93 protein-coding genes and 1 tRNA gene (1 of these 94 running past the window's edge) are annotated in these 115343 nt (G+C 65.6%); 46 read left to right on the top strand and 48 right to left on the bottom strand.

Features of this window, described 5'->3' with window-relative positions; translation table 11 throughout:
• Together AC1DX5_RS16160 and AC1DX5_RS16155 are read left to right on the top strand one after the other, a co-directional pair.
• A protein-coding gene (locus AC1DX5_RS16160) for a glycosyl hydrolase family 28-related protein (RefSeq protein WP_465172998.1) crosses the window boundary here: on the top strand, positions 1–1254 show its 3' end. It extends 1803 nt beyond the left edge of the window; 1254 of the gene's 3057 nt are visible here — the last part of the coding sequence; its start codon lies off the left edge, out of view; it ends in the stop codon at positions 1252–1254.
• A gap of 136 nt (positions 1255–1390) precedes the next feature.
• Positions 1391–4378, top strand: coding sequence for a TonB-dependent receptor plug domain-containing protein (locus tag AC1DX5_RS16155; protein ID WP_465176457.1), 2988 nt, complete (start codon positions 1391–1393; stop codon positions 4376–4378).
• Between the two features lie 67 nt (positions 4379–4445).
• Here the strand turns inward: AC1DX5_RS16155 and AC1DX5_RS16150 are convergent, their stop codons facing one another.
• Positions 4446–6515 (bottom strand): CocE/NonD family hydrolase, encoded by a 2070-nt coding sequence (locus AC1DX5_RS16150; RefSeq protein WP_478016371.1) that lies wholly within the window; start codon positions 6513–6515, stop codon positions 4446–4448.
• A gap of 198 nt (positions 6516–6713) precedes the next feature.
• Between AC1DX5_RS16150 and AC1DX5_RS16145 the strand changes: the two genes are divergently transcribed.
• A complete protein-coding gene (locus tag AC1DX5_RS16145; RefSeq protein ID WP_478016370.1) occupies positions 6714–8687 on the top strand; it encodes a tetratricopeptide repeat-containing sulfotransferase family protein in 1974 nt (657 codons plus the stop codon).
• Positions 8688–8861: 174 nt separating this feature from the next.
• Positions 8862–11369: a TonB-dependent receptor gene (locus tag AC1DX5_RS16140; protein WP_465176460.1), complete on the top strand. Its 2508-nt coding sequence runs from the start codon at positions 8862–8864 to the stop codon at positions 11367–11369.
• A gap of 242 nt (positions 11370–11611) precedes the next feature.
• Here the strand turns inward: AC1DX5_RS16140 and AC1DX5_RS16135 are convergent, their stop codons facing one another.
• From AC1DX5_RS16135 to AC1DX5_RS16085, 11 genes are all read right to left on the bottom strand, one after another.
• Positions 11612–12769, bottom strand: a complete 1158-nt coding sequence (locus tag AC1DX5_RS16135) for a DUF3089 domain-containing protein (protein ID WP_465176461.1) — start codon at positions 12767–12769, stop codon at positions 11612–11614.
• A gap of 10 nt (positions 12770–12779) precedes the next feature.
• Complete coding sequence (gene purU, locus AC1DX5_RS16130; protein WP_465173004.1) at positions 12780–13640, bottom strand: formyltetrahydrofolate deformylase; 861 nt, start codon at positions 13638–13640, stop codon at positions 12780–12782.
• Positions 13641–13665: 25 nt separating this feature from the next.
• A complete protein-coding gene (locus AC1DX5_RS16125) occupies positions 13666–14967 on the bottom strand; it encodes a spinster family MFS transporter (RefSeq protein WP_465173005.1) in 1302 nt (433 codons plus the stop codon).
• Positions 14968–15186: 219 nt separating this feature from the next.
• The gene (locus AC1DX5_RS16120; protein ID WP_478016369.1) at positions 15187–15639 is read right to left on the bottom strand and encodes a sarcosine oxidase subunit gamma; all 453 of its coding nucleotides are present in this window, start codon (positions 15637–15639) and stop codon (positions 15187–15189) included.
• Complete coding sequence (locus tag AC1DX5_RS16115; protein ID WP_478016368.1) at positions 15632–18364, bottom strand: 2Fe-2S iron-sulfur cluster-binding protein; 2733 nt, start codon at positions 18362–18364, stop codon at positions 15632–15634. Before AC1DX5_RS16115 ends, AC1DX5_RS16120 begins: the two co-directional genes overlap by 8 nt.
• On the bottom strand, positions 18361–18624 hold the full coding sequence (locus tag AC1DX5_RS16110; RefSeq protein WP_465173008.1) for a sarcosine oxidase subunit delta: 264 nt from the start codon (positions 18622–18624) through the stop codon (positions 18361–18363). Before AC1DX5_RS16110 ends, AC1DX5_RS16115 begins: the two co-directional genes overlap by 4 nt.
• Positions 18624–19880 carry a sarcosine oxidase subunit beta family protein gene (locus AC1DX5_RS16105; protein ID WP_465173009.1) on the bottom strand — a complete coding sequence of 419 codons (1257 nt, stop codon included), beginning with the start codon at positions 19878–19880 and terminating at the stop codon, positions 18624–18626. Before AC1DX5_RS16105 ends, AC1DX5_RS16110 begins: the two co-directional genes overlap by 1 nt.
• Positions 19877–21025, bottom strand: a complete 1149-nt coding sequence (locus AC1DX5_RS16100; protein WP_465173010.1) for an NAD(P)/FAD-dependent oxidoreductase — start codon at positions 21023–21025, stop codon at positions 19877–19879. Before AC1DX5_RS16100 ends, AC1DX5_RS16105 begins: the two co-directional genes overlap by 4 nt.
• Positions 21018–22436: an FAD/NAD(P)-dependent oxidoreductase gene (locus tag AC1DX5_RS16095; RefSeq protein ID WP_478016367.1), complete on the bottom strand. Its 1419-nt coding sequence runs from the start codon at positions 22434–22436 to the stop codon at positions 21018–21020. The genes AC1DX5_RS16100 and AC1DX5_RS16095 overlap by 8 nt, the downstream gene beginning before the upstream one ends.
• On the bottom strand, positions 22433–23692 hold the full coding sequence (locus AC1DX5_RS16090) for a cystathionine gamma-synthase family protein (protein ID WP_478016366.1): 1260 nt from the start codon (positions 23690–23692) through the stop codon (positions 22433–22435). Before AC1DX5_RS16090 ends, AC1DX5_RS16095 begins: the two co-directional genes overlap by 4 nt.
• Positions 23689–24894 (bottom strand): aromatic ring-hydroxylating oxygenase subunit alpha, encoded by a 1206-nt coding sequence (locus tag AC1DX5_RS16085; RefSeq protein ID WP_478016365.1) that lies wholly within the window; start codon positions 24892–24894, stop codon positions 23689–23691. Before AC1DX5_RS16085 ends, AC1DX5_RS16090 begins: the two co-directional genes overlap by 4 nt.
• A 162-nt stretch (positions 24895–25056) precedes the next feature.
• Here AC1DX5_RS16085 and AC1DX5_RS16080 point away from each other — a divergent pair, with 162 nt between their 5' ends.
• Together AC1DX5_RS16080 and AC1DX5_RS16075 are read left to right on the top strand one after the other, a co-directional pair.
• On the top strand, positions 25057–26019 hold the full coding sequence (locus AC1DX5_RS16080) for a LysR family transcriptional regulator (protein ID WP_465181668.1): 963 nt from the start codon (positions 25057–25059) through the stop codon (positions 26017–26019).
• A gap of 76 nt (positions 26020–26095) precedes the next feature.
• Positions 26096–28450 carry a transketolase family protein gene (locus AC1DX5_RS16075; protein ID WP_478016364.1) on the top strand — a complete coding sequence of 785 codons (2355 nt, stop codon included), beginning with the start codon at positions 26096–26098 and terminating at the stop codon, positions 28448–28450.
• A 255-nt stretch (positions 28451–28705) separates the two neighbouring features.
• Here the strand turns inward: AC1DX5_RS16075 and AC1DX5_RS16070 are convergent, their stop codons facing one another.
• From AC1DX5_RS16070 to AC1DX5_RS16060, 3 genes are read right to left on the bottom strand one after another with little or no spacing between them, the layout of a single operon-like run.
• Positions 28706–29527 (bottom strand): IclR family transcriptional regulator, encoded by an 822-nt coding sequence (locus AC1DX5_RS16070; RefSeq protein WP_478016363.1) that lies wholly within the window; start codon positions 29525–29527, stop codon positions 28706–28708.
• A gap of 27 nt (positions 29528–29554) precedes the next feature.
• Positions 29555–30553, bottom strand: coding sequence for a cupin domain-containing protein (locus tag AC1DX5_RS16065; protein ID WP_478016362.1), 999 nt, complete (start codon positions 30551–30553; stop codon positions 29555–29557).
• Between the two features lie 22 nt (positions 30554–30575).
• The gene (locus AC1DX5_RS16060) at positions 30576–31466 is read right to left on the bottom strand and encodes a VOC family protein (protein ID WP_478016361.1); all 891 of its coding nucleotides are present in this window, start codon (positions 31464–31466) and stop codon (positions 30576–30578) included.
• Positions 31467–31655: 189 nt separating this feature from the next.
• On the opposite strand from AC1DX5_RS16060, the gene AC1DX5_RS16055 reads away from it, so the two are divergent.
• From AC1DX5_RS16055 to AC1DX5_RS16010, 10 genes are all read left to right on the top strand, one after another.
• Entirely contained in the window at positions 31656–32549 is an 894-nt protein-coding gene (locus AC1DX5_RS16055; protein ID WP_465173018.1) for a LysR family transcriptional regulator, read from the top strand.
• Between the two features lie 179 nt (positions 32550–32728).
• Positions 32729–34285 (top strand): bifunctional 3-(3-hydroxy-phenyl)propionate/3-hydroxycinnamic acid hydroxylase, encoded by a 1557-nt coding sequence (locus AC1DX5_RS16050; protein ID WP_478016360.1) that lies wholly within the window; start codon positions 32729–32731, stop codon positions 34283–34285.
• A 31-nt stretch (positions 34286–34316) separates the two neighbouring features.
• Entirely contained in the window at positions 34317–35153 is an 837-nt protein-coding gene (locus tag AC1DX5_RS16045) for a fumarylacetoacetate hydrolase family protein (RefSeq protein ID WP_478016359.1), read from the top strand.
• Between the two features lie 37 nt (positions 35154–35190).
• Positions 35191–37485, top strand: a complete 2295-nt coding sequence (locus AC1DX5_RS16040; protein WP_478016358.1) for a TonB-dependent receptor — start codon at positions 35191–35193, stop codon at positions 37483–37485.
• Between the two features lie 32 nt (positions 37486–37517).
• Positions 37518–38372, top strand: coding sequence for an alpha/beta hydrolase (locus tag AC1DX5_RS16035; RefSeq protein ID WP_478016357.1), 855 nt, complete (start codon positions 37518–37520; stop codon positions 38370–38372).
• On the top strand, positions 38369–39673 hold the full coding sequence (locus AC1DX5_RS16030) for a family 1 glycosylhydrolase (RefSeq protein WP_478016356.1): 1305 nt from the start codon (positions 38369–38371) through the stop codon (positions 39671–39673). The genes AC1DX5_RS16035 and AC1DX5_RS16030 overlap by 4 nt, the downstream gene beginning before the upstream one ends.
• A complete protein-coding gene (locus tag AC1DX5_RS16025; RefSeq protein ID WP_478016355.1) occupies positions 39670–43029 on the top strand; it encodes a glycosyl hydrolase in 3360 nt (1119 codons plus the stop codon). The genes AC1DX5_RS16030 and AC1DX5_RS16025 overlap by 4 nt, the downstream gene beginning before the upstream one ends.
• A complete protein-coding gene (locus tag AC1DX5_RS16020) occupies positions 43026–43967 on the top strand; it encodes an alpha/beta hydrolase (protein ID WP_465173025.1) in 942 nt (313 codons plus the stop codon). Before AC1DX5_RS16025 ends, AC1DX5_RS16020 begins: the two co-directional genes overlap by 4 nt.
• The gene (locus tag AC1DX5_RS16015) at positions 43964–44452 is read left to right on the top strand and encodes a hypothetical protein (RefSeq protein ID WP_465176482.1); all 489 of its coding nucleotides are present in this window, start codon (positions 43964–43966) and stop codon (positions 44450–44452) included. The genes AC1DX5_RS16020 and AC1DX5_RS16015 overlap by 4 nt, the downstream gene beginning before the upstream one ends.
• Positions 44453–44823: 371 nt before the next feature.
• Positions 44824–45981: a 50S ribosomal protein L11 methyltransferase gene (locus AC1DX5_RS16010; RefSeq protein WP_478016354.1), complete on the top strand. Its 1158-nt coding sequence runs from the start codon at positions 44824–44826 to the stop codon at positions 45979–45981.
• Between the two features lie 9 nt (positions 45982–45990).
• Here the strand turns inward: AC1DX5_RS16010 and AC1DX5_RS16005 are convergent, their stop codons facing one another.
• The 4 genes from AC1DX5_RS16005 to AC1DX5_RS15990 form a co-directional block, all read right to left on the bottom strand.
• The gene (locus AC1DX5_RS16005) at positions 45991–47883 is read right to left on the bottom strand and encodes an asparagine synthase-related protein (RefSeq protein WP_478016353.1); all 1893 of its coding nucleotides are present in this window, start codon (positions 47881–47883) and stop codon (positions 45991–45993) included.
• A 422-nt stretch (positions 47884–48305) separates the two neighbouring features.
• Positions 48306–48569, bottom strand: coding sequence for a PqqD family peptide modification chaperone (locus tag AC1DX5_RS16000; RefSeq protein ID WP_478016352.1), 264 nt, complete (start codon positions 48567–48569; stop codon positions 48306–48308).
• Positions 48569–49465, bottom strand: a complete 897-nt coding sequence (locus AC1DX5_RS15995; RefSeq protein WP_478016351.1) for a sulfotransferase domain-containing protein — start codon at positions 49463–49465, stop codon at positions 48569–48571. Before AC1DX5_RS15995 ends, AC1DX5_RS16000 begins: the two co-directional genes overlap by 1 nt.
• Complete coding sequence (locus AC1DX5_RS15990; RefSeq protein ID WP_478016350.1) at positions 49462–50523, bottom strand: hypothetical protein; 1062 nt, start codon at positions 50521–50523, stop codon at positions 49462–49464. The genes AC1DX5_RS15995 and AC1DX5_RS15990 overlap by 4 nt, the downstream gene beginning before the upstream one ends.
• 113 nt (positions 50524–50636) lie before the next feature.
• Between AC1DX5_RS15990 and AC1DX5_RS15985 the strand changes: the two genes are divergently transcribed.
• The 4 genes from AC1DX5_RS15985 (at position 50637) to AC1DX5_RS15970 (ending at position 55316) form a co-directional block, all read left to right on the top strand.
• On the top strand, positions 50637–51638 hold the full coding sequence (locus AC1DX5_RS15985) for a peptidyl-alpha-hydroxyglycine alpha-amidating lyase family protein (RefSeq protein ID WP_478016349.1): 1002 nt from the start codon (positions 50637–50639) through the stop codon (positions 51636–51638).
• A 31-nt stretch (positions 51639–51669) separates the two neighbouring features.
• Entirely contained in the window at positions 51670–52875 is a 1206-nt protein-coding gene (locus tag AC1DX5_RS15980) for a cobalamin-independent methionine synthase II family protein (RefSeq protein WP_478016348.1), read from the top strand.
• Between the two features lie 535 nt (positions 52876–53410).
• The gene (locus AC1DX5_RS15975) at positions 53411–53926 is read left to right on the top strand and encodes a flavin reductase family protein (protein ID WP_465173036.1); all 516 of its coding nucleotides are present in this window, start codon (positions 53411–53413) and stop codon (positions 53924–53926) included.
• 76 nt (positions 53927–54002) lie between these two features.
• Entirely contained in the window at positions 54003–55316 is a 1314-nt protein-coding gene (locus tag AC1DX5_RS15970; RefSeq protein ID WP_465173037.1) for a hypothetical protein, read from the top strand.
• Here the strand turns inward: AC1DX5_RS15970 and AC1DX5_RS15965 are convergent.
• Positions 55313–56305, bottom strand: coding sequence for an adenosine kinase (locus tag AC1DX5_RS15965; protein WP_478016347.1), 993 nt, complete (start codon positions 56303–56305; stop codon positions 55313–55315). The two genes, AC1DX5_RS15970 and AC1DX5_RS15965, sit on opposite strands and share 4 nt — an antisense overlap.
• 350 nt (positions 56306–56655) lie before the next feature.
• Between AC1DX5_RS15965 and AC1DX5_RS15960 the strand changes: the two genes are divergently transcribed.
• Positions 56656–57531 (top strand): amidohydrolase family protein, encoded by an 876-nt coding sequence (locus AC1DX5_RS15960; RefSeq protein ID WP_478016346.1) that lies wholly within the window; start codon positions 56656–56658, stop codon positions 57529–57531.
• Positions 57532–57597: 66 nt separating this feature from the next.
• Positions 57598–58065 carry a YkgJ family cysteine cluster protein gene (locus AC1DX5_RS15955; protein ID WP_478016345.1) on the top strand — a complete coding sequence of 156 codons (468 nt, stop codon included), beginning with the start codon at positions 57598–57600 and terminating at the stop codon, positions 58063–58065.
• A gap of 9 nt (positions 58066–58074) precedes the next feature.
• Here the strand turns inward: AC1DX5_RS15955 and AC1DX5_RS15950 are convergent, their stop codons facing one another.
• Positions 58075–59424, bottom strand: coding sequence for an MFS transporter (locus AC1DX5_RS15950; RefSeq protein WP_478016344.1), 1350 nt, complete (start codon positions 59422–59424; stop codon positions 58075–58077).
• A gap of 191 nt (positions 59425–59615) precedes the next feature.
• Between AC1DX5_RS15950 and AC1DX5_RS15945 the strand changes: the two genes are divergently transcribed.
• Together AC1DX5_RS15945 and AC1DX5_RS15940 are read left to right on the top strand one after the other, a co-directional pair.
• Positions 59616–60566, top strand: a complete 951-nt coding sequence (locus AC1DX5_RS15945) for an SMP-30/gluconolactonase/LRE family protein (protein ID WP_465173042.1) — start codon at positions 59616–59618, stop codon at positions 60564–60566.
• A 174-nt stretch (positions 60567–60740) separates the two neighbouring features.
• Positions 60741–61862, top strand: coding sequence for a cobalamin-independent methionine synthase II family protein (locus AC1DX5_RS15940; protein WP_478016343.1), 1122 nt, complete (start codon positions 60741–60743; stop codon positions 61860–61862).
• Between the two features lie 45 nt (positions 61863–61907).
• Here AC1DX5_RS15940 and AC1DX5_RS15935 read toward each other — a convergent pair whose 3' ends face one another.
• The 13 genes from AC1DX5_RS15935 to AC1DX5_RS15875 form a co-directional block, all read right to left on the bottom strand.
• On the bottom strand, positions 61908–63254 hold the full coding sequence (locus tag AC1DX5_RS15935) for an MFS transporter (RefSeq protein WP_478016342.1): 1347 nt from the start codon (positions 63252–63254) through the stop codon (positions 61908–61910).
• A 215-nt stretch (positions 63255–63469) separates the two neighbouring features.
• Positions 63470–66313, bottom strand: coding sequence for a TonB-dependent receptor domain-containing protein (locus tag AC1DX5_RS15930; RefSeq protein WP_478016341.1), 2844 nt, complete (start codon positions 66311–66313; stop codon positions 63470–63472).
• A 316-nt stretch (positions 66314–66629) separates the two neighbouring features.
• A complete protein-coding gene (gene folD / locus AC1DX5_RS15925; RefSeq protein ID WP_478016340.1) occupies positions 66630–67511 on the bottom strand; it encodes a bifunctional methylenetetrahydrofolate dehydrogenase/methenyltetrahydrofolate cyclohydrolase FolD in 882 nt (293 codons plus the stop codon).
• Between the two features lie 17 nt (positions 67512–67528).
• On the bottom strand, positions 67529–68386 hold the full coding sequence (gene purU, locus AC1DX5_RS15920) for a formyltetrahydrofolate deformylase (protein WP_478016339.1): 858 nt from the start codon (positions 68384–68386) through the stop codon (positions 67529–67531).
• Positions 68386–69330, bottom strand: coding sequence for a methylenetetrahydrofolate reductase (locus AC1DX5_RS15915; RefSeq protein ID WP_478016338.1), 945 nt, complete (start codon positions 69328–69330; stop codon positions 68386–68388). Before AC1DX5_RS15915 ends, purU (AC1DX5_RS15920) begins: the two co-directional genes overlap by 1 nt.
• Positions 69331–69339: 9 nt before the next feature.
• Positions 69340–70788, bottom strand: coding sequence for an adenosylhomocysteinase (gene ahcY / locus AC1DX5_RS15910; RefSeq protein ID WP_478016337.1), 1449 nt, complete (start codon positions 70786–70788; stop codon positions 69340–69342).
• Between the two features lie 34 nt (positions 70789–70822).
• On the bottom strand, positions 70823–72037 hold the full coding sequence (gene metK / locus AC1DX5_RS15905; protein ID WP_478016336.1) for a methionine adenosyltransferase: 1215 nt from the start codon (positions 72035–72037) through the stop codon (positions 70823–70825).
• 39 nt (positions 72038–72076) lie between these two features.
• Entirely contained in the window at positions 72077–73285 is a 1209-nt protein-coding gene (locus tag AC1DX5_RS15900; RefSeq protein ID WP_478016335.1) for a hypothetical protein, read from the bottom strand.
• A gap of 308 nt (positions 73286–73593) precedes the next feature.
• Complete coding sequence (locus AC1DX5_RS15895; RefSeq protein ID WP_478016334.1) at positions 73594–74559, bottom strand: N-acetylglucosamine kinase; 966 nt, start codon at positions 74557–74559, stop codon at positions 73594–73596.
• Positions 74556–75695 (bottom strand): SIS domain-containing protein, encoded by a 1140-nt coding sequence (locus AC1DX5_RS15890; RefSeq protein ID WP_478016333.1) that lies wholly within the window; start codon positions 75693–75695, stop codon positions 74556–74558. Before AC1DX5_RS15890 ends, AC1DX5_RS15895 begins: the two co-directional genes overlap by 4 nt.
• Positions 75688–76971 (bottom strand): D-tagatose-bisphosphate aldolase, class II, non-catalytic subunit, encoded by a 1284-nt coding sequence (locus AC1DX5_RS15885; RefSeq protein WP_478016332.1) that lies wholly within the window; start codon positions 76969–76971, stop codon positions 75688–75690. Before AC1DX5_RS15885 ends, AC1DX5_RS15890 begins: the two co-directional genes overlap by 8 nt.
• Before the next feature lie 67 nt (positions 76972–77038).
• Entirely contained in the window at positions 77039–77959 is a 921-nt protein-coding gene (locus AC1DX5_RS15880) for an EamA family transporter (protein WP_478016331.1), read from the bottom strand.
• Entirely contained in the window at positions 77956–80049 is a 2094-nt protein-coding gene (locus tag AC1DX5_RS15875) for a glycoside hydrolase family 36 protein (RefSeq protein WP_478016330.1), read from the bottom strand. Before AC1DX5_RS15875 ends, AC1DX5_RS15880 begins: the two co-directional genes overlap by 4 nt.
• Before the next feature lie 144 nt (positions 80050–80193).
• Here AC1DX5_RS15875 and AC1DX5_RS15870 point away from each other — a divergent pair, with 144 nt between their 5' ends.
• The gene (locus tag AC1DX5_RS15870) at positions 80194–81303 is read left to right on the top strand and encodes an amidohydrolase family protein (protein ID WP_478016329.1); all 1110 of its coding nucleotides are present in this window, start codon (positions 80194–80196) and stop codon (positions 81301–81303) included.
• 14 nt (positions 81304–81317) lie between these two features.
• Here AC1DX5_RS15870 and agaR read toward each other — a convergent pair whose 3' ends face one another.
• Positions 81318–82094: a transcriptional repressor AgaR gene (gene agaR, locus AC1DX5_RS15865; RefSeq protein ID WP_465173057.1), complete on the bottom strand. Its 777-nt coding sequence runs from the start codon at positions 82092–82094 to the stop codon at positions 81318–81320.
• A 176-nt stretch (positions 82095–82270) separates the two neighbouring features.
• Between agaR and AC1DX5_RS15860 the strand changes: the two genes are divergently transcribed.
• Complete coding sequence (locus AC1DX5_RS15860) at positions 82271–85138, top strand: TonB-dependent receptor (protein ID WP_478016328.1); 2868 nt, start codon at positions 82271–82273, stop codon at positions 85136–85138.
• Between the two features lie 470 nt (positions 85139–85608).
• On the opposite strand, the gene AC1DX5_RS15855 is transcribed toward AC1DX5_RS15860, so the two are convergent.
• The 5 genes from AC1DX5_RS15855 to AC1DX5_RS15835 all read right to left on the bottom strand — a co-directional run bounded on the left by AC1DX5_RS15855 (position 85609) and on the right by AC1DX5_RS15835 (position 88560).
• Positions 85609–85684, bottom strand: a tRNA-Thr gene (locus AC1DX5_RS15855).
• 18 nt (positions 85685–85702) lie between these two features.
• Complete coding sequence (locus AC1DX5_RS15850) at positions 85703–86572, bottom strand: hypothetical protein (protein ID WP_478016327.1); 870 nt, start codon at positions 86570–86572, stop codon at positions 85703–85705.
• On the bottom strand, positions 86553–86903 hold the full coding sequence (locus AC1DX5_RS15845; RefSeq protein WP_478016326.1) for a hypothetical protein: 351 nt from the start codon (positions 86901–86903) through the stop codon (positions 86553–86555). Before AC1DX5_RS15845 ends, AC1DX5_RS15850 begins: the two co-directional genes overlap by 20 nt.
• Positions 86900–87250, bottom strand: a complete 351-nt coding sequence (locus tag AC1DX5_RS15840; protein ID WP_465173060.1) for an MmcQ/YjbR family DNA-binding protein — start codon at positions 87248–87250, stop codon at positions 86900–86902. Before AC1DX5_RS15840 ends, AC1DX5_RS15845 begins: the two co-directional genes overlap by 4 nt.
• Positions 87247–88560 (bottom strand): replication-associated recombination protein A, encoded by a 1314-nt coding sequence (locus AC1DX5_RS15835; protein ID WP_478016325.1) that lies wholly within the window; start codon positions 88558–88560, stop codon positions 87247–87249. The genes AC1DX5_RS15840 and AC1DX5_RS15835 overlap by 4 nt, the downstream gene beginning before the upstream one ends.
• A 134-nt stretch (positions 88561–88694) precedes the next feature.
• Here AC1DX5_RS15835 and AC1DX5_RS15830 point away from each other — a divergent pair, with 134 nt between their 5' ends.
• Together AC1DX5_RS15830 and AC1DX5_RS15825 are read left to right on the top strand one after the other, a co-directional pair.
• Complete coding sequence (locus AC1DX5_RS15830) at positions 88695–89270, top strand: PadR family transcriptional regulator (protein WP_465173062.1); 576 nt, start codon at positions 88695–88697, stop codon at positions 89268–89270.
• A gap of 89 nt (positions 89271–89359) precedes the next feature.
• On the top strand, positions 89360–89671 hold the full coding sequence (locus AC1DX5_RS15825) for a DUF2218 domain-containing protein (protein WP_465173063.1): 312 nt from the start codon (positions 89360–89362) through the stop codon (positions 89669–89671).
• A 12-nt stretch (positions 89672–89683) separates the two neighbouring features.
• Here AC1DX5_RS15825 and AC1DX5_RS15820 read toward each other — a convergent pair whose 3' ends face one another.
• On the bottom strand, positions 89684–90835 hold the full coding sequence (locus tag AC1DX5_RS15820) for a glycosyltransferase family 4 protein (RefSeq protein ID WP_465173064.1): 1152 nt from the start codon (positions 90833–90835) through the stop codon (positions 89684–89686).
• A 129-nt stretch (positions 90836–90964) separates the two neighbouring features.
• Between AC1DX5_RS15820 and AC1DX5_RS15815 the strand changes: the two genes are divergently transcribed.
• The 7 genes from AC1DX5_RS15815 to AC1DX5_RS15785 all read left to right on the top strand — a co-directional run bounded on the left by AC1DX5_RS15815 (position 90965) and on the right by AC1DX5_RS15785 (position 96877).
• Positions 90965–91672, top strand: coding sequence for a glutathione S-transferase family protein (locus AC1DX5_RS15815; RefSeq protein ID WP_478016324.1), 708 nt, complete (start codon positions 90965–90967; stop codon positions 91670–91672).
• Positions 91673–91852: 180 nt separating this feature from the next.
• Complete coding sequence (gene radA / locus AC1DX5_RS15810) at positions 91853–93226, top strand: DNA repair protein RadA (protein WP_465173066.1); 1374 nt, start codon at positions 91853–91855, stop codon at positions 93224–93226.
• A 182-nt stretch (positions 93227–93408) separates the two neighbouring features.
• Entirely contained in the window at positions 93409–93975 is a 567-nt protein-coding gene (locus AC1DX5_RS15805) for a CvpA family protein (RefSeq protein ID WP_465173067.1), read from the top strand.
• Positions 93972–94406, top strand: a complete 435-nt coding sequence (locus AC1DX5_RS15800; protein WP_465176515.1) for an iron-sulfur cluster assembly scaffold protein — start codon at positions 93972–93974, stop codon at positions 94404–94406. The genes AC1DX5_RS15805 and AC1DX5_RS15800 overlap by 4 nt, the downstream gene beginning before the upstream one ends.
• Positions 94403–96157 carry a cation:proton antiporter domain-containing protein gene (locus AC1DX5_RS15795; RefSeq protein WP_478016323.1) on the top strand — a complete coding sequence of 585 codons (1755 nt, stop codon included), beginning with the start codon at positions 94403–94405 and terminating at the stop codon, positions 96155–96157. The genes AC1DX5_RS15800 and AC1DX5_RS15795 overlap by 4 nt, the downstream gene beginning before the upstream one ends.
• A complete protein-coding gene (locus tag AC1DX5_RS15790; RefSeq protein ID WP_465176517.1) occupies positions 96154–96531 on the top strand; it encodes a diacylglycerol kinase in 378 nt (125 codons plus the stop codon). Before AC1DX5_RS15795 ends, AC1DX5_RS15790 begins: the two co-directional genes overlap by 4 nt.
• 10 nt (positions 96532–96541) lie before the next feature.
• Entirely contained in the window at positions 96542–96877 is a 336-nt protein-coding gene (locus AC1DX5_RS15785) for a DUF423 domain-containing protein (protein WP_465173071.1), read from the top strand.
• 195 nt (positions 96878–97072) lie between these two features.
• Here AC1DX5_RS15785 and AC1DX5_RS15780 read toward each other — a convergent pair whose 3' ends face one another.
• Genes AC1DX5_RS15780 through AC1DX5_RS15770 form a run of 3 tightly spaced genes read right to left on the bottom strand, consistent with a single transcriptional unit; the run spans position 97073 to position 99130 of the window.
• Entirely contained in the window at positions 97073–97471 is a 399-nt protein-coding gene (locus AC1DX5_RS15780) for an EF-hand domain-containing protein (RefSeq protein WP_478016322.1), read from the bottom strand.
• A 13-nt stretch (positions 97472–97484) separates the two neighbouring features.
• On the bottom strand, positions 97485–98594 hold the full coding sequence (gene aroB, locus AC1DX5_RS15775) for a 3-dehydroquinate synthase (RefSeq protein ID WP_478016321.1): 1110 nt from the start codon (positions 98592–98594) through the stop codon (positions 97485–97487).
• Entirely contained in the window at positions 98591–99130 is a 540-nt protein-coding gene (locus AC1DX5_RS15770; protein WP_478016403.1) for a shikimate kinase, read from the bottom strand. Before AC1DX5_RS15770 ends, aroB begins: the two co-directional genes overlap by 4 nt.
• A 99-nt stretch (positions 99131–99229) precedes the next feature.
• On the opposite strand from AC1DX5_RS15770, the gene AC1DX5_RS15765 reads away from it, so the two are divergent.
• From AC1DX5_RS15765 to AC1DX5_RS15750, 4 genes are read left to right on the top strand one after another with little or no spacing between them, the layout of a single operon-like run.
• On the top strand, positions 99230–99367 hold the full coding sequence (locus tag AC1DX5_RS15765; protein WP_465173075.1) for a hypothetical protein: 138 nt from the start codon (positions 99230–99232) through the stop codon (positions 99365–99367).
• Positions 99348–101135 carry a hypothetical protein gene (locus AC1DX5_RS15760; RefSeq protein ID WP_465173076.1) on the top strand — a complete coding sequence of 596 codons (1788 nt, stop codon included), beginning with the start codon at positions 99348–99350 and terminating at the stop codon, positions 101133–101135. The genes AC1DX5_RS15765 and AC1DX5_RS15760 overlap by 20 nt, the downstream gene beginning before the upstream one ends.
• Positions 101132–102049 (top strand): tyrosine-type recombinase/integrase, encoded by a 918-nt coding sequence (locus AC1DX5_RS15755; RefSeq protein WP_465173077.1) that lies wholly within the window; start codon positions 101132–101134, stop codon positions 102047–102049. The genes AC1DX5_RS15760 and AC1DX5_RS15755 overlap by 4 nt, the downstream gene beginning before the upstream one ends.
• A gap of 12 nt (positions 102050–102061) precedes the next feature.
• Positions 102062–103009 (top strand): acetyl-CoA carboxylase carboxyltransferase subunit alpha, encoded by a 948-nt coding sequence (locus tag AC1DX5_RS15750; protein ID WP_465173078.1) that lies wholly within the window; start codon positions 102062–102064, stop codon positions 103007–103009.
• Positions 103010–103129: 120 nt separating this feature from the next.
• Here AC1DX5_RS15750 and AC1DX5_RS15745 read toward each other — a convergent pair whose 3' ends face one another.
• Together AC1DX5_RS15745 and AC1DX5_RS15740 are read right to left on the bottom strand one after the other, a co-directional pair.
• A complete protein-coding gene (locus AC1DX5_RS15745; RefSeq protein ID WP_465173079.1) occupies positions 103130–103297 on the bottom strand; it encodes a Flp family type IVb pilin in 168 nt (55 codons plus the stop codon).
• A gap of 127 nt (positions 103298–103424) precedes the next feature.
• Positions 103425–103598 (bottom strand): Flp family type IVb pilin, encoded by a 174-nt coding sequence (locus tag AC1DX5_RS15740; RefSeq protein ID WP_478016320.1) that lies wholly within the window; start codon positions 103596–103598, stop codon positions 103425–103427.
• Between the two features lie 81 nt (positions 103599–103679).
• On the opposite strand from AC1DX5_RS15740, the gene AC1DX5_RS15735 reads away from it, so the two are divergent.
• The gene (locus AC1DX5_RS15735) at positions 103680–104096 is read left to right on the top strand and encodes a (deoxy)nucleoside triphosphate pyrophosphohydrolase (protein ID WP_478016319.1); all 417 of its coding nucleotides are present in this window, start codon (positions 103680–103682) and stop codon (positions 104094–104096) included.
• A 73-nt stretch (positions 104097–104169) separates the two neighbouring features.
• The gene (locus AC1DX5_RS15730; RefSeq protein WP_478016318.1) at positions 104170–106416 is read left to right on the top strand and encodes a CHASE2 domain-containing protein; all 2247 of its coding nucleotides are present in this window, start codon (positions 104170–104172) and stop codon (positions 106414–106416) included.
• A 4-nt stretch (positions 106417–106420) separates the two neighbouring features.
• Here the strand turns inward: AC1DX5_RS15730 and AC1DX5_RS15725 are convergent, their stop codons facing one another.
• Positions 106421–107359 carry a tetratricopeptide repeat protein gene (locus AC1DX5_RS15725; protein ID WP_478016317.1) on the bottom strand — a complete coding sequence of 313 codons (939 nt, stop codon included), beginning with the start codon at positions 107357–107359 and terminating at the stop codon, positions 106421–106423.
• A gap of 130 nt (positions 107360–107489) precedes the next feature.
• On the opposite strand from AC1DX5_RS15725, the gene AC1DX5_RS15720 reads away from it, so the two are divergent.
• Genes AC1DX5_RS15720 through AC1DX5_RS15705 form a run of 4 tightly spaced genes read left to right on the top strand, consistent with a single transcriptional unit; the run spans position 107490 to position 113493 of the window.
• Entirely contained in the window at positions 107490–109943 is a 2454-nt protein-coding gene (locus AC1DX5_RS15720) for a cyclic nucleotide-binding domain-containing protein (protein WP_478016316.1), read from the top strand.
• 20 nt (positions 109944–109963) lie between these two features.
• Entirely contained in the window at positions 109964–110818 is an 855-nt protein-coding gene (locus tag AC1DX5_RS15715) for a hypothetical protein (RefSeq protein ID WP_478016315.1), read from the top strand.
• A 7-nt stretch (positions 110819–110825) separates the two neighbouring features.
• Positions 110826–112625 carry a cytochrome c3 family protein gene (locus AC1DX5_RS15710; protein ID WP_478016314.1) on the top strand — a complete coding sequence of 600 codons (1800 nt, stop codon included), beginning with the start codon at positions 110826–110828 and terminating at the stop codon, positions 112623–112625.
• 19 nt (positions 112626–112644) lie between these two features.
• Positions 112645–113493 (top strand): phosphodiesterase, encoded by an 849-nt coding sequence (locus AC1DX5_RS15705; protein ID WP_478016313.1) that lies wholly within the window; start codon positions 112645–112647, stop codon positions 113491–113493.
• Between the two features lie 42 nt (positions 113494–113535).
• On the opposite strand, the gene AC1DX5_RS15700 is transcribed toward AC1DX5_RS15705, so the two are convergent.
• On the bottom strand, positions 113536–114843 hold the full coding sequence (locus tag AC1DX5_RS15700; RefSeq protein ID WP_478016312.1) for a hypothetical protein: 1308 nt from the start codon (positions 114841–114843) through the stop codon (positions 113536–113538).
• A 39-nt stretch (positions 114844–114882) separates the two neighbouring features.
• Between AC1DX5_RS15700 and AC1DX5_RS15695 the strand changes: the two genes are divergently transcribed.
• Positions 114883–115343: Nif11-like leader peptide family natural product precursor (locus AC1DX5_RS15695; RefSeq protein WP_478016311.1), on the top strand; the 461-nt coding region annotated here is incomplete at its 3' end.

The raw sequence follows: 115343 nt of genomic DNA, 5'->3' as shown, positions 1-115343 counted from the left end.
GTGCTTGACGGCGTGCGCAACTGGGAATTCCTGGCGCCGCAGACCGAGGAAGAGGCGGGCGAGGGGCGCAATACGGTCGCGCTGGAGGTGCGCAATTCGCGCGACATCCTGTTCGCCAATTTCCATGGCTACCGCGTCACCCGTTCGCTCCAGCCGGCACCGGCGGCGGTCAAGCTTTACGGCTCGACCGGCATCCGTTTCCGCAATGTCCATGTCAATGCGGAGAGCGGCTTTTCGACCTGCGACGCCAATGGTTGCGGCACCTATCTGCGCGCGAGCAAATACCCTTATGCGAATGCGATCCAGGACCTGACGCGCGGTACGGAGGTGCGCGAGCGCGAGTTCGCGGTGCTGGACGTGACTGACGCGGCGCCCGTTGCCGCAGTGCCGCCGCTCGTGCCGGTGACGCGGCTCGCCGGTGACTTTTACGCGCTTGGCGGCGGCGCGGTGGATTCGGCCGGCAAACTCTATTTCGTCGACCGGCAGTTCCACCGCATCCATGGCTGGTCGGACAGGGAGGGACTTTCGATCGTCGCCGATGCCCCGGTCGATCCTATAAACCTCGCGGTCGATCGGTCGGGCAATCTGATGATATTGTCCTCAGACGGCCCCGAGGCGACCGTTTACAGCATCAAACCCGGCGAGGCCCAGGCAGTGCGGGTGATCGCCCCGACGCCCGCCGGCGACCGGTCGGGCGCCCGGATCGCGCTGCCCGGCAGTTTCTGGAACAATGGCGAGTTCCGCGATCAATATGATCCCGCGACCGACCATTTCACCACGCTGGCCGAGATGTTCGCGCGCGACATGGCGACACCGAAGGCTCGCGACTATGTCTCGCCCGATGGCAGCCTGGTCCTGCCGGCCTATCGTGTGTGGCAGCAGGGGCCGGCCAATCATCTGGGCTGGCGCTTCTCCGATACACTCGACACCTATGGCTGGGTCACCGGCAAGATCGGCGAGCGGGTCTATGTCGCCAATGGTTCGGAGGACCGGACCTATTCGGGCCTGCTCGGCCCGCGCGGCGCGGTGACCGATCTCAAGCCCTTCGCGCCGCGCGGCGGGGAGAGCGTGGCGGCGGGGCCGGACGGCCGCGTCTATGTCGCGAACGGCCAGATATTCATCTATGGTGCCGATGGCGGCGAACTGGGGCGGATCGACGTGCCCGAGCGGCCGCTGCAGCTGCTGTTCGGTGGCCCGGACGGGCGCACGCTGTTCATCCTCACGCATCATGCACTGTATTCCGCGCGGCCGTGAACGCTCCCATCGGGGCGATGCTATGCGACCATGGTCGTAGATGATGGGCGGATCGTGATCCGGTAAGTGTATCTCACAAGTACGCGATTCGTCAGCCAAGGCGGCGCGTCCAAGAATGACAAACAGGGGATGGATGATGGGAAAAAATTCGTTTGACCGCCGCGCTCTGACGGGCCTTCGTGGTACCGTTACCAGCCTTGCCGCACTCGCTGCCGGCCTCGCGTTCGCCCCTGCATCCGCCCAAACCGCACCCGCTCAGCTCGAGGCAGCCACGCCGGCGCCGTTGCAGTCGGCGCCAGAGGCGGAAAAGCCGGAGGGCGATATCATCGTCACCGGCAGCCGCATCATGTCGAGCGGCTTCAATGCGCCGACGCCGACGACCGTCATCAACGAGGAGTCGATCGCCCGCAACGCGCAGCCGAACATCTTCAACACCATCGCCCAGCTGCCGTCGCTGCAGGGGTCGACCGGTGCGGCCACGGGCACGTTCAGCACGTCGAGCGGCCAGCAGGGCCTGAGCTCCTTCTCGCTGCGCGGCCTCGGTACGATCCGCACGCTGACCCTGCTTGATGGCCAGCGTGTCGTCGGCGCGAACGTGACCGGCGTTCCCGACATTAGCATGTTCCCGCAGCTGCTGGTGAAGCGGGTCGACGTGGTGAACGGCGGCGCATCCGCATCCTATGGGTCGGACGCAGTCGGCGGCGTGGTCAACTTCATCACCGACACGCGCTTCACGGGTTTCAAGGCGAACGTCCAGGGCGGCATCACCAATTACGGTGATGACGAGCAGGCGCTGGTCCAGGCGGCCTGGGGCACGGCGCTGTTGGACAACCGGCTGCACCTGATCGTAAGCGGCGAATTCGACCATGAAGACGGTGTCGGCCCGGGCGATTTCGGCACGGACCTTGCGGGCGGGCGCGACTGGTATCGCGCGACCACGCTGGTCGATACAGGACAGGCCAATAACGGCCTGCCGCGGTTCAATTATCGCGATTATGCGCAGCCCTATCAGTATGCGCGGTACGGCCTGATCAACAACGGCCCGCTGCAGGGAATCGCGTTCGATCAGAACGGCGCGCCGTATAATTTCAACTACGGGTCGGGTGGCAAGCCGACGGGCACCGGCACTGTTACGGGCTGCTACCCCGGCAATGGCTTCTGCGTCGGCGGCGACCTGTCCGGTGCGCCCGGCTCCGGCGCGTCGCTGAAGTCGGCGCTGGAGCGCCTCAACGGCTTTGGCCGGATCGGCTTCGACTTCGCTGAAAACAACGAAGCCTATCTGACTGTCAACGTTGCAAAGGTGACGACCAGCAATCAGCCGAGCCCAGGCTATAATCGACAGAATCTGGCGGACGTCCAATGCTCAAACGCGTTCCTGCCGCAGCTGGTAAAGGATCGGTGCGTCACCGCCGGCATCACCAAGTTCAACTTCGGCTCGAGCAACGGCTATTTCCCGGATCCCAAGGTCTTCACCGATCGGCGTCAATATCGCTTCGTCGGTGGCCTGAAGGGAGCGTTCGACCTGGGCGGTTCCGACTGGAAATATGATGCCTATTACGAGCACGGCACGACCATTTCCGACATCAAAGTTCACGACATCGTCATTCAGAACCGTTACGTCGCCGCGGCCAATGCCATCACGCTGAACGGCGCCATCGTATGCGCCGACGCGGGTGCGCGAGCCGCCGGTTGTCAGCCGATCAATATCTTTGGCGGTGTCCCGTCGTCGGCCGCGCTTGCCTATATCACGCCGGCCAACGGGCCGTTCCAGCATACCAAGCTGACTCAGGATGTCGTCAGCCTCAACTTCTCGGGCCAGCCGCTCGATCTGTGGGCAGGCCCGCTATCGGTCGCGTTCGGTGGCGAATATCGGCACGAATTCTATCGTGTGAACGCCGATCCTTATGGTGCCGGCGTTTCGAGCATCAGCCCGAGCAGTGCTGCCTATCCGGCGGATCCGCTGCTCAATGCTTCCCAGGGGAGCAACTGGGCGGCCGGCAATTACAAGAATGGCAGCGGCAAATATGATGTCTATGAAGGGTTCCTCGAACTCGACGTGCCGTTGTTCGATGGCGACGGGATCGGCAAGGCGAACCTGAACGGCGCCGGTCGAGTCACGCATTACAGCACGTCGGGCACGGTTTGGGCATGGAAGATCGGCGGCACCTGGGAAACCCCGCTCGACGGCATCCGGCTGCGGGCCGTGACGTCGCGCGACGTGCGCGCGCCAAACCTGTCGGAGCTGTTCGCCGCGCCTACCGTCACGACGCAGCCAAGCTTCACCAATCCGTTCGGCCCACCGGTGCAGGCGTTCCAGAACACAGTTGGTAATCCCGACCTGAAACCGGAAATCGCACGCAACACCGAACTCGGCATCGTTCTGTCGCGTCCGTCCTGGCTCCCGGGCTTGAGCCTGTCGTTCGACTATTACAACATCGAGCTGAAGGGCGTGATCTCGACCTTGTCGGCAGCGCAGATCGTGCAATTCTGCGCCGATGGTCTCAAGAGCTTTTGCAGCGCCTTCAAACTGGACAATGCGAACCAGGCCGACAACTTCATCAACGTCAAGCCGTTCAATCTCGCTTCCTGGAAGACCAGCGGGTTCGATATCGAGGCGAGCTATCAGTGGCAGCAGCCGCTTGGCCTGCCGGGCAACTTCACCATCCGCGCCCTTGGAACGCATATCCGTGAGTTCCTGGTCGATGCCGGCATCGCCGGCGTCGACGTGGTCGACCAGGCCGGCGCCAACACCGGCAACACGCCCCATTGGAAGTGGCTGGCGACGCAGAGCTACAGCAACGACCGGTTCAGCCTCCTCGTTCAGGAGCGTTGGTTCAGCAATGGCGTGTTCGGCAATCAATATGTCGTGTGCACCACCGGCTGCCCGGCCTCGACCGCCAATCATCCGACGATCGACTTCAACAAGATGAAGGGCGCCTTCTATCTCGACCTCGGCGGCTCGGTGAAGATCACCCAGGGGATCGAAACCTTCTTCAAGGTCGACAATATCTTCGACCATGATCCCGCACCGTCGCCGCAGACCAATACCGGCCTCGACGTGAACCCGGCGCTCTACGACACGCTGGGCCGCGTGTATCGCGTCGGCGTCCGCGCAAAGTTCTGATTGCCGGAATAACCGACCGTGCGTGCCCCGGCGGGGCACGCACGGTCGGCAATGATGCGAGGACCGTCTAAACGAGGCGGCGCTTGATCGACTGCTTCGCTTCGCGTGAAAAGATGGATGTGCCGTTGTTGAAGGCCTCGATCGATTCGACGACGTCGAACGTCGCCGCTGTCGACCTCACCTCGAAGGCAATTCGGAGCTCGCAATTCCAGCCTTCACGGCGATAGCGGCTGATGCGGTTGCCCGACCAGACCCCGCTATTGGGATCGCCCGTCATGATCGACGCAACCGTGTTCGGGCCATAGCCCGAGAGCTCGGTTCCGTTGGCGCAGGTTCGTTTCTTGTCGGGCCAGACGCCGGTCACGGTCAGGCGGCCCTGGTCGATCGTCGTGCTTACCACGACCTCGCCCTTGTCGGGCGGGATCGGCACGATCTGGATAGGCATGGCCGGTTCGGCGAGCGGCGGGGTTCGGATCGGCAGCTCCAGGCTGCTGGCGACCGGATCCAGCGTCAGCGTCGGGCCTTCGGGTGAGGGCCAGACGAGCGGCCATAGCCCTTCCGAGATGGCGAGCCGGAGGCGTTCCCCAGCCTTGAGCTGTTGCGCGACGAAGCCGAGTGCGATCTCCACATCGACGGCCTTGCCAGGCGTCAGCGGTCGGGGCGTGTCATGCCCGTCGCGATGGGTGAGGTTGAGCAGGCCATAGGCCAGTCGCCATGAGGTGCCGTCCGGCATAACCTTGCACAGCCGCACCGCAACCTGGGCGACCGGCTTGTCGGCCGCGACGCGCAGACGGACTTTCGGCACGCCGAGCAGTTCCACGTCAGCGGGCAGGGGCGCCATGTCATAGGTGATCGAAAGGGCATCGTCGGTACGCTGGTCGCCCGGCATTTCCGCCTGGCCGAACGGCACCCATTCGGGCGTCTTCAGCCCCACGGCATTGCTGGATTTGTGACGACGCGTCTTCGCCGGGCCGGGGCGCGGCGCGAGGCCGGTGTCGGTGAGATACAGGCGCTGCTGATGTACGGCCTTTGACGGCCACACTGGTTCAGCGGCCCAATGGCCGGGCATTTCGCCCGGGGCGGACTGGGCGGGCGTTGCGCTCGGGCAATAGAAGCGCAGCATCGGCTCATCCATGATGCCGGTACGTTCGCCGCGCAGCCAGTGCGACCACCAGCGGATTTCCTCATAGGCCCAGTCCAGCGCCGGGCCCGGGCCACCGACCCAGGCATAGGTATGGCCCCAAGGCCCGACCAGCGCCTTGCGCGGGCAGCTCAATCCTTCGAGCAGCCGCGGCACCGAATGGACATAGGCATCGGCCCAGCCACCGACGACATAGGTCGGGCATTTGATCGCGGCGTAATCGAAGTGGAGCGACCCATGCCGCCAATAGCCGTCTTCGTGCTGATGCTCAGTCCAGCGCGCGATGATCGGCGGAGATGCCTGGAGCCGTTCGCGCCACATCGATTCCCAGGCCGGGCCGGCGATGAGCGGATCGGGCGGCGCGGCCATGACACCCTTGAAATTGGCGCCCCATTTGAAGTTGGTCAGACCGAGGCAACCGCCGACATAATGCGCGTCGTCGGTATAGCGGCGATCCGAACAGGCCATCGGCATGATCGCCTTGAGCGCTGGTGGGTTGAGCATCGCCGTCTGCAGCGTCGAAAACCCGCCCCAGGAAATGCCTCGCATGCCGACGGCACCGTTCGACCAGGGCTGTCCGGCAAGCCAGGCGATGATCTGGGCGCCGTCATCCTGTTCGCTCGCCAGATATTCGTCGTGGAGGATGCCATCCGAATCGCCGGAGCCACGAATGTCGATCCGCGCGAAACCGATGCCGTAGCCGGCCAGCGTCTCGCCCCAATAATCGTCGGCGGCGCTATAGGCGTCGCGGGTTCGATAGGGGATATATTCGAGGACGACGGGGGCGGGTTTGGTATCGGCATCGGCGGGCAGCCAGATCCGGCCGCGGAGCGTCACGCCATCGCGCATCGGAATGCGCGCCGCGTCGATATGCTTGACCGTTCCCTTGGGTGGCAGCGCCCATGGCTTGGGCTCCGCCGCGCGGGCGAGGCTGCTGCGGCCCAGCGCAAGGCCGGTGAGCGAGGCGGCGAGAAACTCACGGCGCGAACCCGGCATTATCGTGCGCCCCCCGCGCTGGCCCGGCAAATGCCGTTGCGTGCCGGTAGTGCGTTCATGCCGTCCACCCCTTCCAATGCCTTTTTGCAATGCCGTCATAGATTTTAGAAAGCCCGGCCGGTAGACGATGCGCCTAGTCTTTCTGCCGTTGCGGCACTGCGGTGCCCGATGTCGATGTCGGGGATTCAGGCACTGCCCATGACTGGCGATCATCGCGACGCGGCGGCGGCCGTGAAACGGGCAAGAGACCTACTCGGCACCGATCCGGCTGCTGCGACGGACGCAGCGCGGCAGGTTTTGCTGGCGACGCCGCATTCGGTCGAGGCGCAGTTCGTGCTGGGGGCCGCCTTGCGTCGTAGTGGCGATCCCAGCGGTGCACTGAGGGTGCTGGCACCGCTGGCCGCCGCCCGGCCGGGCGCGTGGGGCCTGCAATATGAGCATGGCATGGCCCTCGCGGCGCTTGGCCAATGCGAGGCAGCCGCGGCGGGACTGGAGCGCGCCACCCGGGTCAACCCACAATCCTCGCTCGCATGGCATGCGCTAGGCGATCAACTCGCGATGCTTGGCCGGATCGACGCGGCGTCGGCGGCGCAAGCGCGACTGGTCCCCGGCAGCGCGAGCGACGCGGCGCTGGGCGAGGTGGCTATGGGATTGTTCGATGGGCGCGATCCCGCTGCCGCCGAGAAACTGCGCATTCGTTTCGGCCTGGATCTCAACGATCCGGCGGCGAGGCGGCTGCTTGCCGATGTCGCCGTGCGGCTCGGGTGCGACGAGGCTGCCGCAGCCTTGCTCGCGACCGCGCCCGATTATCCGCCGGCGCGCTATCATCGGGCCATCCTGCTCCACCGGCTCGAACGCAACCGGGAGGCGCTGGAGGAGATCGCGGAGTCCGGTATCACTGCCTTCCGGGCGTTGAAGGCAGCGATCCTGATGCAGCTCGGCCGGGAGCGCGAGGCAGTCGAGGAGTTCGCCGCAGCCATCGCGACCGCGCCGGAAGATGCGCGGTTGTGGCACGGCAAGGGGCATGCCTTGCGCGCGCTGGGCCAGCAGGCCGAGGCTGTAAGCGCCTATCGCCGCGCGATCGCGCTCGACCCGGCGTTCGGCGAACCCTGGTGGAGCCTGGCCAATCTCAAGACCTGGCGTTTCGAGCCGGGCGATATCGACCGCATGCTTGGGCTGCTGGCGGGCGGCGAGCTCAACGCCGACAGCGTCGCGCATGTTCATTTCGCGCTCGGCAAGGCGCGGGAGGATGAGGGGCGCTATGCCGACTCGTTCGACCATTATCGCCAGGCCAATGCCGCGCGGCGCGCGGTGACACCGCATGATGCGGACGGCCATGCAGCTTTTGTCAGGCGCACGATTGCGACCTTTCAACCGGACTTTTTCGCCAAGCGGGCGAATGTCGGGCTGGCGGCTGAAGACCCGATCTTCGTGCTCGGCATGCCGCGATCGGGATCGACCCTGGTCGAGCAGATCCTCGCCAGCCACAGCAAGGTCGAGGGCGCGTCGGAACTGCCGGACATTACCGCTCTGGCGCGACGGCTTTCGAACCTCGCGGCGCGCGACGGCGAGGCGTATCCAGCATCGCTGGCTGACCTGCCGCGCGATGCCTTTTCCGCGCTGGGTGACGAATATCTGGAACGGACGCGCGGACATCGCCCCCTCGAACGGGCGCATTTCGTCGACAAGTTTCCCGGCAATTTCCTGCATGTCGGGCTGATCCATCTGATCCTGCCCAAGGCGCGGATCATCGATATCCGGCGCCATCCGCTTGCCTGCTGCCTGTCGCTGTTCAAGCAGAATTTCGCGCGGGGCCAGGCCTATAGCTACGATCTGGGCGACCTTGGCCGCTATTTCGTGGAATATGAGGCTCTGATGCGGCATTTCGATACGGTCCTGCCCGGTCGTGTGCTGCATCTTTCCTATGAGGCGATCGTCGAGGAGCCGGAGCGGGAGGTGCAACGCCTGCTCGACCATTGCGGCCTGGAGTTCGAAAATGGGTGCCTCAGTTTCTTCGAGACGGACCGGGCCGTCCGCACGCCGAGTTCGGAACAGGTGCGACAGCCGATCTTTCGCGACGGACTCGACCAGTGGCGGCGCTTCGAACCCTGGCTCGGCCCACTGGTCGAAACGCTGGGTCCGCTCGCCCATGATGGGATGACGCGGCGATGATGCCTATATTGGATGCCCCCATCCGATTATTTTGCTTCCCGCTCCAGCCGAATCAGGTGACCTTCACCATCAAATCGGGGGTCAGGCCCCAATAGTCGCAAGCTGGAGCACATGCATGCTCGACGCGGCGACGCAAAAGGCCTGATAGAGTATTTTCGTCAAAATGGGGGGCTAATGACAAAGTCACATGATAAATCGGTTCGCTTCGGCCGTCGTGCGCGGTTGCTGGCGGTCCTGATGGCGTCCGGCGCGAGCCTTGCCGCACTCACACCCGGCATGGCCTTCGCTGCCGAGGATCCAGTCCCAGCAGCAGCGCCGCCGGTCCAGGAAGCACAGGCGGCACCGGAAAAGAGCGACGAGCTCGGTGACATCGTCGTCACGGCCAACCGGTCCGGCGCCGAATCGCTGCAGAAGGTCGCGATGGCCGTGTCGGTGGTGAACGTCGACCAGATCACCAAGGCCGGACAGGGCAATCTTTCCGATATCGCCAAGTTCACGCCGTCCCTGTCGATCACGGAGGGCGCGCCGGGCTATCAGAAATTCAACATGCGTGGTCTTTCGACCGGCGGCTATGCCTCGTCGGACACGTCCGATCGCTCGCTGGTAGCGGTGTATCTCGACGATACGCCGATCTCGGTGCAGGGGCAGACGCCCGACCTCAAGGTCTATGACCTGGAGCGCGTCGAAGTGCTGCGCGGCCCGCAGGGAACGCTGTACGGCGCGGGCTCAATGGCCGGCACCATCCGGTTCGTGACGGCCAAGCCGGATCTCAACACGATGTTCGGAACGGCGGAAGCCGGTGTCGCGACGACCCAGCACGGCGCCGAGAGCTATAATTTCCGCGGCATGGTCAACCTGCCGATCGTCTCCGACCAGCTTTCGGTGCGCGCGAATTTCTATGTCGGGCGCGACGGCGGCTATATCGACAATATCGGCACCTACAACAAGCAGAACGCGAACAGCAACAACACCTATCAGGGGCGTGTCGCGCTACGCTGGGTACCGACGCCCGAACTGACGGTCGATGCGAGCATCACCTATGAGCGCAGCATCGCGAAGGGCCTGAGCACCGGGCTGAGCGGGCTGGCCCCCTACAAGGTTTCGACCAACGGGCCCGAGGGTACCGACGATCGCTTCCGGCTCTACTCGCTCAGCGCGGACTATGATGTCGGCTTCGCCAGCCTTGTCATGACCGGCGCCTATACCGATCGCGCGATCGGCTTCGATGCGGAGCCCGGTCCGCAGATCGGCTATTTCTTCGAGGATTATGGCAGCGGCCTGCCGATCAGTTCGACGACCTATCCGCTGTTCAAGGCGCCGACCACATACGACCAGTCGATCACCAACAAGATTCCGGCCGAGCTGTATCAGATCGATCAGAAGCTCAAGGACTATATGGGCGAAATCCGACTGGTTTCGAAGGACACCGGCCCGGTCAAATGGACCGTCGGCGCGTTCTATGAAAAGCAGACCCGCCATCTCCGCCAGGACATTCCGACGCCCGGTTTCGATACGCTGTCCTACATGAATTACTTCTACGGGCCGTTCAACACGCCGAACGGCAAATATGATTCCAAGCTGGTCGACGGGGCGTTCCAGTCGAACGACATCTTCTCCGGCCTGCAGGATGTCGATGAGCACCAGTTCGCGGCCTATGCCGACGGAACCTGGCACGCCACCGACAAGCTCGATCTGACCGCCGGCTTGCGCTATTTCAACTTCAAGGAGAAATATTACCTGTTCGAAGGCGGGGTGTATGGCGTGATCGACCATAAACCGTTGACGACCAATGCGACGCTCAAGTCGAACGGGGTCAATCCGCGCGGGAACATCTCCTACAAGGTCAATGACAATTTCATGGTCTATGGCGAGGTCGCCAAGGGCTTCCGTTATGGCGGCGGCAACCAGCCGGTGCCGCTCGGCTCGTCGGGCGTCGCGGGGCAGTGCACGCAGAACCTTGCCGCCTTCGGCTATTCCGCCGCGCCGCTCACCTTCGGCCCGGACAAATTATGGAACTACACGATCGGCCAGAAAGCCAAGCTGGCGGGTGGACGCGTGACCCTCAACACGAGCGCCTATTATATCAACTGGACGGACGTGCAGACCCGCCTTCGGCTCGATTGCTCCTATTTCTTCACTGACAATAAGGGCAAGATCACCAGCAAGGGTGTCGAGGTGGAGACGATGGTCAAGGCCAGCCCGGAGATCACGCTTGTCGGCAGCGCCTCGTACAACAGCTCCAAGGCCAAGGGCGATATCCCGACGGTCGGCGCGTTCGATGGCGACCAGACGCCCTATTACCCCGCCTGGACCGCAGCCGGATCGTTCTTCTACGACAAGGATGTCGGACCCGGCAGTGTCCATCTGCAGGCCAGCTACCAGTACCAGTCGCAGCAATATACGACGTTCAACAACTTCGCGACCAAGATCGTCGGCGGCGTGCTGACCAGGAACGGTCCAAGCTCGAGCTATGCCGTCATCCCGGAGACGCATAACGTCAGCGCGTCGCTGACCTATGACATCGGGCAGTTCGAATTCGGCCTGTTCGGCAACAATTTGTTCAACGGCGTCAAGATCACCAACGTCGCCCGTGCCACTTATTACAAGGTCTATCAGGCTGGCGACCGGGTCACCTATGCACGTCCGCGGACGATCGGTTTGCGGGCGAAAGTGAAGTTCTGAGGCTTCGCCGGAGATTAGGAGGGGCGGCCCGTGCCGCCCCTTTTTTTTGTCTGTGCCAGATGGAAATGGAGCAAGGCAGTTGGCGATTAATGTCCACCCCTATAGGATGACACTAAAAATCACCGGAAATAATATAGTTACAAATCAATGCCTTAATCGGACGTTCCAACAGGATTTTTGTTGGAGAGTGTGACATTAATCGTGCACCGGATCGCGGCGACTCAGTCCGAAACCGTGCCGCTTCAGCGATGGCGCCGATGCCATGCGGCGCTCTGGTTGCCGATCAGGCGGGCGAGATCGCCCTCGACGATCGCCATATCGACGACATGGAAGCCCCACTCGGGATAGTCGGTATCTCCGATCGCCACCGGGCCGATGACGGCGTCGGTCAGGTCGGTCGCAGCGCCGGGTTCGACATGGACCGACAGATAGGAAAAGCCGTTCCGGACGGTGCATTCGGCCGAGAGCAGGCCGGGGGTACGCACGAAGCGGGTCGGCACCGGCTTGCCCAGCGCGGACCAGATGGCGGGCTGTTCGAACTGCGCGACGCCGCCGCGCCACCAGGGAAAGCCGAGGATCGGATCGAGCGGCGCCTTGCCGCCCTCGAGCTTCGCCGGATTGGTGCATCCGGCCTCCAGTCCCGCGGCGGCGGTGCCGATCAGCGGCGCGCGGCCGAACAGGCCGTTCGCCGGCGGCGGGTTGGTGTCGCGGTAGCTCGCCCAGGTGACGACGCATCCGGTCTGCGTGGCCGAGCGGCAGAGCGGCACGGTTTTCAGATCGCCGCCGACCTGCTTGGCGTGTGGCACCATCACCGAGACGCCGGGCAGGATCGCGGAGAGCAGGCGTTGCTGGATCGGCTTGCCGTCGATCTCCTCGACCAGCAGGCGCTTGAGCATCGCCGAGCCCTGGCTGTGGCCGACGAGCACAAAGGGCCGCCCGTCATTGTCGTGCGCCAGATAGTCGCGCCACGCCGCGAGCACATCGGCATAGGGCAGGGCGAACTCGTCGTCCGATGGCCTGACGCCCGTGCGCATCGCCGCGCGCAGCGCCGGAAGAGTCACCTGGCGGTAGATCGGCGCGAAGAGGCGGCACATGGCACGCAGCGGGCCAGCCTGAGAGGCGACCAAACCCTGTTCCTGGCGATCCGGAGTCATGTCGCTGTGCGGCAGCTCGTCCATCGAGGTGGTCGGATAGACGTAGAAACAATCCGCTTTGGGCGCGCCTGCCCGTGGTGACGGATCGGCCTTCATCATGCCCTCCGGGCCGATGACGGTCGTGGCCATGTCGCCGGTGCAGACATCCGTCCGGCCCGGCCGGCACAGCCAGGTGTCGGGTTGGCGATAGTCGTTCGGGGCCGGTGCCTGGGCGGCCGCTGCAGCGAGAAGGAGAAACAGGCTCATGATGTCTCCTTCAATCCCGGAAGACCACGGTACGCGCGCCATTGGCGAGCACGCGCCCGCTAAGATGCAGGCCGACCGCGCGCGAAAGGACGCGCCGCTCGATGTCGCGGCCCTTGCGCACCAGGTCCTCGGCGGTGTCGGCATGGCTGATGCGTTCGACGTCCTGTTCGATGATCGGCCCCTCGTCGAGATCGCCGGTGACATAATGCGCGGTCGCGCCAATCACCTTCACGCCGCGGGCATGGGCCTGGTGATAGGGCTTGGCGCCCTTGAAGCCGGGCAGGAAGCTGTGATGGATGTTGATGCAGCGATCGGCGAACTTCGCCGACAGATCGTCCGACAGGATCTGCATGTAGCGGGCGAGCACTACCAGATCGGTACCCGTAGCCTGATGGATCTCCCAGATCCGCGCTTCCTGCTCGTGCTTCGTCGCCGCAGTGACCGGGAGATAGTGGAAGGGAATCCCGTTTAGATCGAGCGTGGCGAAGGCTTCGGCCGGATGATTGGAGATGATGCCGACCACGTCCATGTCGAGCTCGCCGATGCGCCGCCGATAGAGCAGGTCGACCAGACAATGATCGAATTTCGACACCAGGATCAGCACTTTCTGCCGTTCCGCCGCCGGGCGCAAGGTCAGGGTCATGCCGTACCGGTCCGCCAGATTGTCGAAACCGCGCTGAACGACCGCGAGGTCGGTACCAGCCGGAAGGGCGAAGGCCGTGCGCATGAAGAAACCGCCCAGCTCGGCATCGTTATACTGGCTGGAATCGGTGATGTTGCCGCCGCACGCGAAGATATGCGCCGAGACGGCGGCGACGATTCCCGGCCGGTCCGGGCAGGATAAGGCAAGGACGAAATGCTGCGCTGACATCAGGGCTCCGTGGGAAAAAAAGAGATCAGGCGGCAGCGGCGGCCATCTGAATCCGCTGGCCGTCCGCAGCATAGGTACGGACGCTGGTCCAGTAATGATAGGCTGCCCAGAAACCGGTCAGCGACAGCGCCATCAGGGCATAGCGTAGCGATTCGGCGTTGCTGTGCAGCGGACCGGAGAGTGTGTCGCTGATCCAGCCGACCGCCAGCGGCGCGACGATCAGATTGGCCACGTTCGCGGTCAGCAGGCTGATCGCCATGCCCTGCGCGCGCATCGAGCAGGGCAGGAAATTGAGCAGCAGTGCCATGGTCGGCCCGACATAGAGATAGATGGCCGGCACCACGATCCACAGCATCAGGGTCGCGACCCAGAGCGAATGAGTCCAGTAGATCACGAAGGACGGGATGGTCGAACACAGCGTGATGCCGGCGAGGAACCACGCGATGCGCCGGGGCTCGCGCATCTGCGGCATGGCGCAGATCGCGCTGGTCGCAAGGGTCGCGGCGATCCCGGCCCAGAGATAGATGGTGCCGAGCCGGGCGCCAGCCTCGGCGGTGGTCAGGCCGTAGCTGCGCTCCAGAAAGGTCTGGGTCCAGTACATCAGGCCCCAGCCCCACAGGCAGATCACCGTACCCGCCGCGTTGATGTGCCACGCCGAGCGCTGCGACCAGAGGAAGCGCAAAGTCTCGCCGAGCGGCGTCTTTTGCTCGGTGATCGGATCGACGCATTCGAACCGGCCGCGCACGGGCTCGCGCACGGTGAGGAAGATGATGAGGCCGAAGATCACGCCAGGCGCGCCGAGCGCAATGAACGCGGCGCGCCAGCTATGGAAATGCTCGACGATCTGGCCGGCGACGGTCGATCCGAGCCAGGCGCCGAGCGGTAGGCCGAGCGCATAGACGGTCAGCGCAAAGGCGCGGCGATCGCGCGGGAAATAATCGGCGATGATCGAGGTCGATGGCGGGGTGCCGCCGGCCTCGCCGATGCCGACGCCGATACGCACCAGCAGGAATTGCCAGAAATTGTGGGTGAGACCGAGCAACGCGGTCATCAGCGACCACAGCCCCATCGCGACCGCGACGATGTTGCGCCGGTTCGATCGATCGGCGAGCTGCGAGATCGGGATGCCGATAGAAATGTAGAACAAAGCGAGCGACACGCCGGTCAGCCAGCCGACGCCGGTATCGGTGAGGTTGAATTCGACCCTGATCGGCTCGAGCACGGTCGAGACGACGTAACGGTCGGCAATGTTCAGGGCATAGACGAGGCCGAGGACCAGCACGACGTACCAGCGGACGGATTCGAGACGCGGCGTGGTCGGTGTCATCGCGTATTCCCCCTGGTCCGCGGTCGATGCTCATTGGCGCCAGGTTTGTGGCGTCGCAACGCCTCCGTAGCGCCATTCCTCTCTTCCTTCCCCGGCGAAGGCCGGGGCCCAGTAGGGAAGGCTGTAGTGACGACGCGCAGCGCCAGTTCCGCGATGTCCCCCGACTGGGCCCCGGCCTTCGCCGGGGAAGGAAAAAGGATAAGGCGCATCGTCGCCGCCTTACCGTCCATGGTTCGATCCCGGGCCGATAGCGCCTGCCCATAGATCGGTCAGGGCGGATGCGTAGCTGCTTGCCATATAGACTTCACACGCCGTGTCGCCGGTCACGGCGATCCAGACAGGTATGTGATGGATAACGGTCGCTGCGACCCGGCCGATGCCGAAGTCCCGGTCCTCGGCGTCGAAACAGCCGCTGATCATCAACAAGGTGCGCCACTCGGGTCCGGCAAGCGTCGCACGGACGAGGCCGCCACCGATCGGCGTCAGGGTGCCGGTGTCGGCGATGCGGGCGGCGATATCGGTGACGCGGTCGCCCGCGCCGATCAGCCACCAGCGGCGCGGCTCGACCTGCAGCACCCGGATCGCGGTATCGGCGGGCGGGCCGTCCGCGCCCCAGAGATCGAGCACGATCACATCGCCTGCGGGCGCGGTGGTGACGGAGGCGTCAATCACGATAGCGCGCTCCCTCGCCGTCGTAGAAGACCGGGTCCGTCACGGTGACGCGGGCATGCTGGTTGCGGGTCGGCGAGGTGGCGAGCAGGACGTCGCCCTTGCGCGCATGGCCGTCGGTCAGCAAGCCGAGTGCGATCGCGCCGTCGCCGAGGACTCGCCCTGCCGCGGAGGTGACATGGCCCTGCACCGGGGCACCCGTTGCCGCGACCAGCATCGACCCTTCGGGGATCGCGCCGTCCCGCGCTTCGAGGCCGACCAGTTGCAGGCGACCTTCCGACGACAGCGCCGGTCGCGTGAGGCCCGCGGCGCCGATAAAGCCGCCGCTCTTGCGCAGCATCCGGCCCAGCCCGAGGTCGTGCGGCGTCGTGCGGCCATCGGCCTCGGCGCCGATCACGATATGGCCCTTTTCGATGCGCAGGAATTCCAGCGCCTCCAGGCCATAGGGACAACCGCCGCGCGCCCGCGTCTCGGTCTCCAGCGCGTCCCATACCGGTGCCGCCTCGCTGCCGGCGGCATAGATTTCGAAGGCGCGTTCGCCGCTATAGCTTGCCGCGAGGATCAGCACCGGGACACCGGCGATCATTGCCTTGGCGACGCCCATATGTGCCGGTGGATCGATGCCGGCCAGCGTCGCGAGGATATCGCGCGCAAGCGGCCCGGCCAGTGCGATGCCGGCGAAATGCTCCTGTTGCGCCACCACCGATACGCGCAGATGCGGGGCCAGCACGCGGTGCGCATAGCTCAGATGCGCCTCCATCCGGTCGGCGCCGCCGGTCGAGCTGGTGAGCAGATAGCGGTCCTCGTCGAGCCGCCAGAAGGTGCCGTCGTCCATCACCATGCCGTCTTCGCGCAGCATGACGGTGTAGCGCCCGCGCCCGACCGCGAGCTTCACGCCGGTGGCGCAGACGATCTCGAGCAGGGCCGCCGCATCCGGCCCCGACACCGCGAACTTGGCGAGGGTGGAGACGTCGACGATGCCGGCGGTGGTGCGCACCGCGCGTGCCTCGCGCATGGCGGCCTGGTGCAGCGTCTCGCCCGCAAGGGGATAGGCGCGCGGGCGGTGCCAATAGCCGAGCGGCTGCCAGAGCGGATCGAGCCGCTGGTGCCGGTCGAACAGGGCAAGGCGTCGGCTCGGCGCGGCATGGCCGCCGCCATCGGCACCGGCGAGCGTGCCGAGGGTGAGCGGGGTGAAGGGTGGGCGGAACGTCGTCAGCCCTGCCTGCGGAATCTCGACTCCGGCCGCGCCGGCCAGGCGCGCGAGCGCGGCCATGTTGCTGGTCTTGCCCTGGTCGGTCGCCATGCCCAGGGTCGTGTAGCGCTTGAGATGCTCGACCGAGCGATAGCCCTCCTGCCAGGCCAGATCGACATCGGCGGCGGTCACGTCGTTCTGGAAATCGATGAAGCTGTGCTTGGGATCGGGCAGCTCCACTGCCGCAGGCGCGATCGGGGCGACCGCGCCTGCGGCGGCGCCCACGCTGGTGACGGCCTGTCGCGACGCGCCTGGCACGAATGCCTGAATGTCGGCGCGCCAGTCGAGTGTGCCGCCGGCCTGGCTATGCAGATGGACGACTGGCGTGAAGCCACCCGACATGGCGAGCAGATCCGCGGCGAATGTCACCTGCTCGGTCCAGATGTCCGCGCGCACGGCTACGACACCTCGAGCTCCGCCCTTGGCGATCAAGGGCCAGGCATTGGTATGGACCGGAAAGCGCGCCTTCGCTTCGCTTGCCACGGGACTGAACCCGCTGCGGGCGTCGAGGATCGCGACCACCTCGCCGCCTGCGGCCATGATCGCGTCGGCAGTGGCATAGGCATCGTCATTATTGGTCGCGATCACCACGCGGCGGCCGGGCAGTACGCCGAAGCGGGTGATGCAGGTTCGTACCGCCTGTGACAGCATCACGCCGGGTCGGTCATTGCCAGCGAAGGTAAGCGGCCGTTCGAAGGCGCCGGTGGCGAGCACGATCCGTCCGGCGCGGACATGCCAGAGGCGCTGGACCGGCATGCCGTCCGCGGGCGCCTGGCCGGGCTCGACCAGCCGTTCGGCGAGCGTCGCGAAGCAATGATCCCATAGCCCCGATGCGGTGGTGCGGGTGAGGACGCGGACGCCGGGCGGTGCCTCGCCGCCAAGGATTCGGTCCTGCTCGACCAGCATGACGCGTGCGCCGGTCCGTGCCGCCTCGCGCGCGGCGGCGATCCCGGCGGGGCCGCCGCCGATTACCAGTACGTCGCAAAAGGCGGCGCGATGCTCGTGCCGATCCGGATCGGCGTGGGTCGGTGCCTTGCCCAGCCCGGCGGCGCGGCGGATCAGCTTTTCGTAAAGCATCCAGCGCGAGGGCGGGCCGAAAAAGGTCTTGTAGTAGAAGCCGGCGGCAAGGAAGGGCGCGGCCAGGCCGTTGACCGCCCCCAGGTCGAAGCGAAGGCTCGGCCAGCGATTCTGGCTTTGCGCAACCAGCCCGTCATAAACGAACAGATCGGTAGCGCGGGTGTTGGGCTCGGTGCGGCCGCCTTCGCCGACCGTCACCAACGCGTTCGGCTCCTCGACCCCGGCGGCCATGATCCCGCGCGGGCGATGATATTTGAAGCTCCGTGCCACCAGTCCCACGCCGTTGGCGAGCAGGGCGGCCGCCAGCGTGTCGCCCGGCCGGGCGCGCATCGCGACACCATCGAAGGTGAAGTGCAGCGTGGCTTCGGCGCCGCCCGGGATGCGCGAGGGGCCGCTCACCGGTGCACCGCCGGATCATAGTTCGCGGCCGAGACGATCTCATGCGTCTGGCGGTGACGCCGCAACACGAGCCATTGCCGACAACCCATGCCATGCCGCCACAGTTCGTCATCGAGCCCGCGCGGATTGGCGCGGGCATAAAGCCGGGCGACGGCCTCATCGGCCGGCATGTCGAGCGTCACGATCGAATCGAGCGTGCGTTCATAGCTGAACTCGATCTGCGCGCGGGGGCCGCAATGGGGGCAGTGGACCAGCATCATCAGCGAAGCTGCGGCATGAAGCCGACCCCCGCTTCGTCGATCGTCGCACCACGTGCGAACCGGTCGAAAGAAAAGGGCGCCGCGAGCGGATGCGCCGTGCCGGTGGCGAGCAGATGGGCGTAGCACCAGCCCGATCCGGGCGTCGCTTTGAACCCGCCATAGCACCAGCCGCCGTTGAGATAGAGGCCGTCGACCGGCAGGGTCGAGATGATCGGCGATCCATCGAAGCTCATATCGGTCGTGCCCGACCAGCAGCGCACCATGCGCAGCCGCGACAGGGCCGGGACCAGGGCGATCGCTTCCGCCGCCGCCTTCTCGATCCGGGCAGGCAGGCCGCGCTGGGCATAGCTGGGGAATTGATCGGGATCGCCGCCGAGCACGATGCCGCCCTTGTCCGACTGGCTGATATAGCAGTGTAGCGACTGCGACATGATCACCGTGTCGATCATCGGCTTGACCGGCTCGGTGACGAAGGCCTGGAGCGTCTGGGCTTCGATCGGCAGCTTGATGCCGGCCAGCGCCGCGACCGGCCCGCTATTGCCCGCCACGCAGATGCCGACACGCCCGGCGCCGATCGCGCCGCGGCTGGTCTCGACACCGGTGATGCGCCCGCCAGCCAGGGTGAAGCCAGTCACTTCGCAATTCTGGATCACGTCCACGCCCAGCGCGTCGGCAGCGCGGGCATAGCCCCAGGCGACCGCGTCATGCCGGGCGGTGCCGCCGCGCCGCTGGATCATACCGCCATGGACCGGGAAGCGCGCGCCGGACGACATGTCGAGCAGCGGGACGAGTTTGCGCACCTGGTCGCGCGTCAGCAGGTCGGCGTCGATCCCGGCGCAGCGCAGCGCGTCGCCGCGTTCGGCGAGGCGAGTCATGTCCGAATCCGAATGGCCGAGGAACAGCGCGCCGCGCGGGCTGAACATGACATTGTAGTTGAGTTCGTCGCTCATTCCCTCCCACAGGTTCAGCGCGAAATCGAAGAGATTGTGGAGCGCGGGCTGGCGATAGTTCGACCGGACGATCGTGGTGTTGCGCCCGGTATTGCCGCCGCCGATCCAGCCCTTTTCCAGCACGGCGACCGATTTCACGCCGTGCTTTCTGGCGAGATAATAGGCGGTGGAGAGCCCGTGCCCGCCGCCGCCGATGACGATCACGTCATAGCTCTTCTTCGGCTCCGGATCGCGCCAGGCACGGGGCCAGTGGCGCTGGCCGGTAAAGCCGGCCCGCAGCAGCGCGAGCGCCGAATAGCGCGTCATGCCGCCCAGCCGCGCTGCTCGCGCCAGTCGGGCTCGAGCGTCGCGAAGCGGGCGAGGCCGAGCTTGGCGATGTCCGCGAAGGAGCAGGCGCCGTCGATCACCAGGTCGCGGATCGCGTGGCCGCTCGCCGGCGACAGGCCGAAGCCGACCCCGGACATGGTCGCGACGGTGACGTTGCCGGGATCGGTTAGCCGGTCGATGATCGGGCGGCCATCGGGGGTATTTTCGATCACGCCCGCCCAGGAGCGGATGACGTTCAGCCCCGCCGCCCGGGGAAACATCTCGGCCACGCGGCGGGCGAGGTTGCGGACCAGCGGCGAGGTCGGCCGCGCTGCCGGCCCGTTCGGCTCCATGGCGATCCATTCGTGCGGGCCGCCGCCAAAGGCGAGATTGCCGCGCAGCGTCTGGCGTCCGTACAGGCCGTTGCCGTCGACGCCGCCGATCGCCATCAGCGGTGCGGGCTCGGTCACGATCATTTCCGCCCGGGCCGAGGCGAGCGGGAAATTCACGCCGAGCGGCGCCAGCAGCATGCCCGATTGCGGCCCTGCCGCCACCACGAGCGCATCGCAGCCGATCCAGCCGCGCGGCGTCTTTACCGCGGTGACCTTGCCGCCCGTGGTGCCGATCGACAAAGCCGGGCAATGCTGCAGGATCTGGCCGCCAAGGTCCTGCAGCGCCCAGGCATAAGCCTGCACCGTCCGCTGCGGATTGGCATGGCCGCCGAAACGCAGATGGATACCGCCGAGACAGGTCTCGTCGGTCAGCGGCACCATTTCCTGCGCCTGGCGCGCATCGAGATCGTCGACCGGATAGCCCATCGCGGTGCACATCCGCCCGACGGCGCGGTAATGATCGAGCAGCTCGGGGTCGCGCTGGATGATGATCCGCTCGCGGCGATATTCGGTCGGATAGCCGAGCAGTTCGTCCATCATCGGCCACATACGCTGCTCTTCGGCGAAGAGCGGGCTCTGATAATGCGAAGCCCCGCCGCCGTTGCGGCCCGAGGCCTCCCAGCCGACAATGCCCTTGTCGAGCACGACCACGTCGAGGCCGGAGCGCGCCAGCCACCAGGCGGCGCTCAGCCCCGTAACGCCGGCGCCGATGACCACGACCGAGGCGCCCTTCGGTGCTGCCGGTTCAGACATGCATGTTGCCGCCAAGGCCCGCTACATGATCGGCCTCTTCGGGTGTGCCGATCACGGCATAGGGCGTCCACTGCGTCGGGATGCCGAACCACACGTCCCAGCCCTTCGCCATCTCGGCGCTTTCCTGCCAGTCGGCGAGGATGCCGAGCGGCACCGGACGAACCGGCGAACGGAAACTGGCGACGGGTACCGATGCCAGCGGGACGCCTTGTTCCTGCGCCAGCAGGCACGCGACCTGATCGCGGCAGCGGCGGCCCTGGCATTGGCCCATGCCGGCGCGGGTGAGGCGCTTGATCTGGTCGGGATGGGCCGGGCCGTCGTTGAGCAGCGACGAGAGCGAGCGTGCCGCCATGCGCTCGGGCCGGTCGAGATACTGGGGCGGCTGGACGCCGATCAGGTCGGCGCGGGTCACGTCCTCGCACTGGCAGACGATCGTGTCGGATGGGGCATGGCGGCCGAGCGCGCGGCTCCAGGCATCGATCCGCTCGGGCGCAGGGGGGCAGGTCGTGGCGCAGTCGCCGACCAGCGTGATCCGGTCGCTGGCCTGAGTTCCGGCGGCGTCGAGCAATTCGGTGGCGGGCCGGGTGCCGATCGCGAGGCAGATCGTGTCGCAGGCGATCTCGAAGGGCACACCGCCATCCATGGGGGCGATCCGCGCGGCCTCGACGCCGTCGATCCCGCCTGCCGCCGAAACCAGCGTGTGGCCGAGATGGATCGGGACGCCCGATGCCGACAGGCGCTCCGCGAGGTTGGGAGGGCCCTGCACGCTGGCCGCGATCTCGACGATGCCGGCGACGTCGATCCCGTTCGACTGAGCGAGCAGCGCCGTCTCCAGCCCGAGCCTGTCCGATCCGACTACCAGCACCCGGCGGCTGGCCAGCGCGTCATAGCGGGTCAGCAGCGCTGCAAAGCCCTGCGCGCCCATCACGCCGGGCTGATTCCAGCCCGCAAAACCAAGCACCAGATCGCGCGCGCCGGTGGCGAGGATGAGCCGGTCGAAACCGATCATCGATGCGGCTTCGCCATCGGCAATGCCCAGCATCGGCTCGGGCATCGCCCGCATTGCCGGGCCGTTGACATAGAGTCCCCAGGCAGCGGTGCCGAGGCGGACATCGACGCCTGCCTCGAACGCTGCTTCGAGCGCTGGATTGCTGGTGAAGACCTGTTCCAGCATGCGGCCGGGCTGCTGCACCGCGGCGGTCATGCGACCGCCATAGAAGAGCGGCACGTCAGTGCCCATCAGGCCGCCCGGGACCGGATTCTCGTCGACCAGCAGCACGGATGCGCCGTCGGTCGCTGCGGCGATGGCGGCGGCGGTGCCCGAGGATCCGGCGCCGACGACCACGACGTCGAACCGGGCGTCGGGGGCGGGCAGCTTGCCGTCGATCGCGTGGACGTCGCGGCCCGTCACACGGCCTCCAGCGCCTGGGCGAGGTCGGTCAGCAGATCGTCGACATGCTCGATGCCGACCGACAGGCGCAGCGTGGCATCGGTGATGCCGCCGGCGGCGCGCTCTTCGGGCGACAGGGCATAGTGCGTCGTCGTGGCCGGATGCGTGATCAGCGTTTCCGAGCCGCCGAGGCTGACCGCGAAGCGCAACAGCCTCAGCCGATCGAGGAAGCGGAATGCCTCGGCCTCGCCGCCGGTGACCGCGAAGGAGAAGGTGGACCCTGCTGCGCGGCACTGGCGGTCATAGACGGCCCGTGCGGGCGAGCCCTCTGCAAGAAAGCCGAGATAGGTGATGCCGGCGATCTTGGCGTGGTCGCGCAGGAATTCGGCGACGAGGCGGGCATTGTTCATGGCGCGTTCGACGCGCAGGTGCACCGTCTCCATTGATCGCAGCATCAGCCAGCTGGTATAGGGATCGAGATGGCTGCCGAGCGTGGTGCGCAGCAGCCGCAATGGCGCGATCAGCGTCGCCTTGCCCGACACGCCGCCCGCCAGCAGATCGCTATGCCCGCCGCAATATTTGGTGAGCGAGGTCATGCACAGATCGGCGCCGAGCTCGATCGGGCGCTGCATCAGCGGGCCGAGCAATGTGTTGTCGACCATCACGATCGGTCGCGTTCCGGTGCGCGCGCCGACCGCATCGGCGACGGCGACGACCATCGCGATATCGACGATCGCGGCGGTGGGATTGGCCGGGCTCTCGACCACGATCAGCTTGAGCGGACCCTGGGCAAGCGCGTCCTCGACCGCTGCCTCGACGCTCGCCCGGTCGCAGCCATCGGTGAATTCGGCATGGCCGACGCCGAAGCCGGGCATCAGCCCAGTGTAGAGACCGTTGGTCCCGCCATAGATCGGCCGGCTGAACAGGACGCTGTCGCCGGGCCGCAAATGGGCGAGGGCGATCGCGCTGTGAGTCGCCATGCCGCTGTTGAAGACCGCGGCGGCCTCGGCGCCATCGAGTGCTGCGAGGCGCGTCTCGACCATGTCGAGATTGGGGTGGCCGAGCCGCGAATAGATATGCCCGCCACGGCCTACTTCGGGCCCGGTGCCGTCGAAATAGGCCTCGTGAATGTCCTTTGCCTGGCGCGCCGAGGCATAGGCGAAAGTCGAGGTCATGTAGATCGGCGGCTTGGCGGCGTTGGCCGCGCCGGCCGGATCATAGCCGGCGCGGACCGCCAGCGTCTCCGGGCGCCAGACGAGATCGTCGCCCGCGCTCATGCCGCCGCGCGCTCCAGATAATCGGCCGCCTTGGCGCAATACCAGTCGACGAAGCGCAGGGTCAGCGATTCCGCGTCGGGGCTGTAGGGGCCGGGCGTGTAACCAGGCGAGTTGACGCCGAGCTGGTTGTTCTCGGCGAATTCCTTGTCCTGTAGATTGGTGCGCGTCCACAGGTCGGTCAGCGTCTCGATATCGTAATCGACGCCTTCGACGGCATCTTCATGCACCAGCCACCGGGAGACGACATGAGTCTCGGTCGGCGAAACCGGGATCGCGGTGAAGGCGAAGGTATATTCGCTGGTCGAATGGCAGAAATTATTGGGCTCGATCGCCCAGCGCAACGATCCGGTATCGCCGCCGCCCGCCTCGCACATCAGCTTCTTGACATTGAACTGGCCGTTGGTGGTCATCGCGACGGTGCCGGGGTTGAGCGGGAAGCGCACCGCCTGCCACCAATCCTCGCCGACCGGCCCCTTCGGCAGGCCGATCTCGGCCATGCGACGGCCGAAGGCGAGCGCGGGCTCGTCCTCCAGGTCGAAATAGGCCGAGGCGTTGACCGGGAAGGTCAGCGACAGTTCCGGATGGCCGGTCGCGCAATGATAGCATTCGCGGCCATTCTCCATCACCAGCTTCCAGTTCGCATATTCGACCAGGGTCGATTGATAGGCGAGCTTGGCGTGCTGCAGATTGTGCGGCGCGAGCAACGGCGTCAGGTCGCGGCGCATGGTGTCGATATCGGGCGGGGTTTCGGCAAGGCAGATGAAGATCGCGCCGGCGACCCGTTCGAGATGGACCTGCTTCAGGCCATGGTCGCTCTTCTGGAAATCCTCGGGCATGCGGCCCGCCGCGAGCAGGCGGCCGTCGAGACCATAGGTCCAGCGATGATAGGGACAGGTGAGGCGCGCGGTATTGCCCTGTCCGGGCTTGCACAGGATCGAGCCGCGATGGCGGCAGCTGTTGTGGAAGGCGCGCAGCTCGCCGTCGCGGCCGTGAAGGATGATGACCGGCCAGCGCCCGACCATGAAGGACAGATAGTCGCCGGGTTTCCTGATCTCGGCCTCGAAACCGGCGAACAGCCATGACTTGCCGAAGATCGCGGCGAGATCGAATTCGAAGGCGGCCGCGTCGGTATAGAAAGCCTGTGGTAGCGAATGGCCCGCCGGGCGCGCGCGCAGCAGCGCCGAAATATCCCCCAGGTCCAAAGCGAATTCTCCAACTTACCCCATGGGGTGAGTGGCATGACGCCGGGGCCAAGCAGAAATCGCATTTGCGCATGGCCGCATGCCAAAAGCTGCAAGCATCGGACCTGCGCGCCTGACGCCGTTGCATCAGCCCAAAAAACGCGCTTGGTATCGAAAAAGGGCATAGCCGTAGCGACCAGGGAGATAGCCATAGCACGCACATCAACGGTCAATCGGCGCTGGCTGCCCCTGAACGCTCTTCGGGCGTTCGATGCGGTTGGTCAGCGGCTGAGTTTCACGGCGGGCGCGCAGGCGCTGAACGTCTCGCAAAGTGCCGTGAGCCGCCATGTCATCAGCCTGGAGGAATTGCTCGGGCACAAGCTGTTCGATCGCTCCGGCCAGACATTGGTGCTGACCGCCGCGGGCAAGGCGCTGCTGCCTGAAGTCAGCAAGTCGTTCGACCGGCTCGAGCAGACGATGAATGCGATCTGCGCCAATCCTAATGCGAGCCGGCCGATCCGCATCCATATCCCGCCATCCCTGCTGCATCAGGTGGTGATGCCGATGATCCAGGCATTCCATGCCGAGCATCCGGACATCCGCATCGATATCTCCAGTTCGGGCGTCACCGGCCTGCCGAGCAATGAAACCGACATGGCGATCGTGTTCGACCGGCCCAATATCGACGACCGGGTGACCGATCTGTTGTGGATGGTGCGCGTCGCACCGGTCTGCTCACCGCAAACCGCCGCCGCCCATGCGGGCAAGCCGCTGGCGCAATTCCTCGCCGACAACGACCTGCTGCACGTGAAGCTCGACGGCGAGCCGCGCGGGCTGCTCTGGAGCATCTTTGCGCGCCAGTGCCGGATCGATCTCGACGTCGATCGCGGGCTGGCCTTCGACACGGCGCTGCTGGCGGTGGGCTATGCGATGAACGCCGGGGTCGCGCTGACCGATATCGACATGTTCGCGCCCGAGATCGCCGCCGGACGGCTGGTCGTGCCGCATGATTGCGTGATCGACGACGGGTTCGGCTATTATCTGAAGCTGCGCCCGGAGGATCTGGCCGATCCGACGATCAGCCTGGTGCGAAGCTGGCTGATCGCCCGGTTCGCGGCGCGGCAATTGGATCAGGCTGCAGCGTGATGCCCTGGGGTTTTCGCCCCATGACAAGATTGGCATCGCGCGGAGCGGGGGATTGGCTATTCGGGGAATCATGGACATGACCACGATTCCCCCCGAACGCCGGGCCGATCCGGCCACCATCGCCATCCTCGAGACGATCGAGACGCGGCTGCGCTGGCTCTCGTCCTGGACGATCCACAATGCCAATCACCTGCGCGATAGCCGCGACGGGCTGAAGGTCGGCGGGCACCAGGCAAGCTGCGCCTCGATCACCGCGATCATGACCGCGCTCTATTTTGGCGCACTCCGGCCGCAGGACAAGGTCGCGGTGAAGCCGCATGCCGGCCCGGTGCTCCACGCGATTCATTATCTGCTCGGCCAGCAGAGCCTCGACGCGCTGCAGCGCTATCGCGGCCTGGGCGGTGCGCAGAGCTATCCCAGCCGGACAAAGGACAGCATCCCGGTCGATTTCTCGACCGGATCGGTCGGCCTCGGCGTCGCGATCACCGCCTTTGCCAGCCTGATCCAGGATTATCTCGTCGCGCATGGCGAGATGGCGGAGGCCGATACCGGCCGGATGATCGCGCTGATGGGCGATGCCGAACTCGACGAAGGCAATATCTACGAATGCCTGATCGAGGCGTACAAGCACGATATCCGCAATTGCTGGTGGATCGTCGATTACAACCGCCAGTCGCTCGACAGCACCACGGCGGACCGCATGTTCCGCCGCTTCGACGACATTTTCGAAACCTGTGGCTGGCGGGTCGAAACGCTGAAGCACGGCAAGAAACAGCGCGAGGTGTTCGCGCGGTCGGGCGGCCAGGCGATCGCCGACTGGATCGATGCCTGCCCCAATGCCGAATTCGCCGCGCTCACCTATCAGGGCGGTCCGGCCTGGCGGGAGCGCCTGCTCGCCGATGTAGGCGCGGATGGCGACGCACGGGCGCTGATCGAGGCGCATGACGATGCGGCGCTGGCAGCGCTGATGACCAATCTCGGCGGGCATTGCATCGAAACTCTGCTCGATGCCTTTGCGCGGTGCGACGACGATCGGCCGACCCTGTTCATCGCTTACACCGTGAAGGGCTATGGCCTGCCGTTCGCGGGTCACAAGGACAATCACGCCGGGCTGATGAACCCGACCCAGATCGAGGGGCTGCGCGGCGATCTCGGCATCGCGCCGGGCGAGGAATGGGCGCCCTATGGCGGCCTCGGTGACAACGCGGCGGCCACGGTCCGCTCCTTCATCGAGGCTAGCGCGCTGGCACGACCGCGTGAGATTTTTGCCGCGGCACCCGTTCCAGTCCCCGCCGCATTGCCAGTGCCGGACGGAGCCGAGCTGTCGACTCAGGCGGCGTTCGGCCGGATCCTGCTCGATCTCGCCAAGTCGGGCCATCCACTGGCCGACCGCATCGTCACCACCTCGCCCGACGTCACTGTGTCGACCAATCTCGGTGCGTTCGTGAATCAGCGCGGGCTGTTCCGCCGCCAGGAACTGAAGGACGTTTTCTCCGCCGCGCGCATTCCCTCGGCGCAGAAATGGGTGGGGCATGGGGCTGGCCAGCATATCGAGCTGGGGATTGCCGAGAACAACCTGTTCCTCATGCTCGCGGCGCTCGGCCTGGCGGCGCCGCTGTTCGGCACGCGGCTGATCCCGATCGGCACAGTCTATGATCCATTCATCGCCCGCGGGCTCGATGCGCTCAACTATGCCTGTTATCAGGATGCGCGTTTCCTGCTCGTCGCGACCCCGTCGGGGCTGACGCTCGGGCCGGAAGGCGGCGCGCACCAGTCGATCAATTCGCCGCTGATCGGCATCGGCCAGCCGGGCCTCACCTATTTCGAGCCGGCGTTCGTCGATGAGCTCGCGCTGATCATGGGCTGGTCGTTCGAGCATCTCCAGGCAGCGGATGGAGGCTCGGTCTATCTGCGCCTGACGACACGGGCGATCGAGCAGATCGAGCGCGCCGACAATGGCTGGCAGGAAGGTGCGCTGAAGGGCGGTTACTGGCTGAAGCGCCCCGGCGGCGACCGCGATGCCGCGATCGTCTTCACCGGGGCCGTCGCACCCGAGGTTCTTAAGGCCTATCAGGAACTGGCGGACGACCTTCCGGGGCTCGGGCTCCTGATGGCAACCTCGCCCGATTTGCTCCACCGGGGCTGGTCGGCGCAGCGCGCGAGCCGCTGGACGGGAAAGAGGCGAGGGGCCTCGCACGTCGAGACACTGCTCGACGAGCTTGCGCCCGGAGCCGGGCTGGTGACGATCATCGACGGATCGCCGTCGACCCTGTCATGGCTCGGCAGCGTCCGGGGGATGCGGGTGAGCCCGCTCGGAACCGACAGCTTCGGCCAGACGGGCGACCTGCCGGATCTGTACCGCCGCTACAGGCTCGATACCGACGCGACTATCGACGCCGTCGCCGATCTTTTTCTCGATCGGGCAAACTGACCGCGGTTCATTGATGCCACCCCAGGAGGCGTGATCGAGCGCGACCTGCATTGCGGCCCGCAATTCGTGCGGTTGCTGGACCTGGAGGTGGATTGAAGCGACCTGGGGAGGTGCGGGCACGACGGCTCTCGGCTCGATCACAGGATGCGGATCGGTCTGTTCGGGCTTGGTGCACTGAGAGCGCACCGCCCCGGTTATCGAGACCGCGGGTGGACGCTGGCGCGCGTGCGGCTCCGAACCGAGATGCGATCAATCCTAACGCGCATTGCCCAACTCACGGCTGATCGTCTGGGCAGTCTTTCTCACAACGATCGACAAATCGCTCATGCGCTGTTCGTTCATATAATGCGTCACGCTCGACACGCTGACCGCCGCGACGATCGCGCCGGACGCGCTTCGTACAGGGGCAGCGACGCCGCGAACATCGTCGTCATTCTCGGCCAGGCCATAGGCATAGCCGGCCCCGGCAAAGGTCTTCATTCGCTCAAGCCACAGCTCCGGGTCGACTGCCGGCCTGCCCGCCGCGAGGTCGGCGGCGAGGCGGGATTTCCAGCTGGCTTCCGGGTCGTCAAGCATCAGCGCCTTGCCGGCGCTGGTCGTGGTCAGCGGCTGGGCGTCGCCTGGCCGGTTGGCGATGGTGATGCGGCGGGTGCCCGAGACCACGTCGATATAGACGACATGTTCATTCTGCAGCACGCCCAGGCGGACGGTGTCCTCGGTCGCCATGGAGAGCGTTTCGAGATGCGGGCGGGCGATCTGGACGAGATCGGTCTGGGACTGGGCGACGAAGCCGAGTTCGAGGAGCTTGGGACCCAGACGATAGCCAAGGCGCGGCGTCGCGGCGAGATAACCGCGCTCGACCAGCCCATGTGCCAGGCGGTGGGCCGTGCTCCTGCTCAGCCCGAGCTTGTCGGCCAGCTCGCCATAGCTCGCCATGCCGTTGGCGACGGCCTCGATCAGATCGAGGCCGCGCATCATCGTCTGGCTTCCCTTGCGCGGGTCCGCCGACGCGTCGGGCGCGTCGGCGTCGGCGCCACTGCGCTTTCGGGACAGATTTGCCGGGTCCTTGTCGCTCATCCGCCTATCCTGCGCGACCTCGTGCCGTCAGGCCAGAGCGACATCGATGCCCGATTGCGCCCGCAGGCGCGGCGCATCGTCCCGGTCCGCCGCCAGCGGGAAGCTGAATTCGGGGGTCGGGGTGCCGGCTGTATCCCAGAAGGCCCCGCCATTGCCGCCCGAGCTGGACGCGATCCACCGCGCGGCCCCGCTCGTCACCATCGTCGCATAGATCGTGCCCGCGGGAATATTGACGGCGTCGCCGCTCGACAGGACATGCTCGACGCCGTCGAGCGTGACTTCCAGCATGCCGTCGACCAGATAGAGGAACTGGTGCGTTTCGGCGTGGCGGAGCGCTGGAATGGCCGCGCCGCGCCCGCCTTCGATCTGGCGCATGTCGACCATCGCCTTGCTTTCGGACGCGGTCAGCAGGGCAGTCGATAGATGGCCGAACAGGCTGCGCCGCAGGCCGAACCCGGCCTCGAGGAAATAGGACTGGTGCTCGCCGGGCAACTGCTGGTCGGCCGCGCCGATCGGGCTCGCCTCGGCAAAGACCGGGTTCTCGACGCGCATGATGCGGTGCTTGCCCATTGCCGGGCCCATCCGCGAGAAATCGAACGGATGGCCTGCCGGGGGCAGGCCGGTCATGCCCCATACCTCGCCGGCGTCGGCGAAGAACTGCTCCCAGCCGCCCGGCGCGACGACGCCGAAGAACTGGGTGCGCGGTGCCACGCTCTGATAGGAATGCGTGTCGCCCGGACGGACATAGGCGAAATCGCCCGGCGTCAGTACACGGCTCTGGTCGCCGCACCAGACCTGGAGCTTGCCGCGGGTGCAGAACCAGGTGTCATGCTCGCGCTCATGCCAATGCATCGGGATCGGTCCGCGATCGAGCGGCGCGTCGCAGACCACCGCGCCGAAGCCGCCCGCCGTCTCGTCCACGCCCGCCAGGGTCCGGATCATCTGGCCCGCGACGAGATGACAGGCGCCCTCGCCGGCACGCACGACATAGGGGGCGGTTCGGGTCTGGGTGGCCGTGTCGGACATTGGGGTTCCTTCGAAGTCGAGATCAGGAAAAGGGGATGGCGAGCTGCGCGCCCTTGCACGCAGCGCTTTTGGGCGGGGCGATGCCCCATTGGTCGGTCCGCCCCTCGGGCCAGACCCAGTCCTGGGGCCCGCCGACGCGGTAGCTGTCGTCCACCTGAAGCACATCGGCGGTATATTCGATGACGAAGCCGAACGGGTCGACGAAATAGGCAAAGACATTGTTGCCCGGCCCGTGACGCCCCGGCCCCCAACCGATCGGGAAAAGGTGATCGACCATCCTGCCCGACGCGCGCATCACGCTTTCCCAATCGGGTAGCTGGAAGGCGACATGGTTGAGCGTGTTGACCGGGGCTTCCGCGATCACCACCGAATGATGATCGTCATTGGTCCGCACGAACGCCATCATCTTCGACTGGTCAGTGAGCGTGAAGCCAAGCCCCTCGGTGAACAGCCGCGTATCCCGGGCGCCGTCGTCGCTGTTGATGTTGACATGCGCCAGGCGCTCCGGCCGGTCGGGATCGAAGGGCAGGGGGGCGACGCGGCCGTCCTCGCGGACGATGCGGATGGCGCGGCCCTGCGGATCGCGAACGGTAACAGCCTCTCCGCCGCCCGGTTCGTCGAGCGCCTGCACGCCGTGAAGCAGCGCGCAGCCCTGGCCGGCCAGTGCGGCGGCGAGGGCATCGAGGTCGCTGTCCGGCTGGGCGCGGAAGGTCATCGACCGGATCGAGGGCGCGGTGCCGCCGTGCAGGGCTAGCAGTTGGGCATCGCTGCCGGTGCCGCGCAGCCAGCTCGTCGCGTCGGTGCGGCGGACCAGCTCCAGCCCCCATACGGCAGAGTAGAAATCGGTCGCCGCGCCGAGATCGGGCACGACGAAATCGACGCTGCGGATGCCTTCCAGCGGAAACCGGTTCATGTGCGCCTGATCACTCCCGCCACTGCTGACGGCTGAATGCGCGGAAAGGGGATGGAACGGTCCTCTCGCGCCGTTCGCCGCCGGCTCGAGCATCGATCTGGACCGATCTGGCATAGTTGTCCAATACGCGATTGCTAGGCAATCATAGTTTGTATCTATAGATCGACCATCGAACTTCCGGAGCTTGCCATGATCGATCCCCGATTGATGCGCACCTATCTCGCGGTCTGCCGAGAGCGCTCGATCAGCGGCGCGGCGCGGCGGCTCAACATATCCCAGCCCTCCGTCTCCGTGGCGATCGCGCAACTCGAACATGTGCTCGGCACCAGCCTGTTCGGGCGCAGCCGGCTCGGCATCGCGCTGACGCCGGCGGGCACGGCGCTGTACCGGCGCGCCGAGGCGATGGAGGCGCTGCTGCGCGATGCCGTGGAGGAAGTCGCGCTGACCAAGCTGGGCGTGCAGGGCCCCTTGCGGATCGGCGGCACGCCCGGCGCGCTGGTCAGCCTGGTGCCCGATGCGGTCGCGCGGCTGCATCCATCCGAGCGGCTGTCGCTCCACATCCTCGAACGGCCGGATTTCGAACTGACCGAGCTGCTGCGCAAGGGCGAGATCGAAGTCGCGGTCGCGACCACCGGGATCGAGGCACCGCCGCCGGATATCGAGGAACGCAGCATCGCCCGTGATCCCTTCGCGCTGATCGTCGGACGCGCGCATGACGGGCTCGGCCCGACGGTCTCGCTGCGCGACACGGTGGACTGGGGCTGGGTGTTGCCGCAGGCGGCTGGCGCCTTCCACCGCCAGATCGAGGCACTGTTCCTCGCCGCCGAGGTCGCGGTCCCGGCCGATGTGATCCGCTGCGATTCCCTGCTGACCTCCAAGGCGATCGTGCAGCAAAGTGCCCGCGTGACGATGCTGCCGCGCGGCGTGGTCGCGGCCGAACTGTCGATCGGCGTGTTGCGCGCAGTGCCGATCAGCGACGCCGCGATCGTGCGCAATGTCGGCATTCGCATCCTCGCCGATCAGCCACTGTCCGAACTCGGCGCGCGCTTCGTCGAAGCGATCGAGGCAGGCAGCGACCTATAAACTGCAACTATGCATTTACCAAAATCCAATATTTTACTTTTGACGTCGTGAGCGAGCACATGATCCCCAGCCGCCAGCAGCGCGGCCAGAGGGGATTGCACCATGCATCACGGCTCGACGAGCCCCGGAAATGACGGACGCGGTACCGGCTGGCGCATGGCGCCCTGCGGTGGTCGTCGGTGAGCGATACGGTGCATGTCGCGATCATCGGGTGCGGACCGGTCGGTGCACTCGCCGCGAATCTGGTCGCGGCGGCTGGTTTCCGGACGTTGGTCGTCGACCGCGAGGTCGAGCCGCATCCACTGCCCCGCGCGGTCCATCTCGACCACGAGATGATGCGGCTGTTCCAGTCGGCCGGGTTGATCGACACCATTCGTCCGGGCATGAACGAGACGGAGGGGCATCTCCATATCGGCGCGGATCACGGCGTGATCCGCTACATGGGGACCGCCGGCCGCGACAAGCCGTTCGGCTGGGCCAATGACTATTTCTTCTATCAGCCTGAGCTGGAGGATGCGCTCCGCGCCGGCATAGGGCGCTTCGCCAATGCCGAACTGCGCCTGGATGCTGAACTCGTCGGCATGGAACAGGATAAGGGCGGCGTGACGCTCACCCTGCGCTCGGGCGAGACATTGTCGCAGGTGCGGGCCGATTATGTGATCGCCTGTGACGGCGCGCGCAGCACGGTGCGCAAGCTCCTCGATATCGATCTCGACGATCTCGATTTCGAGGAACCCTGGCTGGTGGTCGATGTCGATGTCGATGGGCCGGTGCGTTTCCCCGATCTGTGGGGTGTACCCGAGGCGGCCGATCTGCAGCGCCTGTCAGTGATGATGTGCGATCCCGCGCGCCCGGCGACGTTGGTGCCCGGTCGCGGGTCGATGCGCCGCTGGGAGTTCATGCTCCTCCCCGGCGAGGACGATGAGGAGATGATGCGGCCCGAAAAGGTCGCGGCGCTGCTGGCGCCCTATCTCGACGGCGTGCCGCACCGGATCGTGCGGGCAGCGACCTACCGCTTCCATGGTCTGGTCGCTTCGCGCTGGCAGCAGGGCCGGGTGTTCCTGGCCGGCGATGCCGCGCACCAGACACCGCCCTTTTTCGGCCAGGGCATGTGCCACGGCATGCGCGACGTCGCCAATCTCGCCTGGAAGCTGGCGGCGGTGGACCGCGGCGAAGCGGATGCCGGGCTGCTCGACACCTATCAGCCGGAACGCGACCCGCATGTGCGCGCGGTGATCGCGGCGGCGGTCGAGGCGGGGCGCTATATCTGCGAGCTCGACCCCGACCGTGCCGGTGAGCGCGATGCGACGATGCGCCAGCGCGCGCGTGCCGTATCGAGCGGTACCGCCGCCGATCTCATCCCGCCGATCCGCAAGGGCGTGGTCGCACCGGGCACGCCGGGCGTCGGCGAGCGCTTCATCCAGCCGCGCGTCGCGGATGGTGCGCTGCTCGACAATGTGACCGGCCATGGCTGGCGGTTGTTCGTGCGCGACGCCGATCTGCTCCCGGCCGGACAGCGAGCGCTCAAGGCCTCGCCGGTCCCGGCCAGCGTCATCGATGCGAGCACGCTCGGCGATAGCGACGGAGTCGCGGCCTGGCTCGACCATCGCGGCGTTCGTTCGGTGCTGGTCCGCCCCGATTTCTACGTGTTCGGTACCTCGGCCGGCGATCCGGCCGTGCTGATCGAGAAGCTGCGCCGCGCGCTGGCGTCGCGGGCCGAGCCGATCGCGTCATGACCTCCGCCATCCTCACTTCAGGAGACGATCCTTGGCATTTCTGAGCTTCCTTCGCCCTGACGGCACCGCCGGTTTCGGCCGGGTCGAGGGCGATCGCGTGATCGATCTTGCCGCGGCGCCCGGCGCCCCGGCCGACCTCAAGGCAGCGATCGCGGCGGGATCGCTCGATAGCCTCGTATCGGACGCGTCGCTGGCACTGTCCGACATGACCCTGCTGCCGGTGATCCCCAATCCGGGCAAGATCCTGTGCGTCGGCCATAATTACGAAAGCCATCGCCAGGAGACCGGCCGCGCCAAGGCCGACCATCCGTCGATCTTCACGCGTTTCGCCGATACCCTGGTCGCCGATAGCCAGCCGATCGTCCGGCCGCGCGCCTCGACCGATCTCGATTTCGAGGGTGAGCTGGCGGTGGTGATCGGCCGCGGCGGCCGCGCCATCCGCGAGGAGGACGCTCTGCGCCATGTCGCCGGCTATGCCTGTTTCAACGACGCTTCGGTGCGGGACTGGCAATGGCACACCAGCCAGTTCATCCCGGGCAAGAACTTCCCCTCCACGGGCGCGCTCGGGCCCCGGCTGGTCACGCCCGAAGAAGCTGGCGACCTGACCGAAGTCCGTGTCGTCACCCGGCTCAACGGCCAGGTCGTCCAGGACCAGCCGATCGGCGACATGGTTTTCCCGATCGCGAAGATCATCGCTTACATTTCGGCCTTCACCCCGCTGTCGCCCGGCGACGTGATCGCGACCGGTACGCCCGGTGGGGTCGGCGCCAAGCGCACGCCGCCGCTGTGGATGAAGCCAGGGGACCTCATCACCGTGACGATCGACCCGATCGGCACGCTCACCAACCCGATCGCCGACGAAAACTAAGCGTCACAAGACGCATCATGACAACAGGAGAGGCACCATGACACGATTCATTGCCGCAGCACTGACCACCACGAGCCTGATGGCGCTCGTCAGCCCCGCCGCCGCCCAGCAGGCGCCTTCGCCCGCGGAACAGGGCAGTACCGACCAGGCTGCCGAGGCCGATAGCGGCGCGATGTCCGACATCATCGTCACTGCGCAGCGCCGGCAGGAAAACGTCACCAAGGTTCCGATCTCGATCACCGTCGCCAATCAGGCGCAGCTCGAGCGGCAGCAGGTCAATACGGTCAACGACCTGAACCGGATAGCGCCCTCGCTGGAGATCCAGGCGGCGCCGGGCCAGAATACCGGCGGCGGCGGCACTATCCGCGGCATCGGCACCCAGACCTTTTCCGCGGGCGCAGTCGCCTCGGTCGGCGTGGTCGTCGACCAGGTCAGCCAGGGCAATGCCAATATCAGCGACCTGTTCGACGTTGCGCGGGTCGAGGTGCTGAAGGGCCCGCAGGGCACGTTGTTCGGCCTCACCACATCGGCCGGCGTCATTAACATCTCGACCAACGCGCCCGACCCGACTCACTTCAGCGCGCGGCTCCGCACCGAATTGTCGAGCGCCGGCTTTGCCGGATCGCAGTTCGGCAATCAGATCATCCAGGGCCTCGTCAACGTGCCGCTCAGCGAGAATGCGGCGTTGCGCGTGTCCGGCCTCGCCAATCTGCGCCAGGGCGTCAATCGCAACGCCCTGACCGGCCGGTTGAATGACAGCAATCGCTATGGCGGCCGCGCGCGCTTCCTGTGGAAGCCGACCGCCGATCTGACGGTCAATCTGATCGGCGATTACAGCGAGAGTCATTTCAACGGCGCCGGCGATTTCTTCACCTTCGTCAAGACCGGCGGGCCAGGGCCCTTCCTGGGCGGTGCGGGCTTCGATCCGCTGGGCATCACCGCCCGCCTCGCAAGCTGCGGCGTGACGCCGGGCGAAGGCAATCGGAACTATTGCACGAACCAGTCGGTCGTCGGTCGCAGCTCCAATTATGGCGGCTCGGGGCAGGTCGATTATGACGCCGGCCCGTTCACGCTGACCTCGATCACTGCCTATCGCGAAAGCCGCGAGCGCGGCGCCGGCGCGGCGGGCAACGTGTTCCGGGCCGATCCGCTCGAGCTCCAGGTCAATAATGGCGACGTACACCGCAATCTCAGCCTGTTCACGCAGGAATTCCGCGCTGCCTCGCCGGCCGACCAGTTTCTCGAATATACCGTCGGCGCCTTTTATTCGCGCCAGAAGCAGACGCGCACGCCGGAAACGCTGAGCGTCACGCTGATCCCGGCGCCCGGCGTCGCCATCCCGATCGTGCGCTCGCTGGGTGCCAATGACAGTATCGTGGATGAATCGCTGGCGGTGTTCGGGCAGGGGACGATCCACCTTACGCCGGAACTCCGCCTGATCGCGGGCGGTCGCTACACCAGCGCGAAGCTGTCGCTCGACCGGTATAATTTCGACGTGCCGGCCAGCCCCAACCAGGCCCAGCGGCTCAGCAGCGCGGTCGTGTCGTACCGTTTCGGCGCGCAATATAACCTGACCCCGGCGACCATGGTCTATGCAACGGTTTCGCGCGGCTTCAAGGGCGGCCAGATCGCGACGCCGTCGGCCCCGCTGACGCCTTACGTCGTGCGCCCTGAGATCCCGATGGTCTATGAAGGCGGCCTGAAGACCACGTTGTTCGGCGGCTGGGTGGCCGACATCAACATCTTCTACCAGAAGATCCGCGACTTCCAGGCGCAGCAATGCACCGTCGATGCGAACGCGGTCATCTCCTGCGTTCAGACCAATATCGACGGCGTGAAATCGCGCGGCGCGGAGATCAATTTCTTCGGCAGGCCGTTCGACGGCATGTCGCTCAACACCGGGTTCATCTACGCCAAGGCGACCTATCCGACCGGGTTCCTCGGCACTGACGGTACCAATCTCGGCGGGACTCAGCTGGCCTATGCGCCGAAGTACAAGTTCACCCTGTCGGGCGAATATGAGCATGCGCTGACCGGCGACTTCAAGGGCTTCATCGCCGCCGACACCGTCTGGAAATCGCGCCTGCGCTACGAGGCGAATTCGCGGATCGAGACGACCTTCCGCCCGCACTGGATGACGGGCGGCCGGATCGGCGTGCGGACCGAGGACGATCGCTTCCAGGTCGCAATCTTCGCGCGCAACCTGTTCGACGTCCACGAGCCCTCGCTGCTGCAGAGCGACTTCCCCTATAACGGCACCGCGAACATCGGGGCGATCTATGGTCCCCAGTCGTTCCGGCAGGTCGGACTGAGCCTCGACGGCAAATTCTGATCGCGAGAGTCTCGGGAGAGGAAGAGATGGCGATGCAACCGGCTTCGGACCGCGCCGCGCTGGCGGCGATGGGGCGCGTGCTGGGGCCGGATATCCTGGCCCGGGTCCACGCGCTCTATCGCGAAGAGCAGGACCGGCATGCCGCGGCGCACCCCGTCTCGGTGGCCGACCTGTCCTATGGCGACGATCCGCGCCAGACGCTCGACCTCTACGCACCGCCAGGAGGGGGCGCCGCCGCGCCCGTACTTCTGTGGGTGCATGGCGGCGGTTTCCTGCGCGGGGAGAAACGCAGCGCCGATCATCCGTTCAACGCCCATGCCGGGCGCTGGGCGGCGCAGAACGGCATGGTCGGGGCGGTGATGAATTACCGGCTCGCGCCCGACCATGGATGGCCGGCGGGCGGCGAGGATGTCGGGCACGCGGTCGACTGGCTGCGCGCGCATATCGCCGGGCATGGCGGCGATCCCGCGCGCATCGTCGCGGTCGGTACTTCGGCCGGCGCGGTGCATGTCGCCACGCACCTGCAATTGCGCGGCGGCGCAGGGCTGGCGGCGGCGGTGCTGCTTTCCGGCCTTTACGGGTTCACGCCGCTGGATGAACGAGACTCCCTCTATTACGGCGCGCCCGATCTTTACCCGGAACGCCGACCGCTCGATGCAGTGGTGGCGACGACGCTGCCACTGCTGGTTGCCGGCGCCGAATATGATCCGCCGCGATTCCAGGCGGAATTCCTATCGCTGCTCGCCGCCCGGCTGGAGCGCCACGGCATCATGCCCCGGGCCTATATCGCCTCGGGCCACAATCATTTCAGCCTCGCCTATCATCTCGGCGGCAGCGACACGCGGCTCGCCGATGAGATCCTTGCTTTCATCGGAGAAGTCGCATGACGCTCGACCGCCGCACCTTCCTCGCTGCTGCCGGCGCGGCCCTGGCCACGCCCGCGCTGGCGCAACGCACGCCGTCAAATGCTTATCCCAAGGGCTTCATCTGGGGCGCCGCCACGGCCGGGCACCAGGTCGAGGGCAACAACGTCAACAGCGACGTGTGGTTTCTGGAGAATGTGAAGCCGAGCGTGTTCTCGGAACCGTCGGGGGACGCCGACAACAGCCTCGAACTGTGGCAGGCCGATCTCGATCTGGTGAAGGTGCTCAATCTCGGCGCCTATCGCTTCAGCCTGGAATGGGCGCGGATCGAGCCCGAGCCCGGGCTGTTCTCGATCGCCATGCTCGATCACTACAAGAGGATCATCGAGGGATGCCGCGCGCGCGGCATCCGGCCGATGGTGACCTATAATCACTACACCACGCCCTTGTGGTTCGCGAAGCAGGGCGGGTGGCTCCACCCCGACTCGCCGCAGCTCTTCGCCCGCTTCTGCGAGCGCGCCACGCGCCATCTCGGTGCCGGCATCAGCCATGCGATGACGCTCAACGAGCCCAATATCATGCGCATCCTGCGCTATGTCCTGCCGCCTTTCGTGCTCGACCTGCAACGGCAGATGCTCGATGCCGCTGCGAAAAAGGCCGGCGTCGCGAAGTTCACCGCCGGCAATGCGGTGAACGCCGAGGACGTCGATGCGATGACGACCAACATGATCGCCGGACACAGGCAGGCGCGCGCCGCGATCAAGGCAGTCCGCCCCGACCTGCCGGTCGGCTTCACCCTGTCGATGTTCGACGACGAAGCGGTTGGCCCGGTTGCCAAGCGCGATGCCGCGCGCAAGGAACTCTATGCCGCCTGGCTCGAGGTGGCGTGCGACGACGACTTCATGGGCGTGCAGAATTACGAGCGCGTGCTGTGGGGCCCCGAAGGCCGCCTGCCGCCGGCCAGGGGCGCGACGGTCAACGCGATGGGCGGCGAGATCTACGCGCCCTCGCTCGCCAACGCGGTGCGTTATGCCTCTTCGCAGATCGGCAAGCCGATCATCGTCACCGAGCATGGCGTGTCGACTGACGACGACACCATCCGCGCCCGCCTGATCCCCGCCGCGCTGGCCGAACTGCACAAGGCGATGGGCGAGGGCGTGCCGGTGCTGGGCTATGTCCATTGGTCGCTGATCGACAATTTCGAATGGATCTCGGGCTATAAGCAGCATCTCGGTCTGGTGGCGGTCGACCGCACGACCTTCAAGCGCACGCCGAAGCCGAGCGCTGGCGTGCTCGCCGCCATCGCTCGCCGGAACGCGCTGTGAAACGCGGCCTGCTGGCCGTTTCGCTCGCTGCGCTGGCCATTGCCGGCGCCGCTTCGGCGCAGGACGCACCCGCCCCGACGGGCGACGCGCTGGCGGAGGGCTTTCGCGATCCGCCGGTCAGCGCCCGTCCGCGCGTCTGGTGGCACTGGCTCAACGGCAACATCACCGAGGACGGGATCACGCGCGACCTCGAATGGATGAAGCGCGTCGGCCTGGGCGGCGTGCAGACCTTCGATGCCTCGCTCGGCACGCCCCAGGTGGTGAAAGACCGCATCGCCTATATGACCCCGGCGTGGAAGGCGGCTTTCGCGCATGCCGCAACCACGGCGGACCGGCTGGGCCTGGAACTGGCGATTGCCGCTTCGCCCGGCTGGAGCGAAACCGGCGGGCCATGGGTGCCGTCCGCCGACGCGATGAAGAAGCTGGTGTGGAGCGAGACCGAGATCGTCGGCGGCAAACCGTTTCGCGGGCGCCTGTCCGCGCCGCCCGGCGTCACCGGGCCTTATGGGTCGACACCCTTCTTCGATCCGCTCGCGGCCTTTACCGGTGAGAAGGCGAACGCTGCGCCCCAGGCGTCGGGTGAAATCGCGGTGCTTGCCTGGCCGGTCGCGGCACCTGGTGCCGCACTTCCCCGCGCCACCAGCCAGGCCGGCGATACGCTCGACGTAGCGGCGCTTTCCGACGCACGCGAGGAAACGACCGTCGCGATTCCGCGCGGCGCGGCCGCTGCGGTTCCGGCGATCACTTTCGCCTATCCGGCGGCGCAGACCGTTCGGTCGGCGACTTTGTTCCTGCCCAATGCCGTCCCGCCGTTCGGCGACCCGGAATTCCTGCCGGTGCTGGAAGCGGAGACCGGGGCGGGGTGGAGCCCGGTGGCGAAGCTCCCGCTCGGGAATGTCCCGACGACATTGGCGTTCGCGCCGGTGACGGCGGCGCGTTTCCGCGTCGTCTTCGCGGCCAATGACGGCCCGAAACAGGTCGGCCTCGCCGCTCCGGCGCCGGGCGCGGTGGTGAGCGGAGTCTTCCCGACCGGACCGACCCCGCAGACCGTGCAGATCGGCACATTGCGATTGGCCGGCGATGCCCGGATAAACCGGTTCGAGGCCAAGGCAGGCTTCGCTACGGTGCCCGATTATTATGCGCTCGGCGGTGACGCGCCGGAGCTGGACGGCGTCGCGCCCGACAAGGTCGTCGACCTGACCGGCCGGATGCGGCCGGACGGCACGCTCGACTGGACGCCGCCGCCGGGCCGCTGGCGCGTGGCGCGGCTTGGCTGGTCGCTGCTCGGCACGACCAATCATCCCGCCTCGCCCGAAGCGACCGGGCTCGAGGTCGACAAATATGACGGCGCGGCGGTGCGTCGCTACATCACCACCTATCTCGATACCTATGGCGCGGCGATCGGGCCGGATGGCAAGGGCGTGGACGCGCTGCTGACCGACAGCATCGAATCCGGCGACGCGAACTGGACGCCGCAGCTGCTCGATCGCTTCAAGGCATTGCGCGGCTATGACCCCCGGCCCTGGCTTCCCGCGCTGACCGGCGCGGTGATCGGGTCGCGCGCGAAGAGCGATGCCTTTCTCTACGATTATCGGCGCACGCTCGCCGACCTGCTCTCCAGCGAGCATTACGGCACCATCGCCACGGTGGCGCATGAGCGCGGCCTGAAGCTCTATGGCGAGGCGCTCGAAAACGGCCGGCCGCAGCTTGGCGACGACATGGCGATGCGCGCGCATACCGATGTGCCGATGGCAGCAATGTGGGCGTTCGGAAAGGACGGCGCGCCGCGCCCGACCCTGGTCGGCGACATCATGGGCGCGGCCTCGGTCGCGCATGTCTATGGCCAGAATCTGGTCGCGGCGGAATCCTTCACCGCCTCCTTCTCGCCCTGGGCGTTCGCCCCGGCCGATCTGCGCCGCGTGGCCGATCTGGAATTCGCACTGGGCGTCAACCGGCCGGTGATCCATACCTCGGTGATGTCGCCGATGGACGACAAGGAGCCGGGGCTGAGCCTCGCGATCTTCGGACAATATTTCAATCGCCACGAAAGCTGGGCCGAGATGGCGCGGCCCTGGGTCGATTACCTCGCGCGGTCGAGTTTCCTGCTGCAGCAGGGCCGGCATGTCGCCGATATCGCCTATTTCTACGGCGAGGAGGCGCCGCTGACCGCGCTGTTCGCGGATCGCGCGCCCGCCGATCTGCCGGTCGGTCGCGGGGTGGATTTCGTCAATGCCGATGTTCTTGCCGGCAAGTTGCGGGTCGAGGGCGGCGACCTCGTCGCGGCGCGCGGGGCGCGCTATCGGGCGCTCTATCTCGGCGGCAGCAGCCAGCGCATGACCCTGGCGACGCTGCGACGCATCGCGGCGCTGGTCGAAGCCGGCGCGACACTGGTCGGCGACGCGCCGACAGGCTCGCCGTCGCTCGATGACGATAAGGCTGAAACGGCCGCATTGATCAAGCGGCTCTGGCCCGGCGGCGGCGAGGCGCGAGTGGGGCAGGGCCGCGTCATCACCGGCCGAGATCCCGGCGCGGCGCTCGACCGGGCGGGGATCGGCTCCGATTTCACCTATGCCGGCGCCAACGGCACCGACCTGCTGTTCCAGCATCGCGCGCTTCCCGATGGGGAGATCTATTTCCTCGACAACCGCACGCAGCGCGAGATGCGGATCGACGCCCGGTTTCGCGTGACCGGCAAGGCGCCCGATATCTGGCACGCCGACACTGGCAAGGCCGAACCTTTGTCCTTCCGGACCAGTGGCAACCAGACGATCGTGCCGCTGACCATCGCGCCGGAGGAATCGCTGTTCGTGGTATTCCGCCGCCCTGCATCAGGCGGCGGTGCGACGATCGCGCCACCGGTCCTGCGCACCATCGCGACTGCGACCGATCCATGGAAGGTCGCTTTCCAGACGAAGCGCGGCGCGCCCGCCGGTACCGTCCTCGAGAAACTGGCGCCGCTCAATAAGCAGGCCGATCCCGGCATCCGCTATTTTTCCGGCGTGGTGACCTATGAGAGCAGCGTCGTCCTGCCGCGTACCGTCGGAAACGGCCGGTTGTGGGTCGACCTCGGCAAGCTGGGGGACGTCGCTGAGGTGCGGGTCAACGGAACACCGGTCGGCACCGTCTGGCAGGCACCCTACCGGGTCGACGTCACCGCAGCCGCCCGTCCGGGCAGGAATCAACTCGAGATTCGCGTCGCCAACCTTTGGGTGAATCGCCTGATCGGTGACGTCCAGCCGGGCGCCACCAAGGTAACCTTCACCGCCGCGCCGACCTATCAGCCCGACGCGCCGCTGCGGCCATCCGGGTTGATCGGGCCCGTCACCATCCTGACCGAAACGAAGGGAACGCCATGAACTTTCTCGCCAAGGCCGTCGCCGTCCTTCTCGCTATCGTGCCGCTTGCCGCTGGTGCTCAGCCGCGCTTCGAGCTTGCGCGGATCGCGACGCCCGACCAGCCGGGTGCGATCCCGCTTTATCCTGCCGGATCGCTGCCCGCCGGAACCACGACCGAGCGCTGGGGCCGCCTCACCGCCCAGATCGATCCTGCCACGCGGATGGACGGGCGGATCGCCCGGAACGTCACCGTGCCGACGATCGTCCCGGTGTTGCCCGCGCCGGGCAAGGCAACGGGTGCCGCCGTGATCGTCGCACCTGGCGGGGCGTTCCTGTCGTTGTCGATGGACACGGAGGGCTATCAGGTTGCGCAACGCTTGGCCGATCGCGGCATCGCGGCGTTCGTGCTCAAATATCGCACCAATCCGGTCCCGGACGACGAGCAGGCCTTCATGCAGACCGTCGGCCAGGTGATGGGCGAGGCAGCCCGGCCCGGTGGAACGCAATCGATCAGCGACCCCTTCGCGCCCGCCGATGCACTACAGGCGCTGCGGTTGATCCGCAGCCGCGCCGCTGAATGGCATATCGACCCCGCCCGGGTCGGCATGATCGGCTTTTCCGCCGGCGCGATGACCGCGCTGCAAGCGGTATTGACCGGTACCCCGGCCGATCGCCCGGCGTTCATCGGTTATATCTATGGCCCGATGTCGACCATCGCGGTGCCGGCCGGCGCGCCGCCGATGTTCGCCGCGATCGCGATGGACGACGGACTGTTCTCACGCCAGGGCTTCGGCATCGTCGAGGCATGGCGCTCCGCGCGCGTGCCGGTGGAGCTTCACGCCTATGAACGCGGCGACCATGGCTTCGGTGCTGGGCGGCCCGGGACGACCACCGTGCAGGTCCTTCCGGAATTCGTGACCTGGCTTCAGGCACGCGGGCTGCTCGGCACGCAACGATGAACCAGGCGGTCCGACGCTATGTTGCGGTCGAGGCAGCGGTCGGCGCCGTGATCAACGGGCTGCTCAGCCTGGCCTTCTGCTTCCTGCTTTTCGGTGGCCAGAGCCATGTGCCGGTGGGCGGCACCGGCGGCTTGATCCTCGACGCCGTGCCGCAAGGCGTGATGATCGCGCTGATGTCAGCGGTCGTGCCGACGCTGATCACGCACAGGCGCCTGGCGCGGGGTGGCTTGCCGGGCCTTGTCGACGAGCCACCCTCACGCCGCAACGGCCTGCGCCGTGCGCTGCTGATCGCCGGCGCGGCTGCATCGCTGTCGTTCCTGATCAATGCCGCTTTTCTGTCGATCGGCCCGTCGGTCTGGCCGTTCGGCACCGTGGCCATCGCCAAGACGCTATATGGCGCCCTGCTCGGGGCGATCGTGTCGGCCGTGGCGACTAGAGCAGCTTGCAGTACATCAGAGCCACCAACACCCGTTCGTCCTGAGTAGCCGTCGAGTAGCCGCGTAGCGACGTGTTCGATTCAAAGTTCCATCCCGTCATGCCACCGTCCCCGGATGCAGGACCGCAGCATGGAACCACCTCCCGCCGGACAGTCGAGTCGACTGAATCGACGCGCCCTGTCTGGCGATGAGCTGCGCCCTGTTATCGCTGCCTGCCCGCCCTGTTCCGCAGGAACAGGGCAAACGCCCAATAAAGACCTGAAATCTCCCGGAAATATCTCCAACAAAGTTGGAGGTAACAGGGCGAGAGAAAAATCGCCGCCCTGTTCCTCCCCGTTATGCCTTGGCGGGCCCGAACAGCTCGCGCCCGCCGACGATCGTGCGCTGCGTCTTCGCCTGGGGGGATCGCCTCGGGCGCGATGGCGATGGGATCGGCGTCGAGCACGGTGAGGTCGGCGATAGCCCGGGCGGAAGACATCGATCCGCTCGACGCGCGCGATGAATCGCGGCAAGGTCAGGCGATGGGAAATCGCGAGGACGGGCTGGCGGCATTGCTGTCCAAGGCGGAGGGCAACCCGGCGGCGATGATGCAGCTGGCGAACCTGATGCGCAAAACCGGTCAGGTCGAGCAGGCGGTTGCCTTGTGCCGCAGGACATTGGCGCTGGTGCCGGACGACGCGGAGCTGGCGGCACGCGCGCGCGCCCTGCTGAGTGGAGACGTGCCGAACTGGCACTTCACGATCGTGGCGGATGCGGCGCGCAACGCGGCGTATGACGCCGCGCTGCGCCGGGCGATCAGACCCGGGATGCGCGTGCTGGAAATCGGCACCGGCACCGGCATTCTCGCGATGATGGCGGCGCGCGCCGGTGCCGCCGAAGTGGTCAGCTGCGAAATGAATCCCATGGTCGCCCATGCCGCGCGCGGCATCGTCGACGCCAATGGCTATGGGGATGTGGTGCGCATCTTTTCCGGCCATTCGGACAAGCTCACCCTGGAGGAGCTGGGCGGGCACGCTGACCTTCTGGTGTCGGAGATCGTCAGCAACAATCTGCTGGGCGAGGATGTGCTGCCAGCGCATGAAAAGGTGGTGCGCGACCTGATGAAGCCCGGGGCGCAGGTGATCCCTGCTCGCGGCCGTGTGCGCGTGGCGCTGGCGGAGGATGTTCGTGGCGAGACCGGGCGGATGCATATGGTCGACGGCTTCGACCTGTCGCTCTTCAACGATCTGCGCGCATCTGCTCGGGCGCGTTCGGTCGGCAGCGACCGGATAGAATTGCGCAGCGAGCCCAGCGATCTTTTCGACTTCGATCTGGGTTCCGGGAGCTTCTGTACGCCGGCGAGAGCCAGGACAAGCGTTCGCGCGGCGGGCGGGCGCGTCAACGGCGTCGCGCAATGGATCGCGCTCGATATGGACGACGACACGCAATATGAGAACCGGCCCATGCCTGGCGCCACCTCCTGCTGGGACATGATGTTCCATGCCTTGCCGATGATCGACACCGCGCCTGGGCAGGCGATGTCGATCGCCGGATCGCATGACCGTCACAATCTCGCGATCTGGATCGATCGGCCGTAGCGACGGCGGTTATTCGTTTCCGCGTTCGACCCAGCGGATGAACTGCCCGACATGGACGGCGCGATCCAGCGCCAGGCGGTAGGCCGGCATATGCTCCTCCGCCGCGCGCGTGTCGCCGGGCCAGTCGGCCATCAGCTGCTTCAGGCGCGGCATGTCCACCAGCCGGCTGGCCAGCGGGGAGGCCTCGAGCCGCTCGACCGCCGCTTCGATCAGCGGCCGGCGCGCATTCAGCGATTCGAACCAGTTGGGTGATTGCTCGCCCTTCCTGGTTTCCTCGAGAATCTCGCGCGGCAGGCGGTCGGCAAACAGCTGGCGCGCATACCAGCGGGGCACGCCGTCCCGCAGGAACAGGGTTTCGGGAATGGTGAGGGAAAATTCTATCAGCTCGCGATCGCCATAGGGATCGCGCGTTTCGAGGCTGTTGCCCTGCATCGCGAGGTGATCGCGGGAAATCTGCAGCTGGTCGAAGATCTGATGGGCGCGCAGCTGGGCGCTGGTACCGCGCGTGCTGTAGGTGGGATCGAACCCGTCGTCCCGCCATTGTCGGGGCAGGTCGAGCGACTGGACGACATCGGGGTTGAGCAGGCTGAACCGGCTGACGTCCTCCGGTTCGCGCCCGCGCAGGCGTTGGAAGACGCGGTGCAGGCCGGGCGGCAGCAGCGGGACCAGCCCCTGCCGCACCACGGTGCGCGGCAGGTTGTCACCGGCGCCCCGCGCCAGCGCGCGCGCCTGTCGCGCCAATTCCAGCCAGCGGCCTTGCCGCGCCAGTGACGACAGGCAAAACCGTCCATCCCAGCTGAACGTCAGATTGCCCATGGTCCCCGTCAGCGCCACACGGTGGCCGTGCCGGACGAGCGTGTCCTGAATGCCGCTGAACCAACCCAGATTGTCCACGTTGCGGCAGGGCATGGGCATGACGGTCTGGAAGAAGCGCGTGGGATCGGCCTGCATCGGATGGGCGGCCCGCGGCGCTACCAGCGTCAGGCGCAGCGTCGGATGCAGGCGCTCCAGCGCCATGACCTTGTCGCTTTCGTCGAGGTACCGATGGTCGCGCACCGACCGGTCGAGCCCGGGCGGCGGAACGCCGCAATAGCAATCGAGCTCCGCCGACCCGAGGCGCGCGGCGGTGGCGGCCACCGCGCTGGAGTCGAAGCCGCCGCTGACGCAGATCGCCACGCGCGGCGTGTCGCGCAGAACGCGTGCGACTGCGCGGTCCATCAATTCCCGCCCGCGCGCGATATAGTCTTCGTCGCGCGTGAAGGGCGGCGCTGCGCCCAGCCGCGGGCTCCAGTACTGCCGCTGGGCAATGCCCCCAGGTGAGATGCGCACCACGGTGCGCGACGGCACCCGGTTGACGCCGCGATAGAATGTCGCCTCGCGTTCGCGGTGATTGAGTGCCAGGAAGTTTGCCAGCAGCCGCTCGTCGAGGTCGCATGGTACGTCGGGCAAGGCCAGCAGCGTACCCAGATGCGAGGCAAAGACCACGAAGCCCTTGCCCGCATGGTAGAAAAGGGCGCGCCCGCCGGTGCAGTCGCGGGCAAGGGTCAGCGTTCGGCCGGCTTCATCCCAGTGCGCCATGGCAAATACACCGAGCAGCTGCGCGAGCCCGGCGTCGCCGCGCCGCTCGAAGATCGCGCGCATGCAGGCCGCTTCGCCGCCGCGCGACGACACACCGGCTGCGGCAGCGATATCGCCGAGATTGTCGAGCCGGCTGTCCGCCGCGAACTGCGCTCCTGTCCGCGGCTCACCCGCTGACGCGACCTGAGCGAAAACGGCATGCGCGGTGCGCTGGAAATGCACTCGCCCGCGCTGTCGCTGACCCAGGGCAGAGGCGAGCGCCGCTTCCTGCCGTTCCGAGATGGATGCGCCGTCAAATCGAATCAGGCCGGCAAAGCTCGTCATGCAGGTTCCGGCAAGCCCCTAGCGCTGGCCCGCAACGGCGCCCACTGCTGCGATCATGGTGAACGGCCTGAAGTGCGACGCCGGGCCTCGGACGACCTGCTCAGGTTCAAAAAGCCCGACAGGGCAGTATTGCGGCGACCTACGAACCGGAAGAAGCGTACATATCAGCGCCGTTATTGAAGATTCCTTGAGTCTCCACGAATTCAGTGGTGACCGCAATTGGCGTTTGCCAAGGCGCGCGGGCGGGAACTTCGATCCTACCTGCTTCTTCTTTTTCAACAGCCTGCATAGTACCCCTTATATCGCGCGTTGACGCAAACAGATCCAGCGGGCTGAAATAGATCGGCCAGACGAACCGCCATCGCCTGCCTTTTGTCGTGGCATCTTCGTACCATGCGCATCCGGCCCGAACAATCGCTGAGTCAGGTGCGCAACACCGCGCCCTTGCGGACGAGGGTGTCCAGGAACGCCTGAGTCTCGGCGCGGCAGATTTCGGGCGTCACGTCGAAATCCCGGACCAGTATCGCACACAGCGTTTCCAGTTCATGCGGCTCGGCCAGCAGGTCCCAGATTCGCGCGCCCATCACATTGAGACCCACATAGGTGCCGGTCTCCACGCTCATCATCACGGTTTCGCCATTCGCCTCGGCGCAAATCCATTCGCCCGGCCCGCGTGTCATCATCATCAGGATTGCCCGACCTTCCGGTGTGGCGGAGGAGAGAAGGTCAGGTCATAGCCGATGGTCGCCATCATCGGCCCGTGCGCCAACTCGATATCGCGCGTCTGGCGAGGGGTCAATTCGTCCCGCCACGCGCCGGCCTGGCCGCGTCTGAAGAAGGCAGTGGCGTTGCGTGCCGTCTCGCGAAACCCGGTTCGCGCCTCCAGCGCCTGCAGCGAGGCGAAATTCGCCATCCGGACGGCGCGTTCCACCTGCTCTTGTGTGACCGTACGTCCGGCGAACGCCATTGCGTCGCGCAGAATGCGCGCGGTATCCTGCCGGAGATCTTCGAACCGGACCAGGTGCAGCGCGATGTCGCGCTGGCTCAGCCAGCCAGCGACATGATCGCTCCAGCGACCCAATTGTTGATACAGGTGGCGCGCCAGGCCGCCAGGCCTGTCGCCGAAGGCGGCGTCCGGACTGTCGAGAAACGCGATGGCCTCGTCGAGGCCGATCTGCTTGTGATCCGCCAGCGACGGCGCCACGTCGCGTGGGTCGCGGACGATGAGGATGGCGCCCTTCGCCCCGCGCGCGCCAGCGAGCAGTGGCTCGCCCTGCGGTGTGAGCGAATAGGCGTCGTGCGTCTTGACGAAGTGCGTCGCGAGCGGGGTGTCGTGATCGCCCATGTCAGGATCGGGGCGCTCGTGAATCCGCGGCCGCAGATATTCGATTTCGCCGCGGGTCAGGATACCGGAATCGATCAAGGTCGCGTCCTCGAACGGCGCGCGTGCGCTGGCGATGGGTGTGCCCAGGCGATTGATGTCGAGCGTGTCGCCGGGTTCGAGATCGAGGCAGTGGATGAGGATGCGAAACCAGGTGTTGCCCGACTTGGGATAGGACGCCAGCCAGACCCGGTTGGTCACGCGAGCAGCCCGTGTTCGCGCCAATGCCGCTCCAGTCCGCCGACAATGTCTGAGATGCCCGCAAAGTGTTTCTGGCGGGTAAGCAGGAAGACGCCCGCACTTTTGGAGATTGCCATCGCGGACTGGAGATAGAGCGATTTCTGATTCATCGCCGCGACCAGGAAGGGACGATAGGCATTGGCGATGATAGCGTGCGCGGCGTCCGCGATGTTGAGTCTTGCGATGCCGCTCTGCCGCGACGGTTCCGCTTCACGGAGCATGTAAACCGCGCCGATCGGCAGGGTTTCGCCGATCGAGGATCGCGGCGTGACATAATGTTTGGACAGGCCGTTACGCACCGGAGCCCCAAGGCGGTCGGCCAACCCCAGCGCATCGGCGGCCTCTTGCCAGAGCTTCAGCTGCCGGCCGTCGCTGTGGGTGACCGGCACGTCCTCGCCATCGCGCCCGATGACGCTGATATCGTCGTTGAGCAGCGGATAGCCGATAGTGCCGAGTGCCGCCGCCATGGTGGACTTGCCCGCCCCGGACGCCCCGCAAAACAGCACGGCCTTTCCACCGACATTGACCGCGCTGGCATGCAGCACGGTCTGCCGGCGCTGGTGCAGCAGAATGCCGAACACCGTCCCGGTCACGAAAACGGCGATGTCGGAAGTCCGTTCCTGATCGCAGGGTTCGAACATGATGTCGCGTCCCTCCAGCAGCAGGAAGCGCGCGACGCCGGGTACGCGCAACAGGAAATGATCCCCGGCGATCTCCCAGGTAGGACCGACAGCGTCGGCATGCGGCAATGTCTGCGGTACCGATCCGCGCCGGATATGAATATCCGCCGCGGACGCGCTTGCCGTCACGGGTGTCATTTGCGGTAACGGAAGATCGCTGCCAACCGCCAGCCCCGCAATCCTGAAATACTGCACGGCGGTCTTCTTTGCTGATCTGGGGGCGAACCCTTGTCGAATAGCGTGGGCGTGTCGCGGCGGATAGCCACGCTCATGCTGTGCATTGATTCTTCGAACGCGATACCGCGTCTGCAAGGCTCGATTGCTCTTGTCATATGGCATTCGCTATATACAAACGGCCTGGCAGCGATATATGTCAGCCTGGCTTAGGGGCGAACGGGCGTCTAGGTCCGGTTTGATATCCGATGGGGAGCGAAATGCCTTTAGTGGCCACCATGGCAGCACCCGCATTCGACGTGGTCGCGGATTGGGAAAAGCTACCTCAGGGCATGTCGCATCGCGATGTCACTGGGGTCGCGGTGGATTCGCGGGACCGCGTCTATCTGTTTGCGCGCTTTCCGCACCGTATCATCGTATGCGAACGCGACGGCACCTTCATTCGCAGCTGGGGTGACGACATCTTTTCGATGGCGCATGGCCTGACGATCGGCCCGGATGATCGGGTCTATTGCGTCGACAATGGCGACCATAGCATCCGGGTCTTCACGCTCGACGGCACGCCGATCATGACGTTGGGCGTGCCTGGTCGTGCTTCCGATACAGGATACGACCCCAAGCCACCCTATGATGTCCATGCCTGCGAATGCATCCGCTACCCGGGCGGACCGTTCAATCGTTGCACCAACCTGGCGGTCTCCCCGAATGGAGAGCTTTTCGTCGCGGACGGATACGGCAATTGTCGGGTGCACCGCTTCACTTCCGGCGGCGACCTTATTCAATCCTGGGGCGAGATCGGTACGGGTCCCGGCGAATTCCATCTGCCGCATGGCATTGCTTGCGACGCAGATGGTCGCGTGCTGGTCTGCGACCGCGAGAACGACCGAATCCAGATATTTTCGCCCGACGGCGCGTATCTCGATCAGTGGACCGATATCCAGCGGCCGTGCGACCTCGCCATCGATTCCGAGGGTCTCGTCTATGTCGCCGAGCTCTGGCGGCCCAAGGGAAAAAAAAGCTTCGTTCACGGCGAAATGCAGGAAGATCACCCAGGCCGCGTGAGCGTCCTTGCTCCCGATGGTCGTGTCCTTGATCGCTGGGGTGGTTCGTCCCAGGCGCGTCACACGCCGGGCAATTTCATCGCGCCGCACGGCATTGCCGTCGATAGCCATGGCGACGTCTATGTCGCGGAAGTGCCCTATAGTTTCGCCATCCGTCCAGGCTGGATTCCAGAGGCTCATGGCGACCACCAGATCCAGAAATTCGTCCGCCGGAAATGATCCGGCGAGACCGCCAAAGGAGAGATGTAAAATGCGGCGTTCCACCGATCATATCCTGACGACTCATGGCGGCAATCTGCCGCGCCCGGCTGACCTGGACGCCTTGCTCGCAGATGCCGACGCCAATCGGGCCGCGATCCAGACACGGCTGCCGGTGGCCGTGCGTGAAGTCGTCGAGAAGCAGATCGAATGCGGCGTCGATATCATCAATGACGGTGAATATGTGAAGGCCGCCAACATGGGCAGCTACACCAGCTACATCGCCGCGCGCGTGACCGGCTGGGAGACACTCCCGCGCGACGCTGATACGCCCTCGAAGCGCGCCGGCCCGGGCGAGCGTGACCGGCTCGACTTTCCGGGTTTCTACGAGTCCGGCCTGTGGTTCGCCGGCGCCGGCGGGCCGGTCCGTCCCGGTTTCATGACGCCCGGCAACAAGCCGCAAAAACCGACCAAGGAAAAGGTCTGCACCGGCCCCCTGACTTATATCGGCCATGCCGAGATCGCGAAGGACATCGACGCGCTCAAGAGCGGACTCGCAGGCAAAAGCGATGTCGATGGCTTCATCGCGGCATTGGGGCCGCTCAGCGCCGGCGCAGGCGCGCGAAACGCCCATTACCGCGATGAGCGTGACTATATGATGGCGGTCGCCGAAGCGATGCGCCAGGAGTATAAGGCAGTCACCGATGCAGGGCTGATCGTCCAGATCGATGAGCCGGAATTCGCGACAAGCTGGATGTTCTACCCGGAATGGTCGGTCGAGCAGTATCGCGACTATCTCGAATTCGCGGTTGAAGTGATCAACCACGCGCTCGAAGGTCTGCCGGAGGAGCAGGTTCGCTTTCACATGTGCTGGGGCAGTGGTCATCGCCCACATGTCCATGACATCGAATTCAAGAATATCGTCGATCTCATGCTCAAGGTGAACGCCCAGTGTTACACCTTCGAAGCCAGCAACGTCCGCCATGCGCATGAATGGCGCGTCTGGGAGGATGTCAAACTTCCCGCGGGCAAGATCATCTGCCCCGGCGTGGTCGGTCATATGACCGATCTCGTCGAGCATCCCGAACTCGTCGCCGAGCGGCTGGTCAATGTCGCCAAGCTCGTCGGCATGGAGAATATTCAGGGCGGCACCGACTGCGGAATCGGCTCGCGCGTCGGGCATCCCGAGGTCGTGTGGGCGAAGCTGTCCGCGATGGCCGAGGGCGCTGCGATCGCGACAAAGAAGCTCAAGGGTTGAGGTAATCACGGTGCGGCAGGGCCTTGCCGCACCGCCCGACCCCAGGCGAGAAAGCAGCGCGCCGGATGCGACGACATTTCGGTCTGAAATCAGGCCGAATCAAATCTGATAGGCCATGTTCTGACTCACGAGACTGACAACATAGAGATGGGCCTCGCTCGGCGGCATATCCGCGGTCGTGGAGGGGGCCAATCCAGGTGTCGGCATCTCGCCGGCACATGGCATAAGCCAGCCAGGTTAGTGAAGTTTCGTCACCTTTCATGCTTCGGCGGTATCAATCGTTCGAGCACAAAGAATTGGACGCAGGGTGTCCAGGGCAACACTCTGCTAGTCAAATCATAGTCAAAAATGACGAATGGAGAGCGATGCAGGTCGCAAGCTTTGGTCGCGCCGCGATAGGCCGACCTGCCCTGATTCACGCCAGAGGTGCGGCGCAGCGTCTCGCCAAGGCTGCACCCCGGTCGCGGGAGGCGCTGTGCGCAATGTCGCATGAGCCATCCGCGCCGTGCATCGTCGGCAGGAGAGGGCAGCGCGCATGATCGAGCTGGGAATGGCCGCGTCGGCACCGCTGAATGCCGTTGAGCAGCTGCGAAACGGGCTTCGCAGGCTGGGTAAAGCCGCCGCGGTGGTGACGTGCTGGCACGAGGGGAAGCGCTGGGCGGTGAGCGCGACCGCGGTGAGCGAACTCAGCATGGATCCGCCATTGCTGCTCATTTGCGTCGACAGAAGTGCTGGCCTTTGTGCGCCGCTCGTGGCGGGACTTAATTTCTGCGTCAACATCTTGCGCGCCGATCAACGCAGCGTGTCGCTGGCATGCGGTGGCGACGCTGAAGGCGAGGCGCGGTTCAGCGAGGGGCAATGGGGCTCGGGAGCGTGCGGGTCGCCTTATCTGCGCGAGGCGCAGGCCAATTTCTTCTGCGAATACGAAACCCATTTCGATTTTGGCAGCCACGCCGTCGTCATCGGCGCGGTGCGAGAAGCGGACTCGTGGGGCGAGCCTGATCCGCTGATTTATGTCGATGGCGACTATGCAGGCGTGGTCAGGTTTTGATCGGGCAGCACAGAATATAATGGATGATACCCAAGCCCTTCTCGTGCAAATCGAACACGCCTGCCGGCGCCTGAAGATGGCGCAGTCGACTTTCGGCCGGCTGGCCGTCAACGACGGCAAACTGGTCTCCCGGCTGCAGGAGGGTGGCCGCGTAACCGTCCAGACGGTGGAGCGCGTGCATCGTTTCATCGAAAATCAGAACGGTGCTTCGGCAAGCGCGTTGCGCGCGGGGATCAAGGGCCTTCGCGCCGAGGTCCGGCCCGAGCACAATTTTCGTTTCTATGACAACCGCCAGAAATATCTGATGTTCGTCAACACGACGAACGAGAAACAGATCATCGCGGATCGCGCGGTCCGCGAGCTTTCGGATACCCAGCCCGTTCCACCCGCCATCCGCCTGTTCGACGGTGGCGCGGGCGACGGCACCGCCCTGGCGCGCATGCTGCGCGGGCTTCATCGCCGTCATCCCTGGGTACCCTTTTATGTCGTCGCCAAGGAGATCAGCATGGAGAATATCCGTCTGACTCTCGAGAAGATGCCCGATCGGCTGCGCGAGCATCCCGGCACCGTCCTGGTGCTCACCAACCTAAAATATGCCGAAGCGCCGACGCTCCAGCCCGACACGCCTGCCGGCGCGAGCGCGATGGTGTGGCACGAAGTCGGCCTGGATGGAACGTCGGCGGGCCAGTTCGAAGAGCAGATCCAGCAGCTCGATCCGTTTCTCGCCAGGCACTGGCAGGCGAGCATCGCGCCGAGCGGCAATCCGATGTACAAGACGCCGACGGTGCTCGTGCTGTATCGGAGCGATCATCATTTCATGCTCGATCCGATCATCCCGCGCCGCGGCTATGCCCAGGCCGATTTCGATTTCGTGCTCCTGTCGCAGCCCTATCGCGCCCACGCGCCGCTTGAATTCAAGACCTCGCGGGTGGTGACGCCCCTGGTCAAGGCGCTTCGCGCGAATGGTAGACTGATGGGAGTCCATAGCCACGGCAACGATCCCGGGCTGGAGATCATCCGCGCGATCTGGCCGAACGAGAATCCGTTCCAGACCAGCCGCCAGGCGATCATGGATGCGGTCAGAAGCGAATTGGGTTCTTCGGCGCGCGACTATCATTTCCAGGCATTGTCCGATGAGGAGGCGCTATTTCGCTACGACATCCGGACGCTGCCGACCGAGATCGACGAGCACACGCCGATCGGCAGCTCGACCTTGTTCGCGGCGTGGAACGCGGCCAGTTACGTTGCTCAGATCGAGGACGGGCGGTTCGCCAAGGCGATCTCCAACGACCAGTATCTCGAGGCGACGCGTGAAGTGCTGCAGCGCCACCAGGGACTGTGGTTCAACGACGAGATCTATCTGATCTCGCGCCGCGCGCGGCTCAACTAGGCGGTGTTGGCCGACAGGAACGCCTTCAGGTCGGCCTGCGGCCTCGCGCCGACATGCCCGATGACTTCAGCGGCGGCCGCACAGCCGAGGCGCCCGCATTCTTCAAGCGCCAGTCCGTGGCTGAGGCCGTACAGGACGCCTGCCGCATAGAGATCGCCCGCGCCGGTCGTGTCCACGACGGTGGCCACGCCCGCTGCCGGGACCTCGACCATGCCGTTCCCATCGATCAGCAATGCCCCGGCAGCGCCCCGGGTTACCGTGACGATCTCGACATGCCGCGCGGCAATGCGCGCAGCCGAGACGACGTCGTCGACGCCATAAAGCGCGCGAATTTCATCCTCATTGGCGAACAGGATGTCGATATGGCCATCGATCAGGTCGAGAAACTCGTCGCGGTGGCGATGGACGCAGAAGCTGTCGGAGATGGTCAGCGCTACCTTGCGGCCCGCAGCGCGGGCGAGCGATGCCGCCTTGCGGAACGCGGCCTTGGCCGGCGGCTGATCGAACAGATAGCCTTCCAGATAGATTATCCCAGCCGAGGTGACGAGCACCGGGTCGATATCGTCTTCGTCCAGCCCGACACAGGCGCCGAGAAAGGTGTTCATCGTCCGCTCGGCGTCGGGCGTCACCAGAACCAGGCACCGCGCCGTCGCAGGACCGCTGGTGGTTGCTGGAGTGGCAAACCGTACGCCGAGCGCACCAAGATCGTGGCGGTAAATGTCGCCGAGCGCATCGTCGCGCACCTTGCCGATAAAGGCACCGGTTCCGCCAAACGCTGCCACGCCGGCAATGGTATTGCCCCCCGAGCCACCCGAGATTTCGATGCCCGGGCCCATCGCTGCGTAGAGGCGTTCAGCACTGTCTTCGTCGATGAGCGCCATGCTGCCCTTCGCCATCCCTTGCTGGTCGAGGAACGCATCGCTGGCATTTGCAATGACGTCGACGATCGCGTTGCCGATGGCGAGGACGTGATATTGGGGAGGCTGCATTCTTGTCTCCTGGACAGACGAAACAGGGCATGAAGGCGCTGGATAAAGTCGATGATCGTTATATAAAGACGAACGGCGTTCAACAAGGCGCATGTGGAGACGGGGAGGGCGATGACTGGTTTGAGCGGATCACAAGGGGAGGGCGCATCGTGCCCGTTCTGTGGCGCCGCGTGGAGCGATGCGATGCTGGCCCAGTTCGACCGCTTCTCCATTCCGTCGAGCTGCGCGTGCTGCGGCGGTGCGCCCGCGCTTCATTCCACCTCCGTCCCACTGCCTGTCGAAGACCTGTGCTGCACGGCATGCGGCCGGGCGATCTACCGCGGGTTCGCCGCCAATGAAGGGTCCGTTTCTTGAAAAGCGCAGACTTCGACATCATCGATGCCCAGATCCACCAGCCCGCGCCCCCGGTGCCGTTCGGCGACGATGTGCCCGAGGGAGCGAAGCTGGCCGTCAATGTCGAATTGGCGCGCGAGGCGATGGACAGCACGGGCGTCGACGCGACATTGGTGGTCGCGGCCCTGCCCTATATCCAAGCCTGCGTGGCACGCTACCCCGGGCGATTCATCGGGGTGGAGACGTTCAGCGCGACGGGTTCGGATCTGGCTGCCGCCGTCGAGCGCGCACGCGGCGACAAGAGGCTGGCGGCGGGCCGACTGCTCGTTTCGGATTTCCGGACGACCGACTTGTCCGGCGCCTTCGCCAGCGGCGCCATGGATCCGGGCTTCGCGGCGGCCGAAGCGGTGGGGTTGCCGCTTTTCCTGTCCACGCACGGCCAGTCCGCGGCGATGCGCCCGGTGATCGAGCGGCATCCCGATTTGACGATCATCATCGATCACCTTGGCCTCAGTCAGCATCCGGTGTCGCCCCCCAGGGACGATCCCTGGGATCGCATCGATGATCTCCTTTCCCTTGCCGAGTTCGACAACGTATCGGTGAAACTATGCGGCCTGCCGTTGCTGTCGGACCAGGCCTATCCATTCGCCGATGTGTGGCAAAATCTCCACCGGGTGATCTCCGCGTTCGGCCCCGAGCGGCTGATGTGGGCGAGCGACTACACGCGACTGCGCATGGCAAGGGCTGGCGGTCCGTTGCGTAACCGTGGTTGCCTGTACAGCGAGAGCCGGGACATGCTGCTCCACAGCGGCGAGATCGATCGAGAAGCGAAGGCCGCGATCTTCGGTGGCACAGTCAAGCGCGTGCTGGGATGGCATCCGGCAGCCGAGTGATGCCGCGCAATTGCCCCTGCGCCCGCCAGGGTGGCCGGCGCATGCGCGGTTGTCGGGGAGGGGACAATGAGCGAGGCGCGTGATCAGAACGCCATTCCTTGCGACGGCTGCACGGAGTGCTGCAAGTCCGAACAGGTGATCTTGCGCCCCGAAGCAGGCGATGATCTTTCGACATTCGACTTCGAATATATCGGCAGCGCGCTCTATCCCGGGCAGCGGGTGCCCGCGCTCAAACGCGATCCGCGCACCGGGAATTGCGTCTATCTGCAGGCCCAGGGCTGCGCGATTCATGACCGCGCCCCTGCGATTTGCCGGCGCTTCCATTGTGCCCGGACATTCAAGGCCCTCGGGCGCATGTCGCGCGCCAAGCGCGACGCCTTATGGGCGCGCGGCGACGTGCTGGAGGAAAAGATCGTCGAGCGCGGTCGCGACCGCTATCGGTTGGCGCAGGCGCTCGGGCTGGACGACGCACTTGACGTCGAGATGCAGATCGTCGCTTTCGAGGCGCTGGCCAGCGCGCCTCGTCCGAGGTGAGCAACGAACCTAGTGCGCAGCGGCATGCCTGCCCGGGCTGAGCGGGTAGATCGTCAGCAGAATCCAGATGACTACTCCCGCCAGAGCCAGCGGTGCGGCCAGGAGGAAGAAATAGCCAATGGCGCCGAGCTCATGCTCCAGCGCCAGCGCGCCGTACATCGGCCCGACAATCGAGGCGGCGCGACCCGCGCCATAAGCCCAGCCGACGCCGGTGGCACGATTGCGGGTGGGATAGAGTGTCGACGCAATCGAGGCGAGGCCGGCGTGTGCGGCGTGCTGGGCGAGCGCGTTGAGCGCGAGGGCTGCGAACATGCCCCAGCCTGGCGCGAACAATCCCATGCCGATCGCTGCACCGGCCGCGACGATGAAATAGGACGGGACGATCGCCTTGAAACCGAACCTGTCGATCATGAGGCCGATCGTCAGCATGCCGGCCGCGCCGAAGCCAGTGCCGATCGCAGTGGTGAGGCCTACCTGACCCCAGCCCAGGCCAATGATGTCGTGGAACACTGTGGTTTTCCAGACGGCTGCGCTGATGAAGCCGAAGCTGCTCACGAAGCTCAGCCAGAGCAGCACCGTGGGTAGCGCGAGGCCCGGCTGGAACAGGTCACGGACCAATCTCAGGCTGCTCGCGCGCTTTTCCTGCGCGGCGGGCCGCGCCAATATCACCGGTTCGCCTTCGTTCTCCGGCATCAGGGCAGTGACGATTGCCTGCAGTCGGGGGTCGTCCGGATTGCGCGCCGCGAGAAACTTGGGCGATTCGGGCAGGTACAAATAGATCAGCGGGAGCAGCAACAGCGGCATCCCGGTGCCGATCCAGAAAGCGATATGCCAGCCATAGGGCTCCAGCAGGAACGCCTGCATCGCTGAGCCTAGCAGCGCGCCCGGCATCGAGCCGGCGAGCACGACGGTCACCATCGTTGCGCGTTGGCGCGCCGGCGCCAGCTCCGAGGCGAGGGCGACCATATTGGCAATCACCGAGCTCGCGAACATGCCGGTCAACAGCCGGCAAACGGCAAGTGCCCAAATACTGTCGGTGAAGATCGTCACGAAGCAGCTTGCCGCCACGGCGAGGAGACACAGCATCAGCAGCCGTCGGCGCCCGATCTGATCAGCGAACGGCGCGATCAGAAAGGCGCCGAGCACCATGCCGACCTGCTGCATCGACAACACCCAGGTGAGCGCCGTCCGCGCGACGCCGAACTGGTCGGATATCTTGGGAAGCACCCAACTCAGCACGCCGAGATCGAAGCCGTCGACCAGCATCGCGAGCGCGCCGATTACCATCACGCGCACGTGGAAGGGACGGAACTTTACGCCATCGAGGAACGCGTCGATTCCAATCGTCGGTCGGTCCACGCGCGGCCCCCTCATGCTTTATCCGGCCGGCCTCGACGGGCGACCTTTGGCAATCATAAGAATATAAGCCTGGCTGTCTGTCAACGGTTCAAACCTCTTTCATGCTATCAGTGACGCTGTTATAAGACAGGCTGTCATAATAAATCGTGTTCACGGCGCCAGACCGTGAAGCGGGGAGAGGAAAAAGGGCGATGCCTGTCGAACGACTCGATCCGCGGCTCGACCTTATCGTGGCACGCGATGCCGAATGGGAGGAACTCGGCAGCGGCTTCGGCGGACCCACGGGACCGGCCGAGGGCCCGGTATGGATCGCCGCCACCGACTCCGGCGGGGGGTATCTGCTGTTCAGCGACATCCACAACAGCCGCCGGATGCGTTGGCATCCCCGGGATGGCATCACGACCGACAAGGAAGGCACCGAGAACGGCAACGGCCAGACGCTCGATCGCGAGGGCAGGCTGGTCGTATGCCATCATTTCAGCCGTTGCGTCGATCGCGAGGAAGCCGATGGCAGCATCACGGTGATCGCCGATCGCTATCGCGGCATGAAGCTGAACCGGCCGAACGACGTGGTGGTGAAATCCGATGGTGCGATCTATTTTACCGATCCGCCGCCCAAGGTTCCGTTTACACCGGCCGACCATCCACCCGAAATCGATTGTGCCGGCGTCTACCGAGTCTCGCCGGACGGAGCGCGGATCAACATGGTCGTGCGTGACCTCGTCAATCCCAACGGGCTGTGCTTCTCGCCCGATGAGAAAATCCTCTACGTCAACGACAGCAACCAGCACCGCAAGCTGATCATGGCGTATGATGTCGAGGCCGACGGCATGCTGGACCTCGGCAGCGCGCGGCTGTTCTGCGACATGCGCGCGGACACCCGCGTAGGTGGCCCGGACGGGATGAAAGTGGATGTCCTGGGCAATGTCTATTGCACCGGCCCTGGCGGCATCTGGATCCTCGATGTCGCGGGCAAGCATCTCGGCACGATCGCGATGGAGGGCCGCGTCTCCAACATGAACTGGGGCGATCAGGACTGGTGCACGCTTTATTTCACCGGCGCCCGATCGCTCAACCGCATCCGCCTCGAAATACCCGGCGTTCCCGTCCCGCGCGGCGCCATTGTCCCGACATCCGGTTAGAGGATGCCGCCGGCACCGTCGCGGGGATGGTCGACATAGCTCGATCGCCAGAATTTCTACCCTTCGCTCAATGAGATAGGACAGGATATGAAACGCAGCACAGACCGCATTCTGACAACGCATGTCGGTAGCCTGATCCGTCCGCTCGATGTGCTTCAGGGCATGATGGCCAAGGTGCTGGGCGAGCCGGTCGACGAGGCGCAGTTTCAGCAGAGCGTCAGGCAGGGCGTCATCGACGTTGTAGCAAAACAGGCCGAAATCGGGATCGACATTCCAAGCGACGGCGAAATCTCCAAGCCCAGTTTCCACAATTACGTCGTGGAGCGCCTGGGTGGCCTGGAGAAAATACCTCCGGAAACCCGCGGCGCCTATTACACCCAGCTCACTGAAAAATTTCCCGGCTTCATGAAACAGTACAATGCCATGTACAAAACCATGTGGATGCCGCCGGAACTCGACGCGGACAAGGTAAGAAAGGCGGGCGACACGCCTCCCGCGCGCGTTCGCGTCGCCGCGCCGATCACCTATATCGGCCAGGGCGCGCTCCAGACCGACATCGACAATTACAAGGCAGCGCTCGCGGGCAAGGACTTTGTCGAGGCCTTCATGCCGTCTGCCACACCAGCGCGCGACGATGCCGATGCAGGCACGGTTTATCCCACTGTGTCGGCCTATCTCTATGCACTCGCCGACGCGATGCATGTCGAATATCAGGCGATCGTCGATGCTGGCTTCGTGGTGCAGCTGGACCTTGGTCTGCCGTCGCGAAATCAGGTACTGCCGGGCAATCCCAATCCGACCCTGGAAGATCTTCGTCGCGCCTCGGAAATGCAGGTCGAGGCCTATAACCACGCATTACGCGGCATCCCGGAGGATCGCGTGCGCTATCACATGTGCTGGGGCAGTATGAACACGCCGCACACGACCGACGTGCCCCTGCGGGAGGTCGTCGACCTCATTCTCAAGATCAAGGCACAGGCTTATGTGATCGAGGGTGCCAATCCGCGGCACGAGCATGAATGGATGGTCTGGAAGGACGTCAAGCTGCCGGACGGCAAGATCCTGGTTCCGGGTGTCATCAGCCATCAGACCAATGTCGTCGAACATCCCGAGCTCGTCGCGTGGCGCATCGCCAACTATGCCGGGATAGTGGGCCGCGAGAATGTGATTGCCGGGACCGATTGTGGCTTCTCCCAGGGCTGGAACATGGCGCGTGTCCACCCCGAGGTGCAATGGGCCAAGCTGAGCGCGCTGGTCGAGGGCGCGGCGCTGGCGTCGACGCAACTCTGGAAATGAGCCTGGGCGGCCGGTCAGGTGACTGACCGGCCGCGCTTTCGCAGCTCAGTGAAGCGCTTCGGCGCCCTGACCCGCCGATCCTGTGCCGGGGCGCCGCTGCGCGAGGAAGGCGGCGGCTGCCGGGATCAGCATCAGGCCACCGAACAACAGCATCACCCAGAATCGACCGAGCCCGGCCCCGATCGCATAGCCGCCCAGCAACGGCCCGATGATGCCTCCGACGCGTGAAAAGCCCATCATGATGCCGAGCCCGGCATTGCGCGTCGTCACGTCGTGATAATTGAGCGTGACCAGAACCAGCGAGGTATAGCTGCCGACGTTGAAGAAGCCGCACAGCGTCGATGCGCCGATCAATGCCCATGTGGCTCCAGTCGGGACCGCGCCGAGCAGCGTGAACGCGGCGCTCATGGCAAGCAGGAAGATGACCGCGATGCGGACTTCACCGACCCGTCGCGCCAGGCTGCCCACGGTCAGATGTGCGATGATGCCCGCGCCGTACGTCGTCATCCCCGCAATGCCGTTCCAGGTCATGGTGAGCCCGCCGATGGCGAGGATCTGCGGTCGCCATCCGGCCATGAAGCCACCCGAGATGGTGAAGACGAATCCCGCCAGGCACAGCAGCCCGGTGCCGAACCACATGGCGCGCGGGATGATCGACACGCCAGTGCGCTTCGTCCTGGCGGTCGCCGCGACCTCGGGCAGGCTTGTCAGAACGGGCTTGCCGAGCCGGCGCATCAATGTGTTCAGCCGGTCGAGAGCGCCGGGCTTGCGCTGGCCCGCGAGGAAGGTTGGCGATTCGGCGAGCAGGAAGAGCGCGAGCACGAAGCTGAGCATGTTCAGCACAGCGGCGGCCATGAAGATCGAGCGCCAGCCATAGGGTTCGATCAGCAAGGCCGCCAGCGCACCGCACAGCATTCCCCCTCCGGAATAGCCGGTATGGAGGATTCCGATGAAGAAATTCGAACGCTGGGCGTTGCTGAATTCGGAAACGGTGACGTTGAGGCAGACCACCAGCGCCCCCAGGCACATACCGGTCAGCAATCGAAAGCTCATCAAGGCAACGATCGAGTGGCTGAGGGCGGTGGCGACGAGTAATCCGATCAGGATGCCGAGCAGCCACAACGTCAGCACGCGACGGCCGATGCGATCGGCAAAGGGCGAAATGAAGATCGAGCCGATGGCGATGCCGATCGGGGTTGCAGTGGAAGCCCAGCCGAACGCCTCGGTCGAAATTCCCCATTCCTTGATGAGCGACGGCGCTGCGTAAGACAGCGTGACGACGTCGAGACCGTCCGCGGCATAGGTCAGCACGCAGATCGCCACGATGGCATATTGATACCATCCCATCGGCGATTGCTTGATGAGGTCGTTGGGCGTCCCGTCCTGGCTCATGCTGAGGGCCCTTCGCCTGCGAGGCGATATTGCAATCTGGCGATCTGTCGTCTCGGCATGCAAACCCTCGAATAATGTCAGCCCAATTCAGTAGTTACGAACGCCCGCTGCAATGTTCCAACGACACTGGACGGCTTCACTTTTTGGCGCCCCGATTGAAAGCCCGGCGCATTGCGGACGCCGGGTTTCTACGCTTTTTGGGGCGAAACGGCGGATCAGAAGCGCAACCTCACGCCGCCGACAAAATAACGGCCGATCTTGTCGTACATCTGCGAGTTGGACACGGTCGGCTGGACGATGTTGTTCGGGATGATCGGTGGCGCGGTATCCAGCAGATTGTCGATCTTGCCATAGACTTCGACATTCTCGGTGATCTTGTAGGAGGCCGACAGGTCGAGATAGGCACGACCTTTCACATTGTTCTGGTCGGCTGGCAGATCGACGTCGTCGACGTAGATCGTGCGGAACTTGCCTCCGCCAATGTAGCGGACATACGCGCCCAGACGGACCGGTCCGCCAGTATAAGTCAGGTCGAAATTCGCCTTCCAGCGCGGCTGACCGCCCGGATCGGTGGCGAGGTCGCCGAGTGAACTGGTCGTGACGCCAGATGTGGTGAGAGAGAGCTTGTCGACATAGTTGACGAGCAGGCGCGAGCCGATTGAGCCGCTAGTCGAAAACCAGTCAACCGGAAGGCGGTAGGAGAGTTCGAAATCGACCCCGCTCGTTTCAACCGTCTGCGCGTTGATCAGTGTCGCCTGGATTGTCGTGATCTGGTTCGAGGCGTTCTGAGTGATGAGCGGGCAGAACGACGCGATCTTCGCGATGAAGCAGTTGTTGACGATCGTCTGTGGCGGGACCGCGGTGATCGCATTGTCGATCTTGATCGAATAATAGTCGATCGAGGCGTTGAAGCCGGGAATGAACGTCGGCTGCAGCACCACGCCGAATGCCTTGGTGTCCGCCTTTTCGGGATTGAGATCGCGGTTGCCGCCGGTAAGCTGCGTGGCGAAAGCCGCAACGTTCGTACGCGGGTCGTTGATCGTGTTGATCACCTGGTTCTGGCCCGAGAACAGTTCGTTGATGTTCGCGGCGCGGATGTCGCGAGACAATGTTCCGCGGAACCTGATGTCCTTGATCGGGGAATAGTTGAGGCCGACCTTCCAGGTGGTGACGCCGCCGCTCGAGCTATAGTCGGCGTAGCGCACCGCGCCGCTCACCTCGAGATCCTGGAGAAACGGTGTGTCCTTGGCCACCGGCACGGCGGTCTCGGCATAGACTTCCGCGACATGGAGCTTGCCCGCGAAGGGTTGCTGGTTGATGGAGCGCCAGCCCGAGACCATCGAGACTGCATCGGAGATGCTCTTGATGTTCTCGTTGCGATATTCGCCCCCGACCGCGAGCTTGATGTCGCCGGCCCAGGTCTTCAGGGGCGACCCCGAAAAGTTCAGACCGACCGAATCCTGGCTCATCTTCGCGTCATAGAAGGAAGTGCCACGATACCAGGCGAGTGCCTGCTGGCTGATCGAGCCCGCGCCGAACACGTTGATCGGTACGCAGGCCGGATTGTCGTCAGCGGTACTGGCATTGGCGTTGATTCGGCATACCGGCTGCTGTGTCGTCGGGCTGATCACCGAATCGACTCCCTGGAACCAGCGCGACTGGATGCGGTTGTTCTGGCTTTCCTGGCGGAACGTGTTCTCCGAGCGCTGAACGTGCAGGTCCCAGGACCAGGTGCCGATCTTGCCTTCGGCACCAGCGGCGTAACGCATCGCTCGCGCTTTACTGTTGTTCTGCGAATAGCCGTCCTCGAGGTTCATGCGGCCGAAGGCAAACGAGTTGATCCCATTGGCGATCATCGTCGTGCGGATGGAGGCGGGCAGGAACGCGTTGTCGCGCTGGATCGTCAGCGTGCCGAGATCGTAGTTCGGCGCGAGATCCGACTTCACCTCGACGTGCGACCATAGCATGTCGGACCAGAGTGTGATGTTGTCGGAGACGTCGAAACTGACCCGCCCATAGCCCGAATAGCGCGTAATCGAGGGAAGGAGATTGCCCTCGTCCTCGATCGAGACGCCGCCGCCGCCCAGCATGAAGGTGGTGTTGACGGGCGTTCCATAGACAAAGGGCTGCGGGGTGCCGTTGATGCCGAATTGAGTGCCGTACAGCGGACTCGTTGCCGGCACTACGATAAGACCGCCGAAGGTCATGCGCGAGTAAAGGCCGTTATAGGCGACGTAATTCTTCGTCTGGCCGTTGGTGGCAGTATAGGTCGGGTTGTTGAACAGGATCGGGTTGCCGCGGCCCCACGGGCGTGTTGCGACCGTGGTCTGGCCGGTGTTGCGATAGAAGTCACCGGCCACCGTGACGTTGAGCCGGCCGTCGAGGAACGAATGTCCCGCAGCGCCTGAAATCACGGGGCGCTTGAAGTCGTTATATCCCGAAATGCCGTAGGACGCGTCGATCTTGACTCCCTCCAGCCGCTTTTCGAGCGAAAAGTTGACCACGCCGGCAACCGCGTCGGAGCCGTAGGCCGCGGAGGCGCCGCCCGTCACCACTTCGACGCCCTTGATCAGCGACAATGGGAAAATATTGGTGTCTATTCCGCCGAACGGGCTGGTCGCCGCAAGGCGACGTCCGTCGAGCAGGAGCAACGTACGCGCACCGCCAAGCGCGCGAAGATCCGCGACGCTCTGGCCAACCGGCTCGCTCGACTTGCCGACGTTCTGATTGATGCGCAATTGCGGGATATCATACGCCAGTTCGGCGACGCTGGTCAGTGCGCGATCCTCGATCTGGGCCTGGCCGATGGACGTGACCGGTGTGGGGGCGGTGAACCCCGCGCCAAGGCGTGAGCCGGTGACGACAACCTCACCCTCGGCTGGCACGTCCTGTGCGGCTGGGTCCGCCTCCGCCTGGGGGGCGGGCACCGGCGTAGGACCGCTCTGGGCGAAGGCCGGAGCGGCGACGGCCGTGAGCATCAGCGCCATGGTCGCAAGGCTGGACCCGCTAAGCCGCGCTGCAACCCGGCGGCGACCGGGAACCGACGATGAGTTCTGCATTCTGCCTCCCCTTATCGATGCGACCTTATGGCCGTTCATCATTTCACGCTGGCGCTTCGGTCATCTTCTGCCGGCGTCCGCGTGTTACGCAGTCCCCTGAATCATCATCCTGAAATGACGAATGGTAGTTGCTTATGACACATATGAACAGACCGGCAAGCATTAAATTCGACAGTGACAAACGACGTTTGCTATAATCGCTTCGGCTTGATCTATCGATCTTCGTGCCTGCGGCGGGGGGAGAGGGAGGCATGAAGCGGGCCGCGACCGAACGGCATTCGAGGCCAATGGATGCTCGATTGCGCGCTCCGCATGTTCAGGCCCATTGCTTCCGGTTCGCTGCCTTGACCGTATTGGCCAATAGGCACGCGATCGTCATCGGCCCCACACCGCCCGGCACTGGCGAGACCGCGCGAGCATGCTGGACTTCGTCGAACGCGACATCGCCAACGAGCTTCGTCTTGCCGTCACGCTGGATAATTCGCGTGATGCCGACGTCGATAATGACGGCACCTTCCTTGATCCAGAAGCCGCGTACGAGCCGCGGGACGCCCGCCGCTGCAATGACGATGTCGGCCTTGCGGACGATGTCGGGAAGACCACGTGTCTCGATATGCGTGATCGTCACGGTCGCTTCGCGTTCGAGCAGCAGCATCGCGATCGGCTTTCCGACGATGTTCGACTTGCCGATCACCACGGCGTGAAGCCCGGTCAAATCGTCGAGTACACTGTCGAGCAGCATCATCACGCCGAGCGGCGTACAGGGGACGAGTCCGCCAGTCCCCGTCGAGAGACGCCCGACATTGACCGGGTGGAATCCGTCCACGTCCTTGGCTGGATCGATCGCATCAAGGATCGCGCCTTCGTCGATATGCGCGGGGAGCGGCACCTGAACCAGGACACCGTGTAGTGTGGGATCGGCGTTGAGTTGCGTGATCAGCTCGAGAAGCCTGTCCTGTGGCGTATCCGCAGGGAGGCGATGCTCAGTTGAGGCGATGCCGACGCGTCGGCAAGCCTCCACCTTGCGAGCGACATAGACCTCGCTCGCGGGGTCGCTTCCGACGAGAACCACGGCGAGTCCTGGCGGGTGCCGGTGGCGCGCGACGATGGCTTGCACTGCGGCTTGAGTGTTCGCATCGAGCCTGTTGGCGATAGCACGCCCGTCGATGCGCTCGGCAGGAGCGCGATTTCCCGTCATTTGCGACAAGCCCCGGCTCAATTGCGGAACACGACGGTTTTCGCGCCGTTGAGGAGCACGCGATCCTCGAGGTGGAGCTTTACCGCCCTGGAGAGCACGCGGCGTTCGATGTCGCGCCCCTTCGCCACTAGGTCGTCGGGCCGGTCTGCATGCGTGATCGTCTCTACATCCTGAGCGATAATCGGCCCTTCATCGAGGTCCGAAGTGACATAGTGCGCAGTGGCACCGATCATCTTCACGCCCCGGGCATAGGCCTGATGATAGGGTTTGGCCCCCTTGAAGCCCGGCAGGAAGCTGTGGTGGATGTTGATGCAACGACCGGAGAGATAAGCCGCCATCCGGTTCGACAGGATCTGCATGTAGCGCGCCAGGATGATCAGTTCGGCACCGGTTTTCTCGATAAGCGCCTGGAGTTGGGCTTCCTGGTCCGATTTCGTCGCGGTCGTGACCGGCAGATGGTGAAAGGGCAGGTCATCGAGAAGGGGTGTCGCCAACGCCTCGCGTCGATGATTGGAAGCCACGCCGACCACTGTCATCGCGAGATCGCCGGTTCGCAGGCGATACAGCAGATCGACCAGACAATGGTCGGGCCGGGAAACGAGGATAAGGACGCGCCGACGCTCAGCCCGAGCGCGCATCTGCCAGTCGATCGCGAACTTCGCGGCGAGGGGCTGGAATTGCTCGCGCACCTGTTCGAACGGTGCTCGCCCGTCCAGCGCAAATTCGACGCGCATGAAGAACCGTCCGGTCTCGGCGTCCTCGAACTGCTGAGCCTCGAGGATATTGCCGCCGCACTCGGTGAGATAGGTCGATATCGCGGCAACGATCCCGGGCCTGTCAGTGCAGGAGAGGGTGAGGAGATAGGAGTCGGTCATCACTGGTCCAGCGCCTGAAAGCCCCATTCGGAGTCGCGCAGCCGGAAGCGCCCCGCGGCGATCGCGCCCATCCAGCGCGCGGTGCGCTCCAGCCCGCCAAAGGGGAAGAGATGGAAACCCAGTGGCTGGAGATCGTGGAACGCCGCGGTCTCCGCCAGATCGCGGATGATGGGATCGGGCGCGGCGTCGCTGAGCAGCCGCGCTATCGAAGCCCCCCGCGAGACGATCGCCTTGGTAGAGGTGCCTACCCCGCAGATCGCGGCGTAGCGAAGCAGTGTGCGAATGCCCGCTGGTCCGGCGAGCCCGACCCGAACGGTAGTTTCCGCATGGCGTGCGCGAAAATCGTTCATCCAGGTCAGAATCGGACGGGCGTCGAAGCAGAACTGGGTAATGACGCCGGCAGTCATCCCTAGCCCACGGATCGCCGCAATCTTGGCATCCAGAGTCGCGTGCAACACGGCGTGTTCCACCTTTGGATGACCTTCGGGATAACCTCCGAGCCAGATATGGCGCAGTCCGGGCTGCGCGAAGGCCGGGCTGCGGATCAGCGCGGTGCCATCCTCGAAGGGGCCCGCCGCCTGCTTCACATCGCCGCTGATTACCAGCAATTGGGCGACGCCGGCGGCGCACAGCCGGTCCAGGAGCCGCTCAAGCTGCGCTGTGTCATTGATCATCCGCGCGGCGATGTGCGGGATGGGGTCGAAGCCGGCGTCGCGCAGACGGCGGGCGGTTCCGACCCGATCGTCGTCGCTGTCCTGCGGCAGCCACGTGACCGATATCTGCGTTCCGGGTGGCAGTAGCGCGATCGCCGCATCTACACCCTTGGCATCGCGCGCGGAGACCTCATACGAGGCCTCGCGCGCGAGATCGATAATGCGTTCGCGCACGATCGTCGCCGGATCACTGGGCAGGCCGGCGCTGGGCACCGTGAGCGAGCTTTCCATCGTTCCGGTTCAGTAGCGGTAATGATCGGGTTTGAACGGGCCCTCGACGGGCACGCCGATATAGCCGGCCTGCTTTGCGGTGAGCGTCGACAGCTTCACACCGAGCTTTTCGAGGTGCAGCGCCGCGACCTTCTCGTCGAGATGCTTCGGCAGGACGTACACGTCGTTCTTGTAGTTCTCGCCCTTGGTGAAGAGCTCGATCTGCGCCAGCGTCTGGTTGGTGAAGCTGGCCGACATGACGAACGACGGGTGGCCGGTCGCGCAGCCCAGATTCACCAGGCGGCCCTTGGCCAGCACGATGATCTGCTTGCCGTCCGGGAACTTSACCAGGTCGGTGCCCGGCTTCACTTCGGTCCACTCGTAATTGCTGAGCGCCGCGATCTGGATCTCGCTGTCGAAGTGACCGATGTTGCACACGATCGACATCGGCTTCATCGCCTTCATGTGATCGGCGGTGATGACGTCGGCATTGCCGGTCGCGGTCACGAAGATGTCCGAGCGCGTCACCGCCTCTTCCATCGTCACGACCTCGAAGCCCTCCATCGCTGCCTGCAGCGCGCAGATCGGGTCGACTTCAGTTACCAGCACGCGCGCGCCGCCGTTGCGGAGCGACTGGGCCGAGCCCTTGCCCACGTCACCGAAGCCCGCGACCGTCGCGACCTTGCCGGCGAGCATCACGTCGGTGGCGCGACGGATCGCGTCGACCAGCGATTCCTTGCAGCCGTAAAGATTGTCGAACTTCGACTTGGTCACGCTGTCGTTCACGTTGATCGCCGGGAAGGGCAGTTCACCCTTCTTCGCGATCTCGTACAGCCGGTGAACGCCGGTGGTGGTCTCTTCCGAGACGCCCTTCAGGTTCTTGACCGTCTCGGTCAGGTAACCGGGATATTTGGCAAGGAACGCCTTCAGCGCGCGCTGGAACTCGACTTCCTCCTCATTCTCGGGCTCGCCCAGCGTGTGGCCGGCCTCGATCTTCGCACCCCAGAGTGCGAACATGGTGGCGTCGCCGCCATCGTCGAGGATGATGTTGGCGGTGGTGGCGCCCCCATTTTCTTTGGCGGTGCCGGCGCCCCAGTTGAAGATGTCGCCGACATAGTCCCAATAGTCGGCCAGGCTCTCGCCCTTCACGGCGAACACCGGCACGCCGGTCGCGGCGATCGCGGCGGCGGCATGGTCCTGGGTGGAGAAGATGTTGCAGGTCGCCCAGCGGACATCGGCGCCGAGCGCGGTCAGCGTCTCGATCAGCACCGCGGTCTGGATCGTCATGTGCAGCGAGCCCGTGATGCGCGCGCCCTTCAGCGGCTGCGACGCCCCGAACTCCTCGCGGAGCGACATGAGACCGGGCATCTCGGTCTCGGCGATGTTGATTTCCTTGCGGCCGAAATCGGCGAGATCGATGTCGGCAACGACATAGTCTTGGGTGACAGGCGTGGGGGCGGTATCGAGCGTGAGGGTCATGATGAGGTCCGTGACATGAAGGGGAGGAAGCCGGTCAGGCGATGGCCGCCTTGAGGTCGTCGATCAGGTCGGTGCGCTCCCAGGGGAACAGGTCGCCCTCCGCTGCGCGGCCGAAATGGCCATAGGCAGCGGTCTTGCGATAGATCGGCTTGTTCAGGCTCAGATAGGTGCGGATGCCGCGCGGGGTGAGCCCGCCGAGCTTCGCGATGCTGCCGATCGCCGCTTCGAGCGCCCGGTCGCTGACGGTGCCGGTGCCATGCGTGTCGACATAAAGCGACAACGGCTTCGACACGCCGATCGCGTAAGCGAGCTGGATCGTGCAGCGCGTGGCGAGACCGGCGGCAACGATGTTCTTGGCGAGATAGCGCGTGATATAGGCGGCGGACCGATCGACCTTGGTCGGATCCTTGCCGCTGAACGCGCCACCGCCATGTGGCGCCGCACCGCCATAGGTGTCGACGATGATCTTGCGGCCGGTAAGCCCGGCATCGCCATCCGGCCCGCCGATCTCGAAGCTGCCGGTCGGGTTGATGTGATATTCGGTCGCATCGGACAACAAGGTGGCGGGCAATATCTCGGCCACGACCGAGCGAACATAGCTCTTGAGCTCCGCTTCCTTCGCGCCGCTGTCATAACCCGGTGCGTGCTGGGTCGACACGACGATCGCGGTCGCGGCCAGGGGCTTGCCGTTCTCGTCGAACCGCAGCGTCACCTGGCTCTTGGCATCCGGCTCGAGGAAAGCCGCCGTGCCGGCATGGCGGTCGGCTGCCATGCGCTCGAGGATCTTGTGGCTGTAATAGAGTGTCGCCGGCATCAGATCGGGCGTCTCGTCGCAGGCGAAGCCGAACATGATGCCCTGGTCGCCCGCGCCTTCGTCCTTGTTGCCGCTCGCGTCCACGCCCTGCGCGATGTGCGCCGACTGACCGTGCAGCTTGTTGTAGAAGGTCAGCGTCTCCCAGTGGAAACCTTCCTGCTCATAGCCGATCTCGCGAACCGTATTGCGCACCGTCTGCTCGATCTCCTCGAGCGCGCCGGGTGCCCATTGGCCGTCCTCATAGACGCCCTTGCAGCGGATCTCGCCCGCCAGCACGATCAATTGGGTGGTCGTCAGCGTCTCGCACCCGATCCGCGCTTCGGGATCCTTGGACAGGAACAGATCGACGATCGCGTCGCTGATCTGGTCGGAGACCTTGTCGGGATGGCCTTCGGAAACGGATTCGGACGTGAACAGGAAATCATTGCGGGCCATGTGGCTCCCCTTCTTTCGATATGATCGCAGGTGGCGGCGTCAGGCCGCGCGCGGATTGCGGACGATGACGTAGCTTTCGTCGTTGAACCAAAGCTCGCCATTCTTCCGGAGCACTTTCCGCGTCGCCTCGAGATAGGCGGAGTTGCTCATCGCCTCGGACAGGCGTTCATCGTCGATCTGGGCGACATAGGTTGCGGCATTCCAGGCGGCGAGCAGAGTCGAGGTGCCGATCGACGCTCGCTCGCTATCGAGCTCGTCGGGCAAGGTGTGCATCTCGTATCTGAAGAGCGCTTCCGACGTCGGCAGGGCATCGAACCGAAAGTCGCGCGCTTCATCGCCCATCGCCTTGCGCGTCGCATCGAGCAAGGCGTGGCGTGACATGGTAAAGGGATCTTCGGCGGGCCAGACGAGCTGAATGATGTCCAGTCCCGGATCATTGCCGGCGGAATGGATGCCAAGAAGTCTGCCGTCCTGCCGAAGGGCGCGGGCGAGCGGGGCCAGCACTCGCTTCGCCTTGAATTCTGTGGAGGCGCTGAGACGGAAGGGCTGGCTCGCCACGACCAGGTCGTAGCTGGCGACCGGCTCGTCCCGTTTGGGGATCACATCCTCCAGCATGAAGGCGCAATCCTCGCGGTAGAGGATCAATGTCGCTGGTGTTTCCGGGATCAGACTGCCTGTCTTTTCCGAGACGCGGGTGCGCCAGTTCTGAGCGAGGAACGGCTGCAGTTCCAGGATCTGGCGCTCGAACTCGGCCGTGGTGGTGCCCTTCAGGGCTACTGCCTGCCAGGTCATGCGTTCCCGCACTTCCGGCTTCGCTGGTACCAGGTGCGGCGCTTCGGCATAGGAAATATTGGTGAGCGCCAGAACGGTCTCCGGATGCTCGAAGAAGCGGTCCGGCATCTTGTCCAGGGTCAGGCGGACGTCCTCAAGGCTGATCTCCTTGCCGGCGATCAGGAATGGAAAACGCGGGAAAGCCTCGTGCATCGAGCGCATCACCCGGGCGAGGACCGTACCGTCGCCCATACCGGCATCGAAGAAGCGCACGGCCGGCGGGACGGGCTTCAGCTTCTTGAGTTCACGGGCGACGCGTTCAGCCACGACCCACTTTTCGGAGCAGGTGTTCACGAACATCAGATATTTCTGTCGGTTGTCGTAGAAGCGGAAATTCGGCTCTTGCGAGCTTTCCGCGGTCGTTGTTGCGTCAGCGATCTCGTCGGTGCGCTGCAGGTCGTCGCTTTTCATCGCCATCGCCTCATTCCTTATGGCGGGCCAGTTCTGTGCCAGCCGGGCCGTCTGAGGGGCGAGATGTTCCGGAGCGGTGGCTGCCGTAAACCACAATCGATCCCACCGGAGCGTGGGACCCCGCCCACCCGGCGGGCGACGGGAGGATGAAGGGCCTAAACCGGCACATATTCGAGACCCGCAGAAATCTGCGGCTTTCGCAACTATCTAATCTTGTCCAAGCGACGTCAAAGAGGAACTAGGTCACAAATCTGGACACAAAGGTTTCCATCGATCAGGCGCCGTCCTGTCTATATCCCGCTATTTCACTACCCCTACGGGCGGTTCCCGAGTCTTCCTACGCCTCGGCTATGCGCCAACCGTTCGGCATACAGGGCGGCGCCATAGCCCGGTGCGTGAAGTGGGTCGGCCAGCGCGAAGCGGCCGGTTTCGCTGACGATCCTTGTGAACGCGTTCCGAACCAACGGCTCGTGGGACAATACGCCACCCGACCAAGACAGCGGCACCCTGACGTCGGGTGGAAAGCCCAGGACATCGCGCAAGGCAATCGCCAGCGCCGCGAGTTCATGGGCGGCTGCCAGCAGGATTGCGTGGGCGCCGCTATCGCCGTCGGCGGCCGCGCCCGACACCAAACCCGCCAGACCGGCCACCTCGCCCCGGCTCATCGCCGCTGGCCCCATGATACGCTGATAAAGGTCAAGATCGTCGTCGAGCGCCAGCGCCTCGACGATCCGGCCGTATAACAGGTCCTTTGCCGCGCGGCCGTCACTCATGCGCGAAAATAGCGCGAGGCCTTGAATCGCGATCCAATAGGCCGAACCTTCGTCGCCGACTATTTCGCCCCAGCCGCCCGCGCGCGCCGCTTTGCCCTGCCGTTCCCCATAGGCAATCGAGCCCGTGCCCGCGACGATGTTGATCCCATCCTGGCAGCCGAGCGAGCCCGCCCAGCCGCACACCATGTCGTTCCCGCAGGCATAGCGCTCATGGCCGAGCAGGCGGCCACAGGCCGCATGAAGCTGTGGGTCGACGAGCTTGTCTTCGCCATAGGCGGGCAGGCCAAAAAAGACGAAGCTCAGCGCGTCGGGCAGAATCTCGAGCTGACCGCAAATCGCGGCGATGCCTTGCTCGAGCCGTGCCAGCACCTCGTCCATCCCGACTTCGAGATGATAKGTCGTGCCGGTCACCGCGCGCGCGATCGTCGCGCCCGCGGCGTCAATGCAGACGAACTCGGTCTTCGTGCCGCCCCCGTCGACGCCCAGAAAATATGTGGCGCCGGTCATGCTTGCGCGGCGTAGATCCGCACGCCCTGCACGACGCGGTTGACGGTGCCGCTGGCATTGGGGCGGTCGGGGGCGAGGCCCTGCGCGAGCGAGACGTGCAGGCCGAACATTTGCGCCGGCACGATGAACGGAAACAGCAGATCGGCATCGACTGCATCGGCCATGCCGGCGACCGTGATGTCCGCGCCGTCGCCGGGCTGAGCGGAGATCACCGCAAGCGCGCCGCAATGGCCGTCGCTGCGCAGTTCCTCGACGATGTCGAGATCGTAGCGGCGCGTGAGCGGATCGTTCGAGACGAACACGACGGCAAGCGTGTCGGCATCGACGATCGTCTTGGGCCCGTGGCGGAAGCCGAGCGCGGTGTCGAACGCGGTGACGACCGCGCCGTCACTCAGTTCCATCAATTTGAGCGCGGCCTCGCGGGCGAGGCCCTTGAATACGCCGCTGCCGAGATAGACGACGCGCTTGAACCCACGCGTTGCAAGGTCGGCGACAAGCGGCTCGCACCGCGTGAGCACGTCCTCCACTGCCGCCGCGATCGCGGGTCCGCGCGCCTCGACCGCCTCGATCCCGCCAAGGATGGACAACGCCGCCAGCATCATCGCGCTGAAGCTCGAGGTCATGGCGAAACCGCGATCGTGCGTCGCCTCCGGCAGTACCACGACGCAGGTGTTGTCCTCGGCGCGCCTGGCCAGATCGCCTTCGACATTGCAGGTCACGATGAGGTGATAGGCTTCGGCCACTATCGCCTCGACCAGGTCGACCGCGGCGACGCTCTCCGGGCTGCTGCCCGAGCGGCCGAACGACACCAGCAGCGTCGGCGCTTCTGGGCGCAAGTACAGCGATGGCGCGCTGACGATGTCGGTGGTGGCGATCGCCTCGACCGGGCGACCGAGCACGCCCGACAACCAAGGCGCGAGGCATTCTCCGATGAACGCCGAGGTTCCCGCGCCGGTCAGCACGATACGGAGATCGGGCCGGGCAAGCAAAGGAGTGACGAACGCTTCGATCTCGCGCTTCCGGTCGCGCAGCAGCGCCTGGGTGGCGCGGAGCGTCTCGGGCTGCTGGTCGATTTCGCGACGAGTCCAGGACGTGCCGAGGCCGTCGGCCTCGGGGGCGAGCAGGGTATCAGGCATTGGGAAAGCAAGCTCCATGATAGGCGTCGAGCGTGGCGGCGATGTGCGCCATGGTGAGCGCCGCCGGGTCGAGTGTCGTCTCGCCGCCGCGTACCGCGGCGTAGGCGAGCGGCAGATACTGGCTGACCAGCGCCAGCGGGGGCGGTGTCCGGCGCAGATTGGCGAACAGCGCCTCCTGCGCCGCGGCGATCTCCGGATCGGGCCAGTAATAGCGGATCCGGTCGGACAGGCTGTATTGCAGCTGGAGATCGAGCGCCGCGTCGGTAGCATGGTAATATTTCCGCCAATGCTTCGGCGCTGCGTGCATGCGGGACACGGTAACGGCGCGCAACGCAGCGCGGTCGCCGGCGTGAATCGTCTCCGCCTCGATCGCGTCGAGCGCCCAGAGCGCCTCGCGCAACGCGAACGTGACCCCGGGACCAACCTTCAGGATCGCATAATGGTCGCGTACCAGGGCGGCGAGCGCGTCCGGGGTCTGATAATCGGTGGAATGCGCCTCGAACACGATATGATCGAACTGCTCGATCGAACGGCTCAGCGCGGTGGCGCGTTCGGGCCGGTAATCGACCACCTTGTCGTGGTCGAACTCGACACCGGGCTGCACGACCGTGGCGATGACGCGGTCCCAGGCGCTCTCCAGGCCGGATGCGCGAAACAGGTCCTGATGCATGCCGATCGTCGCGATCGCCGCTTCGGGGGCGGTGACGGCCAGGTCGCCAAGGTCCTCCGCGGCGCCGCCCGGAACCGGTACTTCGGTGCCGATAACATAGACCGGCGCGTCGGCCGGATCGCCGTCGAAAGCGTCCTCGGCAGCGCGGCACAGCCGTGCCGCGCGCTCGGCAATGGTTCTTTCGGGCAGCGGCACGGGATCGTCGGCGCAACTCATCGAGCAGTCGAGATGGATCTTGCGGAATCCCGCGCGGACATAGTCCGCAACCATCACTTCTGCCTTGTCCAGTGCCTCAGCGGCCGGTGCGGCTACCCATGCGTTGGGGCCGAGATGGTCGCCGCCGAGCACGAGGCGATCCAGCGGGAATCCGACCGCGGTCGCGATTGCCCGGACGAAATCCCGGTAGTCGGCCGGGACCATGCCGGTATAGCCGCCGTCCTGGTTGACCTGGTTCGAGGTGGCTTCGATCAACGCGATCGGCTGGCCGGTGACGAGCGCGTGGCGCAACGTTGCCTCGATCACCAATGGGTGCGCCGAACAGACCGAGGTCACGCCGATCCGCTCGCCGGCCTTGTGCCGAAGCACCATCTCTAGAATCGCCTGCACATCGGCTCCTTCGGAAGGCCTTTATCGCGGCGTCCGGATAAAAGCAACGAAACGAAATATAACGAAACTAATTTGTTTCGACAATGGCGTCCGGATCCTTCGCGTCGGGCTCGATCGCCAGCAGCAGCGAGGCGACGAGCGCGAGCAGGATGCCGATCGTCTTGAGGGGGCCAGGCACCACGCCGAGAATCACCAGCGACAGCAAGGCAGTGGCCAGCGGCGCGCCGGCATTGGCGAGCGGGGCGACGATGATTGCCTTGCCGTAGCGAAACGCGAAGACGAGCGTCAGCGCGCCGATCGCGTTGAGCACCTGGATCAGCGCGGCGAGCCACGGGCCATCCAGTCCCCAATTGATCGGCCGGCCCCAGTCCGTCATCGCCCAGGCCACCGGGATCAGCACCAGCCCGGAGAGCGTCATGTAGACGAAGATGCTTTCGCCCGACATGACGTGATTGGCTGCCTTCATGAAATAGGCCTGGACGCCCCAGCACAGCATCACGATCATCGCCGGTATGAGCCAGGCGGCCGATGCGCCGCCTCCGCTGCCCGGCGCGAAATCGAAGGTCGGCAGCGCGAGCAGCGCGAGCAGGATACCGAACGCGCCCAGTCGCCCGGTGCGTTCGCGCATCAGCACGAACGACAAGGCGATCGTCACGATCGGCGACAGTGAAATGATCGGAAAGATGAGATAGGCCGGCCCGCGCGCGACGGCGTAGAACAACACCATCTGGCCGCCGGCGCCGAGCAGCCCGATCGCCAGACCATAGCCGATCGCGCGTGGCGAGGCGTCGAGCCGCCAGCCGGCCAGCCCCAGCACCACCAGCGCGGGCGGAATCATCGTCAGTGCCCAGACGCAATAGACCAGGGTCTCGGGAAAGCCGTGCTGAGCGGAAAGACCGGAAAAAGCGCCCCATATTCCCCAGAGGATGACGGTGACCAACGCGTTGATCAGCCAGGCGCGACCCGAGGGCACAACCGCCCCGCTCATGCCTTGTCTTCCCGCGCCGGGCTGGCTCGAATGAGCAGGAAGTGCCGGAAACTCGCCTGGAGGCTGTTGCGTGCCGCGGTGGCGGTCCCGAGCGGGCTGCCGGTAAAACCGTCCGTGAGGACATAGCGCCCGGTGCCGAGGCCACGCAGCGTGAGCGGGCCATCCCATTTCTCGGCATAGAAGGCGTAATGCATCACGCCGTCACGTTCGATCGCGTGCGCTTCCGGCTTGTCGAAACCGATATCGTAGAGATCGCCGAGATAGCGGCCTTTGGAGAGCATGTTGGCGCGGTACAGATCGATCCACTTGCGCCAGAGCGCCTCCTTCTCCGCGGTGAGCAGATAGCCGCCGGGCGGCAGAGGATCAGTGGGATTGGGCACGTCCTTCGGCCAGGTAAATTTGGTCGAAGGGATCGCGCCGATCCCGTAGGTGGAGGCGAAATCGTCGCGCCCGTCGCTCAATTCGACATGGTCGCCGGAAAAGGGCGCGGACGGTCCCATCAGCGCCTTGAACGTCTTGCCCTTCAGCCGGACCTGCCATGATGAGGTGGGATCGGACGCCGGCGTGTTGTTCATCGCCGGAATGTTGTGGAAGGCGAAGCTGTCGCCGCACGGACATATCTCGATCACCGCTTGCGGGTTGATGGCGATCGCCTCGTCATAAACCGCCTTCCAGAAATCCTGCAGTTTCTCGAACGATTCCTCGGGTCGCGCATGGTTGTGCGCAGGGTTGTAACAGGGCGCGACGCCGTTCAGGTGCTGCCCGTCGAGCTTCAGCCCCTCAAAGCCCCAGTCGCCGATGATGCGCCGTACCTGCGCGCGGAAGAACTCGACCGTCGGCGGATAGGCCGGGCACATGGTGAAAGCGCTCCACCAGCTGACATTCTGCGCGGCGCCGTCACGGTCGAGAATCAGCATGTCGGAATGGTCGCGCAGCAGGTCAGTGCCGGGATCGACTGCGAGCGGGGCCAGCCACAGGCGCGGACGCATGCCGTCAGCCTTGATACGGTCAGCGAACGCCTTCATGTCCGCGTCGCCGCGCGGGAATTTCCGGCGATCCAGTTTCCAGTCACCCTCGGACGTCTGCCAGCCGTCGTCGAGGACCGCCCATTCGAAGCCCAATTCCCTGGCTTTGGGCAGTGTGCCGTACACCTGTTCGGGGGTGAAATTGCGCTCATAGCCCCAGGCACACCAGATCGGACCATAGCTCGATTCGGGGATGGCGGGGGCGGCAAGGCCACGCTCGGCCATGATGCGGCGATAGGCGTCGAGAGGACGAAAATGGTCGCCGCCGTGCGCCATCAGAAAGGCGGTCGGCAGGGCCAGCGTGGCGCCGGGCGCAAGCAAGGCCGGTTCGTCGCCCGAGAGCCCGATGCGCGTCCCATCCGGTTGCGCCGCGACGGGCAGCGAGATCAGCCGCGGCACCGGTTCGATATGGCCGACCGCCAGACCGACATCACGCCGCCACACCACCGCGAGCGGGGTGCCGCCGCCATAGTCGGAACCGTTCATGCCCATGAAGTTGCGCTGTTCGAACCCGGGCGCGACCTTCTGCACCCAGTCGCGGCGATCGGGATAGGAAGCGCCGGCGAAGGTCCATGCGCCCGTCGGGTCCGCCAGCAGGTCATGCGTCGCGACGCGCCAGCCGACGGCCGCCAGCGGCACGTCTCCGGTGTTGCGATAGCGCAACTCGTACAGGGCGAGGCCGGGATAATGATCGAGGAAAATGATATCGAGCAACTGCTCCACCGCGCCGCCGGCGGTCGCGCGCAGCCGATGCCGCCGGCCCGGGCCGTGCGGGCCGGATATCGACGTCTCTTCATGATCGAGCAGCAGGAAGCGATCCAGGGGGCGATGACCGGCGAGGAACAATGCCTCGCCGGCCGCCATCGGCGTCACCGGCTTGCCGCCATAGGATAGGCGCGACCGCATCGCGGCATCGAACTCGATCGTCAGCGTGCCGTCCGAGAGCGTCACGCCCGCCGGTCCGGCGGCCCATGCGCGCCCCGTCAGCGCCGGGCCGGACACCAGGGCAGCGCCGGTCATCAGGCGGCCGAGCAGGCCGCGGCGATCGACAAGGTTGGACAGCATGGCGAAGGGCTCCCCTGATATCGGCTGATACCGCAAACGCGCAGCCTTGGAGAAAGATGTTGCACGAACCGCAGCGGCGGCGCAAACCATATTCGCAATTTTATTGATCGTTTTCTTTCGTTTCATTTGTTTTGGAGGGTCGAGATGCGCTCACTGAAGGCAATGATGGCGCTGACCTCGGCACTGCTGGCCGGCGCAGCCGCGCCTGCGCCTGCGCCGGGCTATGGCGAGGCGGATTTCGCGCGCGTCGCCAAGTTCGACGCCCATGTCCATGCCAATGTGACGGATCCGCGGTTCCTGGACGTGGCGCGGCGCGACGGGATGGCGTTGCTGTCGATCAATGTCGACTATCCCGACTTCCCGCCATTGCCGATGCAGGCGGTGGCCGCGCATCAGATGCAGGCGATCGATGCCGGGCGCTTCCACTTTGCGACGACATTTTCCATGCGGGGTTTCGGAACGCCGGGCTGGACCGAGCGCACCAACCGTGCGCTCGACGATGCATTCGCGCGGGGCGCGGTGGCGGTGAAGGTGTGGAAAAATATCGGCATGGTCGCCACGGACGACCGAGGGAAGCGGGTTTTTCTGGACGACCCGCGCTTCGACGGCGTGATGGCGCACATCGAAAAGCGCGGCGTGCCGCTGATCGCGCACCAGGCCGAGCCGAAGAATTGCTGGCTGCCGCTCGAGCAGATGACGACCGAGAATGATCGCTCCTATTTCAGGGAGCATCCCGAATATTACATGTTTCTCCATCCCGAGGAGCCCGGCTACGAGACGCTGATGGCGGCGCGCGACCGGTTCGTCGCGCGCCATCCCGGGCTGGCCTTTGACGGCGCGCATATGGCGAGCCTCGAATGGAGCGTGGACGAACTGGCGCGGTTCTTCGATCGCTATCCCAACACGGTCGTGGATCTCGCGGCACGAATGTCCAACCTGCAGGTCCAGTCCAATGCCGATATCGGCAAGGTGCGCGCCTTCTTCGTCAAATATCAGGACCGCATCCTGTATGGCACCGACCTGACGGACAGCCCGCCCGATCCAGCCGCACGCGCCCAGAACCCGCCCGCCACCAGCGATTTTCCCAGAGAGGCGGACCAGGTGTGGCGCGCCGACTGGCGCTATCTGGCTACCCCGCTCAGCCAGCGGGTCGATGCGATCAGCGCCGACGCCAGGGGGCTGAACCTGCCCCGTGCGGTGATCGACAAGATCTATTGGAAAAACGCCCAGCGCTTTTTCAAGCTCAAGAGCTGAACCGGAGGCTAAGCTCAGGCGATGTGAAGGCGGAAGCCCAGGCGGTCGGCGGCTGCCTGCATTCCGGCATCGGCGGTATCGGTAACGAGATCGTCGATCTCGGCCACGTTCATGATTCGGTGCAGGCAGACTCGGCCGAACTTGGACCGGTCGGTGACCGCGATGACCTGTCCCGCCGCCTTGACCATCTTTCGGTTGAGCACGGCCTCCGGCTCGAAATGCGTGGTGATGCCACGCTCGATATCGAACCCGTCCACGCCGAGGAACAGCTTGTCGACATGCAGGTCGTCGAACGCGCTCTCGGTCTGTGCCCCGTAAAAGGCGCGGTTGCGCCGCCGCAACGTGCCGCCCAGCATCACGACGTTGATGCGCTCCTTGCTCGCCAGCGCGCAGAGAATATCCAGATCGTTGGTCAGCACGGTAACCTCGTCGCTGTCAGCCAGGTGCAGCGCGATCTGCAGTGCGGTGGTGCCTGAATCGAGCACGATCGAATCGCCCGGCATCACCATGGCCGCCGCCAGCGCCCCGATGCGCGCCTTTTCGTCGACGTTGATCGCGCGCTTGGCCTCGACCGGAGGCTCCGCCGCGACGTTGACGGCGTCGGTCGCGATCGCGCCGCCATAGGATCGCTCGGCGATGCCGCGCTTTGCCAGGTAATGAAGGTCCTTTCGGATCGTCTGCATCGACACGCCGAAGCGTTCGGCGAGTGGCACGACCTGCACGCTGCCGCGCTCCCGCACCAAGGCGCTGATCTGCTGTCTCCTACCACTGGTGTCCCGCGTGACGGACATATTGGCTTCCTCCCGTTCCGCCCCTGCATATCAGCCTAAAATTGCTCGCACAACAAAGCGGAAGTTTCGTTTCTTTTCTATTTGACAGTTTCGCTACGGTGAGGATACCAAATCGCAATAAATCGCGCGAATCCATTCAGGGTCCAAGGATCGTGCAGCTGATAAGGGGAATGGCGATGACGCAACGACGCATTTTGCGGAATGTGGTGCTTACCGGGGTCAGCGCAGCGGCCTTGCTGACCGTTCCCACTGCATCGGCCTATGCTCAGGAAGCCACATCCGTAACGGCCGAACCGGATCCGGCACAGCAGGCCGGCGATACCGACGCGTCGGACAACGCCCCCGATATCGTCGTGCGCGGTGTCCGGGGCAGCCTGCTGCGCTCGATCCAGGCCAAGCGCAGCGCGGATACGATCGTGGACGCCATTTCCGCCGAGGAACTGGGCAAGTTTCCCAACCGCAACGTCGCCGAAGCACTCGCCAACATTCCGGGCGTGACCGTCGGCCGCGACGGCCGCGGCGAAGGACGCTCGGTCACGATCCGCGGGCTTGGCGAGAATTTCGCCATTACCACGCTCAACGGCCGCATTCTCCCGACTGACGGCACCGATCGATCCTTCGCCTTCGACGTGCTGCCATCGGAAATCATTTCCGGGGCCGAAGTGCAGAAGGCGGTGCGATCGTCGGAGCTGGAGGGCAGCATCGGCGGCAACATCAACTTGCGCACCGCGCGTCCGCTCGACCGCCCAGGGGTTCACGCCACCGGCTCGGTGGAAGGCCAGTATAATGATTTCGTCGAGAAGGGCGGCTACAAGGTCACCGGCGTGGTCAGCGCGACCTTCGCCAACGACACGATGGGGGTCATCGCCGGCGCAAGCTACAACAAGTACAAGTTCCGCACTGACAATCTGGGCGAATATTCGATCACGGACGGGACGGAGGCCGCCTATGGCGTCGACTTCAACCGGGACGGCAAGATCAATCCCGACGCCGATGGTCCAGCCTATATCTGGCCCGACTATTACAGCGTCGGCACCGTGCAGGGCGAGCGCGAACGGATTGGCGCGGCGGGGGCGTTCCAGTGGAAGCCGTCCAGCGCATTCGAGCTGACGATCGACGGTATCTACAGCCGGTATAATGTTACGCAGCACAATTATCGCTCGTCCAACTATCTCAATCCGCTGGGCGATGACGGGTCGCTGCGCTGGGATCCGGCGTCGATCAAGGTCGACGCCCACAATGTCGTCACCGGCTTTGCGATCAATGATCTCGTCAGCGAGGTGCTGACCACTGACGAGCCGCGCAACAGCCAGACCTATCAGATCGGCGGCCATGTCGACTGGCAGGCCGCGGACCGGTTGAAGGTCGCGATCGACGGCTATTACGGAAAGGCGCGCGACAATACGGGCGGGCAGAACCGGTTCGTCGTGGCCGGCATTCCCGGCGCGTCAGCGGTTTTCGCGACACGTGCGGGCGGCATCCCGGACCTCGACATCACGATTCCCGGCGGACGCACGCTCGATCAGGCGACCAATGACGATTTCCGGGCGCATTATATCGGGATCCAGGGCCAGAATATCGAGGATCGCACGCAGGGCGTGAAGCTGGATGTCACCTATGACGTGGACAATGACACGTTCAAGTCGATCACCTTCGGCGGTGCCTGGACCGATCGCCGCAAGAACGTCGAGACGATCGACAACCAATATACCACTTCCTGCAATTATTGCGGCTATCCCTTCACCTTCGGCCAGCTGGGCGCGTCGGTGGTGCGGCCGGGCAACGGCACGATCCTGACCAAGCTGCAGGGCGATTTCCCGCGCAACTTTCCCTATTTCGACATCGATACGTACCTGGCGGCGCTTCCGCGCGCGGACAACAACCCGGCGATCCTCGACCCCAACAGCTGCCTCGATGCGACCGGCACGCCCATCCCGGGCTGCGCGTTGTCGCCTTATCCCGCCGGCTATTCGACTCAGCTGGTCGAGCCCGACCTTCCCGCATCCTATCTGATCAAGGAACGGACCTGGGCGGGCTATGTGCAGTTCAACCTGGCCGGACAGCGCTGGCGCGGCGACATCGGCTTGCGCCTCGTGTCGACCAAAGTGTCGTCGACGGGCTATGGCGCCAGCATCGCCAGCATCATCCCGCGCGTCGGCACGCAGGACAATGACGTGAATTTCAATCCGGTCGATGCGATCAATGGCGGCGGCGACTATCTGCGCCTCCTTCCGGCGGTCAATTTCGCCTATGACATCGCGGACGGCTTCCGTGTCCGGCTTGCCGCATCGAGGGCGATCTCGCGGCCGAGCTTCGGCGAACTGTCCCCAGCCAAGGACGCGACCTCGGCGCAGTCGGGCACCTTCATCATCTACGATGCCGGCAATCCCAATCTGAAGCCGACCAGCGCCGATCAGTTCGACGTGTCGTTCGAATATTACCCGTCCAACCGCCTCGCGCTTACCGCGGCGGCGTTTTACAAGCACATCACCAGTTTCGTCTCGACCGTTCCGGTCGATGTCGTGATCACGCCGACGGCGCAGCCCGCCAACCAGCAGCAGAATTTCGACTTCGTCGAATATCAGGTGATCAACGGCGACAGCGCCAAGGTGTATGGCCTGGAGGTTGGCGGTCAATATTTCCTCGACAATGGTTTCGGCGTCCAGGCGAACCTGACCTACAATCATTCGCGCGCGACTTCCGGAGACGTGACGACTGGCCTGCCCGGCGCGATTCCTTTCTCGGCCAACACCAAGCTCTTCTATGAGAAGAACGGCATCAGCGCGCAGGTCTCGTACAGCTTTCAGTCGCGTTACACCTACGCCCAGTCGGGCAATCTGGGCTATTTGCCGGTCAAGGAAGACGGCTATCACGAGATGTCGGCCAGCCTGTCCTACGACCTGACCGACAATGTGTCGGTTTACGTGCAAGGCTCGAACCTGCTCGGTTCGGCGATCAAGCGCTTCAACACCTATAGCAACGTACCCAATTTCTACGAATATTCGGGCCGGTCCTTCTTCTTCGGGATTCGCGGCCGTTTGTGACTCATATTGGGTGAGCGGTGCCGTCATCGATCGGCGACATTGCTGGCGGCAAACGACGCCCCCGGTACGGGCTTCGAAGTCTTTGGGGGCGGCGTGGTAGGCTCGTGGCCTTTAGAGCGGCGAGCGTTAAATCTGATCCGTTCGTCCTGAGTAGGGATCGAGTAGCCGAAGGCGTATCGAGAGCCCGTATCGAAGGACAGGTTATCGCGCGGAACCTGTCCTTCGATACGCCCTCTCGATACGCCGCTACGCGGCTACTCGATGGCTACTCAGGACGAACGGGTGGTAGTGGCTCTGATTTAATGCAAGCACCTTTAGTCGCATATAATTGCTCTTCAGGCTGCCAACTGGCGACCGACGTCCTCATGGTGGTGTGAGACAGGCGACCGTGAACTGGCGCTCGTCGCATTGCTGCAACCGTTCGAGAGCGCCGGTGGTCGATCGGCCATGAGAACACGAGGACTCGTATGTGGTGCCGGTTGCAGGAATCGAACCCGCGACCTTCGGTTTACAAAACCGCTGCTCTACCAGCTGAGCTAAACCGGCGTCCGGGCGCTCCATGCGTCAAACCACACCGAACGTCCAGCCCTCGCGCCGTGCGATATCGGGCGTCAGATCAGGCGGATTCCACAGATCGGCGCGTCCTGCATTGGCGCGCAGCCAGGCCGCGGTGAGGATCGCGTCGGTCGCGTGATCGGTATAGTGGACGAGCGGCGCATGCGGTTTCGACCCCATGGTGGCGAGCGCCACATCCAGCGTCGCGCCATCGCGGAACTTGCTCAGGCCCTTGCGCTTGCCCGCCGCGCGCGCGGCGATCGAGGTGTAGATCTCGACGATCATCGCGCCCTTGTCGGGCACCGGGTCGAACGGCCAGACGGGAATTGCCGTGCCGAGATGGTGCAGCAATCGCATGCCGGCGAAGCTCGCCTTCGCCACCTGCGCCGCCCCGATCGCATCATAGAGCGACGAGGGTTTGTGTCCGCCCCCGGCCTTGTAGTGCATCTCGCTGCGGCGCAGATGGATGAAGCCCGCCTTCGCCCCGTCCGCCGCGCCGAGATAGAAATGCCGTCCCCGCCGGCTCTCCAGGAACGAGGCGGCGCCCAGGTCCATGTCGGGGCTGGAGGCATCGACATAGCCCCAAAAGGCGCGGGAGGTGACCGGCGTTTCCTCGCCGGGCAGATAGGCGCCGCGTTCGATGATCGGCGGCGAGAAGCTGAAATCGAAGCCGGCCAGCAACGGTTCGTCGGCACGGGCGCGCAGCCATTCGAGGATTTCGGTGCGCGACCAGGCCTTGCCCGGCGGATCGACGATCACTGGCGCGGCGTCGCCCGCCTCGCACAGCGCCAGCGCGATGCCGGGATGAGACTGGCCTTTGGCACCCGACCAGTCGATCGCGGCGAAACGGGTGAAATGGTCAGGGGCGCGCGCCACCACGCCTCGCTCGCTGCGCACCGGAAGCGCGGTCCCACCAGGCGCGCTCGATCAGCAAGCGCAGTCGCTCCGGGTCGGCCGCCGCCGATCGCACCAGCACGCAAGGCCAGCCCTCATATTGCGGCGTCTGCCAGAAGCATTCGGGGTCGGTCCCGATCAGCACCCCGATTTCCTCGCGCGTCGCGCGCAGCACGAAATCACCCGGTGTCCGTCCCTGCGAGACGATCTGTCGCCCGCGCACCTGTGGCGAGGCCGATCCCCGCGCGCCCGCACCCATCGACACGCCCGGCAAGGTCAGGGCGAAGGCCACCGCCTCGTCCCAGCTGAAGCTCATGCCTTGGCTTTGCGCGGCTTCGATCGCGGCCGCGCGGCGCTCCAGTCGCGGGATCGTTCGATCATCGCCTGGACTCGCTCGGGATCGGCGCTGTCATAACGCACCAGCACTCCGGGCCAGCCCTGGTAATGCGGCGTCTGCCAGAAGGTCTCCGGATCGGTTTCCATCAGCATTTCCTTGGTGTCCTGGTCGATCGCGAGCACGAAGGAATCCGCTTCCCGGCTGGGATGGAGAAAGGCACGGCCGTTCGACACGATCTTGACCGCCGGGCTGCCATAACTGGTCGACATTTCCGTGTCGGGCAGGCCGAGCGCGAACGCGGTGATGCTGTTCCAGTCGAAACTCATTCGCCGCGCTCCTTCAGCTCCTGCCAATAGGCCATGCGTTCCGCGATCCTTTTCTCAACGCCACGCTCGGTCGGGGTGTAGAAGGTCTGGGGGCTCATCTCGGCCGGCCAGTAATTGGACCCGGAGAACCCTTCCGACGTGTCGTGGTCATAGGCATAGCCCTTGCCGTACCCGATATCCTTCATCAGCTTGGTCGGCGCATTGAGGATGTTCTGCGGCGGCATCAGTGATCCGGTTTCCTTCGCGCTGCGCCAGGCGGCCTTTTGTGCCGCATAGGCCGCGTTGGATTTGGGCGCGACGGCGCAATAGAGGCACGCCTGAGCGATCGCGAGCTCGCCCTCGGGCGACCCCAGGAAATCATAGGCATCCTTGGCGGCGAGGCACTGTACCAGCGCATTGGGGTCCGCCAGCCCGATATCCTCGCTGGCGAAGCGCGTGATCCGGCGGAGCACATAGAGCGGCTCCTCGCCAGCGGTCAGCATGCGCGCGAGATAATAAAGCGAGGCCTGCGGGTCGGATCCGCGCATCGATTTGTGCAGCGCGGAGATGAGATTGTAATGCCCCTCGCGATCCTTGTCGTAGACGGCGACCCGCCGTTGCAGGAACGCCGAGAGACCGGCCGGGTCGAGCAGTTCGGGCAGGTTCACCGAAAACAGCGTCTCGGCCTGGTTGAGCAGGAAACGGCCGTCGCCGTCCGCGCTGGCGATCATCGCGTCGCGCGCTTCGGGGGTGAGGGGCAGGGGCTGCCCCATCGTCTCCTCGGCACGGTCGAGCAGTTTGCCGAGCGCTGCCGCGTCGAGGCGATGGAGGATGAGCACCTGCGCCCGGCTGAGCACCGCGGCGTTGAGTTCGAAGCTCGGATTCTCCGTCGTCGCGCCGACCAGCGTCACCGTGCCGTCCTCGACATAAGGCAGGAAACCGTCCTGCTGCGCTCGGTTGAAGCGGTGGATCTCGTCCACGAACAACAGGGTGCGCTTGCCGATCCGGGCATGCTCGCGCGCCTCGGCGAACGCCTTTTTGAGGTCCGCCACGCCCGAGAACACCGCCGAGATCGCCACGAACCGCAAATCCACCGCATCGGCGAGCAACCGCGCGATGGTCGTCTTGCCCGTGCCCGGCGGTCCCCACAGGATCATCGACGACAGCCGCCCCGCCGCGACCATCCGCCCGATCGCGCCTTCGGGCCCGGTCAAATGCTCCTGCCCGACGACCTCCTCCAGCCGTTGCGGCCGCAGCCGGTCGGCCAGCGGCGCATTCTCGGAAACCGCTTCGCGGGCAGGGGGATCATAGGTGGCAAAAAGGTCGGCCATGCCCGGAACATAGGGTGGACGGCCGGAAGGTGCCACCCCGCCATGGCGCGCTGCACCCCGTGAAAAATTCCCTCTTGTCAAAACCGACTCAAGATATATCTTAGACGCATCGTGATACACAAAAAGGAAGACTCATGTTTCATCATATGCGCGGCCGCGATTGCGGTCCCCGGGGCGGACGCTTCACGCGCGGTCCCTTCTCCTTCCAATGGGAAGTGCACGGCCATGGCGAACGCGGCGGCCGGAGCCGCCGGATGTTCGATGGCAGCGAGCTGCGGCTCGTCCTGCTCAAGCTGATCGAGGAGCAGCCGCGTCACGGCTACGACCTGATCCGCGACATCGAGGAGCGGACCGGCGGCGCCTATGCGCCGAGCCCCGGCGTGATCTACCCGACCCTGACCATGCTCGACGATATGGGCCTGATCGAGGAGCAGAAGTCAGAAGGCGCGAAGAAGCTCTTCGCGATCACCAATGCGGGCCAGGCGCTGCTCACCGAGCGCGAGGAAGAGGTCGAGGCGCTGTTCGCCCGGCTCGAGGACCTCGGCTCGATGCGCGAGCGCACCAGCGGCGGCCCGGTCCGCCGTGCCATGGGCAACCTCAAGGCAGTGCTCCAGCAGAAGCTCGGTGCCGGCGAGGTCGATGGCGACACGCTGCACCATATCGCGGCGCTGATCGACGAAGCCGCGCAGAAGATCGAGCGGCTGAAATAACGCGTGACGCGTTTGCAACTCCTGCGCCGGCGGCTGGGCATCGGCCCGGCCGCCGGCACCGACGACCGAATGAAGAAAGGACAGCGCTCATGGACAGCGCAACCGCCAGCGTGCCCACCACAAGCGGCAGCAAATATCTCCAGCAGCTGTGCAAGCACTGGCAGCACAACCTGACCGTCGAGTTTACGCCCGAACACGGCACCGTCGTGTTCCCGAAAGACGCGCGCGGTGCCGATCATCCCGGCGACGGGCTGGTCACCTTCGATGCGCGTGCCGAGGCACTCGATGTCCGGATCGATGCGACCTCGCCGGAACAGCTCGAAGGCCTGAAGGGCGCCGTCGCCCGGCACCTCGATCGCTTCGCCTTCCGCGAAGCGCCTCTCACGTTCGACTGGAAGTAACCCGGGCTGGGGCTATTTCCCCCGCCGCTCCAGCACCGCCAGATACGTATCCAGCACCGCCTGGTTGATCGTCTCCCAACGATAACCGGCGGCCTTGGCGTGTCCGGCTTCCCCGGCTGAATGGCGGAAATCATCATCCTCGCAGAAACGCTGCAGGGCATCGGCATAACCCTGGATATCGGTTGGATCGACGATCAGCCCGGTCACGCCGTCATCGATCAGCCCGACCGCGCCCGATGCTCGCGCCGCGACCACCGGCACCTTTGCCGCCATTGCCTCCAGCGTGACGTTGCCGAACGTTTCGGTCACGCTGGGATTGAAGAACACGTCCATCGAAGCGACCGCCCGGCCCAGATCGTCGCCCGACTGGAATCCGGCGAACACCGCATCCGGGATTTCCTGCGCGAACCAGTCGCGCGCCGGGCCTTCGCCCACCACCAAAGTCTTGTGCCGCACACCCCGCGCATCAAGCGCGTGCATCGCCTGGGCGAATACGTCGAGGCCTTTTTCCTTCACCAGCCGACCGAGAAAGCCGACCGCGATCTCGTCGTCCGCGATGCCCAGGCCGCGTCGCCATTGCATGTCGCGGCGACCGGGATTGAATCGGTCGTGGTTCACCCCGCGTGACCAGCGCGAGATATGCGCCGTCACGCCCCAGTCGCGCAGGATCTCACCCATCATCTGGCTCGGCGCCAGCACCTCGTCCACGCGCGAATAGAATTTGCGCTGGGCGTTGATGATGATCGGTTCGAGGAAACCGATGCCGTAATAACGGACATAGGTCTCGAACCGCGTATGGTACGACGCGACCGAGGCGATATTATTCCGCTCGGCATAACGCACGGCGGCATGCCCCAGCAAGTCGGGCGCCGAGACATGGATCAGGTTCGGTGCGAAGGCGTCGACATCGGCCCGGGTCTTCGCCGGCATGCCGCGCGCGAGCTTGTACTCGGCGCGCCCGGCGGGAAGCTTGATCGAGGGTACGCTGACCAGATCGCCGGTCGGGGCAAAGGCTGGGCGGCGGCTGGTCGGGGAGTAGACGCGCACCGTCGTCCCCTGTTTCAGGAGGTGGCCGACGAGGAGATTGAGTGCCTGGTTCGCGCCATCGCGCGTATAATTGTAATTGCCGCTGAACAGCGCGACGCGGAGGTCTTTCGCTTGCATGGCGGGCGCATAGACCCCCCGGAGCCAAACGCCAATCTCTGCTCTGGTCGCATTCGCGTTAAATTCAGTTCATGGCGAGAGGTGCATCGTGGCCGCAGGCCCCTACGTTCATCCGCAAAGGAGACCTTCATGACCGATCTGTCCGATTTCCCGATCACCAAACGCTGGCCTGCGCAGCATCCCGACCGCATCCAGCTTTATTCGCTGCCAACGCCCAATGGCGTGAAGGCATCGATCATGCTCGAGGAAACCGGACTGGCCTATGAGCCGCACTTCGTCGATTTCGCCACCAATGATCAGAAATCGCCGGAATTCGTCTCGCTCAATCCCAATGGCAAGATTCCGGCGATGATCGATCCCAACGGGCCGGGCGGCAAGCCGCTCGGCCTGTTCGAAAGCGGGGCGATCCTGCTGTATCTCGCCGGCAAGACGGGCAAGTTCATCCCCAACAATCCCACCGGCCGCTGGGAGGCGACGCAATGGGTGATGTTCCAGATGGGCGGCGTCGGGCCGATGTTCGGCCAGCTCGGCTTCTTCAACAAATTCGCCGGCAAGGACTGGGAGGACAAGCGCCCGCTCGGCCGCTACGTCGATGAATCGAAGCGCCTGCTCGGCGTGATGGATGCCGCGCTGGCGGGCAAGGACTGGTTCCTGGGCGACGACTATACCATCGCCGACATCTCGATGCTCGGCTGGGTCCGCAACCTGATCGGTTTCTACGAAGCGCGCGATCTGGTTGGCTTCGATGACTTCGAGAACGTCGCGGCCTGGCTTGAGCGCGGCCTCGCCCGCCCCGCGGTGCAACGCGGACTGACTATTCCGGCAAAACCGGCCTGACCCTCTTTTCCTCCCCATGGAACATGGGGAGGGGGACCACTCGCTTCTTCAGCGAGTGGTGGAGGGGAAGGCCACAGGCGTTGGCGGTCGTGGCATGCCCCTCCACCACCAGCGTCGCCGGCGGTCGGAAAAAAGAAAAGTTTGTTCCCCTCCCGTTCTTTTCCCGCTAAGGCCTCGCACATGGCGAAACCCCAGAAACGCTATGTCTGCCAGGCCTGCGGATCGGTCGCGAACCGCTGGGCGGGGCAGTGCGCCGATTGCGCGGAATGGAACACGCTGGTCGAGGAGGTGGGCGGTACCGTTACGCCCTTCCAGGCCAAGCATAACCTCCAGTCCGGCGGCCGCGCGATGACGATGGTCGGCCTCGACGCTGAAGTCGCCTTGCCCGAACGCCTGCCGAGCGGCATCGCTGAATTCGATCGGGCGTTGGGCGGTGGTTTCGTCGAGGGTTCGGCAACGCTGATCGGCGGCGATCCCGGTATCGGCAAGTCCACCCTGCTGCTTCAGGCGGCGGCAAAAATGGCGCTGGCCGGTCTTTCGGTCGCCTATGTCTCCGGCGAAGAGGCCGCCGATCAGGTTCGCTTGCGCGCGCGGCGTCTCGGCCTGGGCCATGCGCCCGTGCAGCTGGCCGCTGCCACTTCTACTCGGGATATCCTGACGACCATGCGTCAGGGGCCCGCACCGGCGCTGCTCGTGATCGATTCGATCCAGACCATGCATTCCGACCTGATCGAAGGCGCCCCCGGCACGGTCAGCCAGGTCCGCGCCTCGGCGCAGGAACTGATCCGCTTCGCCAAGGAACGGGGCACCGCGGTGGTGCTGGTCGGCCATGTCACCAAGGACGGCAGCATCGCCGGCCCGCGCGTGCTCGAACATATGGTCGATACGGTGCTCAGCTTCGAAGGCGAGCGCAGCCATCAGTACCGCATCCTCCGCGCGATCAAGAACCGCTTCGGCGGCACTGACGAGATCGGCGTGTTCGCGATGGTGGCGGAGGGGCTGGCCGAAATCTCCAACCCCAGCGCGCTGTTCCTTACGCAGCGCGACGAAGGCGTGACCGGCACGACGGTGTTTCCCGCGCTGGAGGGCACGCGCCCGGTGCTGGTCGAGATCCAGGCGCTGGTTGTCCGCCTCGCCAGCGGCGCCACGCCGCGGCGCGCGGTGGTCGGCTGGGATTCGGGCCGGCTGGCGATGGTGCTCGCAGTGCTGGAGGCGCGCTGTGGCCTCAGCTTCTCGTCCTGCGAAGTCTATCTCAACATCGCCGGGGGCTACCGGGTGCAGGATCCCGCGGCCGACCTGGCCGTGGCGGCGGCGCTCGTCTCCGCGTTGTCCGAGCGTCCGGTGCCGCCCGATGCGGTGGCATTCGGCGAGATCGCGCTGTCGGGCGAAATCAGGCCGGTGGCGCACGGCGCGCTCAGGCTCAAGGAATCGGGCAAGCTCGGCTTCGAACGCGCGCTGGTGCCGGCCGCGATCACCAGCGAGAAGACCCCGCTCAAGCTGTCGGGATTCCGCACGCTCGGTCAGTTCGTTGACCATATGCTGGGGCGCGGCTAGCGACGGTGCAAATCGTCGCCACATAGGCGGCCAACCAAAACCCCGTTCGTGCTGAGTAGGGGCTGAGCTTGTCGAAGACCCGTATCGAAGCGCCCTCGCTTGGGGCATTGTCCTTCGATACGCCATTTCGACAAGCTCAACGGCTACTCAGGACGAACGGAACGGGCAGGTAACGGACGCTGATGGGACTGACCGCACTCGACATCCTCGTACTGATCGCGGTCGGCGGCGCCGCCATCCTCGGCCTGATGCGCGGCTTCGTGACCGAGATCCTGTCGCTGTTCGCCTGGGTCGCGATCGTCTTCGCGATCAAGCTGTTCCACGCGCCGCTCACCCTGCTCCTGTCGGGGTCGGTCGGCACGGTCACCGGCGCTGCGGTGCTGTCTTTCGCGCTCATCGCCGGCATCACCTATTTCGCCGGACGCGCGGTGGCCAATGCGCTGGGCTCGCGCACGCGCGATTCGATCCTCGGCCCGGTCGATCGCGCGCTGGGCTTCGGCTTCGGCGCGGTGAAAGGCCTGATCCTTGCCAGCCTCGGCTTCCTGCTCGTCGCGCTGGTGACCGACACGATGAGCGGCGGCCCGAGTCATCGGCCCGAGTGGCTGACCGCCGCCCGAACCTACCCGCTGCTCAACACGACCAGCGCGAGCATCGCCGACTTCGTCGACCGCAGGCGCAAGGGAAAACCGGTGTTCGGCCCGGCGGACAATGCCGCCACGCCCACCAATAGCAGCGAGGAGCGGCCATGAACGCGCCACTCTATAATGCCGAGATCCTGCGCCTCGCCGCGACCATCCCGTATCATGATCGCCTGTCCGATCCGATGGGCAGCGCGGAGAAGCGTTCGCCGGTGTGCGGCAGTCGCGTGACCGTGGACGTCAATGTCGACGAATCCGGCCGAGTCAGCGAGGTCGGCCTGCTGGTGCGCGCCTGCGCGCTTGGCCAGGCATCCTCGTCGCTGATGGGTGCCAGCGTGATCGGCAAGACACCCGAGGAACTGGCCACCGCCCGCGACGCGCTGGCCGCCTGGCTCGCGGGGGAGGGGCCCTTGCCCGATTGGCCCGGTTTCGAGCTGTTCACGCCCGCGCTGCCGCACAGCGCGCGCCACGCCTCGATCCGCCTCGCGTTCGAGGCCGCCGCCGACGCCGCCGAGGCCGCGCGCGCAAGGCTCCACGCATGAGCGAATCGCTGCTGTTCGACGCGGTCGTCCTGCTCGGCTTCGGGCTCGTCTTCGTGCTGATCTTCCGTCGCTTCGGGCTCGGCGCGACCCTTGGCTATCTCGTCGCGGGCGCGGTGGTCGGGCCGCAGGCGCTCGGCCTGGTCGGCGGCGCGGAGTCGAAGATCGGCGTCGCCGAGCTCGGCATCACCCTCCTCCTGTTCATCGTCGGGCTCGAGCTCAATCCGCAGCGGCTATGGCAGCTGAAGAAGGAGATTTTCGGGCTCGGCCTGATGCAGGTCGTGCTGTGCGGTATCGCGGTGTCGGGTGTGGTGTGGGTCATCACTCAATTCTCGCCCGCCGCCGCGCTCGCGCTCGGTCTGCCGCTCGCTTTGTCCTCGACCGCGCAGGTGCTGCCGATGCTGCAATCGGCCGGCCGCCTGCGCACGCCCTTCGGCGAGCGCGCCTTCTCGATCCTGCTGTTCCAGGATCTGTCGATCGTCCCGCTGATCACCATCGTCGCGGTGATGTCGCGCAACCCGGCCGACGCCGCGGGGCCTCCCGGCTGGCAGCTGTTTCTCTACACCGTGCTCGCGGTGGTGGGACTGGTGCTGATCGGCCGCTATGCGCTCCGCCCGCTGTTCCGGACCATCGGCAATCTCGGTGAGCGCGAGATGTTCGTGTTCGCCGGCCTGTTCACCGTCATCGCCGCCGCCGCGCTCATGGAGGCGCTGCATCTGTCGACCGCGCTCGGTGCGTTCGTGGCGGGCGTGATGCTCGCGGACAGCCCGTACCGGCACGAGCTGGAGGCGGATGTCGAGCCGTTCCGCTCGATCCTGCTCGGCCTGTTCTTCCTCGCGGTCGGCATGATGCTCGATCTTCATGCCATTGCGGAGCGGCCCCTCTTCGTGCTCGGCATGGCGGTGGCGCTGATCGTCACCAAGCTCGTGATCATCATGGGCATCGGCCTGATCTTCAAGATGACCTGGCGCGGTGCGCTCGCGCTCGGCCTGCTGCTCAGCCAGGGCGGGGAATTCGGCTTCGTGCTGTTCGCCCAGGCGCAGAATGCGATGCTGATCGCGCCCGAGGCCGCCAGCCTGTTCGGCGCGATCGTTACGCTGTCCATGGCGACCACGCCGTTCCTGATGAAGGCGACCGAGCGGATCCGCACCGAGCCGCAGACCGACGGCGGCACCCGCGAAGGCCCGATGTCGGACGGCGCGAATGCGTTGATCGTCGGTTACGGCCGTTTCGGCCAGACGGTCGGCCAGATGCTGATCGCGCAGGGCGTGCCCGTGACCCTGATCGATACCGATATCGAGATGATCGATATCGCCGGCAGCTTCGGCGCCAAGGTCTATTATGGCGACGGCACCAGGCTGGACATGCTGCGCCAGGCAGGCGGCGCCGATGCGGAACTGATCCTGTTCTGCACGGACGGCGACCAGATCACGCCCGAGATGATCGAGGCCGTGCATGAGGCTTTCCCCCAGGCGGCGATCTTCGTGCGCGCCTATGATCGGCGCTCGCTGATCAAGCTCAAGGGTGCGCCGGTGCGCGGCGTGGTGCGCGAAGTGCTCGAATCCGCGATCAAGATGGCGCGCATGGCGCTGTCGAGCCTCGGCATCGAGGATGAGGAGATCGCCCGCACGGAGGACATGTATCGCGCCCGCGACAAGGAACGGCTCAAGGCCCAGGTCGAGGCCGGCGATCTTCGCGCCGCGGTCGAGAAGGTCATCACTCAGCCGCTGCGCGGCGCGGAAGACGCCGGATGAAGAACCGGTCGCTCGCCGCGCGCGTCGGTTTCGCCCTGGCTGGCTGGAAGGCGGCCTGGGCGCGCGAGCGGAGCTTCCGGACTCAGTCATGGTGCGCGCTGCTCGCCCTGCTCGCCCTGTTCCTGCTTCAGCCGCCGCCGATCTGGTGGGCGTTCGTCATGCTCGCCTGTGCCCTCGTGCTCGCGCTCGAACTGATCAACAGCGCGGTCGAGGCGCTGATCGACCTGCTCCATCCCGGGGTCCATCCGGAGATCAAGATCATCAAGGACATGCTGGCGGGTGCCGTGCTGGCGGTCAGCTGCGCCGCGCTGTTCGGGGCGATCGTGCTTGGAGCCGCCTATGTCTGGGCGCATTTGCTCGCGCTGGAAAGTTGAAGGAAGTGCCATGAACCCGATCGTGCTTTTCGCGGCGCTGTCCGGGGCGCTCGCCGTCGCCGCGGGGGCGTTCGGCGCCCATGGTGCAAGCGGGGCGGCGGCCGACTGGCTGAAGACCGGCGCGCAATATCAGCTGCTTCACGCCATTGCCGCGCTCGCGATCCTCCGTCTCGACGCAAAGGGGCCGGCAGTCCTTTTCCTCGCAGGCGGGGCAATTTTTGCCGGCACGCTCTACCTGATGGCGCTCGGCCTGCCGCGCTGGCTGGGCGCGATCACCCCGATCGGCGGCGCCCTGCTGATCGCCGGCTGGCTATGGCTCGCCTGGCTGGCCACGCGCAGGGTCTGAGGCTCACGCCCGTCTCGCATGTCCCGCCAGCCGACCCAATTTGGGTTGCCGGTATTTCTTCAAGTATTTGATTTATAAGATATTTTGAATCATCCGCATCGGTGGGACAAGGGATATGGGACAAGCTGGTGTCCCATATCTCCCTTGTTTCGCGATCCATCGCCGCGCCGATTCGGCAGCACCGTCGCGAGCCGGCTAGCGGCGCGCTTCAGGCGCGCATAGCGAAACGCGCTCCCGTTCTTCGTTCGAAAGGGTTCCGTCGCCATCGGCGTCGATGCAGGCAAAGGCCGCCAGCCGCACCTTCAGCATCTCGTCATGCGTGAGATAGCCGTCGTTATCCGCATCCTCGGCGCGGAAATCCGCCGCGATATCGCCTCTCAGGCGCGCGATCTCACCCGGAATGGCCGGCAGCGGCGCCAGCGCACGTTCGCCCATGGCGGTCCATTCGGCCCGGCTCAGCCGACCGTCGCGATCGGAGTCGGACGCGCGGATGACGGCGGTCATTGCCGCATCGCATCCCGCCCGGGTCGAGCAGGAGGGTGAACCCTCCTGGGCCGCAAGCGCCAGCGCCAGGATCATCATCATGGCCGGCATCGCACTTTCGTGCTCATCCGGCCCGGCCCGCGTCCGCATCGAGGAACGCGGCGACGTCCTTCAGGTCCACCGATTTGTCGAGAAAAGTCCGGCCGATCCCGCGCGCGAGCAGGAAGGGCAGGGTGCCCGCATCCATCTTCTTGTCATGGAGCATATGCCCGACCAGCGTGTGGCTGTCGGCCTGAATCCCCGCCGCCGCGACGCTGTCGGGCAGGCCGACGGCGCGAAGGTGCGCCGCTACCCGTTCCGCGTCCTGGCCCGGCGCGAGGCCCCTTGCCGCCGAATAGCCGAACGCCAGTGCCATGCCCGCCGCGACTGCCTCGCCATGCAGCAGCCGGTCCGAGAAACCGGCTTCCGCCTCGAGCGCGTGGCCGAAGGTGTGGCCGAGATTCAGCAACGCGCGGACGCCAGTCGTCTCGCGCTCGTCGGCAGCGACGATGCGCGCCTTGGCCGCGACCGAATGGGCAATGGCATGTTCGCGCGCCGCCGGGTCGCCGGCGAGCAGCGCCGCCGCATTGGCCTCGCACCACTCGAAAAAGGCAAAATCGTCGATCAGCCCATATTTCACCACTTCGGCATATCCCGCGCGGACCTGGCGCAGCGGCAGCGTATCGAGCACCTGCGGGTCGATCAGCACCACGGCCGGTTGATGGAAGGCCCCGATCAGGTTCTTCCCGGCGCGCGCATTGATCGCCGTCTTGCCGCCGACCGAGGAATCGACCTGCGCCAGCAAGGTGGTCGGGATCTGCACGAAACCGCAGCCACGCTTGACGATCGCGGTTGCGAAGCCGACCAGATCGCCGATCACGCCGCCGCCCAGCGCGATCACATGGTCGCCCCGCTCCACGCCGAGGTCGAGCAGCCGGTCCGTAAGCTGCTCGAGCGTCGCCCAGCTCTTCGAGCCTTCGCCCGGCGCCAGCACGATCGCCTCGCTCGCCACGCCCGCTTTGGTCAGGGACGTTTGCAGCGTGCCGAGATGCGGCAGGACATTCTCGTCGGTGACGATCGCCATCGTCCGCCCGCGCGACAGTAGCGCGAGGCGCTCTCCCGCCCGTGCCAGTACCCCGTCCTCGATCACCACCTCATAGCTGCGCGCGCCGAGGGAAACGGTGATGCTGGTCATAAGCGCAGGGCTTTCAGGATCGAGTTCACGGTCGATTCGTGCGGCGCGTGATGGCTCGGCACACGGATATGGGCGAGCGCGTAGATCGGATTGCGGATCCTGGCCAGTTCGTCGAGCACCTTGCGCGGATCGCGGTCGCGCAGCAGCGGCCGCGTGTCGCGGCGGCCCACCCGGTCGGCCAGCACGGCCGGATTCGCGTCGAGCCAGATCGCCAGCGCCTGGTTCAGGATCAGCGTGCGGGTGTCGTCGTTGATGAACGCGCCGCCGCCGGTCGCGATCACCTTCGGCGTGCCGTCGATCAGCCGGGCGATCACGCGCCGTTCGCCGTCGCGGAAATGCGCTTCGCCGAATCGCTCGAAGATCTCGGTGATCGACATGCCGGCGGCGGCCTCGATCTCCGAATCGGCGTCGACAAAGGGCAGACGCAGGCGCGTCGCCAGGCGGCGGCCGACGGTGGACTTGCCGGCACCCATCAGCCCTACGAGGACAATCGGCTGGCCGGTCCAGTCCGGGAGAGGGGTGTGTCTTTGCAACATGGAAGCGGGGGCTATACAGCGAGCCCGCGTCTCGGGCAAAAGGCCGCGCGCAGTAGATTTTCTCACGTCCGTAATAACGCGTCTGTACAAGGTTCGCTCATGTCCCGTTCGCTGATAGCGCTCATCGTCATCCTGGTCGTCGTGGTTGGGGGCCTGTTTTTCCTGGCCGGGCGTACGAACGAAAAGCCGCTGACCCGCGTCGAGAAGGTAGTGCCGCTTGCGAATCTCTCGAACTAGCGTCGCGCTCGGCGCGATCGCCGCGGTACTTGTCGGCGTGGGGCTTCCCGCGCTGGGTCAGGACAAGCCCGAATCGCTGTTGCCGCCCGGCTTCGGCGATCCCGTCGCGGCGCCCGCGCCGACCCCCGCGGCCACGCCTTCGGGGTCTGCCACGCCGCGCCCTGCGGCGACGACGCTGACGCCGGAGGACGGTGTCACACCAAGTCCGACACCGTCCGCCACGCCGGGTGTTCCCGCGCCGGTCGATCCGGCATTGCTCGCGCGCTACGACATGCCCGATTATGCGCGCCGGTCGCTGGCATCGGTCGGTCCGGTCGGCCCCGATGGCGGGGGCCTGACGCCGCGCGCCTTCGGCAATGCCGATGGTCCTTATCTCGAAACGCTGATGCGCCGTCTCGATGTGCCGATCGCGTCGCGCTGGCTGTCGATTGCCCTCAGGCGCGCGCTGGTTTCGCGCGTCGACACGCCGCGCGGCATCAATGGCGCCGATTTCGCCGCCGAGCGCGCCTGGCTGTTGCTGCGCATGGGCGAATCGGTCGCGGCACGCGGCGTGGTGCAGAGCGTCGATGGCGACAACTTCACGCCCAAACTCTACGAAATCGCGATGCAGGCCGCGCTGGCGACGGGCGATCCCGGCGCCCTGTGTCCAGTCGCTGACGGCGGCGCCCAGCTGCGCCGCGAGCGCGCCTGGGTCGTGGCGCAGGCAATCTGTGCCGGTCTCGCTGGCGAACCGCGCAAGGCCGAGGCACTGATGAAGGCGGCGCGCAACAACGGTCTCGTCAACGGAATCGACCTGTTCCTGGCCCAGAAGGTCGCCGGCACCGGCGCGCGCGGGCAGCAGGCGGTGACGATCGAATGGGACAGTGTCGATCGCCTTACCGCGTGGCGCTACGGCCTCGCCAGCGCGACGGCGGTCGAGATCCCCGAAGCCTTGTTCGCCACCGTCTCCCCCAACGTCCAGGCGTGGCGCGCGCAATCCCCTGTGCTGGTGGCCCGCATGCGCGCGGCGCCCGCCGAGCAGGCCGCGGTGCGCGGCGTCTTCTCGAATGCGGCGCTGGTCGACCTCTACGGCGAGATCGACGAGGACGATCAGTCCTCAGCCGAGAATGGCGTCGCCCGGGATCTGCGCAGCGCCTATTCCGCGGCCGACATGCAGGGCCGGCTCGACGCGCTGAAGCAGCTCTGGGATCAGCCGAAGACGGCGGACGCGCGTTTCGCTCGCCTGATCCTGACCGCGCGCGCCGCGGCGCGGATCCCCGCCGGCACGCAGGGCGCTGACGCCGACCGTATCGTCGCCTCGATGCTCACGGCCGGAATCGATCGTGGTGCGATGCGCTGGCGGGCGAGCGTGCCTGCCGGCGGCGATGCCTGGGCGATGCTTGCCCTGGCCGATCCGGCATCGGCCTCGTCGAGCTGGTCGGACGTCAACCGCTACGCGGGTGCTGGCGAGTCGAGCGGCCTGAAGAAGCGCCTGTTCTTCGCCGGCATGGCGGGGCTGGGCCGCCTGTCGGCGGACGACGTGGAGCGCGGTGCGCGCTCGCTCGATGTGGCGATCGGGGTCGACAATGCCTGGACTCGCGCGCTCAGCCGTGCCGCGCGCGGGCGTGAGCCCGGAACGGTGCTGCTGCTGGCCGCGGTCGGCATGCAGACCCGGCTGTGGCGGGGGGTGCCGCCCGAGGCGCTCTATCATATCGTCACCGCGCTGAGGGTGGTGGGGCTCGAGGCGGAGGCACGGATGATCGCCGCCGAGGCGCTGGCGCGACTTTGACCGGCACGCCCGGCCCGGGCAGCGACCGAGCGCTGATCGAGCGCTTCCTCGAGATGATGGCCGCCGAGGCCGGGGCCGCGAAGAACACCATCGCTGCCTATCGCAGCGACCTAGCGCTTGCGTCCTCCTTCCTGGCGGGCGGTCTCGCGGCCGCCTCGGCGGCCGATCTCGCCCGTCTCGGTGATCAGTGGCTCGATCTGTCCCGATCGAGCGTCGCGCGCAAATCGGCCGCGCTTCGCCGTTTCTTCGCCTTTCTTGCCGATGAAGGCCACCGCACCGACGATCCCGGCGCCGCCTTGCCCCGGCCGGGGGCGCAGCGCGCTTTGCCCAAGGTGCTCGGTCATGACGATGTCGACCGGCTGTTCGCGGCGATCGCTGAGCGGATCGAGCGCGTGCCGCCCGATCCCAACGATCTCCGGCTCTCCGCGCTGGTCGAGCTGCTCTACGGCTCGGGCCTGCGCGCCACGGAACTGGTCTCGCTCCCGCGCAACGCGATAGCGCCCGATCGCCCCTATCTCATCCTGCGCGGCAAGGGCGGTCGCGAACGGCTGGTGCCGATCTCGGATCGCGCCCGTGCCGCGGTGGCGGCGTGGCGCGCTCATGTCGCGACCGATCGCCCGTGGCTCTTCCCCTCGGGCAAGAGCTTCCTGTCGCGCGTTCGGCTCTACCAGCTGCTCAAGGGGCTCGCGGCGGAGGCGGGCATCCCGCCCGACCGGGTCAGCCCTCACGTCCTGCGCCATGCCTTTGCGACTCATCTGCTCGCGGGTGGCGCCGATCTGCGCGCGCTTCAGTCGATGCTGGGCCATGCCGATATCGCCACGACGGAAATCTATACCCATGTCGATGCCAGTCGGCTGGTAGAGTTGGTTAACACCCGCCATCCCCTCGTTGACGTGAAGAGGCGCGGGGCCTAACCGACGCGGCCGATGGCAAGCTTCCTCGATTTCGAGAAACCGATCGCCGAGCTCCAGGGCCGGATCGACCAACTCCGTGAGACCGCAGCCGATGGCGCGGTCGATATCGATTCGGAGGTCGCCCGGCTCCAGGCGAAATCCGACAAGCTCCTGCGCGACACCTATTCCCGGCTGACGCCCTGGCAGAAGACGCTGGTCGCTCGTCACGGCGAGCGCCCGCACTTCAAGGACTATGTCGCCGGGCTGTTCGACGATTTCATGCTGCTCGCCGGAGACCGCGCGTTCGGCGACGATCAGGCGATCCTCGGCGGCTTCGCGAACTTCCGCGGGCGCAAGGTCATGGTGATCGGCCATGAAAAGGGCGACGACACCGCCAGCCGCCTCCGCCACAATTTCGGCATGGGCAAGCCCGAGGGCTATCGCAAGGCGATTCGCCTGATGCAGCTCGCTGACCGGTTCGGCCTGCCCGTGCTGACTCTGGTCGATACCTCGGGTGCCTTTCCCGGCGTCCAGGCCGAGGAACGCGGCCAGGCCGAAGCCATCGCCCGCTCGACCGAGCAATGCCTCGCGCTCGGCGTGCCGTTGATCTCGGCGGTGGTGGGGGAGGGCGGCTCGGGCGGCGCGATCGCGCTCGCCGCCGGCAACAAGGTGCTGATGTTTGAGCACGCGGTCTATTCGGTGATCTCGCCCGAGGGCTGTGCCTCGATCCTGTGGCGCACCGCCGACAAGGCGGCCGAGGCGGCCGAGGCGATGAAGGTGACGGCGCAGGACCTGAAGGAACTGGGCGTGATCGACACGATCGTGCCCGAGCCGCTGGGCGGCGCGCACCGCGATCCCGCGCTTGCCATCGCCAGCCTGGGCGATGCGCTCGATGGCGCGTTGGCTGAATTGGGTAATCAGGGCGCCGATCAGTTGCGCCGCGGGCGACGCGACAAATTCCTGGCGATCGGCAGGCTCTAAAATCTGCCCTGTCTTTCCGCGAGCGGGAGCTGAAGGAAAGAAGTATATTTTCGATGGCAACACGAAAAGGGCGGCGGAACCGAAGTTCCGCCGCCCCGATTTCGTCAAGCTGGTAAGAGCTTACGAAGCCTTCATGTTCGACGAGACGTTCTCGAAGGTGGTGCGCAGCTGGTTGCCCAGGCCCTGCATCGCGGCGATCGCGGCGACGGCGATCAGTGCGGCGATCAGGCCGTATTCGATTGCGGTGGCGCCCTTGCTGTTCTTGATGAACTTGCGGATGGTCTGCATGATTCCGGTCTCCAATGGTCTAAAGCTTCAGTACCCGGCTGATCCGGTGAACCGGGCCAGCAAGCTCAAACTAGAATCGCAAGGTTGAGAAACATTTAAGCCGCTCCAGGAAATTTTACGGGGTCGGTCAGTGGCCCGAGCGCGCGTTTTCCATTTTCGTGTTGACGTTGCCCCACATGTCGGTCGTGGTCCGCGCGACCTGGGTGAAGGACGCGATCATGGTGATGACGACGAGCGCCGCGATCAGGCCATATTCGATTGCGGTGGCGCCCTTGCGGTTCTTCACCAGCGTCCTGATCATGTTGCGCGCCATTGATGGTTGGTCCCGGCTGGAAAAATCCCCCGAACGTTAATGTAGGAGCGTTAATGAATGGCGAAGGCCATGGAAGATGTTGTCATAGCAGGGCTTTTTCCGGTCGTCGCGGTGGCGCTGATCGATCGTGAAGGCCGGGTGCTGGTGCAGAAGCGACCCGTGGGCAAGATGATGGCGGGCCTTTGGGAGTTCCCCGGCGGCAAGGTCGAGCCGGACGAGACGCCGGAAGCGGCACTCATCCGCGAACTCGCCGAGGAACTGGGCATCGTCGTGAACCCGGCTCAGCTCGAACCCGCCGCCTTTGCCAGCGAGCCCCTTGCCGGCCGTCACCTGCTGCTGCTGCTCTATATCTGCCGGGCCTGGCACGGCACGCCGCGCGCGCTGCATGCGGAGGAACTTTTATGGTGCCTGCCGGAGGCATTGCACGATCTCGACATGCCGCCCGCTGACCTGCCGCTGATCGGGCGGCTGATGGCGCTGGTCTGAGCAAGGCGTCCGAAACTGGGGCCGATCCGTATTCTGTGATACACACAGGTGGGCGAACCCCGGGGGAGGGAGAATGGCGGGACGGCCTTTGCTCAAGGGCCTGCGGGCAAAGGCCTGGGTGATTCTGCCCGGGCTTGCCGTGCTCGCGGTCACGCTGGGCCTGCAGATGGTCGGCGTGCCGGCGATCGACCGAATCGGGTCCTTACTGTTCGACAGTTATCAGCGCGCCAAGCCGCGACCCTGGCAGGATGCCGGCGTCCGTATCGTCGATATCGATGACGAGACCCTGCGCCGGCTGGGCCAATGGCCCTGGCCCCGCACTGACATTGCCGAGCTGACCAGGCGCCTGACCGAGGCAGGCGCCGCCACGGTGGCCTTCGACATCGTCTTTTCGGAACCCGACCGCACCTCGCCGACTCAGCTGGCCGAGCGCGTGAAGCGGCAGGGCGGCGATGCGCGGGTCGTCGCGGCGCTCGACACGCTGCCCGACAATGATGCCGTGCTCGCCGATACCTTCAGGACGTCGACCGTCGCGCTGGCCTTTTTCCTGACCGGCGAGAAGAAGGGTGGTCAGGTCGAGCCGAAGATGGGCTTCGCGGTTGCCGGCTCGCCGCCGAGCACTGGCAAGGCGACCTATACGGGCGCGATCCAGCCATTGCCCATACTGCGCGACGCGGCCGCCGGCCTCGGCTTCGTCAGCCTGCCGCCCGACAGCGACGGCATCGTGCGCAAGGCACCGTTGATTTCGACTCAGAACGGCCAGCTGCTGCCCGCGCTCTCGCTCGAGGCGCTCCGCACTGCCTATCGCACTCAGTCGGTGATCGTGAAATCCAGCGATGCCAGTGGCGAATTGGGAAGCGGCGGGCCCAACGTCGTGTCGCTCAAGGTCGGCGATTCGGAGGTGCCGACGACTCGGTCGGGCCAGCTCGTAATATATTACACGGCGCCGCATCCCGAACGGATCGTGCCGGCGTGGAAGGTCATGACGGGCCGGATGTCGGCGGCCGAGATGGAGCGCAACTTCGCGGGGCAGGTCGTCTTTGTCGGCACCAGCGCGCAGGGACTCTACGACCTGAAATCGACCCCGCTCGCCGAGACCGAGCTCGGCGTGGTGATCCACGCCCAGGCGCTCGAGCAGATCATCACGAAGAGCTTCCTGCGCCAGCCCGACTGGGCGCGGGGTGCCGAGCGCGCGGCCTTGCTCGTCCTCGGCCTGATCATGGCTTTCTCGTTGCCCTGGCTCGGCGCGACGCGCGGCGCGGTCCTCGGCATGGTGATGGTGGGCGGCCTGGCCGGCGGCAGCTGGATGGCGTTCAGCCGCGACCAGCTGCTGCTCGATCCCACCTGGCCGGTGCTCGGCCTTACATTGGTCTATGTCATCGAGACGGCACTGACCTATTACCGCGAGGAACGGCAGCGCGCGTATATCCACCAGGCGTTCGACCGCTATCTCTCGCCCGACATGGTGAAGCGCATCGTCGACGATCCCGGCAGCCTCGAGCTTGGCGGCGAGGAGCGCGAGATGACCGTGCTGTTCTGCGACATCCGCGGCTTCTCCAGGCTATCGGAGAAGCTGACTCCGCAGGAGATCATCCAGTTCCTGATCGCGTTCCTGACGCCGATGTGCGACATCCTGCTCGCCCGCAAGGCGACGATCGACAAGTTCATCGGCGATGCGGTGCTGGCTTTCTGGAACGCCCCGCTCGACGACCCCGATCAATATGCCAATGCCGCCCGCGGCGCGCTCGGCATGACCCGGCGGCTGCGCGAGATCAATCTCGCGATGCGCGGCCAGACCGGGGGCGTATGGCCGGGCGAGGTTTGCATCGGCATCGGCCTCAACGCCGGGCCCTGCTGCGTCGGCAATATGGGCTCGGCGCAGCGGCTCAATTATTCGCTGATCGGCGACACGGTGAATCTCGCCTCGCGCATCGAGGGGCTGACCAAATATTACGGCGTGCAGATCGCGATCGGCGAGGACCTGCGTCGCCATCTGCCCCAGTTCGCCATCGTCGCACTCGATCATGTCCGCGTCGTCGGCCGTGACGCGCCCGAGGAGATCTTCGCCCTGCTCGGCGACGAAAGCCTGGAGCAGGAGGCAAGCTTCCGCAACTTCGCGCTACGCCATCAGGCCATGCTCGAAGCCTATCGAGCGCAGGACTGGGCAAAGGCCGACGCGCTGGCCGAAACGGGGCAGGGGTCCGCGACCAGCTATGGCCTGCGCAAATTCTATCTGCTGATCCGCGATCGGATCGCCCATTTCGCGGCCAATCCGCCGGGTGAGGCTTGGGATGGGGTGTTCTCGGCGACCGAGAAATAGGGCTCTACGATCCCGGCACCCCAAGCGCCTTCGCTTCCGCCTCGATCCGCGCCTGCGCCCCCGGATTGGCCGCCACCGCACTCTTCAGTGCCGCACTTGCTTTGGCCGGCTCGCCCAGGGTCATCCGGCTGCGCATCAGCATGACCCAGCCATCGACATTGTCCGGATTGGCCTGGAGCTTCGCCTCCAGCCCCGCGACCATGTTCTGCACCATCGCATCCTGCTCGTGCGGCGGCAGGGCGGCGGCGGCGCGCATCTGCTCGGCGTTCGGTCCGGGGATCGGCGCCGTCGCGGTCGCGCCGTCGGGCACCAGCGGATGCGGCGCCGGCTGCTTCACCGCGGCCAGCCGGCCGGCCACGTCGATCCCGTTGATCTTGCCGACCTGCTCGATCGTCCGACGCAGATCGCGTTCCCAGAGCGCGCCCGGCGGCGTGTCCTGCAGCAAGGCGAACCAGTCGGTGATCGCGCCCTTGTGGTCGGCCGCCAGGTCGCGCGCCACCGCCAGGAAATAACGCGCGCGGGGGTCCTTCGGGTCGATCGCCGCTGCCTTGCGGAAGGCGTCGAGCGCCGGCGCCGGCATCGGGCTGTCGGCGCTGGCCATCACCCGCGCTTCGCCCAGCGCGGACCAGAGATCGGCGCGTCCGGCGGCGATCCGGGTGCCGCGCTCATAGGCCTGTGCCGCCTCGGCATGGCGGCCGAGATCGGTCTGCGCCTGCCCGAGCGCGAGCCATGCCTCAGGATCATTCGGCGTCGTTCGTGTCCGTTCCTCGATCGCGGCAAGTGTTGGCGGCCCGCCGGGCGCAGGCGAAGCCACGGAGGAAGGGTCTTTTTTCTCGAGACCGCCGCTACCCAACACCGACCAGCCTATCGCGACGACAAGAATCACCCCCGCGAATACCAGCAGGATCAGTCCGGTCCTCGACTTTTGCTTGCCCGGTTCCATCACTATCCTTTGGCTTTACCTTGTTGAGGCTGGCGCCGAGCGCACATCCTGCTAGTGTGTACCGGCCAGCGGCAAATGCAATCCTGAACGGACCTGCATCCGCCGCGGCGGGTGCTTTGGGGGAGTGTGCGTGACGGACCGGGTCCGCATCGCGATCATCGGCTCGGGTCCCGCGGGGCTGAGCGCCGCCGCGCGCGCCGCCCAGCTCAGGCTCAGCCATGTCCTGCTGGAAAAGACCGACCATCTCTCGGACACGATCTTCAAATACCAGAAGGGCAAGCACGTCATGGCGACGCCCAGCCAGCTCGTGCTCCGCTCCGACATGGAGTTCGACGCGGGCAAGCGTGAGGTCATCCTCGGCATCTGGGACAAGCTCGCCGCGAGCCACGGCATCAATATCCGCTACCGCAGCGAGGTGAAGGCGATCGAAGGCGAGCGCAGCGATTTCCGCATCGCGCTCACGGACGGCTCCGTCGTCAACGCCGAAACGGTCGTGCTGGCGATCGGTACCCAGGGCAATCCCAATCTGATGCGTTGCACCGGATCGACCCTGCCGCACGTCCAGTATCAGCTCGACGATCCCGGCGAATATGTCGACGAGCATATCACCGTAATCGGCTCGGGCGATGCGGGCATCGAGAATGCGCTCGGCCTCGCCGCCGATATGGCGCAGGGCAATGTCGTCACCATCCTCAACCGCTCCGCCGATTTCGCCCGGTCAAAGACCGCCAACGTCAAATTGCTCAACGAGGCGGCGGATGCCGGGCGCATCTCGATCCGGCTGGAGACCACCCCCGCCGAGGTTCGCCCGGGCGAACTGGTGCTCGAAACCCGCGACGGGCAGGAGACCATCCGTTGCGACCGGATCATCGCCCGCATGGGCTCCGCCGCACCCCGCGCTTTTGTCGAAAGCTGCGGCATTGAGTTCAGCAGCGCCGACCGCGAGGCATTCCCGAAACTCTCGCCCGTGTTCGAATCGACCAAGCCCGGCATCTTCGTGATCGGCGCGCTCGCCGGCTATCCGCTGATCAAGCATTGCATGAACCAGGGCTATGACGTCGTCGAGTTCATCAACGGCAATATCAGCCTGAAGCCCGCTGACGAGCCGATCCTCCAGGCCAAATTCGCCCGCCTCAAGGCGAAGCGCTCGGTCGACGACTGGCTGGAGATGCTCCGCGCCAACATCACCATCCTCCACGACCTGTCGCCGCTGCAGATGCGCGAGTTCATGCTCGATTCCGAAGTGCGCTCCTACAAGGCGGGCGAAGTGATCGTCGAACGCGCCGATCCCGGCTCCTCGCTGTTCGCGATCGCTGAGGGTACCGCGCTGGTTCAAGTCGACAGGGGCGATCCCTCGATCACCGTCCCGATCGAACAGGGTTCGATCTTCGGCGAGGTCGGCCTGATCTCCGGCCGCCGCCGCGGCGCCACGGTGCGCGCCGGCACCGACATGATCGCGGTCGAGGTCTCGCGCACCGCCGCGCTCAAGCTGATGGCGTCGGTTCCCGCCGCGAAGCGCGCGGTGACGCGCATCTCGGTCGAGCGCCAATTGCTTCAGCTGTTCGGCTCGGGCCTCACCTCAACGGACATCGCCGAACTGCTCGATTCGTCGGAAATCCATACGGTGCGCGCTGGCGAGCCGATCATCACGGAAGGCGAGGCGGGCGAGGACATCTTCGTCATCCGCGTCGGCAGCATGATCGTCGAGAAGAATGTCGGCGGCAAACCCGTCTTCCTCTCCTATCTTCCCGCCGGCTCCTATGTCGGCGAAATGGCGCTGATCGGCGGCGGCAAGCGCACCGCCACGGTCAAGGCAGCGATCAAGTCCGAGGTCATCAAGCTCCCCGGTGCCGCTTTCCGCCGCCTGATGGAGGCGAAACCGCGCCTCCTGGAAAAGGCCCGCGCCGACATGGCGCAGCGCCAGAACATCAATGCGTTCGTCGAGAGCCGCAAGGACAGCTTCTCCGGCGTGGTCGACATGTATTCGCAAACCGCGACCTTCCTCGTCGAAAACGGCATCGGCGAAGCGACCGACGTACTGCTGATCGACGAGAATCTGTGCGTCGGCTGCGACAATTGCGAAAAGGCCTGCGCCGACAGCCATGAAGGCCTGTCCCGGCTCGATCGCGAGGCCGGGCGCACTTATGCCCATCTCCACGTCCCGACCAGCTGCCGGCATTGCGAGCACCCGCATTGCATGGCCGATTGCCCGCCCAACGCGATCCATCGCGGTCCGGACGGCGAGGTGGTGATCGACGACACCTGCATCGGCTGCGGCAATTGCCAGCGCAACTGCCCCTATGGCGTGATCCGCATGGACAGCGTGCCGCCGAAGAAACCGGGCCTGCTCAGCTGGATGTTCCTCGGCATCGGCCCCGGCCCGGGCGAGCCGACGAAGAAATGGCGGTACAAACACGCGAAGCCAGGGGTCGAGAAACCCAAGAAAGCCATCAAGTGCGACATGTGCTCAGGCATCGATGGCGGCCCGGCCTGTGTCCGCGCCTGCCCGACGGGCGCCGCGATCCGCGTCGCGCCTGAGGAATTTCTCGACGTGGCGCGGCTCGAACAAGGGACTCAGTCATAGCCAGCCGCGCCTCCCGTGGAGTGGCGCGCCCGGGCAAGGTCGCGCTGCACGAGGGATTCCTGCGCCACAAAAGCTTCCGTTGGCTCAAGATCGCGCTCGCCGTCAGCCTGATCGCGATCCTCGGCTATGCCCTGATCGACGTGACGCCGCGTCCCAATGGCGGCTCGCCCTATGGCTATACGCTCGGCACGATCGGCGTGCTGCTGATCCTCTGGCTCAGCCTGCTGGGGGTGCGCAAACGCGCGATGACCAGCGGCCGATGGTCGTTAAAGGCCTGGACCAGCGCGCATGTCTATCTCGGGCTCAGCCTGATCGTCATCGCGACCCTGCACACCGGCTTCCAGTTCGGCTGGAACGTGCACACCCTCGCTTATGCGTTGATGCTGCTGGTGGTCCTTTCGGGCCTCTACGGCATCACCGTCTACGCCGCGATTCCGCGCTATCTCAGCACCAATCGCGAGGAGATGACTCAGACCCAGATGCTCGATGCGCTCCGCGCGATCGATCGCCAGCTCCACGACGCCGCCCAGCCGCTCGGCCAGCGCCAGGCCGAGCTGGTTCGCATTTCGCTCGAACAGGACCCGTTCGGCGGCGGCCTGATCGCGCGCCTGTCGGGCCGCTACCCGCGCTGCGCGACCTTGCGCACCTTCGACACCATTCGCGAACGCACCGGCCCGCGCCCCGATATCGGCGACGATCCGCTCGAACGCGTCGACGCCCTGCTCGACCGCAAGCTGGCGATGCTGGCGCAGCTCCGGCGGCATCTGCGGCTCAAGGCGATGCTGGAGATCTGGCTCTACATCCACATACCCTTCACCTTCGCGCTGATCGCCGCGCTCACCGCGCATATCGTCAGCGTGTTCTTCTACTGGTGACGGGCGCGTGACCTTTCTCCTCCGCCAGATCAGCTTCACCGCGGATCACCGCGAGATCGTGCGGACGACCCGGATCGACAGCGATGCCGTGACGATTGGCCGCGGTGCCGAGAACGATATTGCGCTGCCCGATCTCGGCGTCGACCCACGCCACGCCCGGATCGAGCGCCGCGACGACCGTTATGTTGCCGTCGTCGCGCTCGGCACCTTGGGCTTCGAGATCGACGGCCGCACCGTACGGCGCGGCGAGATCAACGCCGCCAGGGGCGCCGAGCTCGGTTTCGGCGGCCACCGCATCACCGTGACGCGCGATGCCGGGGGGCAGATCGTGCTGACCGTCGCGCGGGTCGGGGCGATCTCCGACACCGCGGAAGAGCGCGAGGAAGCGAACGCCTATTCGCTCAAGGGCCTGCTCCCGGGCAAGCGCTCGACCGCCTGGCTACTCGTCGCGGCGGTGTTGCTCGGCTTCCTCGCCTGGCCTGTCTGGAGCTATCTCAACCGCGACCGTGCCGATACCCGCAGCATCTATACGCTCAGGGCCGACCATAGCTGGTCGAGCGGCCCGCTCAGCCAGGCGCACCATGCGCTGGAGGGCAAGTGCGAGGCCTGCCACGTCAAGGCGTTCGTCTCGGTCCGCGACGACAGCTGCAGGGCCTGCCACAAGGACGTGCACGACCACGCGCCGCCCGCGCGTATAGCGGGTGCCCGGGAAGCGCCCGATTTCACCGGCCGGATGCTGGCGAAAGTCGCCCAGACCTTCGGCAAGCCCGGTCCCGGCGCCTGTGTCGATTGCCACACCGAACATGAAGGCGCCGGGCCGATGCCGCCGACGCCTCAGGCCTTTTGTGCCGACTGCCATGGCTCGCTCAAGACTCGGCTGACCGACACGAAAATCGGCAACGCCGGCGATTTCGGCACCAGCCATCCGCAATTCCAGCCGCTGATCGCGACCGTGCCGGGTGCCACGCCCGTGCTGGCGCGTGCGTCGCTCGATCGCCTGCCGACCGAGCACAACGGCCTGAAATTCCCCCACAAGCTCCACCTCGACACGCGCGGCGGCGTCGCGCGCATGGCGCAGACGATGAAGGCGCGGAACGGTTTCGGCGATGCGCTGGTCTGCGCCGATTGCCACAAGCCGAGTGCCGATGGCGTCCGTTTCCTGCCGGTTCAAATGGAGCAGAATTGCCAGATGTGCCACAGCCTCGGCTTCGACCGGATCGGCGGCACGGTGCGCACCTTGCGGCACGGCGACGTCCCGCAGATGATCGCCGATCTGCGCGCGACCTACCGTGCGAACCTGCCCAGCGCGCCCGGCCCGGGCGATCGCCGCCGCCCCGGCGTCTATGCCCCGGGCCAGGTCTATCACGCCTATTTCGGCCCGGGCGGGCGGCCCGGCAATGCCGATGCCGCGATCAGGGCGGTGTTCACGAAGAACGGCGCCTGTTTTGATTGCCATGTCGTCACGCCACCAGGGGCGGGCGGGGCGGCCGACTGGACAGTGCTGCCGGTGCATCAGCCGATGCGCTACATGATGCACGGCTGGTTCGATCACGCCGCGCACCGGACCGAGAAGTGCGAGAGCTGCCACACCGCCCAGCAATCCAGCTCGGCGGAGGACCTGATCCTGCCGGGTATCAGGACTTGCCGCACCTGCCACGCCGGCGAGAGCACGGCGGCCAAGGTGCCGTCGGGCTGCGCCATGTGCCACAGCTATCACGCCAGTGCTGGCGCGCCCTGGATGCCCTCGACAATCAGGGCCCGCATCCGCACGCTGCCGGTCGCCGTACCTGCGTCGGGTCCGCCATAACAACCAGGGAGAGGGGATCATGCTGATCGCGCAGATCACCGACATCCATCTCGGTTTCGATCCGGGCAATCCGGACGAGACCAACCGCCAGCGCCTCGACCGGGTGCTGGCCGAACTGACGACAGGCCGGAATCGCCCTGACCTGATGGTCGCGACCGGCGACCTGGCCGATCGCGGCGATGCCGAAAGCTATGCCCGCCTCGCCGAAGCGCTCGGCGCCTGTCCGTTCCCGGTCTATCCCTGTCTCGGCAATCACGACGACCGCGCCAATTTCGCCCGGGCCTTCCCGCAGGTGCCGTCGGTCGCGGGCTTCGTTCAGTACGGCATCATGCTGCCGGGGCTGCGCATCATCGTCCTCGATACGCTGGAGGTTGGGCGGCACGGCGGCGGCTTCTGCGAGGTGCGTGCGGCATGGCTCGGGGCCCAACTCGCCGAGGATTCTGACACGCCGACGGTGATCGTCATGCACCACCCGCCGCTCGATGTCGGCATCGAATGGATGGATCCGGGCCCGGACCAGCCCTGGATCGCGCGCTTCACCGACGCGATCGCCGGACATCGCCAGATCCGCGCGATCTGGTGCGGCCATCTCCACCGGCCGATCGTCACCCTGTGGAACGGGATCGCCGTCACCATCGGTGGCGCCACCGGGGCGGAACTGTCCCTCGACCTTTCGCCGATCGACCCCGACCGTCCGGACGGCCGCCCGATGGTCAGCGACGGTCCGCCCGGCTACACGCTGCACCGCTGGGAAGGGGGACGCCTGGCAAGCCATTTCGATACCGTGCAGGACCATGCCATCCTCGCGGCGTTCGACGACGGCATGCAGCCGCTGGTGCGGCAGATGTTCGAGGAACGGTCGGGTTGAGGGAGCCCCCGGCCTGACCGGCGTCGCGCGGTTCGTCCATGTTCACGCCGCAAATCCGGGCCAAGTGCGCACCGTCTCCGCGATATAGTCGCGCATCACCCGGTGCACCTCGCCGCCGGTAAGCCGGCCATCGCGGAAATCGCGCGTGAGCGCCGCCGTGAACAGCGTCGCTCCTTCGCCGTCCTTGCGCTTGCCTCGGCCGGGATTGGTCGCGCTGTGTGCGCCGAACCCCCATCTCTCGACCGACAGGGCAAGCGCCGGAACCGGCTGCACGAAATGCGGGTCGTTGGGCCACAATCCCGCGCTCCAGTTCAGCAGGCGCCCATATCCCATGCTGACCAGCGGATCGTCGAAACGCTCGCGCACCTGATATTGGCCGAAATCGACCAGCTGCGCGTCGAACGATGTCCGGTCGTCCGGCGCGCGCACGGTCTGGATGTTCATGCCGTCCCCGGCGAGCCGGCGCGCACCCCGCATCCAGCCGCGCACCGTCGCCGCATCGTCGGGCGAAAGGCTCGACACGAGCGTTCCGGCGTAGGAAGCGATCAGTTCCTCCTCGTCGTGAAACAGGAAGCGTGTGCCGCGGTTCGCCGAGGTGATCCCATAGTGACGCAGCAACAGCTCGATCTCGACCTTCACCGCCTCGTCGCGCGAGCCGCTGATAGGCAGATCGACATTGCCCCGTGCCCGACGATGGGCGCGTCGCACCATGATCCCCGCGGGCTCGACGGCCCCGGACCGTGAGGTCGCGCCGAAGCCCGTGTCGATGAACCCATAGACCGGCACGGTGGAGAAATGGGGCGCCGCATGCCGGAAGACGGCCTCGATGACCCATTGGAACAGGATCTCGCGCAATCCGTCGCGCATTAGCAGCAGGCCGTTGCTGTGCACGTCGAGCGCGGGCGCACAATTCGGTTCCCGGCCGGTGCCCTTCAGATCCAGCAGTCCGCATCCGGTGTCCGACAGAAAGGCACGGCCATAGCGCGTGGGTCGCCACACCCGGCGGGGCTCGTCGCGGGTGGCGATTGGCGTGTTCGTGATGTCCTGCGCCGCCTGCGTCACCGAGATGAGCGCGGCGTGCTCGATCAGCCATGCCTCACGCACGGCGTCGCACTGATCGGGCCGGCAACCGCCCGCTGCCAGGGCATCGTCCCGCAACAAGGGGAAGTCGTTCTGCAACAAGGCATGGTCGGCAAAGACCAGGCGCGCGTCGGCGAGCGGCAGCGCGGTGTCGGGTCGAAGGCCATCGTCATCCAGGTCGCCGATGCGGCGCGGAATCACGGTGTCGTGAAACAAGGGGCAAGGCGGTGGTATCGGCTCGCCCGGCATCTCGACTCTGCTTCCTTCCATGATAGGGTGGTATTCAATTACCAATCGGGGAGCGGAACGATGGCTGAAGACGAACAGGGTGCCAAGTCACCCAACGATCCAGCCGGGGCCGCACGCGCGGGCGGACAGGCATTGACGGGGCAGGGCGAGACGTCGGGCGCCGAACCGGTCAGCCAGTCGCTCCCGCCCATCGAGCAGTTCCAGCGCGTATTGCTCCGGGATCCCGCCTTGCAGGAAACGCTGGCGCGCGCGCAATCGCACGACGCGTTCCTCGATGCGGCGGTCCAGCTGGGCAACGATCACGGCTACGCCTTCACCAGGGACCAGCTGCAGGCGCACATCGCCACGCTGGAACAACGACAGGCGGTGAGCGACGATACCGCGCCGCAGGCCGACCCGATCCAGTATCTGCAGTCGTCGCCGGAACCCCCGGGGCCGCCTCCACCCCCGCCGCCGGCGCCCCTGCCGCCGTCACCGCCGCCGCCTCCGCCGTCGCCGGAGCCCCCGGGGCCGCCGCCTCC

This window comes from Sphingomonas sp. P2_B6, assembly GCF_056404755.1.
Note: the sequence above shows the minus strand (reverse complement) of the source record. Positions and strands in the feature narration are given on the sequence as shown.

Excerpts from the sequence above, each read along its gene's own strand:
- AC1DX5_RS16070 (WP_478016363.1), bottom strand. The coding sequence starts at position 29,527 with ATGAGCGACAAGGACCCGGCAAATCTGTCCCGAAAGCGCAGTGGCGCC.
- AC1DX5_RS15800 (WP_465176515.1), top strand. The coding sequence starts at position 93,972 with ATGAACGCGCCACTCTATAATGCCGAGATCCTGCGCCTCGCCGCGACC.
- metK (WP_478016336.1), bottom strand. The coding sequence starts at position 72,037 with ATGGCCCGCAATGATTTCCTGTTCACGTCCGAATCCGTTTCCGAAGGC.
- AC1DX5_RS15835 (WP_478016325.1), bottom strand. The coding sequence starts at position 88,560 with ATGGCCGACCTTTTTGCCACCTATGATCCCCCTGCCCGCGAAGCGGTT.
- AC1DX5_RS15765 (WP_465173075.1), top strand. The coding sequence starts at position 99,230 with ATGTCCCGTTCGCTGATAGCGCTCATCGTCATCCTGGTCGTCGTGGTT.
- AC1DX5_RS15900 (WP_478016335.1), bottom strand. The coding sequence starts at position 73,285 with ATGGCGATGAAAAGCGACGACCTGCAGCGCACCGACGAGATCGCTGAC.
- AC1DX5_RS15845 (WP_478016326.1), bottom strand. The coding sequence starts at position 86,903 with ATGAGCTTCAGCTGGGACGAGGCGGTGGCCTTCGCCCTGACCTTGCCG.
- AC1DX5_RS15750 (WP_465173078.1), top strand. The coding sequence starts at position 102,062 with ATGGCAAGCTTCCTCGATTTCGAGAAACCGATCGCCGAGCTCCAGGGC.
- AC1DX5_RS15795 (WP_478016323.1), top strand. The coding sequence starts at position 94,403 with ATGAGCGAATCGCTGCTGTTCGACGCGGTCGTCCTGCTCGGCTTCGGG.
- AC1DX5_RS15820 (WP_465173064.1), bottom strand. The coding sequence starts at position 90,835 with ATGCAAGCGAAAGACCTCCGCGTCGCGCTGTTCAGCGGCAATTACAAT.
- AC1DX5_RS15700 (WP_478016312.1), bottom strand. The coding sequence starts at position 114,843 with ATGGAAGGAAGCAGAGTCGAGATGCCGGGCGAGCCGATACCACCGCCT.
- AC1DX5_RS15975 (WP_465173036.1), top strand. The coding sequence starts at position 53,411 with ATGATCGAGCTGGGAATGGCCGCGTCGGCACCGCTGAATGCCGTTGAG.
- AC1DX5_RS16005 (WP_478016353.1), bottom strand. The coding sequence starts at position 47,883 with ATGACGAGCTTTGCCGGCCTGATTCGATTTGACGGCGCATCCATCTCG.
- AC1DX5_RS15875 (WP_478016330.1), bottom strand. The coding sequence starts at position 80,049 with ATGCTGTCCAACCTTGTCGATCGCCGCGGCCTGCTCGGCCGCCTGATG.
- AC1DX5_RS16015 (WP_465176482.1), top strand. The coding sequence starts at position 43,964 with ATGAACCAGGCGGTCCGACGCTATGTTGCGGTCGAGGCAGCGGTCGGC.
- AC1DX5_RS15965 (WP_478016347.1), bottom strand. The coding sequence starts at position 56,305 with ATGCAGCCTCCCCAATATCACGTCCTCGCCATCGGCAACGCGATCGTC.
- AC1DX5_RS16100 (WP_465173010.1), bottom strand. The coding sequence starts at position 21,025 with ATGTCTGAACCGGCAGCACCGAAGGGCGCCTCGGTCGTGGTCATCGGC.
- AC1DX5_RS15790 (WP_465176517.1), top strand. The coding sequence starts at position 96,154 with ATGAAGAACCGGTCGCTCGCCGCGCGCGTCGGTTTCGCCCTGGCTGGC.
- agaR (WP_465173057.1), bottom strand. The coding sequence starts at position 82,094 with ATGTCCGTCACGCGGGACACCAGTGGTAGGAGACAGCAGATCAGCGCC.
- AC1DX5_RS15880 (WP_478016331.1), bottom strand. The coding sequence starts at position 77,959 with ATGAGCGGGGCGGTTGTGCCCTCGGGTCGCGCCTGGCTGATCAACGCG.
- AC1DX5_RS15970 (WP_465173037.1), top strand. The coding sequence starts at position 54,003 with ATGGCGCAGTCGACTTTCGGCCGGCTGGCCGTCAACGACGGCAAACTG.
- AC1DX5_RS15840 (WP_465173060.1), bottom strand. The coding sequence starts at position 87,250 with ATGAGTTTCGACTGGAACAGCATCACCGCGTTCGCGCTCGGCCTGCCC.
- AC1DX5_RS15705 (WP_478016313.1), top strand. The coding sequence starts at position 112,645 with ATGCTGATCGCGCAGATCACCGACATCCATCTCGGTTTCGATCCGGGC.
- folD (WP_478016340.1), bottom strand. The coding sequence starts at position 67,511 with ATGACGGGAAATCGCGCTCCTGCCGAGCGCATCGACGGGCGTGCTATC.
- AC1DX5_RS15725 (WP_478016317.1), bottom strand. The coding sequence starts at position 107,359 with ATGGAACCGGGCAAGCAAAAGTCGAGGACCGGACTGATCCTGCTGGTA.
- AC1DX5_RS15955 (WP_478016345.1), top strand. The coding sequence starts at position 57,598 with ATGAGCGAGGCGCGTGATCAGAACGCCATTCCTTGCGACGGCTGCACG.
- AC1DX5_RS16040 (WP_478016358.1), top strand. The coding sequence starts at position 35,191 with ATGACACGATTCATTGCCGCAGCACTGACCACCACGAGCCTGATGGCG.
- AC1DX5_RS15735 (WP_478016319.1), top strand. The coding sequence starts at position 103,680 with ATGGAAGATGTTGTCATAGCAGGGCTTTTTCCGGTCGTCGCGGTGGCG.
- AC1DX5_RS15980 (WP_478016348.1), top strand. The coding sequence starts at position 51,670 with ATGCGGCGTTCCACCGATCATATCCTGACGACTCATGGCGGCAATCTG.
- AC1DX5_RS16020 (WP_465173025.1), top strand. The coding sequence starts at position 43,026 with ATGAACTTTCTCGCCAAGGCCGTCGCCGTCCTTCTCGCTATCGTGCCG.
- AC1DX5_RS16000 (WP_478016352.1), bottom strand. The coding sequence starts at position 48,569 with ATGATGATGACACGCGGGCCGGGCGAATGGATTTGCGCCGAGGCGAAT.
- AC1DX5_RS16110 (WP_465173008.1), bottom strand. The coding sequence starts at position 18,624 with ATGATGCTGGTCCACTGCCCCCATTGCGGCCCCCGCGCGCAGATCGAG.
- AC1DX5_RS15860 (WP_478016328.1), top strand. The coding sequence starts at position 82,271 with ATGACGCAACGACGCATTTTGCGGAATGTGGTGCTTACCGGGGTCAGC.
- AC1DX5_RS15985 (WP_478016349.1), top strand. The coding sequence starts at position 50,637 with ATGGCAGCACCCGCATTCGACGTGGTCGCGGATTGGGAAAAGCTACCT.
- AC1DX5_RS15740 (WP_478016320.1), bottom strand. The coding sequence starts at position 103,598 with ATGATCAGGACGCTGGTGAAGAACCGCAAGGGCGCCACCGCAATCGAA.
- purU (WP_465173004.1), bottom strand. The coding sequence starts at position 13,640 with ATGTCAGCGCAGCATTTCGTCCTTGCCTTATCCTGCCCGGACCGGCCG.
- radA (WP_465173066.1), top strand. The coding sequence starts at position 91,853 with ATGGCGAAACCCCAGAAACGCTATGTCTGCCAGGCCTGCGGATCGGTC.
- AC1DX5_RS15785 (WP_465173071.1), top strand. The coding sequence starts at position 96,542 with ATGAACCCGATCGTGCTTTTCGCGGCGCTGTCCGGGGCGCTCGCCGTC.
- AC1DX5_RS16145 (WP_478016370.1), top strand. The coding sequence starts at position 6,714 with ATGACTGGCGATCATCGCGACGCGGCGGCGGCCGTGAAACGGGCAAGA.
- AC1DX5_RS15805 (WP_465173067.1), top strand. The coding sequence starts at position 93,409 with ATGGGACTGACCGCACTCGACATCCTCGTACTGATCGCGGTCGGCGGC.
- AC1DX5_RS16090 (WP_478016366.1), bottom strand. The coding sequence starts at position 23,692 with ATGAGCGCGGGCGACGATCTCGTCTGGCGCCCGGAGACGCTGGCGGTC.
- AC1DX5_RS16075 (WP_478016364.1), top strand. The coding sequence starts at position 26,096 with ATGACCACGATTCCCCCCGAACGCCGGGCCGATCCGGCCACCATCGCC.
- aroB (WP_478016321.1), bottom strand. The coding sequence starts at position 98,594 with ATGACCAGCATCACCGTTTCCCTCGGCGCGCGCAGCTATGAGGTGGTG.
- AC1DX5_RS15915 (WP_478016338.1), bottom strand. The coding sequence starts at position 69,330 with ATGGAAAGCTCGCTCACGGTGCCCAGCGCCGGCCTGCCCAGTGATCCG.
- AC1DX5_RS16135 (WP_465176461.1), bottom strand. The coding sequence starts at position 12,769 with ATGAGCCTGTTTCTCCTTCTCGCTGCAGCGGCCGCCCAGGCACCGGCC.
- AC1DX5_RS15770 (WP_478016403.1), bottom strand. The coding sequence starts at position 99,130 with ATGTTGCAAAGACACACCCCTCTCCCGGACTGGACCGGCCAGCCGATT.
- AC1DX5_RS16030 (WP_478016356.1), top strand. The coding sequence starts at position 38,369 with ATGACGCTCGACCGCCGCACCTTCCTCGCTGCTGCCGGCGCGGCCCTG.
- AC1DX5_RS16125 (WP_465173005.1), bottom strand. The coding sequence starts at position 14,967 with ATGACACCGACCACGCCGCGTCTCGAATCCGTCCGCTGGTACGTCGTG.
- purU (WP_478016339.1), bottom strand. The coding sequence starts at position 68,386 with ATGACCGACTCCTATCTCCTCACCCTCTCCTGCACTGACAGGCCCGGG.
- AC1DX5_RS15825 (WP_465173063.1), top strand. The coding sequence starts at position 89,360 with ATGGACAGCGCAACCGCCAGCGTGCCCACCACAAGCGGCAGCAAATAT.
- AC1DX5_RS15930 (WP_478016341.1), bottom strand. The coding sequence starts at position 66,313 with ATGCAGAACTCATCGTCGGTTCCCGGTCGCCGCCGGGTTGCAGCGCGG.
- AC1DX5_RS16150 (WP_478016371.1), bottom strand. The coding sequence starts at position 6,515 with ATGCCGGGTTCGCGCCGTGAGTTTCTCGCCGCCTCGCTCACCGGCCTT.
- AC1DX5_RS16105 (WP_465173009.1), bottom strand. The coding sequence starts at position 19,880 with ATGACGCGCTATTCGGCGCTCGCGCTGCTGCGGGCCGGCTTTACCGGC.
- AC1DX5_RS16060 (WP_478016361.1), bottom strand. The coding sequence starts at position 31,466 with ATGAACCGGTTTCCGCTGGAAGGCATCCGCAGCGTCGATTTCGTCGTG.
- AC1DX5_RS15870 (WP_478016329.1), top strand. The coding sequence starts at position 80,194 with ATGCGCTCACTGAAGGCAATGATGGCGCTGACCTCGGCACTGCTGGCC.
- AC1DX5_RS16035 (WP_478016357.1), top strand. The coding sequence starts at position 37,518 with ATGCAACCGGCTTCGGACCGCGCCGCGCTGGCGGCGATGGGGCGCGTG.
- AC1DX5_RS15780 (WP_478016322.1), bottom strand. The coding sequence starts at position 97,471 with ATGCCGGCCATGATGATGATCCTGGCGCTGGCGCTTGCGGCCCAGGAG.
- AC1DX5_RS16055 (WP_465173018.1), top strand. The coding sequence starts at position 31,656 with ATGATCGATCCCCGATTGATGCGCACCTATCTCGCGGTCTGCCGAGAG.
- AC1DX5_RS15745 (WP_465173079.1), bottom strand. The coding sequence starts at position 103,297 with ATGCAGACCATCCGCAAGTTCATCAAGAACAGCAAGGGCGCCACCGCA.
- AC1DX5_RS15830 (WP_465173062.1), top strand. The coding sequence starts at position 88,695 with ATGTTTCATCATATGCGCGGCCGCGATTGCGGTCCCCGGGGCGGACGC.
- AC1DX5_RS15730 (WP_478016318.1), top strand. The coding sequence starts at position 104,170 with ATGGCGGGACGGCCTTTGCTCAAGGGCCTGCGGGCAAAGGCCTGGGTG.
- AC1DX5_RS16155 (WP_465176457.1), top strand. The coding sequence starts at position 1,391 with ATGGGAAAAAATTCGTTTGACCGCCGCGCTCTGACGGGCCTTCGTGGT.
- AC1DX5_RS15935 (WP_478016342.1), bottom strand. The coding sequence starts at position 63,254 with ATGAGCCAGGACGGGACGCCCAACGACCTCATCAAGCAATCGCCGATG.
- AC1DX5_RS15945 (WP_465173042.1), top strand. The coding sequence starts at position 59,616 with ATGCCTGTCGAACGACTCGATCCGCGGCTCGACCTTATCGTGGCACGC.
- AC1DX5_RS15990 (WP_478016350.1), bottom strand. The coding sequence starts at position 50,523 with ATGCCATATGACAAGAGCAATCGAGCCTTGCAGACGCGGTATCGCGTT.
- AC1DX5_RS16140 (WP_465176460.1), top strand. The coding sequence starts at position 8,862 with ATGACAAAGTCACATGATAAATCGGTTCGCTTCGGCCGTCGTGCGCGG.
- AC1DX5_RS15890 (WP_478016333.1), bottom strand. The coding sequence starts at position 75,695 with ATGCCTGATACCCTGCTCGCCCCCGAGGCCGACGGCCTCGGCACGTCC.
- AC1DX5_RS15815 (WP_478016324.1), top strand. The coding sequence starts at position 90,965 with ATGACCGATCTGTCCGATTTCCCGATCACCAAACGCTGGCCTGCGCAG.
- AC1DX5_RS16065 (WP_478016362.1), bottom strand. The coding sequence starts at position 30,553 with ATGTCCGACACGGCCACCCAGACCCGAACCGCCCCCTATGTCGTGCGT.
- AC1DX5_RS16010 (WP_478016354.1), top strand. The coding sequence starts at position 44,824 with ATGGCGATGGGATCGGCGTCGAGCACGGTGAGGTCGGCGATAGCCCGG.